Source organism: Pseudomonas sp. OTU750018, assembly GCF_011636575.1.
GTDB classification, from domain to species: Bacteria; Pseudomonadota; Gammaproteobacteria; order Pseudomonadales; family Pseudomonadaceae; genus Aquipseudomonas; species Aquipseudomonas peli.
The window spans coordinates 280,330-392,340 of the sequence record NZ_JAAPAU010000001.1 but is presented as its reverse complement, the minus strand read 5'-3'; the positions used below and the strand labels follow the sequence as shown (position 1 = coordinate 392,340).

General features: G+C 57.4%; 125 protein-coding genes (2 of these 125 cut by a window edge). 78 read left to right on the top strand and 47 right to left on the bottom strand.

Going from position 1 to position 112,011, the window contains the following annotated elements; genetic code table 11:
• From HCI85_RS02005 to rluB, 4 genes are all read left to right on the top strand, one after another.
• A protein-coding gene (locus HCI85_RS02005; protein WP_167144217.1) for a segregation and condensation protein A crosses the window boundary here: on the top strand, positions 1-315 show its 3' portion. Its footprint begins 384 nt before the window's first position; only the last 315 of its 699 coding nucleotides appear in the window; its start codon lies off the left edge, out of view; its stop codon occupies positions 313-315.
• A 2-nt stretch (positions 316-317) separates the two neighbouring features.
• The gene (gene scpB, locus HCI85_RS02000) at positions 318-1,109 is read left to right on the top strand and encodes an SMC-Scp complex subunit ScpB (RefSeq protein ID WP_167141480.1); all 792 of its coding nucleotides are present in this window, start codon (positions 318-320) and stop codon (positions 1,107-1,109) included.
• A 33-nt stretch (positions 1,110-1,142) separates the two neighbouring features.
• Positions 1,143-1,322 (top strand): DUF1289 domain-containing protein, encoded by a 180-nt coding sequence (locus HCI85_RS01995; protein ID WP_167141478.1) that lies wholly within the window; start codon positions 1,143-1,145, stop codon positions 1,320-1,322.
• 121 nt (positions 1,323-1,443) lie between these two features.
• On the top strand, positions 1,444-2,643 hold the full coding sequence (gene rluB / locus HCI85_RS01990) for a 23S rRNA pseudouridine(2605) synthase RluB (RefSeq protein ID WP_167141476.1): 1,200 nt from the start codon (positions 1,444-1,446) through the stop codon (positions 2,641-2,643).
• Positions 2,644-2,775: 132 nt separating this feature from the next.
• Here the strand turns inward: rluB and HCI85_RS01985 are convergent, their stop codons facing one another.
• From HCI85_RS01985 to HCI85_RS01965, 5 genes are all read right to left on the bottom strand, one after another.
• Positions 2,776-3,702 carry a GGDEF domain-containing protein gene (locus HCI85_RS01985; RefSeq protein ID WP_090248184.1) on the bottom strand — a complete coding sequence of 309 codons (927 nt, stop codon included), beginning with the start codon at positions 3,700-3,702 and terminating at the stop codon, positions 2,776-2,778.
• 216 nt (positions 3,703-3,918) lie between these two features.
• Positions 3,919-4,659: a YciK family oxidoreductase gene (locus HCI85_RS01980; protein ID WP_090248183.1), complete on the bottom strand. Its 741-nt coding sequence runs from the start codon at positions 4,657-4,659 to the stop codon at positions 3,919-3,921.
• A gap of 60 nt (positions 4,660-4,719) precedes the next feature.
• On the bottom strand, positions 4,720-5,391 hold the full coding sequence (gene mupP, locus HCI85_RS01975; protein WP_167141474.1) for an N-acetylmuramic acid 6-phosphate phosphatase MupP: 672 nt from the start codon (positions 5,389-5,391) through the stop codon (positions 4,720-4,722).
• Positions 5,391-6,089 carry a bifunctional 2-polyprenyl-6-hydroxyphenol methylase/3-demethylubiquinol 3-O-methyltransferase UbiG gene (gene ubiG / locus HCI85_RS01970; RefSeq protein ID WP_090248179.1) on the bottom strand — a complete coding sequence of 233 codons (699 nt, stop codon included), beginning with the start codon at positions 6,087-6,089 and terminating at the stop codon, positions 5,391-5,393. Before ubiG ends, mupP begins: the two co-directional genes overlap by 1 nt.
• Positions 6,090-6,214: 125 nt before the next feature.
• Positions 6,215-7,534 (bottom strand): TRZ/ATZ family hydrolase, encoded by a 1,320-nt coding sequence (locus tag HCI85_RS01965; protein WP_167141472.1) that lies wholly within the window; start codon positions 7,532-7,534, stop codon positions 6,215-6,217.
• Positions 7,535-7,671: 137 nt separating this feature from the next.
• On the opposite strand from HCI85_RS01965, the gene mtnA reads away from it, so the two are divergent.
• The 30 genes from mtnA (at position 7,672) to HCI85_RS01815 (ending at position 43,445) form a co-directional block, all read left to right on the top strand.
• The gene (gene mtnA / locus HCI85_RS01960; RefSeq protein WP_167141470.1) at positions 7,672-8,748 is read left to right on the top strand and encodes an S-methyl-5-thioribose-1-phosphate isomerase; all 1,077 of its coding nucleotides are present in this window, start codon (positions 7,672-7,674) and stop codon (positions 8,746-8,748) included.
• A gap of 244 nt (positions 8,749-8,992) precedes the next feature.
• Positions 8,993-11,761 carry a DNA gyrase subunit A gene (gene gyrA / locus HCI85_RS01955; protein ID WP_167141468.1) on the top strand — a complete coding sequence of 923 codons (2,769 nt, stop codon included), beginning with the start codon at positions 8,993-8,995 and terminating at the stop codon, positions 11,759-11,761.
• Positions 11,762-11,854: 93 nt separating this feature from the next.
• Positions 11,855-12,940, top strand: coding sequence for a 3-phosphoserine/phosphohydroxythreonine transaminase (gene serC, locus HCI85_RS01950; RefSeq protein WP_167141466.1), 1,086 nt, complete (start codon positions 11,855-11,857; stop codon positions 12,938-12,940).
• Positions 12,940-14,046, top strand: coding sequence for a prephenate dehydratase (gene pheA / locus HCI85_RS01945; RefSeq protein ID WP_167141464.1), 1,107 nt, complete (start codon positions 12,940-12,942; stop codon positions 14,044-14,046). Before serC ends, pheA begins: the two co-directional genes overlap by 1 nt.
• A 91-nt stretch (positions 14,047-14,137) precedes the next feature.
• The gene (gene hisC, locus HCI85_RS01940; RefSeq protein ID WP_167141461.1) at positions 14,138-15,244 is read left to right on the top strand and encodes a histidinol-phosphate transaminase; all 1,107 of its coding nucleotides are present in this window, start codon (positions 14,138-14,140) and stop codon (positions 15,242-15,244) included.
• Entirely contained in the window at positions 15,241-17,496 is a 2,256-nt protein-coding gene (locus HCI85_RS01935; protein ID WP_167141459.1) for a bifunctional prephenate dehydrogenase/3-phosphoshikimate 1-carboxyvinyltransferase, read from the top strand. The genes hisC and HCI85_RS01935 overlap by 4 nt, the downstream gene beginning before the upstream one ends.
• Positions 17,493-18,179 carry a (d)CMP kinase gene (cmk, locus tag HCI85_RS01930; RefSeq protein ID WP_167141457.1) on the top strand — a complete coding sequence of 229 codons (687 nt, stop codon included), beginning with the start codon at positions 17,493-17,495 and terminating at the stop codon, positions 18,177-18,179. The genes HCI85_RS01935 and cmk overlap by 4 nt, the downstream gene beginning before the upstream one ends.
• Positions 18,180-18,331: 152 nt before the next feature.
• Entirely contained in the window at positions 18,332-20,023 is a 1,692-nt protein-coding gene (gene rpsA / locus HCI85_RS01925) for a 30S ribosomal protein S1 (RefSeq protein WP_160085003.1), read from the top strand.
• 152 nt (positions 20,024-20,175) lie between these two features.
• On the top strand, positions 20,176-20,460 hold the full coding sequence (ihfB, locus tag HCI85_RS01920; protein ID WP_160085002.1) for an integration host factor subunit beta: 285 nt from the start codon (positions 20,176-20,178) through the stop codon (positions 20,458-20,460).
• A gap of 768 nt (positions 20,461-21,228) precedes the next feature.
• Entirely contained in the window at positions 21,229-22,299 is a 1,071-nt protein-coding gene (locus HCI85_RS01915; RefSeq protein WP_167141455.1) for an LPS O-antigen chain length determinant protein WzzB, read from the top strand.
• An 836-nt stretch (positions 22,300-23,135) separates the two neighbouring features.
• A complete protein-coding gene (gene wecB / locus HCI85_RS01910; protein ID WP_167141453.1) occupies positions 23,136-24,266 on the top strand; it encodes a non-hydrolyzing UDP-N-acetylglucosamine 2-epimerase in 1,131 nt (376 codons plus the stop codon).
• A gap of 94 nt (positions 24,267-24,360) precedes the next feature.
• Positions 24,361-25,626, top strand: coding sequence for a UDP-N-acetyl-D-mannosamine dehydrogenase (gene wecC / locus HCI85_RS01905; RefSeq protein WP_167141451.1), 1,266 nt, complete (start codon positions 24,361-24,363; stop codon positions 25,624-25,626).
• A 139-nt stretch (positions 25,627-25,765) separates the two neighbouring features.
• Entirely contained in the window at positions 25,766-27,007 is a 1,242-nt protein-coding gene (locus HCI85_RS01900) for a hypothetical protein (RefSeq protein WP_241693712.1), read from the top strand.
• A complete protein-coding gene (locus HCI85_RS01895) occupies positions 27,007-27,270 on the top strand; it encodes a hypothetical protein (RefSeq protein ID WP_167141447.1) in 264 nt (87 codons plus the stop codon). Before HCI85_RS01900 ends, HCI85_RS01895 begins: the two co-directional genes overlap by 1 nt.
• A complete protein-coding gene (locus tag HCI85_RS01890) occupies positions 27,230-27,565 on the top strand; it encodes a DegT/DnrJ/EryC1/StrS family aminotransferase (RefSeq protein ID WP_167144215.1) in 336 nt (111 codons plus the stop codon). Before HCI85_RS01895 ends, HCI85_RS01890 begins: the two co-directional genes overlap by 41 nt.
• 106 nt (positions 27,566-27,671) lie before the next feature.
• Complete coding sequence (locus tag HCI85_RS01885) at positions 27,672-28,133, top strand: serine O-acetyltransferase (RefSeq protein WP_167141445.1); 462 nt, start codon at positions 27,672-27,674, stop codon at positions 28,131-28,133.
• A complete protein-coding gene (locus HCI85_RS01880; protein WP_167141443.1) occupies positions 28,130-29,323 on the top strand; it encodes a hypothetical protein in 1,194 nt (397 codons plus the stop codon). Before HCI85_RS01885 ends, HCI85_RS01880 begins: the two co-directional genes overlap by 4 nt.
• 57 nt (positions 29,324-29,380) lie before the next feature.
• Entirely contained in the window at positions 29,381-31,249 is a 1,869-nt protein-coding gene (asnB, locus tag HCI85_RS01875) for an asparagine synthase (glutamine-hydrolyzing) (protein ID WP_167141441.1), read from the top strand.
• 7 nt (positions 31,250-31,256) lie between these two features.
• Positions 31,257-33,161 carry a heparinase II/III domain-containing protein gene (locus tag HCI85_RS01870; RefSeq protein WP_167141439.1) on the top strand — a complete coding sequence of 635 codons (1,905 nt, stop codon included), beginning with the start codon at positions 31,257-31,259 and terminating at the stop codon, positions 33,159-33,161.
• A complete protein-coding gene (locus tag HCI85_RS01865) occupies positions 33,158-34,375 on the top strand; it encodes a glycosyltransferase family 4 protein (RefSeq protein WP_167141437.1) in 1,218 nt (405 codons plus the stop codon). Before HCI85_RS01870 ends, HCI85_RS01865 begins: the two co-directional genes overlap by 4 nt.
• Positions 34,372-34,971 (top strand): sugar transferase, encoded by a 600-nt coding sequence (locus tag HCI85_RS01860; protein ID WP_167141435.1) that lies wholly within the window; start codon positions 34,372-34,374, stop codon positions 34,969-34,971. The genes HCI85_RS01865 and HCI85_RS01860 overlap by 4 nt, the downstream gene beginning before the upstream one ends.
• Positions 34,968-35,615 (top strand): acetyltransferase, encoded by a 648-nt coding sequence (locus HCI85_RS01855; protein WP_167141433.1) that lies wholly within the window; start codon positions 34,968-34,970, stop codon positions 35,613-35,615. The genes HCI85_RS01860 and HCI85_RS01855 overlap by 4 nt, the downstream gene beginning before the upstream one ends.
• A gap of 14 nt (positions 35,616-35,629) precedes the next feature.
• Complete coding sequence (locus HCI85_RS01850; RefSeq protein ID WP_167141431.1) at positions 35,630-36,496, top strand: 3-hydroxyacyl-CoA dehydrogenase family protein; 867 nt, start codon at positions 35,630-35,632, stop codon at positions 36,494-36,496.
• Between the two features lie 15 nt (positions 36,497-36,511).
• Positions 36,512-37,684 (top strand): DegT/DnrJ/EryC1/StrS family aminotransferase, encoded by a 1,173-nt coding sequence (locus HCI85_RS01845; RefSeq protein WP_167141429.1) that lies wholly within the window; start codon positions 36,512-36,514, stop codon positions 37,682-37,684.
• A 113-nt stretch (positions 37,685-37,797) separates the two neighbouring features.
• On the top strand, positions 37,798-39,726 hold the full coding sequence (locus HCI85_RS01840) for a polysaccharide biosynthesis protein (protein WP_446730768.1): 1,929 nt from the start codon (positions 37,798-37,800) through the stop codon (positions 39,724-39,726).
• Between the two features lie 150 nt (positions 39,727-39,876).
• Positions 39,877-40,200, top strand: a complete 324-nt coding sequence (locus HCI85_RS01835; protein ID WP_167141425.1) for a ComEA family DNA-binding protein — start codon at positions 39,877-39,879, stop codon at positions 40,198-40,200.
• Positions 40,201-40,327: 127 nt separating this feature from the next.
• Positions 40,328-40,699 carry a DUF2784 domain-containing protein gene (locus tag HCI85_RS01830; protein ID WP_167141423.1) on the top strand — a complete coding sequence of 124 codons (372 nt, stop codon included), beginning with the start codon at positions 40,328-40,330 and terminating at the stop codon, positions 40,697-40,699.
• 105 nt (positions 40,700-40,804) lie between these two features.
• Positions 40,805-41,611, top strand: coding sequence for an SDR family oxidoreductase (locus tag HCI85_RS01825; RefSeq protein WP_090248132.1), 807 nt, complete (start codon positions 40,805-40,807; stop codon positions 41,609-41,611).
• Between the two features lie 128 nt (positions 41,612-41,739).
• The gene (locus HCI85_RS01820; protein WP_167141421.1) at positions 41,740-42,906 is read left to right on the top strand and encodes an MFS transporter; all 1,167 of its coding nucleotides are present in this window, start codon (positions 41,740-41,742) and stop codon (positions 42,904-42,906) included.
• A gap of 110 nt (positions 42,907-43,016) precedes the next feature.
• Entirely contained in the window at positions 43,017-43,445 is a 429-nt protein-coding gene (locus HCI85_RS01815; RefSeq protein ID WP_167141419.1) for a hypothetical protein, read from the top strand.
• A gap of 15 nt (positions 43,446-43,460) precedes the next feature.
• On the opposite strand, the gene HCI85_RS01810 is transcribed toward HCI85_RS01815, so the two are convergent.
• The 5 genes from HCI85_RS01810 to HCI85_RS01790 all read right to left on the bottom strand — a co-directional run bounded on the left by HCI85_RS01810 (position 43,461) and on the right by HCI85_RS01790 (position 51,546).
• Complete coding sequence (locus HCI85_RS01810) at positions 43,461-43,709, bottom strand: YheU family protein (protein ID WP_090248127.1); 249 nt, start codon at positions 43,707-43,709, stop codon at positions 43,461-43,463.
• Positions 43,710-43,877: 168 nt separating this feature from the next.
• A complete protein-coding gene (locus HCI85_RS01805; RefSeq protein ID WP_167141417.1) occupies positions 43,878-46,631 on the bottom strand; it encodes a hybrid sensor histidine kinase/response regulator in 2,754 nt (917 codons plus the stop codon).
• A gap of 80 nt (positions 46,632-46,711) precedes the next feature.
• The gene (locus HCI85_RS01800) at positions 46,712-47,902 is read right to left on the bottom strand and encodes an osmoprotectant NAGGN system M42 family peptidase (protein ID WP_090248124.1); all 1,191 of its coding nucleotides are present in this window, start codon (positions 47,900-47,902) and stop codon (positions 46,712-46,714) included.
• Positions 47,903-47,963: 61 nt separating this feature from the next.
• Positions 47,964-49,703: an N-acetylglutaminylglutamine synthetase gene (gene ngg, locus HCI85_RS01795; protein WP_167141414.1), complete on the bottom strand. Its 1,740-nt coding sequence runs from the start codon at positions 49,701-49,703 to the stop codon at positions 47,964-47,966.
• Positions 49,704-49,776: 73 nt separating this feature from the next.
• Positions 49,777-51,546 (bottom strand): N-acetylglutaminylglutamine amidotransferase, encoded by a 1,770-nt coding sequence (locus HCI85_RS01790; RefSeq protein ID WP_167141412.1) that lies wholly within the window; start codon positions 51,544-51,546, stop codon positions 49,777-49,779.
• Positions 51,547-51,657: 111 nt separating this feature from the next.
• Here HCI85_RS01790 and HCI85_RS01785 point away from each other — a divergent pair, with 111 nt between their 5' ends.
• The gene (locus tag HCI85_RS01785) at positions 51,658-52,131 is read left to right on the top strand and encodes a MarR family winged helix-turn-helix transcriptional regulator (protein WP_167141410.1); all 474 of its coding nucleotides are present in this window, start codon (positions 51,658-51,660) and stop codon (positions 52,129-52,131) included.
• Between the two features lie 36 nt (positions 52,132-52,167).
• Here HCI85_RS01785 and dacB read toward each other — a convergent pair whose 3' ends face one another.
• Positions 52,168-53,616 carry a D-alanyl-D-alanine carboxypeptidase/D-alanyl-D-alanine endopeptidase gene (gene dacB / locus HCI85_RS01780; protein WP_090248117.1) on the bottom strand — a complete coding sequence of 483 codons (1,449 nt, stop codon included), beginning with the start codon at positions 53,614-53,616 and terminating at the stop codon, positions 52,168-52,170.
• Positions 53,617-53,850: 234 nt separating this feature from the next.
• Here dacB and HCI85_RS01775 point away from each other — a divergent pair, with 234 nt between their 5' ends.
• Complete coding sequence (locus tag HCI85_RS01775) at positions 53,851-54,192, top strand: YggL family protein (RefSeq protein ID WP_090248116.1); 342 nt, start codon at positions 53,851-53,853, stop codon at positions 54,190-54,192.
• Between the two features lie 60 nt (positions 54,193-54,252).
• Here HCI85_RS01775 and HCI85_RS01770 read toward each other — a convergent pair whose 3' ends face one another.
• From HCI85_RS01770 to HCI85_RS01740, 7 genes are all read right to left on the bottom strand, one after another.
• Entirely contained in the window at positions 54,253-57,210 is a 2,958-nt protein-coding gene (locus HCI85_RS01770) for an HD domain-containing phosphohydrolase (protein WP_167141408.1), read from the bottom strand.
• Between the two features lie 99 nt (positions 57,211-57,309).
• Positions 57,310-58,380: an FUSC family protein gene (locus tag HCI85_RS01765; protein WP_167141406.1), complete on the bottom strand. Its 1,071-nt coding sequence runs from the start codon at positions 58,378-58,380 to the stop codon at positions 57,310-57,312.
• Positions 58,381-58,383: 3 nt separating this feature from the next.
• Entirely contained in the window at positions 58,384-59,715 is a 1,332-nt protein-coding gene (locus HCI85_RS01760; RefSeq protein ID WP_090248112.1) for a deoxyguanosinetriphosphate triphosphohydrolase, read from the bottom strand.
• Positions 59,716-59,796: 81 nt separating this feature from the next.
• Entirely contained in the window at positions 59,797-60,960 is a 1,164-nt protein-coding gene (locus HCI85_RS01755; RefSeq protein ID WP_167141404.1) for an EAL domain-containing protein, read from the bottom strand.
• Positions 60,961-61,033: 73 nt separating this feature from the next.
• On the bottom strand, positions 61,034-61,390 hold the full coding sequence (locus HCI85_RS01750; protein WP_160084965.1) for a hypothetical protein: 357 nt from the start codon (positions 61,388-61,390) through the stop codon (positions 61,034-61,036).
• The gene (locus HCI85_RS01745; RefSeq protein WP_167141402.1) at positions 61,387-61,770 is read right to left on the bottom strand and encodes a phage holin family protein; all 384 of its coding nucleotides are present in this window, start codon (positions 61,768-61,770) and stop codon (positions 61,387-61,389) included. The genes HCI85_RS01750 and HCI85_RS01745 overlap by 4 nt, the downstream gene beginning before the upstream one ends.
• Before the next feature lie 12 nt (positions 61,771-61,782).
• Positions 61,783-62,100, bottom strand: a complete 318-nt coding sequence (locus tag HCI85_RS01740) for a DUF883 family protein (RefSeq protein WP_090248105.1) — start codon at positions 62,098-62,100, stop codon at positions 61,783-61,785.
• A 376-nt stretch (positions 62,101-62,476) separates the two neighbouring features.
• On the opposite strand from HCI85_RS01740, the gene HCI85_RS01735 reads away from it, so the two are divergent.
• A complete protein-coding gene (locus tag HCI85_RS01735) occupies positions 62,477-63,685 on the top strand; it encodes an ammonium transporter (RefSeq protein ID WP_167141399.1) in 1,209 nt (402 codons plus the stop codon).
• 71 nt (positions 63,686-63,756) lie between these two features.
• On the opposite strand, the gene HCI85_RS01730 is transcribed toward HCI85_RS01735, so the two are convergent.
• The gene (locus tag HCI85_RS01730) at positions 63,757-65,010 is read right to left on the bottom strand and encodes an OprD family porin (RefSeq protein ID WP_167141397.1); all 1,254 of its coding nucleotides are present in this window, start codon (positions 65,008-65,010) and stop codon (positions 63,757-63,759) included.
• A 259-nt stretch (positions 65,011-65,269) separates the two neighbouring features.
• On the opposite strand from HCI85_RS01730, the gene HCI85_RS01725 reads away from it, so the two are divergent.
• The 3 genes from HCI85_RS01725 to HCI85_RS01715 are packed head-to-tail and all read left to right on the top strand — an operon-like array spanning position 65,270 to position 67,647.
• Positions 65,270-66,424: a DUF5610 domain-containing protein gene (locus HCI85_RS01725; protein WP_167141395.1), complete on the top strand. Its 1,155-nt coding sequence runs from the start codon at positions 65,270-65,272 to the stop codon at positions 66,422-66,424.
• Positions 66,425-66,474: 50 nt separating this feature from the next.
• Positions 66,475-66,723: a glutaredoxin family protein gene (locus tag HCI85_RS01720; protein WP_167141393.1), complete on the top strand. Its 249-nt coding sequence runs from the start codon at positions 66,475-66,477 to the stop codon at positions 66,721-66,723.
• Positions 66,724-66,762: 39 nt separating this feature from the next.
• Positions 66,763-67,647, top strand: a complete 885-nt coding sequence (locus HCI85_RS01715; protein ID WP_167141391.1) for a chemotaxis protein CheV — start codon at positions 66,763-66,765, stop codon at positions 67,645-67,647.
• A 179-nt stretch (positions 67,648-67,826) separates the two neighbouring features.
• On the opposite strand, the gene HCI85_RS01710 is transcribed toward HCI85_RS01715, so the two are convergent.
• The 23 genes from HCI85_RS01710 to HCI85_RS01600 all read right to left on the bottom strand — a co-directional run bounded on the left by HCI85_RS01710 (position 67,827) and on the right by HCI85_RS01600 (position 82,156).
• Positions 67,827-68,042, bottom strand: a complete 216-nt coding sequence (locus tag HCI85_RS01710; protein WP_167141389.1) for a hypothetical protein — start codon at positions 68,040-68,042, stop codon at positions 67,827-67,829.
• A gap of 182 nt (positions 68,043-68,224) precedes the next feature.
• Positions 68,225-68,848: a DUF4406 domain-containing protein gene (locus HCI85_RS01705; RefSeq protein ID WP_241693711.1), complete on the bottom strand. Its 624-nt coding sequence runs from the start codon at positions 68,846-68,848 to the stop codon at positions 68,225-68,227.
• Complete coding sequence (locus tag HCI85_RS01700) at positions 68,845-69,450, bottom strand: hypothetical protein (RefSeq protein ID WP_167141387.1); 606 nt, start codon at positions 69,448-69,450, stop codon at positions 68,845-68,847. The genes HCI85_RS01705 and HCI85_RS01700 overlap by 4 nt, the downstream gene beginning before the upstream one ends.
• Positions 69,451-69,550: 100 nt before the next feature.
• Positions 69,551-70,093, bottom strand: coding sequence for a hypothetical protein (locus tag HCI85_RS01695; protein ID WP_167141385.1), 543 nt, complete (start codon positions 70,091-70,093; stop codon positions 69,551-69,553).
• Entirely contained in the window at positions 70,090-70,455 is a 366-nt protein-coding gene (locus HCI85_RS01690; RefSeq protein ID WP_167141383.1) for a VVA0879 family protein, read from the bottom strand. The genes HCI85_RS01695 and HCI85_RS01690 overlap by 4 nt, the downstream gene beginning before the upstream one ends.
• Complete coding sequence (locus HCI85_RS01685; protein ID WP_167141381.1) at positions 70,452-71,231, bottom strand: hypothetical protein; 780 nt, start codon at positions 71,229-71,231, stop codon at positions 70,452-70,454. The genes HCI85_RS01690 and HCI85_RS01685 overlap by 4 nt, the downstream gene beginning before the upstream one ends.
• Positions 71,228-71,674 carry a hypothetical protein gene (locus tag HCI85_RS01680; protein ID WP_167141379.1) on the bottom strand — a complete coding sequence of 149 codons (447 nt, stop codon included), beginning with the start codon at positions 71,672-71,674 and terminating at the stop codon, positions 71,228-71,230. Before HCI85_RS01680 ends, HCI85_RS01685 begins: the two co-directional genes overlap by 4 nt.
• Positions 71,671-72,126, bottom strand: a complete 456-nt coding sequence (locus HCI85_RS01675) for a hypothetical protein (protein WP_167141377.1) — start codon at positions 72,124-72,126, stop codon at positions 71,671-71,673. The genes HCI85_RS01680 and HCI85_RS01675 overlap by 4 nt, the downstream gene beginning before the upstream one ends.
• The gene (locus HCI85_RS01670) at positions 72,123-73,916 is read right to left on the bottom strand and encodes a DNA cytosine methyltransferase (RefSeq protein WP_167141375.1); all 1,794 of its coding nucleotides are present in this window, start codon (positions 73,914-73,916) and stop codon (positions 72,123-72,125) included. The genes HCI85_RS01675 and HCI85_RS01670 overlap by 4 nt, the downstream gene beginning before the upstream one ends.
• Positions 73,913-74,752, bottom strand: coding sequence for a phosphoadenosine phosphosulfate reductase (locus tag HCI85_RS01665; RefSeq protein WP_241693710.1), 840 nt, complete (start codon positions 74,750-74,752; stop codon positions 73,913-73,915). The genes HCI85_RS01670 and HCI85_RS01665 overlap by 4 nt, the downstream gene beginning before the upstream one ends.
• Complete coding sequence (locus HCI85_RS01660) at positions 74,749-75,018, bottom strand: hypothetical protein (RefSeq protein ID WP_167141373.1); 270 nt, start codon at positions 75,016-75,018, stop codon at positions 74,749-74,751. The genes HCI85_RS01665 and HCI85_RS01660 overlap by 4 nt, the downstream gene beginning before the upstream one ends.
• Positions 75,015-75,266 (bottom strand): hypothetical protein, encoded by a 252-nt coding sequence (locus HCI85_RS01655; protein WP_167141371.1) that lies wholly within the window; start codon positions 75,264-75,266, stop codon positions 75,015-75,017. The genes HCI85_RS01660 and HCI85_RS01655 overlap by 4 nt, the downstream gene beginning before the upstream one ends.
• Positions 75,263-76,276, bottom strand: coding sequence for a nucleoid-associated protein YejK (gene yejK / locus HCI85_RS01650; RefSeq protein WP_167141369.1), 1,014 nt, complete (start codon positions 76,274-76,276; stop codon positions 75,263-75,265). Before yejK ends, HCI85_RS01655 begins: the two co-directional genes overlap by 4 nt.
• Before the next feature lie 27 nt (positions 76,277-76,303).
• Positions 76,304-77,272 carry a recombination-associated protein RdgC gene (gene rdgC, locus HCI85_RS01645; RefSeq protein WP_167141367.1) on the bottom strand — a complete coding sequence of 323 codons (969 nt, stop codon included), beginning with the start codon at positions 77,270-77,272 and terminating at the stop codon, positions 76,304-76,306.
• Positions 77,273-77,282: 10 nt separating this feature from the next.
• A complete protein-coding gene (locus tag HCI85_RS01640) occupies positions 77,283-77,672 on the bottom strand; it encodes a hypothetical protein (RefSeq protein WP_167141365.1) in 390 nt (129 codons plus the stop codon).
• A 25-nt stretch (positions 77,673-77,697) separates the two neighbouring features.
• On the bottom strand, positions 77,698-78,276 hold the full coding sequence (locus HCI85_RS01635) for a 3'-5' exonuclease (RefSeq protein ID WP_167141363.1): 579 nt from the start codon (positions 78,274-78,276) through the stop codon (positions 77,698-77,700).
• Between the two features lie 71 nt (positions 78,277-78,347).
• On the bottom strand, positions 78,348-79,412 hold the full coding sequence (locus tag HCI85_RS01630; RefSeq protein ID WP_167141361.1) for a DUF1351 domain-containing protein: 1,065 nt from the start codon (positions 79,410-79,412) through the stop codon (positions 78,348-78,350).
• A 4-nt stretch (positions 79,413-79,416) separates the two neighbouring features.
• On the bottom strand, positions 79,417-80,172 hold the full coding sequence (locus tag HCI85_RS01625) for a hypothetical protein (RefSeq protein WP_176600613.1): 756 nt from the start codon (positions 80,170-80,172) through the stop codon (positions 79,417-79,419).
• A 12-nt stretch (positions 80,173-80,184) separates the two neighbouring features.
• Positions 80,185-80,415: a helix-turn-helix transcriptional regulator gene (locus HCI85_RS01620; protein ID WP_167141359.1), complete on the bottom strand. Its 231-nt coding sequence runs from the start codon at positions 80,413-80,415 to the stop codon at positions 80,185-80,187.
• A 120-nt stretch (positions 80,416-80,535) separates the two neighbouring features.
• Entirely contained in the window at positions 80,536-80,676 is a 141-nt protein-coding gene (locus tag HCI85_RS01615) for a hypothetical protein (RefSeq protein WP_167141357.1), read from the bottom strand.
• Complete coding sequence (locus tag HCI85_RS01610; RefSeq protein WP_167141355.1) at positions 80,669-81,019, bottom strand: hypothetical protein; 351 nt, start codon at positions 81,017-81,019, stop codon at positions 80,669-80,671. Before HCI85_RS01610 ends, HCI85_RS01615 begins: the two co-directional genes overlap by 8 nt.
• Positions 81,012-81,383: a hypothetical protein gene (locus tag HCI85_RS01605; RefSeq protein WP_167141354.1), complete on the bottom strand. Its 372-nt coding sequence runs from the start codon at positions 81,381-81,383 to the stop codon at positions 81,012-81,014. Before HCI85_RS01605 ends, HCI85_RS01610 begins: the two co-directional genes overlap by 8 nt.
• A 137-nt stretch (positions 81,384-81,520) precedes the next feature.
• The gene (locus tag HCI85_RS01600) at positions 81,521-82,156 is read right to left on the bottom strand and encodes a LexA family protein (RefSeq protein ID WP_167141352.1); all 636 of its coding nucleotides are present in this window, start codon (positions 82,154-82,156) and stop codon (positions 81,521-81,523) included.
• 116 nt (positions 82,157-82,272) lie between these two features.
• On the opposite strand from HCI85_RS01600, the gene HCI85_RS01595 reads away from it, so the two are divergent.
• The 17 genes from HCI85_RS01595 (at position 82,273) to HCI85_RS01515 (ending at position 90,058) form a co-directional block, all read left to right on the top strand.
• On the top strand, positions 82,273-82,518 hold the full coding sequence (locus tag HCI85_RS01595) for a helix-turn-helix domain-containing protein (RefSeq protein WP_167141351.1): 246 nt from the start codon (positions 82,273-82,275) through the stop codon (positions 82,516-82,518).
• A gap of 9 nt (positions 82,519-82,527) precedes the next feature.
• On the top strand, positions 82,528-82,713 hold the full coding sequence (locus tag HCI85_RS01590) for a hypothetical protein (RefSeq protein WP_167141349.1): 186 nt from the start codon (positions 82,528-82,530) through the stop codon (positions 82,711-82,713).
• A gap of 19 nt (positions 82,714-82,732) precedes the next feature.
• On the top strand, positions 82,733-82,906 hold the full coding sequence (locus HCI85_RS01585; protein ID WP_167141347.1) for a hypothetical protein: 174 nt from the start codon (positions 82,733-82,735) through the stop codon (positions 82,904-82,906).
• On the top strand, positions 82,906-83,724 hold the full coding sequence (locus HCI85_RS01580; RefSeq protein WP_167141345.1) for a hypothetical protein: 819 nt from the start codon (positions 82,906-82,908) through the stop codon (positions 83,722-83,724). The genes HCI85_RS01585 and HCI85_RS01580 overlap by 1 nt, the downstream gene beginning before the upstream one ends.
• Entirely contained in the window at positions 83,721-84,470 is a 750-nt protein-coding gene (locus tag HCI85_RS01575) for a replication protein P (protein ID WP_167141343.1), read from the top strand. Before HCI85_RS01580 ends, HCI85_RS01575 begins: the two co-directional genes overlap by 4 nt.
• On the top strand, positions 84,460-84,633 hold the full coding sequence (locus HCI85_RS01570) for a hypothetical protein (RefSeq protein WP_167141341.1): 174 nt from the start codon (positions 84,460-84,462) through the stop codon (positions 84,631-84,633). Before HCI85_RS01575 ends, HCI85_RS01570 begins: the two co-directional genes overlap by 11 nt.
• On the top strand, positions 84,630-84,848 hold the full coding sequence (locus tag HCI85_RS01565) for a hypothetical protein (protein ID WP_167141339.1): 219 nt from the start codon (positions 84,630-84,632) through the stop codon (positions 84,846-84,848). Before HCI85_RS01570 ends, HCI85_RS01565 begins: the two co-directional genes overlap by 4 nt.
• Entirely contained in the window at positions 84,845-85,180 is a 336-nt protein-coding gene (locus HCI85_RS01560) for a hypothetical protein (protein WP_167141337.1), read from the top strand. The genes HCI85_RS01565 and HCI85_RS01560 overlap by 4 nt, the downstream gene beginning before the upstream one ends.
• The gene (locus HCI85_RS01555; RefSeq protein ID WP_241693709.1) at positions 85,173-85,742 is read left to right on the top strand and encodes a hypothetical protein; all 570 of its coding nucleotides are present in this window, start codon (positions 85,173-85,175) and stop codon (positions 85,740-85,742) included. The genes HCI85_RS01560 and HCI85_RS01555 overlap by 8 nt, the downstream gene beginning before the upstream one ends.
• A complete protein-coding gene (locus tag HCI85_RS01550; RefSeq protein WP_167141336.1) occupies positions 85,739-86,050 on the top strand; it encodes a hypothetical protein in 312 nt (103 codons plus the stop codon). Before HCI85_RS01555 ends, HCI85_RS01550 begins: the two co-directional genes overlap by 4 nt.
• Positions 86,047-86,697 (top strand): recombination protein NinG, encoded by a 651-nt coding sequence (locus HCI85_RS01545; protein WP_167141322.1) that lies wholly within the window; start codon positions 86,047-86,049, stop codon positions 86,695-86,697. Before HCI85_RS01550 ends, HCI85_RS01545 begins: the two co-directional genes overlap by 4 nt.
• On the top strand, positions 86,690-87,049 hold the full coding sequence (locus HCI85_RS01540) for a hypothetical protein (protein WP_167141319.1): 360 nt from the start codon (positions 86,690-86,692) through the stop codon (positions 87,047-87,049). Before HCI85_RS01545 ends, HCI85_RS01540 begins: the two co-directional genes overlap by 8 nt.
• 213 nt (positions 87,050-87,262) lie before the next feature.
• Positions 87,263-87,556, top strand: coding sequence for a hypothetical protein (locus HCI85_RS01535; protein ID WP_167141317.1), 294 nt, complete (start codon positions 87,263-87,265; stop codon positions 87,554-87,556).
• A gap of 85 nt (positions 87,557-87,641) precedes the next feature.
• The gene (locus tag HCI85_RS01530; RefSeq protein ID WP_167141315.1) at positions 87,642-88,091 is read left to right on the top strand and encodes a hypothetical protein; all 450 of its coding nucleotides are present in this window, start codon (positions 87,642-87,644) and stop codon (positions 88,089-88,091) included.
• Between the two features lie 79 nt (positions 88,092-88,170).
• Positions 88,171-88,761, top strand: a complete 591-nt coding sequence (locus HCI85_RS01525; protein WP_167141313.1) for a DUF6338 family protein — start codon at positions 88,171-88,173, stop codon at positions 88,759-88,761.
• A 699-nt stretch (positions 88,762-89,460) separates the two neighbouring features.
• The gene (locus HCI85_RS01520; RefSeq protein ID WP_167141311.1) at positions 89,461-89,751 is read left to right on the top strand and encodes a hypothetical protein; all 291 of its coding nucleotides are present in this window, start codon (positions 89,461-89,463) and stop codon (positions 89,749-89,751) included.
• Positions 89,752-89,857: 106 nt separating this feature from the next.
• On the top strand, positions 89,858-90,058 hold the full coding sequence (locus HCI85_RS01515; protein WP_167141309.1) for a hypothetical protein: 201 nt from the start codon (positions 89,858-89,860) through the stop codon (positions 90,056-90,058).
• Positions 90,059-90,095: 37 nt separating this feature from the next.
• Here the strand turns inward: HCI85_RS01515 and HCI85_RS21190 are convergent, their stop codons facing one another.
• The gene (locus HCI85_RS21190) at positions 90,096-91,022 is read right to left on the bottom strand and encodes an HNH endonuclease (RefSeq protein ID WP_167141307.1); all 927 of its coding nucleotides are present in this window, start codon (positions 91,020-91,022) and stop codon (positions 90,096-90,098) included.
• Between the two features lie 87 nt (positions 91,023-91,109).
• Here HCI85_RS21190 and HCI85_RS01505 point away from each other — a divergent pair, with 87 nt between their 5' ends.
• The 15 genes from HCI85_RS01505 to HCI85_RS01435 all read left to right on the top strand — a co-directional run bounded on the left by HCI85_RS01505 (position 91,110) and on the right by HCI85_RS01435 (position 104,065).
• A complete protein-coding gene (locus tag HCI85_RS01505; RefSeq protein WP_206677976.1) occupies positions 91,110-91,685 on the top strand; it encodes a terminase small subunit-like protein in 576 nt (191 codons plus the stop codon).
• Positions 91,682-92,968, top strand: a complete 1,287-nt coding sequence (locus HCI85_RS01500) for a PBSX family phage terminase large subunit (RefSeq protein WP_206677975.1) — start codon at positions 91,682-91,684, stop codon at positions 92,966-92,968. The genes HCI85_RS01505 and HCI85_RS01500 overlap by 4 nt, the downstream gene beginning before the upstream one ends.
• A 9-nt stretch (positions 92,969-92,977) precedes the next feature.
• On the top strand, positions 92,978-95,236 hold the full coding sequence (locus tag HCI85_RS01495) for a portal protein (RefSeq protein WP_167141305.1): 2,259 nt from the start codon (positions 92,978-92,980) through the stop codon (positions 95,234-95,236).
• A gap of 176 nt (positions 95,237-95,412) precedes the next feature.
• Positions 95,413-96,435, top strand: a complete 1,023-nt coding sequence (locus HCI85_RS01490; protein ID WP_167141303.1) for a hypothetical protein — start codon at positions 95,413-95,415, stop codon at positions 96,433-96,435.
• Between the two features lie 29 nt (positions 96,436-96,464).
• Positions 96,465-97,757: a phage capsid family protein gene (locus tag HCI85_RS01485; RefSeq protein WP_167141301.1), complete on the top strand. Its 1,293-nt coding sequence runs from the start codon at positions 96,465-96,467 to the stop codon at positions 97,755-97,757.
• Positions 97,758-97,813: 56 nt separating this feature from the next.
• Positions 97,814-98,296 carry a hypothetical protein gene (locus HCI85_RS01480; RefSeq protein WP_167141299.1) on the top strand — a complete coding sequence of 161 codons (483 nt, stop codon included), beginning with the start codon at positions 97,814-97,816 and terminating at the stop codon, positions 98,294-98,296.
• A gap of 63 nt (positions 98,297-98,359) precedes the next feature.
• Positions 98,360-99,196 (top strand): RyR domain-containing protein, encoded by an 837-nt coding sequence (locus tag HCI85_RS01475; protein ID WP_167141297.1) that lies wholly within the window; start codon positions 98,360-98,362, stop codon positions 99,194-99,196.
• Entirely contained in the window at positions 99,196-99,867 is a 672-nt protein-coding gene (locus HCI85_RS01470; RefSeq protein WP_167141295.1) for a phage adaptor protein, read from the top strand. The genes HCI85_RS01475 and HCI85_RS01470 overlap by 1 nt, the downstream gene beginning before the upstream one ends.
• Before the next feature lie 78 nt (positions 99,868-99,945).
• Positions 99,946-100,212: a holin gene (locus tag HCI85_RS01465; protein WP_167141293.1), complete on the top strand. Its 267-nt coding sequence runs from the start codon at positions 99,946-99,948 to the stop codon at positions 100,210-100,212.
• Positions 100,209-100,769 carry a lysozyme gene (locus HCI85_RS01460; protein ID WP_167141291.1) on the top strand — a complete coding sequence of 187 codons (561 nt, stop codon included), beginning with the start codon at positions 100,209-100,211 and terminating at the stop codon, positions 100,767-100,769. The genes HCI85_RS01465 and HCI85_RS01460 overlap by 4 nt, the downstream gene beginning before the upstream one ends.
• A complete protein-coding gene (locus HCI85_RS01455; RefSeq protein ID WP_167141289.1) occupies positions 100,766-101,245 on the top strand; it encodes a lysis system i-spanin subunit Rz in 480 nt (159 codons plus the stop codon). Before HCI85_RS01460 ends, HCI85_RS01455 begins: the two co-directional genes overlap by 4 nt.
• Complete coding sequence (locus tag HCI85_RS01450) at positions 101,242-101,442, top strand: hypothetical protein (protein ID WP_167141287.1); 201 nt, start codon at positions 101,242-101,244, stop codon at positions 101,440-101,442. Before HCI85_RS01455 ends, HCI85_RS01450 begins: the two co-directional genes overlap by 4 nt.
• 25 nt (positions 101,443-101,467) lie before the next feature.
• The gene (locus tag HCI85_RS01445) at positions 101,468-101,974 is read left to right on the top strand and encodes a hypothetical protein (RefSeq protein ID WP_167141285.1); all 507 of its coding nucleotides are present in this window, start codon (positions 101,468-101,470) and stop codon (positions 101,972-101,974) included.
• Positions 101,975-101,984: 10 nt separating this feature from the next.
• Positions 101,985-102,617, top strand: coding sequence for a hypothetical protein (locus HCI85_RS01440; protein ID WP_167141283.1), 633 nt, complete (start codon positions 101,985-101,987; stop codon positions 102,615-102,617).
• Positions 102,614-104,065 (top strand): hypothetical protein, encoded by a 1,452-nt coding sequence (locus HCI85_RS01435; RefSeq protein ID WP_167140873.1) that lies wholly within the window; start codon positions 102,614-102,616, stop codon positions 104,063-104,065. Before HCI85_RS01440 ends, HCI85_RS01435 begins: the two co-directional genes overlap by 4 nt.
• 343 nt (positions 104,066-104,408) lie before the next feature.
• Here the strand turns inward: HCI85_RS01435 and HCI85_RS01430 are convergent, their stop codons facing one another.
• From HCI85_RS01430 to HCI85_RS01415, 4 genes are all read right to left on the bottom strand, one after another.
• Positions 104,409-105,020: a hypothetical protein gene (locus HCI85_RS01430; RefSeq protein ID WP_167141281.1), complete on the bottom strand. Its 612-nt coding sequence runs from the start codon at positions 105,018-105,020 to the stop codon at positions 104,409-104,411.
• Between the two features lie 72 nt (positions 105,021-105,092).
• Positions 105,093-105,293: a carbon storage regulator gene (locus HCI85_RS01425; protein ID WP_167141279.1), complete on the bottom strand. Its 201-nt coding sequence runs from the start codon at positions 105,291-105,293 to the stop codon at positions 105,093-105,095.
• 99 nt (positions 105,294-105,392) lie between these two features.
• Positions 105,393-105,599, bottom strand: a complete 207-nt coding sequence (locus HCI85_RS01420) for a hypothetical protein (protein ID WP_167141277.1) — start codon at positions 105,597-105,599, stop codon at positions 105,393-105,395.
• Between the two features lie 11 nt (positions 105,600-105,610).
• Positions 105,611-106,057, bottom strand: coding sequence for a hypothetical protein (locus tag HCI85_RS01415; RefSeq protein ID WP_167141275.1), 447 nt, complete (start codon positions 106,055-106,057; stop codon positions 105,611-105,613).
• A 234-nt stretch (positions 106,058-106,291) separates the two neighbouring features.
• Here HCI85_RS01415 and HCI85_RS01410 point away from each other — a divergent pair, with 234 nt between their 5' ends.
• The 6 genes from HCI85_RS01410 to HCI85_RS01385 all read left to right on the top strand — a co-directional run.
• Complete coding sequence (locus tag HCI85_RS01410; RefSeq protein ID WP_167141273.1) at positions 106,292-107,449, top strand: hypothetical protein; 1,158 nt, start codon at positions 106,292-106,294, stop codon at positions 107,447-107,449.
• On the top strand, positions 107,449-107,973 hold the full coding sequence (locus HCI85_RS01405) for a hypothetical protein (protein WP_167141271.1): 525 nt from the start codon (positions 107,449-107,451) through the stop codon (positions 107,971-107,973). The genes HCI85_RS01410 and HCI85_RS01405 overlap by 1 nt, the downstream gene beginning before the upstream one ends.
• Positions 107,974-107,980: 7 nt before the next feature.
• Positions 107,981-108,364 carry a phage tail fiber protein gene (locus tag HCI85_RS01400; RefSeq protein WP_167141269.1) on the top strand — a complete coding sequence of 128 codons (384 nt, stop codon included), beginning with the start codon at positions 107,981-107,983 and terminating at the stop codon, positions 108,362-108,364.
• Between the two features lies 1 nt (position 108,365).
• A complete protein-coding gene (locus tag HCI85_RS01395) occupies positions 108,366-108,809 on the top strand; it encodes a hypothetical protein (protein ID WP_206677974.1) in 444 nt (147 codons plus the stop codon).
• Between the two features lie 11 nt (positions 108,810-108,820).
• Entirely contained in the window at positions 108,821-110,815 is a 1,995-nt protein-coding gene (locus tag HCI85_RS01390; RefSeq protein WP_167141267.1) for a hypothetical protein, read from the top strand.
• 251 nt (positions 110,816-111,066) lie between these two features.
• A protein-coding gene (locus HCI85_RS01385) for a hypothetical protein (protein WP_167141265.1) crosses the window boundary here: on the top strand, positions 111,067-112,011 show its 5' portion. It continues 822 nt past the right edge of the window; only the first 945 of its 1,767 coding nucleotides appear in the window; the start codon lies at positions 111,067-111,069; its stop codon lies beyond the right edge, outside the window.

Below are 112,011 nucleotides of genomic sequence, written 5' to 3'. Positions count from 1 at the left end.
CGCAAGCTGCTACCGGACGTCAGTCTGGAAGAAGTGCTGCTGTCGATGGCTGAGGTGCTGCGCCGCGCCGATATGTTCGAAAGCCACCAGGTCACCCGTGAGGCGCTATCAACCCGCGAGCGCATGAGCGAAGTGCTCGAGCGCCTCAAGGGCGGCGCCTTTGTGCCCTTTGTCAGCCTGTTCAGCGCGGAAGAGGGCAAGCTCGGGGTGGTGGTGACCTTTATGGCGGTGCTCGAGTTGATCAAGGAATCCCTGGTTGAACTGGTGCAAAATGAGGCTTTCGGGCCAATCCATGTGCGTGCGCGAGCTGAATAAGCATGAACCTTAACGAACCTCGTGAGCTGGCCAGCCTGCTCGAAGCCTTTCTGCTGGCATCCGGCAAGCCGCAATCGTTGGAGCGTCTGTATGAACTCTTCGAGGAGGCCGAGCGGCCGGAACCGGCGGTATTCAAGAAGGCCCTGACGCATCTGGGCAAGTCCTGCGAAGGGCGCGCCTTCGAGCTTATCGAGGTGGCGTCCGGTTACCGCCTGCAAGTACGCGAGAAGTTTGCGCCTTGGGTGGGTCGCCTATGGGAAGAGCGCCCGCAGCGCTATTCGCGCGCCATGCTGGAAACCCTGGCGCTGATTGCCTACCGCCAGCCGATCACCCGTGGCGAGATCGAAGATGTGCGCGGTGTGGCGGTGAACAGCCATATCGTCAAAACCCTGCTGGAGCGCGAGTGGATTCGTGTGGTGGGTTACCGCGATGTGCCGGGCAAACCGGCGATGTTCGCCACTACCAAGGCCTTTCTCGATCACTTCAACCTGAAAAGCCTCGACGAATTACCGCCGCTGGCCGCCCTGCGCGAGCTGGAACCGGAGCCGGTGCTTGCCTTCGAGGATGATCTGGAGGCGCCACAAAGCCTGCAGGCGCGTGCCGACCTGGCCCTGGCCGATGAGCCCGCGGTGGAAGCGAGCGAAGAAACCAGCTTCAGCAGCCTGCTGGCTGAACTCGACTCGATGGAGCAGGGTCTGAAGACCGACTTCGATGATTTACCCGAGCAGGACGATGAGCGCGACGATGCTGAAGAGCCTCACGAAACCCTGGATAAAGAGCAGCTGCCTGACTGAAGTGCTGGTGGCACCAATGAAGGCGTTTGCGCGGTGAAAGACCCCTGCATCAAGCTGTGCAAGTTCGAGCGCGATATCTGCCTGGGTTGCGGGCGCAGCAAGGCCGAGATCAAAGGCTGGAAGAAGCTCGACAAGCATGCCCGACGTGCCGTTCTGGCCGAAGCGGATATGCGCTTGCTGAGTTTGGCGACCATCGGTCGACGCAAAGGCTGACGGCCACCGATCAGGCGACTAGCCTCAACCCGTGCGTAAGCGTCACGTTTCGCGTATGCTCCGCGACCCTTCGACGACTCGAGTCGTCCAATCACTAAAGAAAACACCGGGAGGTGCCCAGATGAGTGAAGAAATCGAAGAATACAGTCCCGCAGGCGAAAAACTGCAGAAAGTCATGGCGCGTATGGGCCTGGCTTCACGCCGTGAAATCGAAGCCTGGATTACCGCTGGCCGCGTCAAGGTCAACGGCGCAGTCGCCAGCCTAGGTGTGCGCGTTGACCTGCACGATGCGATTGCTGTCGATGGCAAGGTGATCCGCCGCGAAGAAGCTGCCGAAAACGTGCGTCGCGTCATCATCTACAACAAGCCTGAAGGCGAGATCTGCACCCGTGACGACCCAGAAGGCCGTCCGACTGTATTTGATCGTCTGCCACGGCCGAAAGATGGCCGCTGGATCAACATCGGTCGCCTCGACATCAACACCACCGGTCTGCTGATGTTCACCACCGACGGTGAGCTTGCCAACCGCCTGATGCACCCTTCTTTCCAGATGGACCGCGAGTACGCCGTGCGCGTGCGTGGCGAAGTCGATGAAGAGATGATCGAGCGCCTGAAAGCCGGCGTGATGCTGGAAGATGGCCCAGCCAAGTTCACCGATATCAAGGTCGCTCCGGGCGGTGTGGGCTTCAACCACTGGTATCACTGCGTGGTAATGGAAGGCCGTAACCGCGAAGTGCGTCGTTTGTGGGAATCCCAGGGTCTGGTGGTCAGCCGTCTGAAGCGTGTGCGTTTCGGCCCGGTGTTCATCACCTCGGACCTGACCATGGGTCGCTGGCGCGAAATGAGTCAGCGCGAAGTGGATATCCTCAGCGAGGAAGTCGGCCTCAAGCCGGTCGCCTTGCCGGATATGAAGGAAAAAGCCCGCGATAAGATCGACCGTCTGCAGCGCAAATCGGCCAAGCCGGTGGGGCGTGCGGCACGTCCAGAGCGGACTTTGCGTCCGGCTCATGGCGGCGGCCCGGCAGCGGCCGGTGATCAGGGGCGCTCGCGTCCTGCTCGTGGTGAAGGTGATGAGCGTAGCGAGCGTCCAGTACGCACCCCGCGTGCACCGCGTGCGGATCAGAGCAAGGGGACGCCGGTTGCTGAGCGTCCGAGTGATGTCAACAAGAAACGTCCGGCCAAGCCGGGTGCGCAACGCCCAGGTGTTGAGTTGACTGATCGCCCTTCGCGTAAGCCAGCGGGTGCGCCAGTCAAGCGCCGCAGCCAGCCAACCCGCGACGGTCAGCGTCCAGGTTTTGGTCGCGGTCCTAAGCCGGAGTAATCCATTACGGTGGATGTAAAAAGGCGACCCTCGGGTCGCCTTTTTTATGTCCAGCCATTCATGGCTGACAATCTGTGGGTCGTGGCTGCGCGACATTAAAAATGTCTCGCAGCCATTGTGTGGTCGGCGGTTTTATCCGGCCATCGACAGGCGGTTGCGGCCATCGCGCTTGGACACGTACAGCGCGTTATCCGCACGGCGCAGCAGACTTTCCATGGATTCGCCCGGCAGCAAAGTGGCGCAGCCGAGGCTGACCGACAACTCGATGGCACGGTTCTCCACCAGGTACTGGATGCCGAGAACGGCCATGCGCAGGCGCTCGCCAACCATGGACGCGGCTTCACGGTTGGTGTTGGAGAGCAGCACCATGAATTCTTCGCCGCCGAAGCGGAACACCATGTCGACATTGCGCAGGCTTTCTTTCAGTGCGCTGGCGACGGCTTTGAGCGCCTGGTCGCCGATCAGGTGACCGTGGGTGTCGTTGATGCGTTTGAAGTGGTCGATGTCGACCATCAGCACGGACAGTGGCTGCAGGGTGCGTCGGGCGATGTCGACTTCGCGCTTGAGTGTTTGCTGCATGGCGATACGGTTACCGGTTTCGGTCAACGGATCACGCAATGCACTTTGCACGGCTGCGCGGTAGAGCAGGGCGTTGCGCAGCGGGAACAGCAGGCTGGCGAGCAGCGATTCGAGTTGGCCCAACTCATCTTCACTGAAGCGCACGTTGCGGCGGAAGGTCAGTTCACCGAGGAATTCGCCGTCGTGATTCAACCGATAACCAGCCGAATGGTTCGCGCGCTCGCCCAGCTCCAGGCGCAGGTCGCAGGAGGCCAGCTGGTAGCTCAGGGAGCTGAGCGGCACCAGGCGCTGCACTTCGCTGTAGAACAGCTCAAGAATGCGTTCGGCTTCGAGTGAGGTCTGCAGGCGTAGGCTCAGCTGTTGGCGCAACTGTGCCAGGCTGACTGGTTTCAGGCTTTTCTGCAGGCGGCCGGCATAGCCGAGGCGCTGTAGTTTGGCAGCGTCGAAATCAATGGTGTTGGACTGGTTGTGCGGGGCCATGAAGCTCTACCTCTAGCGCAGTACGCGGCGATAGTTGGGCTAGAGCGAATTCCGTGCCAATTTCAAAATCACTTTAAAAGTGCTTTTAATTCATTGGTTTAGCGATTCATTGGGCGGGCGTGCGGCAAGGATTTGCCGGTTAACTGGCGGGACTGCTGGCAATCTGATGCCAGTGGATCGGGCTGCCGCCGGAAAACCGGCGGTAGCCGTCATGGTTTATTGCGCGTCAAATGCTTGGCCATTAACGCCTGTGCTGTCCGGTCCCATCAAGTACAGGTAAACCGGCATGATGGCTTCAGGCAGTGGATTGTTCTGTGGGTTCTCTCCGGGGTAGGCCTGGGCGCGCATATCAGTGCGTGTTGCACCTGGGTTGACGCTGTTGGCGCGCACGTTGGCAATGCCGTCGACTTCATCGGCCAGCACCTGCATCAGGCCTTCGGTGGCGAACTTGGATACTGCGTAGGCCCCCCAGTAAGCGCGACCTTTGCGCCCGACACTGCTCGAGGTGAATACCACTGAGGCGTCTGCCGACAACTTGAGCAGCGGCAGCAGGGTGCTGGTGAGCATAAACATGGCGTTGACGTTGACCTGCATCACGCGCATGAAGTTGTCGCCGGACAGCTGTTCCAGCGGCGTGCGCGGGCCAATGATAGAGGCGTTGTGCAGCACGCCGTCGAGTTTGCCGAATTCGGCTTCGATCATCGCTGCCAGTTCGTCGTACTGATGCGGCAGGGCGGTTTCCAGGTTGAACGGGATCACTGCTGCTTGCGGGTGGCCTGCGGCTTCGATGGCGTCATAGACGCGGCTGAGATTGTCTTCGGTCTTGCCCAGCAGCAGCACCGTTGCGCCATGGGCGGCGAAGGTCTTGGCGGCGGTTGCACCAATGCCACGGCCAGCGCCGGTCACCAGAATCACGCGTCCCTTTAGCAGGTCGGGGCGGGCGGAATAGTCATGCATGGGTAAAGCCTCATTAATTCAAAAGCGGGTGGCACGTGATGCGCGTCCGGTAAACCGTCTTCAACAGCTACACAGGGCTTGTTCGAGCACGGTGCGAAGTTCCAGTGGGTGGTCCACCACCGCGTCGGCGCCCCAGTTGCGTGGGTTGTCCTGCGGGTGGATATAGCCGTAGGTGACAGCGGCGGTCTTGCAGCCTGCCGCGCGACCGGCTTCGATGTCGCGCTCGTCATCACCCACAAACAGGGTGGCGGCAGGTTCTACGCCCATCTTTGCGCAGGCCAGCAGGATCATCTCGGGGTCGGGCTTGCTGCGGCTGACGTGATCCGGGCAGACCAGTACCGCCGAGCGCTGCGCCAGGCCGAGTTGCTGCATGATCGGTTCGGCGTAGCGCACCGGCTTGTTGGTTGCCACGCCCCAGATCAGCTTGGACTGTTCGATGCCATTGAGCAGCTCATCCATGCCGTCAAACGGCCGCGTCAGTACAGCGCAATGCGCCTGATAGCGGTCGAGAAACTCCAGGCGCAGGACTTCGAAGCCTTCTGCCTCGGGGTCCATGGCGAAGTTGGCAGCGACCATGGCGCGCGCGCCACCGGACACCTGGTCACGGATCAGCTTGTCCGCAATCGGTGGCAGGCCGCGTTCGGCACGCATGGCCTGGCTGATGGCGATAAAGTCCGGCGCACTGTCGAGGAGGGTGCCGTCCATATCGAATAAAACCGCGCGCAAGCGCATCACGCCTCCTTGAGAGTCTGGATCATGTAGTTGACGTCGACATCGGCTTCCAGCTTGTAGCGTTTGCTCAGCGGGTTGTAGGTCAGGCCGATGATGTCCTTGACCTCAAGGCCCGCCTCGCGGCTCCAAGCGCCGAGCTCGGACGGACGGATAAATTTCTTGAAATCATGGGTGCCGCGCGGCAGCAAGCGCATTACGTACTCAGCACCGATGATGGCGAACAGGTAGGCCTTGGGGTTGCGGTTGATGGTGGAGAAGAACACCTGGCCGCCAGGCTTGACCATGCGGTAGCAGGCGCGGATCACCGACGCCGGGTCGGGTACGTGCTCAAGCATTTCCAGGCAGGTGACCACGTCGAACTGTTCCGGCATTTCTTCAGCCAGGGCTTCAGCAGTGATCTGCCGGTATTCGACGCTGACGCCAGACTCCAGCTGGTGCAGCTGGGCTACTGCCAGCGGCGCTTCGCCCATGTCGATGCCGGTCACGCTGGCGCCGCGCTGGGCCATGGATTCGCTGAGAATGCCACCACCGCAGCCAACGTCGAGCACCTTCTTGCCGGCCAGGCCGACGCGTTCGTCGATCCAGTTGACGCGCAGCGGGTTGATGTCATGCAGCGGTTTGAATTCGCTTTCACGGTCCCACCAGCGGTGGGCAAGGGCTTCAAATTTGGCGATTTCGGCGCGGTCGACGTTGCTCATATAAATCCCTGAATCAGGCGGCGGCGGGAGACTCATGTTGCCAGTTTCGCCGGGTGGATTGGACGCCTGTTATGCGTCCAATGTATGTCAGTTTGTCGCAGTGCCCGAATTCTCTGGGCTGGCTGTCACTTGCCGGTGATCTTCGCGCCCCAGGCGCGCGCATTGGCGATGATCCGTTGTTCGTCTAGGCGCGTCAGTTGGCCGCCGTCGAGCAATTGTTTGCCGCCGACCCACAGGTGTTCGACGCAGGCGCGGCCACCTGCATAGATCAGCTGCGAAACCGGGTCATAAACTGGTTGCTGGGCCAGGCCGGAGAGGTTGAATACGGCGATATCGGCCGCCTTGCCCAGTTCCAGCGAGCCGATTTGCTCATCCAGACCCAAAGCGCGGGCGCCGTTGAGGGTGGTCATGCGCAGCGCGCGGTGGGCATCCAGGGCCGTGGCCGAGCCGGCAACGGCCTTGGCCAGCAGGGCGGCGGTGCGGGTTTCGCCGAGCAGATCGAGATCATTGTTGCTCGCTGCGCCATCGGTACCGATGGCGACGTTGACACCGGCTTGCCAGAGTTTTTCCACCGGGCAAAAGCCGCTGGCCAGCTTGAGGTTGGACTCCGGGCAATGGATCACGCTGCTGTTACTTTCCACCAGCAGGGCCAGGTCTTCATCATTAATCTGGGTCATGTGCACGGCCTGGAAGCGCGGGCCGAGCAGGTCAAGGCGCGCCAGGCGCGCCAGTGGCCGCTCGCCGCGCTGCTCCAGGCTCTGCTGCACTTCGAAGGCGGTTTCGTGCACGTGCATATGAATGCCGGCGTCCAGCTCCTCGGCGAGCACGCGGATGTTTTCCAGCTTGTCGTCACTCACCGTGTAGGGCGCATGCGGGCCGAAGGCGACGCTCAGGCGCGGGTGGTGCTTAAGGTCGTCGAACAGATTCAGGCCTTTGCGCAGCGCTTCGTCAGCGTCGCGGGCGCCGGGAATCGGAAAATCCAGTACCGGAATGGTGATCTGCCCGCGGATGCCGCTGCTGTGCACCAGCTGGCTGGCGGTTTCCGGGAAGAAATACATGTCGGAGAAGCAGGTAATACCGCCCTTGAGCTGTTCGGCGATGGCCAGCTCGGTGCCATCCTGCACAAACTGCTCGTTGACCCATTTGGCCTCGGCCGGCCAGATGTGCTTCTCCAGCCAGGTCATCAGCGGCAGATCATCGGCCAGGCCGCGGAATAGGGTCATTGCCGCATGGCCGTGGGCGTTGACCAGGCCTGGTGTGAGCAGTCGTCCGGGCAACTCAAGCACCTGCAGGGCTGCGTGCTTAAGCGCTTCAGCGCGCGGTGCGATCAGTGCGATGCGCCCGTCGCGGATGCCCAGGCCGTGCTCCAGCAACACCACGCCAGCTGGCTCGACCGGGACCAGCCAGGTGGGCAGCAGCAGCAAATCGAGCGGAGCTTGGGGCATGGGAAGGCTTCCGGCAGTCAGTAGAGTGGCGAGTTTATAGGGGAACGCCCTAGGCTTGAAGCTGCATGCAGCTGATCTGGCGCGATGTGCGCAGTGCTGTGCGTATAATGGTCGGCTTTTTCCGGCGGAGGTGTGTCATGCGCGAGCAACTGCTAGCGGCAGAGAAGGTCAGGGCCATCGAGTGGCGTGACGGCGCTCTGCTCTTGCTGGATCAGCGCGCGCTGCCTTTCGAGGAAACCTGGCTGAGCTATCACTCAGCGGCAGATGTCGCCGAGGCTATCCGTAGCATGGTGGTGCGCGGCGCGCCGGCCATCGGCATCAGCGCGGCCTATGCGATTGTCCTGGCTGTAAGGGCTCGTCTGCAGGAAGGCGGCGACTGGCGAGCGGCATTGCAGGTGGATTTCGACCTGCTGGCTGCATCGCGCCCGACAGCGGTCAATCTGTTCTGGGCGCTTGAGCGCATGCGTGAGCGGCTGGGTCGGCTGAAAAGCCATGACGACCCGCTGGCGCTGTTGGAGGCCGAAGCCATCGGCATTCATCAAAGTGATCGTGAAGCCAATCTGACCATGGCCCAGTTGGGCGTCGATCTGATCCGCAAGCACCAGGGCAATCAGCAGAACCTGCTGACCCATTGTAATGCCGGCGCCCTGGCCACAGGCGGCTTCGGTACGGCGCTGGGGGTGATTCGCGCCGCTTTTCATGATGGTTTGCTTGAGCGGGTATATGCCGACGAAACTCGGCCCTGGTTGCAGGGCTCGCGCCTGACGGCCTGGGAGCTGGCGACTGACGGCATTCCGGTGACGGTTAATGTCGATTCGGCTGCCGCCCATCTGATGAAAACCCGTGGCATCACCTGGGTCATCGTCGGTGCGGACCGCATTGCTGCCAATGGCGATGTGGCCAACAAGGTCGGCACCTATCAGTTGGCGGTGAACGCCATGCACCATGGCGTGCGCTTTATGGTGGTCGCCCCCAGCTCGACCATCGATATGGCCATGGAGCACGGTGACGATATCGTGCTGGAAGAGCGCGATGCCAACGAGCTGCTGGAACTGGGCGGCAAGCGCATCGCTGGCGGTATCGAAGCGCTCAATCCGGTATTTGATGTGACCCCGGCGGACCTGATCGATTTTATCGTCACCGAGAAGGGTGTGGTTGATCGTCCGGATGCGGAAAAAATGGCGCAATTGATGTGCCGCAAGCGCCTGCACTGAGTTTTTCTGCGGGTGCGCACACCTAGTCGGCAGGGCGGCGCTGGGGATAGGTGCGACGCACTGATTGTGGTAAGCTCCGGCGGTTTTCGGGGGTACCTGTTATGGGCCTCTTACCTGCGCAGATACATGGCATAACTTATTGATTTGTCGTGAGTCGCTATGAGCCTCAAGGCACGGCGACAGGCTCCACACCACTCAGGACGAGCGGCGCGGAGTTTCACCAGAAAAAGGAACAAGGCTACTCATGGGCGAACTGGCCAAAGAAATCCTCCCGGTCAATATTGAAGACGAACTCAAGCAGTCCTACCTCGATTACGCGATGAGTGTAATTGTTGGGCGCGCGCTGCCGGATGCACGTGATGGCTTGAAGCCCGTGCACCGCCGTGTGCTGTTTGCCATGAGTGAGTTGGGCAACGACTGGAACAAGGCTTACAAGAAGTCCGCCCGTGTGGTCGGTGACGTCATCGGTAAGTACCACCCACACGGTGATACCGCGGTGTACGACACCATCGTCCGCATGGCGCAGCCATTCTCGCTGCGTTACCTGCTGGTCGACGGCCAGGGCAACTTCGGTTCGGTGGACGGCGATAACGCAGCTGCCATGCGATACACCGAAGTACGCATGACCAAGCTGGCCCATGAACTGCTGGCTGACCTGCATAAAGAAACCGTGGATTGGGTGCCGAACTACGACGGCACTGAGATGATCCCGGCGGTTATGCCGACCAAGATCCCCAACCTGTTGGTCAACGGCTCCAGCGGTATCGCCGTGGGCATGGCCACCAATATTCCGCCACACAACCTCACGGAAGTGATCAATGGTTGTTTGGCGCTGATCGACAACGGCGAGCTGACTGTCGATGAGCTGATGCAATACATCCCCGGTCCGGACTTCCCGACAGCGGCGATCATCAACGGTCGCGCCGGTATCATCGAGGCCTACCGCACTGGCCGTGGTCGCATCTACATGCGTGCCCGCGCCATCATTGAAGACATCGACAAGGTCGGTGGCCGTCAGCAGATCATCGTCAGCGAGCTGCCGTATCAGCTGAACAAGGCGCGCCTGATCGAGAAAATCGCCGAGCTGGTTAAAGAGAAGAAGCTCGAAGGCATCACCGAGCTGCGCGATGAGTCCGACAAGGACGGCATGCGCATCGTCATCGAGCTGCGTCGCGGCGAAGTACCGGAAGTGGTGCTCAACAACCTCTACGCCCAGACCCAGATGCAGTGTGTGTTCGGCATCAACGTGGTGGCGCTGATCGACGGCCAGCCGAAGGTCCTTAACCTCAAGGACATGCTCGAAGCCTTTATTCTGCACCGCCGTGAAGTGGTCACACGTCGCACCGTATTCGAGCTGCGCAAGGCCCGTGAACGTGGCCATATCCTTGAAGGCCAGGCGGTTGCCCTGTCTAACATCGACCCGGTTATCGCTCTGATCAAGGCCTCGCCGACCCCGGCCGAAGCCAAGCTGGCGCTGATTGCCACACCCTGGGAATCCAGTGCTGTGGAAACCATGGTCGAGCGCGCTGGTGCTGACGCCTGTCGCCCGGACGATCTCGATCCGCAGTACGGTCTGCGTGACGGCAAGTATTTCCTCTCCCCGGAACAGGCCCAGGCCATCCTCGAGCTGCGTCTGCACCGTTTGACCGGTCTTGAGCATGAAAAACTGCTGGCTGAATATCAGGAAATCCTCACCCAGATCGGCGAGCTGATCCGCATCCTCACCAGCGCCACGCGTCTGATGGAAGTGATCCGCGAAGAACTGGAAGCGGTCAAAGCCGAGTTTGGCGATGCGCGCCGTACCGAGATTCTCGACAACCGTCTGGACCTGAGCCTGGCTGACCTGATCACCGAAGAAGAGCGTGTGGTCACCATCTCCCACAGTGGCTATGCCAAGAGCCAGCCGCTGCATGCCTACCAGGCGCAGCGTCGTGGCGGTAAGGGCAAGTCGGCCACCGGCGTGAAGGATGAGGACTACATCGAGCACCTGTTGGTCGCCAACAGCCACGCCACGCTGTTGCTGTTCTCCAGCAAGGGTAAGGTCTACTGGCTGAAGACCTACGAAATTCCGGAGGCCTCGCGCGCTGCCCGTGGTCGTCCGCTGGTCAACTTGTTGCCGCTGGACGACGGCGAGCGCATTACCGCCATGCTTCAGGTCGACCTGGAAGCGCTGCGTCAGCAAGCGCCGGAAGGCGACGAGCCGGACGATATCGAAGGCGTAGTGGTCGAGGCTGAAGAAGTCGAAGACTTGGCCGAAGGCGATGACGCCGACGACGAGACCCCGGATGAACCGACCGGTGCCTACATCTTTATGGCTACGGCCAAAGGCACTGTAAAGAAGACGCCGCTGGTGCAGTTCAGCCGTCCGCGCAGCTCGGGCCTGATCGCCCTCAAGCTGGACGAAGATGACACCCTGATCTCCGCTGCCGTAACTGACGGCGCCCGCGAAGTGATGATGTTCTCCGACGGCGGCAAGGTGATTCGCTTCAAGGAAAGCAAGGTCCGCACCATGGGCCGTACGGCTCGCGGTGTGCGTGGTATGCGTCTGCCGGAAGGTCAGGAAATCATCTCCATGCTGATTCCTGAAGCCGACGCGCAGATTCTCACCGCTTCCGAGCGTGGCTACGGCAAGCGTACCGCGATGGCTGAGTTCCCGCGTCGCGGTCGTGGCGGCCAGGGCGTAATCGCCATGGTCAGCAACGAGCGTAACGGCAAGCTGGTTGGCGCCGTGCAGGTGCTTGAAGGCGAGGAAATCATGCTGATTTCCGACCAGGGTACCCTGGTGCGTACCCGTGTCAGCGAAGTCTCCAGCCTTGGCCGTAACACCCAGGGCGTGACCCTGATCAAGCTGGCCAAGGATGAAACCCTTGTTGGTCTTGAACGTGTGCAGGAGCCTTCGGCGGAAGACGACGAAGAGCTGCTCGAAGGCGAAGAGGGTGTTGACGGCGCAGTAGCGGATGCAGGTGATGCACCCGAAGCCGCAGCTGACGAAAGCCCGATCAGCGAAGAGTAATCTGTCGGGGCGAGTGCGCTCGCCCCTGACGGCGTAGGATTTGGCGGCTGCTGGCACGCACCAGCCCGCCCACTATTTTGAGCGAGAGTGGATGTGAGCAAGCGAGCCTTTAACTTCTGCGCCGGCCCGGCCGCGCTTCCTGAAGCTGTTCTGCAACGCGCCCAGGCGGAGCTCCTCGATTGGCAGGGTAAAGGCCTGTCGGTGATGGAGATGAGCCATCGCAGCGATGAGTACACCGCCATCGCGGAAAAGGCCGAGCAGGACCTGCGCGACCTGATGGAGATCCCGTCCGACTACAAGGTGCTGTTCCTGCAGGGCGGTGCCAGCCAGCAGTTCGCCGAGATTCCGCTCAACCTGCTGCCGGAAGATGGCGTCGCCGACTATATCGACACCGGTATCTGGTCGAAGAAAAGCATCGAAGAAGCCAGCCGCTACGGCAACATCAATGTCGCCGCCAGCGCCAAGGCTTATGACTACTTCGCCATTCCTGGGCAGAACGAGTGGCAGCTGTCAAAAGACGCCGCCTACCTGCATTACGCCAGCAATGAAACCATCGGCGGCCTGCAGTTCGACTGGGTCCCCGAGGTCGGTGACGTGCCGCTGGTGGCGGATATGTCTTCCGACATCCTTTCGCGCCCGATCGATGTGTCGAAGTTCGGCCTGATCTACGCCGGCGCGCAGAAGAACATCGGCCCTAGCGGCCTGGTGGTGACCATCGTCCGTGAAGACCTGCTTGGTCGTGCCCGCAGCGTCTGCCCGACCATGCTCAATTACAAGATCGCTGCCGATAACGGCTCGATGTACAACACCCCGGCGACCTTCTCCTGGTACCTGTCCGGCCTGGTGTTCGAGTGGCTGAAAGAGCAGGGCGGGGTGGCCGCCATGGAGCGGATCAACCGCGCCAAGAAAGACCTGCTGTACAAGGCCATCGATACCAGTGATTTCTACAGCAACCCGATTGCCCATAACGCCCGCTCCTGGATGAACGTGCCGTTCCGCCTGGCCGACGAGAAACTGGACAAACCGTTTCTCGCTGGCGCCGATGCGCGCGGCCTGCTCAATCTGAAAGGCCACCGTTCGGTCGGCGGCATGCGTGCCTCCATCTATAACGCCGTGGGCCTGGATGCCGTTGAAGCGCTTGTGGCTTATATGGCCGAGTTCGAGAAGGAGCACGGTTGATGACCGATCCAATTTCCGAGCAGGAACTGCAGGCCCTACGCCTGCGCATCGACAACCTCGATGAGAAGATTCTCGCGCTGATCAGTGATCGCGCCAGCTGCGCCGAAGAGGTCGCGCGGGTGAAGATGAAGGCCCTACCGGAAGGCGAGAAGCCGGTATTCTACCGCCCGGAGCGCGAAGCCCAGGTGCTTAAGCGCATCATGGAGCGCAACCAGGGGCCGTTGGGTAACGAGGAAATGGCGCGGCTGTTCCGCGAAATCATGTCCTCCTGCCTGGCCCTGGAAAATCCGCTCAAGGTCGCCTACCTCGGCCCGGAAGGTACGTTCTCCCAGGCGGCAGCGATGAAACACTTCGGTCATGCGGTGATCAGCGTGCCGATGGCGGCTATCGATGAAGTGTTCCGCGAAGTGGCTGCCGGTGCGGTGAACTTCGGCGTGGTGCCGGTGGAGAACTCCACAGAAGGGGCGATCAACCACACCCTCGATAGCTTCCTCGAACATGACATGGTCATCTGCGGTGAAGTCGAGCTGCGCATTCACCACCACTTGCTGGTCGGTGAAACTACCAAGACCGACAAGATCACCCGCATCTATTCCCACGCCCAGTCCCTGGCGCAGTGCCGCAAGTGGTTGGACGCGCATTACCCCAATGTTGAGCGCGTGGCGGTGTCGAGCAACGCCGATGCAGCCAAACGGGTGAAAAGCGAGTGGAACAGTGCGGCGATTGCCGGCGATATGGCAGCCAGCCTGTATGGCCTGACCAAGCTTGCGGAAAAGATCGAAGACCGTCCGGACAACTCCACGCGCTTCTTGATCATAGGCAGCCAGGAAGTGCCGCCGACCGGCGACGACAAAACCTCGGTCATCGTCTCCATGCGCAACAAGCCGGGTGCACTGCATGAGCTGCTGGTGCCGTTCCACAACAACGGCATCGACCTGACCCGCATCGAAACCCGTCCGTCGCGCAGCGGCAAGTGGACCTATGTGTTCTTTATCGACTTCGTTGGTCACCACCGCGACCCGCTGATCAAGGACGTGCTGGAAAAGATCAATCAGGAAGCCGTGGCGCTCAAGGTGCTGGGCTCCTACCCGAAAGCGGTACTTTAAAACTGCTGCGGCACGCCTCAGGTCTCAAGCTACACGCGCATCGACGCCGGGCTGTACTTGGGGCTTGCGGCTTTAAGCGTGAGGCTTTGCTATGACCGATTTCCTCGCCCTGGCCCAGCCAGGCGTACAGCAGCTGTCGCCCTATGTGCCGGGCAAGCCGGTGGATGAGCTGGCTCGTGAGCTGGATCTGGACCCGGCCAGCATCGTCAAGCTGGCCAGCAACGAGAATCCGCTAGGTCCAAGCCCTAAGGCGCTGGAAGCGATTCGCGGCGAGTTGGCCGAGCTGACCCGTTATCCCGATGGCAATGGTTTCGAGCTGAAAAGCCGTCTGGCTGCGCGCTGCGGTGTGCAGATCAATCAGGTCACGCTGGGCAATGGCTCTAACGATATTCTCGATCTGGTTGCCCGTGCCTATCTGGCGCCGGGTTTGAATGCGGTGTTCAGTCAATACGCCTTTGCCGTTTACCCCATCTCGACCCAGGCCGTGGGTGCTCAGGGCAAGGTGGTGCCGGCCAAGGACTACGGTCACGACCTGGAAGCCATGCTGGCGGCCATCGATGAAAACACTCGCGTGGTGTTTATCGCCAACCCGAACAATCCGACTGGCACCTGGTTCGGCCCTGACGCGCTGGAGCGCTTTCTCGCGCGTGTACCCGGTAATGTGCTGGTGGTACTGGATGAGGCTTATATCGAGTTCGCCGAAGGTGATGAGCTGCCGGACGGCCTCAAGTACCTGACGCGTTATGACAATCTGCTGGTCTCGCGCACTTTCTCCAAGGCCTATGGCCTGGCGGCGCTGCGCGTTGGTTATGCGCTCAGCTCGGCGCAGATCGCCGATGTGCTGAACCGTGTACGCCAGCCGTTCAACGTTAACAGCCTGGCCCTGGCGGCGGCGTGCGCGGCGCTGGATGATGCCGATTATCTGGCGCAAAGCTGTCAGCTCAATGATGCCGGCATGGCGCAGCTGGAAGCTGGCCTGCGCGAGTTGGGTCTGAGCTGGATTCCGTCGAAAGGTAACTTTATTGCCGTGGATTTTGGCCGTGATACCGCTGCGATCAACCAGGCGCTGCTGCGCGCTGGGGTGATCGTGCGGCCGGTAGCCGGTTACGGCATGCCGAACTTCCTGCGGGTGTCGATTGGTCTGCCTGCTGAAAATGCGCGCTTCCTCGACGCCCTGGCCAAGGTGCTGAGCGCGTGAGTGAAGCCAAATCTGCTGTCACTCAGGTGCAACCTGCCGCCCCTAAGCTCGGCCGCCTGGTGGTTATCGGCCTGGGCCTAATTGGTGGTTCTTTTGCCAAGGGTTTGCGTGAGCGCGGCCTGTGCCGCGAAGTGATAGGTGTCGATCTCGATCCAGAGTCGCGGCGGTTGGCGGTTGAGCTGGGGGTTGTCGATCGCTGTGAGGTTGATCTGGCTGCCGCCTGTCAGGGAGCCGATATTATCCAGCTGGCGGTGCCTATCCTGGCCATGGAAAAGCTGCTCGCAGAGCTGGCCAAGCTTGACCTGGGTACGACGGTGCTCACCGATGTGGGCAGCGCCAAAGGCAATGTGGTTCGCGCTGCGCGCCTGGCCTTTACCGGTAAATCGGTGCGATTTGTGCCGGGCCACCCGATTGCCGGCTCCGAGCAGAGCGGGGTGGAAGCGTCCAATGCGCAGCTGTTCCGCCGCCATAAGGTCATCCTCACGCCCTGCGAGCAGAGTGATGACGCGGCTCTGGTTTTGGTCGACGCCCTTTGGCGCGAACTGGGCGCTGATGTTGAACATATGGAGGTCGAGCATCACGATCAGGTGCTGGCTGCGACCAGTCACCTGCCGCATTTGCTGGCCTTTACCCTGGTTGACTCGCTGGCCAAGCGCAGTGAGAACCTGGAGATCTTTCGTTACGCCGCCGGCGGTTTCCGCGACTTCACGCGGATCGCCGGCAGTGATCCGGTCATGTGGCACGACATCTTCCTCGCCAATCGCGAGGCGGTGCTGCGCACGCTGGACGTATTTCGCGACGACCTCGACGCCTTGCGCGACGCGGTTGACGCAGGGGATGGGCATCAATTGCTGGGCGTATTCACCCGCGCCCGCGTGGCCCGTGAGCATTTCGGCAAAATTTTGGCCCGTAGGGCCTATGTGGACGCTATGCACTCGAACGATCTGGTTTTTCTGGCTAACCCTGGCGGCAAACTCTCCGGGCGTATTCGCGTTCCGGGCGACAAGTCCATCTCTCACCGTTCGATCATGCTCGGCTCGCTGGCTGAAGGCACCACGCATGTCGAGGGTTTTCTGGAAGGTGAAGACGCGCTGGCGACGTTGCAGGCGTTCCGCGACATGGGGGTGGTCATCGAAGGCCCGCATCATGGCCGCGTGACCATTCACGGCGTGGGTCTGAATGGTCTGAAGGCGCCGGCCGGTCCGCTGTACATGGGCAACTCCGGTACTTCGATGCGCCTGCTCTCGGGTTTGTTGGCAGCGCAACCGTTCGACACCACGCTGACCGGTGATGCCTCGCTGTCCAAACGGCCGATGAACCGTGTCGCCAAGCCGCTGCGCGAAATGGGCGCAGTGATCGAAACCGGTCCGGAAGGTCGCCCGCCACTGATGATCAAAGGCGGCCAGCGCCTGACTGGTATGGATTACGAAATGCCCATGGCCAGTGCCCAGGTTAAATCCTGCCTGCTTCTTGCTGGGCTTTACGCCGCCGGAACCACCTCAGTGACCGAGCCTGCGCCTACCCGCGACCACACTGAGCGCATGCTGCGCGGCTTTGGCTACCCGGTAACCGTGGATGGCAGTACTGCCAGCGTTGAATCAGGCCATAAGCTGACCGCTACCCATATCGAAGTGCCTGCGGATATCTCCTCGGCAGCATTCTTCCTGGTGGCCGGCAGCATTGCCGAAGACTCCGAGCTGGTGCTTGAGCACGTAGGCATCAACCCAACCCGTACCGGGGTCATCGATATCCTCAAGCTGATGGGCGGCGACATCACCCTAGAAAACCAGCGTGAAGTCGGCGGCGAGACCGTGGCTGATATTCGCGTGCGCAGCGCCAAGCTGAAGGGTATCGATATTCCGGAAGACCTGGTGCCCCTAGCTATTGATGAGTTCCCGGTGCTGTTTGTTGCTGCGTCGGTGGCCGAAGGTCGCACCGTGTTGCGTGGCGCCGAAGAGCTGCGGGTCAAGGAATCTGACCGTATTCAGGTGATGGCTGATGGTTTGATTGCTCTGGGCGTCAAGGCCGAGCCAACGCCGGACGGCATCATTATCGAAGGCGGCAGCATCGGTGGTGGCGAAGTTTGGGCGCACGGCGATCACCGTATCGCCATGTCGTTCAGCGTGGCATCGCTGCGCGCCACTGCGCCGATCCGCATCCATGATTGCGCCAACGTCGCCACTTCGTTCCCCAACTTCCTCGCGCTGTCGGCTCAGGTTGGCATTCGTGTGGCCGAGGAGGGCAAGGCATGATCGTCGCACCGGTTATCACCATCGACGGGCCGAGCGGCTCGGGCAAGGGCACCATCGCCGGCCTGCTGGCCAAACAGCTGGGCTGGAATCTGCTGGACTCGGGCGCGCTATATCGTCTGCTGGCCTTTGCCGCCGGTAATCATGGCGTCGATCTGACCAACGAAGAAGCGATGAAGCTACTTGCCGCTCATCTGGATGTGCAATTTATTGCTGCGGGCGATGGCCATGGTCAGCGCATCATTCTTGAGGGCGAAGAGGTCACTGATCTCATCCGCAATGAGCAGGTTGGGGCCGGTGCTTCGCAGGTGGCCTCGCTCTTTGCCGTGCGTGAAGCCCTGCTACAGCGTCAGCAGGCCTTCCAAGAAATGCCAGGACTGGTTGCCGATGGCCGCGATATGGGCACTGTGGTGTTTCCGGATGCGCCGCTGAAGATTTTCCTCACCGCCAGCGCCGAGGAGCGTGCCCGTCGCCGTTACTTACAGTTGAAGGCCAAGGGCGATGATGTTAATCTCGCGAGTCTTCTTGATGAGATTCAGGCGCGCGATGAGCGCGATACCCAGCGTGCAGTGGCTCCGCTCAAGCCGGCAGTCGATGCGATCCAGCTGGATTCCACCGAACTCTCCATCGAACAAGTGCTTGAACGAATTCTGAGTGAAGTCGCCAATCGCGATCTCGCCGGATGATAAGAGCCACAGCTGCTTTAAGCTGACCGGCTCGCAAGGAGGCGTACGGGAACCCAGTCCTAGTCCTGTTTGCCTCTTTTTAAATGAACGTACCCACATTGTCTGGAATGTGGTTTGGGCGGATTCCCTGCCCTGAATCAACAGGAATTAAAATGAGCGAAAGCTTTGCTGAACTGTTTGAAGAAAGCCTAAAAACCCTGAATCTTCAGGCTGGCTCGATCATCACCGCTATCATCGTCGACATCGATTACCAAGCTGGTTGGGTAACCGTTCACGCTGGTTTGAAGTCTGAAGGCCTCATTCCGCTGGAACAGTTCCACAACGACGCTGGCGAGCTGACCATCAAGGTCGGTGACGAAGTTCACGTTGCCCTGGACGCGGTTGAAGATGGCTTTGGTGAAACCAAGCTGTCCCGCGAAAAAGCCAAGCGTGCCGAGTGCTGGATCGTTCTGGAAGCAGCTTTCGCCGCTGAGGAAGTGGTTACGGGCGTTATTAACGGTAAGGTTAAGGGCGGCTTCACTGTCGACGTTAACGGCATCCGTGCGTTCCTCCCAGGTTCCTTGGTCGATGTCCGTCCGGTGCGTGATACCACTCATCTGGAAGGCAAAGAGCTCGAATTCAAAGTCATCAAGCTGGACCAGAAGCGCAACAACGTTGTCGTTTCCCGCCGCAGCGTGCTGGAAGCCGAGAACAGCGCCGAGCGCGAAGCTCTGCTGGAATCCCTGCAGGAAGGTCAGCAAGTCAAAGGTATCGTCAAGAACCTCACCGACTACGGCGCGTTCGTGGATCTGGGTGGCGTCGACGGCCTGCTGCACATCACCGACATGGCTTGGAAGCGCATCAAGCATCCGTCGGAAATCGTCAACGTTGGCGATGAAATCGACGTCAAGATCCTCAAGTACGATCGTGAGCGTAACCGTGTTTCCCTCGGCCTCAAGCAGCTGGGCGAAGATCCATGGGTTGCCATCAAGGCGCGTTACCCACAGGACACCCGTGTTACTGCGCGCGTAACCAACCTGACCGACTACGGCTGCTTCGCAGAGCTGGAAGAAGGCGTGGAAGGCCTGGTGCACGTATCCGAAATGGATTGGACCAACAAAAACATCCATCCTTCGAAAGTCGTTAACGTCGGCGACGAAGTGGAAGTTATGGTTCTGGATATCGACGAAGAGCGTCGTCGTATCTCCCTGGGTATCAAGCAGTGCAAAACTAACCCGTGGGAAGACTTCTCCGGTCAGTTCAACAAGGGCGACAAAATCTCCGGCACCATCAAGTCGATCACCGATTTCGGTATCTTCATTGGTCTGGATGGCGGCATCGACGGCCTCGTTCACCTGTCCGACATCTCCTGGAACGAAGTAGGCGAAGAAGCTGTACGCCGCTTCAAGAAAGGCGACGAGCTGGAAACCGTTATCCTCTCCGTTGATCCGGAGCGTGAGCGCATTTCCCTCGGCATCAAGCAGCTGGAAGAAGACCCGTTCTCCGACTACGTTGCTGTTAACGATAAAGGCACCATCGTGCGCGGTATCGTTAAAGAAGTTGACGCCAAAGGCGCCATCATCACCCTGGCCGACGGCATCGAAGCCACTCTGAAAGCTTCCGAAATCAGCCGTGACCGCGTTGAAGACGCGCGCAACGTCCTGAAAGAAGGCGAAGAAGTCGAAGCCAAAATCATCAGCGTTGACCGTAAGAGCCGCGTAATCAGCTTGTCGGTTAAGTCGAAAGACGTTGAAGACGAAAAAGAAGCAATCAAAGAAATGCGTACTAAGCAGGACGAAGTTGCATCTGCTGGTCCGACCACCATTGGTGATCTGATCCGTGCGCAAATGGAAAACCAGAACTAAGTTCAGGTAATCCAGAAAAAGGGCGACGTCGGTCGCCCTTTTTTGTACCTGAAAATCGCTAAGGTGTTGTTTTATAGGCTGTTCAAATCAGGCGAGGCGTGCTAAAACCTTTTTATCTAGTGATCTAGCCGCTTGAAAAAGAAGGGAAAACCATGACCAAGTCGGAGTTGATCGAGCGCATCGTTACCCATCAGGGGCAGCTCTCGTCGAAGGATGTTGAGTTGGCGATCAAGACCATGCTGGAGCAAATGTCGCAGGCGTTGTCGACTGGTGACCGGATTGAGATCCGTGGTTTTGGCAGCTTCTCGCTGCATTACCGTGCGCCGCGTGTAGGGCGTAACCCTAAGACGGGTGACTCGGTCACGCTGGATGGGAAATTTGTCCCGCACTTCAAACCGGGCAAGGAGTTACGGGATCGGGTGAATGAGGATGAATAGTTCATCCTGCATACAATTACCATAATCACACAAGTTTTTTGGAGCTGTTGGCTTTAGATAGAGTCAATTTTTGCTCGCCTTTTATCGCTGATGTGTTTATTCGAGTAATTAGAAAATTTATCGAACGATGCTTGTTATCCCTTTAAGTTAAATCAACTCTCGAATTTCTCCTTATTTGGTGACCGGGGTTCTCGCTATGCCAAAGCGACTATCGTCGATGCCGCGTTGATCAATGTGCCGAATTCGACCAAGAGCAATAACGGAAGCGTAACCCAGAAATGCACCAAGCCAAGTGGCGGACGTTGCCTAGGTATACAGGGTGTGCCCGTAATGCGGATAATAGCCTCTACGAGCTGCTTTCGGGGGCTAAAAGACACAGAAATTAGCGGATGATGTGATTGTTTTGATCGGTTTCCGTTTTCAAAATCAGTGGAGTCGGAAGTCAACCATAAATGTATGGCTAATTCAACGGTATGTCCACTGGAGCTGTGTAGGGTCAGTGTGACCTGTATCCTTAAAAGAAGTGCTTTCATGGGTGTGGGAATTCGCGCTTTTGCATGGCAAAATGAAACAAAGGATCCGTATTGATGAAAATTCTTCTCACTTGATAGTGGTTATAGTCGGCTATGTTTGGCTGGGTAAGTGTCCTAGTCATGATTGAGGTTGGTGATATTACTAATCACTCTAGTCAAGGTGTTAGGTTATTATTTATCCATGCGACTTCTATGGTCTTCGGATGTTCTTTTCTGATTAAAAGATGGATCTACAGTGACTGAATTAAAAACCTTACAGCAAGATGGTGTTGAATTTGATCTTCTGGAATTATTACGGGGGCTTTGGGCGCAAAAGTGGCTAATCATTCTTGTTGTTTTTGTGTTTACATCAGGCGCTGCTGCATATGCTTTTATAAGTAAGCCAGTGTATGAGGGGCATGTGGTTGTTATGCCTCCAAATCTTAGTGATATAGCAGGCTTTAATTTGGGTCGAACAGGTGAAAGTTCAAATGGGAATGGTTTGAAATTGTTCTCAGTTGACGATGTATATGGAGTTTTTGCTCGTAATTTACAATCCGAGATATCTCGTCGTCGATTCTTTCGAGATGTTTATTTACCGTCTCTAAGTGAAGCTAAACGCCTTGGCTCTAGGGATGAGCTTTATAAAATCTTTAATGAAACGTTAACTGTTAAGGTGTTAGATAAGAATCAGCCTGATCGGTACATGGTCGTTATCGAACACGTTGATCCAGAATCAGCATCAGCTTGGGTTAAGTATTATGTCGATCAAGTGGCTGAGCGTTCATTAAGTGAAATGTTAAAAAACTCAGAGCGAGAGCTTGCTGTTCAAGCCCGCAACATAGAACAGCAAATCAAGTCTGAGCGGATTAGTGCTAAGGCCCGTCGAGAAGACCGCACTAGACAACTGCAGGAGGCACTGACAGTTGCTGAAGCAATAGGTCTAAATAATCCGCCCGTGATAACTGGGCGTGTGTCGAATGATAGCGAGCTTTCTGCTTTTATGGATGGCAGTTTGATGTACATGCGTGGTGCCAAAGCTTTGCGTGCTGAGATGCAGGTGCTCTTGGCACGAACATCTGACGACCCGTTTATACCAGAGCTACGTAATTTAGAGGGTATGTATCAGGTTTTTTCGGGTGTGAATGTTGATCCAAAAAGCGTTGCAGTCTTCCGTCAAGATGGTGAGAACGAAGTTCCAGATCAGCCAATCAAACCTAAAAAATTCCTTGTCATTTTGATAGGTCTAGTGATGGGTGTAATGATCGGTGTGTTCGTTGCTTTAATCCGAATGATGCTAAGAAAACGTACTGTTATTTCTGGATGATTATTTCGGTAGCGAGTGTGCAAGTGTTTAGATATGCGTGCAATCTACGTATAGTAGTTGTTCACTTATAGTAAACGTATGGTTGGGTCGGTCCATATGGACAGGGCTTGCAATTTTCATGTTCTAAGTCTGATTGGTGCGATTGTGTTTTGCTGGTATCTTCAGCAGTTGGCTAGATTACATCATAAGACTTGGATAGCCCGGTATCGTTAATGGACTAACGTGGATCGATATATGAATTACCCAGAGTTGCCATCATTATTCGACGGTTGGCGTCACTGGCTTTTGTCATCAGCTTATGATGCAGTTAATAACTGTCTGTTAACCGACTATGGCTTGTTTCGCTGGGCGGAAACAAGCCCAGCGGTAAGGTCGTGTCTTTAGTATTGGTCAGAGCTACGTTACGAGCCTGAGGATATCTTCATCGCCATCAACAGATCGGCAGCAAAGGGTAGTGAGTTGGACTGGTCCAAGCCGCTGATCATTATTGATTCTCCTTTGGTCAACCGTACCGCTAACTAAAGCCGTTTTGGGGCAATGAAGATCTGCAGTGCGTCAAGCAAGGCCGTAAACCACTGAGCTTTGAACAGTTGCTTACCACAGACGGCAGTCGCGCTCACATGGTGATGGTCACCGCTTAGCTCAATTTGACCTGTGAGGGTGAGGTTTGTGCGCGGTGAGCCTGATGCAAAAAGCAGTTATCAGATATGCTAAGTGCGCTTACCGAAGTCGAGGACTGCTTGGGGAAATGATAGTTTCTAGTTCTTAAGGTGACTCAGAGCGGTGATAGTTAATCCGATCACTAAACTATTCGACGTGGATTTTTTGGTAATTAAATGTCTTTAAAAACTCTTTGTGTATTTGGCACCCGCCCCGAAGCGATCAAAATGGCACCATTAGCGTTGGAGTTAGCTGCCGACGAGCGTTTTGAGGCAAAAGTATGTGTAACGGGCCAGCACCGTGAAATGCTTGATCAAGTTTTAGACCTCTTCGCGATCAAGCCAGATTTCGATTTGAATATAATGAAGCCTGGCCAAGATCTAACAGATGTGACCACATCAATTCTTCAGGGCATGAAAGCTGTTTTCGCTGAGTTCAAGCCAGATGTGGTGCTGGTTCATGGTGATACAGCCACTACCTTTGCGACCAGCCTGGCGGCGTATTACCAGCAAATTCCAGTGGCTCATGTGGAGGCGGGCCTGCGCACCGGCAACATCTATTCGCCTTGGCCTGAGGAAGCCAACCGCAAGCTGACCGGCTCCTTGGCCAACCTACATTTCGCTCCAACTGCAACCTCTCAGAGCAACCTGCTACGCGAAGGAATTGACCCCTCGACGATCATTGTTACCGGCAATACGGTTATCGATGCGTTGTTGGATGTCGTCAAACGCCTCGACCATGACCCCGAGTTGAACGCCAAAGCCGCTGCACCCTCTGATTTTCTCGACTCTACGCGCAAGCTGATCCTGGTTACCGGTCATCGCAGGGAGAGTTTCGGTGACGGCTTCGAGCGTATATGTCAGGCATTGGGTGAGGTGGCCCAACAACATCCAGATGTCGATATCGTTTATCCGGTTCACCTCAATCCCAATGTTCGCGAGCCAGTTAACCGGCTGCTCAGTGGTATCAGCAACGTTTACCTGATCGAACCATTGGACTACCTGCCCTTTGTTTCTTTGATGAGTCGAGCGTATATCATTTTGACCGACTCTGGCGGCATTCAGGAAGAGGCACCTTCGTTAGGTAAGCCAGTACTTGTCATGCGCGATACCACTGAGCGTCCTGAAGCAGTAGATGCGGGCACTGTTAAATTAGTAGGTACGAATACTCGCAACATCGTCCGCGAACTGAATCACCTGCTGGTTGATCAAGACGCCTACCAGGTAATGAGCTATGCCCACAACCCTTACGGTGACGGAAAAGCCTGTGGGCGGATCATAGAGGCCCTGTGCAGAAAAATATTCTGAATTCTTATCAGTGCTTTTATGGGAGCGAGCTTGCTCGCCATCGCTGACTTAGATCGCCGAAAATATCTATTCAAAAAATATTAAAGGATGCGTTATGCCTTTCCAAACCATTTCAGTTATCGGCCTTGGCTATATCGGTCTGCCTACCGCTGCAGTTTTTGCTTCGCGTAAAAAAAAGGTGATCGGTGTTGATGTAAATCAGAAAGCAGTTGACACAATTAACCGTGGTGAAATCCATATCGTTGAGCCTGACTTGGATATGGTGGTGCATGCTGCTGTCACGGAGGGTTACTTGCGTGCAGCGACCAGCCCTGAGCCAGCTGACGCTTTTCTAATTGCCGTACCGACGCCGTTTAAAGGTGAGTATGAGCCAGATTTGAGTTATATCGAAGCTGCTAGCAAGGCTATAGCGCCCGTATTAAAACGAGGTGACCTCGTTATACTCGAGTCCACTTCCCCAGTGGGGGCCACTGAACAGATGTCCGCCTGGCTAGCTGCGGCGCGCCCTGACCTTAGCTTCCCACAGTCCCATGGTGAAGACTCCGATATTCGTATTGCACACTGCCCCGAACGTGTTCTTCCTGGCCACGTACTACGTGAGCTCGTACTAAACGATCGGGTGATTGGCGGCATGACAGATAAATGTTCAGAGGCGGCGGTACAGCTCTATAAGACTTTCGTGGAGGGCGAGTGTGTAGTTACTACTGCTCGCACTGCGGAGATGTGCAAGCTTACTGAGAATAGTTTTCGGGACGTGAATATTGCGTTCGCTAACGAACTATCGATTATTTGTGACAAACTGAACATCAATGTATGGGAATTGATCCGTCTGGCTAATCGCCACCCACGAGTTAACATCCTGCAGCCCGGCCCTGGTGTTGGTGGGCACTGTATAGCTGTTGATCCATGGTTCATTGTGAGCAAAACACCAGATGAGGCGCGTATGATACGTACGGCACGTGAGGTGAATGACAGTAAGCCTTTATGGGTGTTGGATCAAGTCGGCTATGCAATAGATAAATATCTACAGGAGAATCTATCTAAAACATCTAAGGATGTGACGATTGCTTGTTTGGGTTTAGCGTTTAAGCCAGACATTGATGACCTTCGTGAGAGTCCTGCTTTAGAGATTGCTTTGCAACTTGCTAAGTCCCATCAAGGCGCCGTACTAGTAGTTGAACCCAATATTGAGCGCCTCCCCACTAGTCTAGAAGGATTAGCAACCCTTTGTAGCATAGAAAAAGCCATGTCTGACGCAAACGTAATAGTTATGCTTGTAGACCATACGGTGTTTAAGGCAATTCCAAAAAACCGTTTTTCGACACAGGAACTCATTGATACTCGTGGTGTTTGGGCCTGATATTTAGACTCAATTGTGCGCGAGAGTTAGGTACTGCGTGGCGATCCTACATCTCGTGCTGCAATAGTGGTGTCGGGTTTTATTTTCGACGATAGTAGCCTCAAAATTTTGGTGATGGGGTAGTAGAGGTTCTACTGTGGTGAATTTGTTGATACAGGCGCTAATACTAATAAGTGGGCTTGTTGTTAATTTTGTTATTCCTGGTCTATATGGTCTTGACGTCTATGGCGAGTTCATCAAGGCCAATATACTAATATTTTTATTTCAGAAGCTCTTAGATATAGTAAACGAACAACTCATAGCTAGTGTTGAGGCTGAGTATATCCTTGTTACATCATTATTTATGGCTTTTTTGATTTTTTTAGCATTCTGCGGTTTTAGCTTAGTAATCGATATCGGAAACCCTTTATTGCTTAGTGTAATGCTGCTCAGTTCAGCGTGCACATTGTCGCTATTTGGGTTGCGCCTTCATCGTTGGATTGTTGGTTATCTCGTAATTTTCCTGTGCACTTTTAGCAGCGCCCTGCTTGCCAGTCATAATGAAATCCTAGCGCTAAGCATCGTAGATGTCCTTATTCTGACTAATCTAGTTCCTTGCTTTTTTGCTGTCGTCGCACTTCTTTTCCACGGTGCAAGGATTCCATTAGGTAAGAATTTGTTATCTGCTTTTCAGCAGGTATTAACCTCGCTGCCCAAGATGGTGTTAATCACGTTAGTCTTCAACTTATTCACTAACATTCTCCCTTATATTCTTTCAAAAAGTCTACCTGTTCGCGATCTTGGGCTTTTTCGTGTGATTATTTCAGTTATTCAATCAGCTACAAGTCTGTTTCCTATAAATGTTAGAGCAGTATTTGTCTCATTTGTATCAGGAGGCCAGCGCCAGGAGCAATATAGAGTAGTTATGTCAGTAGCGCTTTTCTATTTTTCCCTTCTTGGATTATTCGGCTACACAGTAGGATGGTTTTTCCCGCAATACGCAATCTATTTGGTAATGCTGCCTTGCATTCCGGTTCTATACTGGGCTGTAGTAACGGAGAGGTACTTGGTCGCTTCCGGGTTAAATCGCAAGGTTATAATAGTAAATGTTATTGTTGGAGTACTTGCTGTAACGGGAGTTGCGTTTTTCGTGCGGGATATTAAACAGGCAGAATTATTTTATGCTCTAGGGTTTTCTGCTTATTTGTTATTGTTGCATTTCCACTGTCGTACTGGAATTGATTTATCTGTTGTTTTTTTGGTTTCTATACTCTCACCGCTAGCTATTACAGGGGCAGATACTAGCTTGTTTTGGGGTGTGCTCTATATGTGCTTGCTTTTGGTGATGGCGATTTGGAAGCTTCGTCTGCGTCTGAAAGATATTCGTGGCTTGAGGTTTTGATGGTGATTAAGTTTAAGTCTTACCAAGTATTTGATAGCAAAATCACATTGACTAGAATAGTTGCTTTTCTAGTCGTGCTAGGATGTTTTTTGCCCGGCTGGCTGGCCTACTACCAAAGCAATTCTTTTGTTTTTGTCAATGCTTGGGATGAAGAGACATATCTTTCAATGCAGGGAGCATTAGGGGCGAGTTCTTTGGGCGCAGCTTCAGGAGGCCGAAGCAATCACGGCGCAATGTATTGCAATATGGGAATATTATCATGAGGCATTTGAGTCGCTAGAGGCCAAGGGTTTTCTCCGGCGGCCGATCGTGCCATCATATTGCCAACACAATGCGCACATGTACCATGTATTGCTGAGATCTGATATTGATCGGCAGGTGGTTTTGAGTGAGTTGAAGCGAAATGGTATCAGCGCGGTCTTCCATTATGTGCCGCTGCACTCGTCGCCTGCAGGTTTACGCTATGGTAGGGGCTCAGGTTCGATGCGGGTCACCAATCGCTCATCGACGTGCCTGATTCGTTTGCCGCTCTGGGTTGGGTTGACTAGAGCTCAATAGGACCGTGTTGTACATGTGTTGAATCTTGCTGTTGATGGGGCGGAATAGGTGCTTTTATTAAAAATCTCCATCAGTTATTTATTATGTAAAATTTAGAGTATTTACAATGAATGCTGTAGATCTTTATAGGGTTGGGAGCTGGTTTTATAAGCGCCGTGTACCATTTTTTCCAAGTTTTATTCGTAATCTTATTTTTCTTTTTTTCAATTCATATGTTCCAATGTCTGCTCGCATAGGAAAGGGTTCCGTGTTGGCCTATGGTGGAATTGGCGTAGTTATCCACGCCAATGCGATAATTGGAGAAAACTGCGTCATTGGACAGAATGTAACTATTGGCGCAATAGAGGGCTATGCTTCCTCTGAGGTTAACCGCTGTCCGGTTATAGGTAATAATTGCTACATCGCTACGGGGGCGAAAATTCTCGGTAATGTCACTATTGGTGATAATTGTCAAATCGGTGCTGGTGCTGTGGTGCTCAAGGATGCGCCCGCCAATTCTGTACTGGTGGGTATGCCTGCAAGAATTATTAAGCAGACTGCGCTTGATTACAAGGCAATCGTCAGATGACCGGAGAGCGGGCTACACGATTTTTGGCAGTTTTTGCGTTGATCTCAGGATGTGGTTTTTTGCTGTTAAATCCACTGCGCTTAGCATTCATTGCCAATACTTTGATCCCATTTCTTTATTTTAATCTTATTGTGATGTTATGTTGTGGTGCTCTATTTTTATTGAAAGTTCGAACACTTGAAGTAAGGCCGGTCGAGTTTTTGCTGTGTCTGCTTATTTTTGCTACTGCAGTCACTACGAATTATGATGGCCGGTACATTGTGGATGTGATGACTGATTTTCTTAGGCCAATACTATTCATTTTCATAGTGGTTGTATTCAGGAATTTTGTGAATGTTGAGAGTTTTAATGCTTCGCGCAGCTTGCGCGGCTGGATACGCCTGTCAATGTGGGTGACGGTAATTATTGTACCTGTTAGCTGGGTCATCACATTGTTCATCTTGCCCCTTTATCCTGCATATTCCAGTATGGACTCTATATTCGGTATGGGATGGTTGCTAGCAACTGGTAATTTTTTTCTTCAGGCGGCATATTTAATGGTTTTAGTTGCTTCCGGGAAAAGGGGTGTATATCTAGCTGCACTTGTCGTGATATTTCTTTATTATCGAAATTTAAAGTTTTCCCTTGCCTCGTGGTTGGGTGTGTTCATTATCGCATTTTTTGCCTTTGTGCTTTTAGTTTTATATGGTGAGGAGGTTCAAAAAGTTTTTCTAAAGGGCGCATCTTCTGATGCCAGTGAGAGTATTTCTGGATTTATAGATGTTCTAAGTGGGGGGCGCTTAGACGAGTTCCAGGGGGCAATTGCGGGTATGGCCTCTCCCTTGCAGTTTATATTTGGAGCTGGGTTAGGTTTTGCCTACGAGGCTAAGGGGTTCGCGGACGCTGCCGAAGGGCATCGTAACTTGCACTTTACGCCCGCCAGTCTCGCTATATATTACGGGATTCCCTTTACTATTGTGTTCTTTTATTATCTTGCAACCATCTTCAGTACAGCCTTGCGAATGACGCGTGACTACACGAATGTTGTAGTGTTTTGTTACGCTGTATATTGCATGGCTTCGATGTTTTTTCTTTTAACCGAGTTTAGTGTTTTTGCATATGTGAACTTTGCTATCAGCTGTGGGGTGGTCGCTGCTGCGGCGAAAGCTGAGCGCCGGTTTCAACACGCCAGGAACAAATCGATAGCGTAATAAATTGATGTGGCCACGATAGAATCGGTGCTGATAAACAAAATCTAGGAGGTTCACGTGTGTGGGCTGTTTGGCGCGGTAATTTACAATAAAGAGCAGGCGAAATCGCCCCTGTTGTCTCGCCTTGGGCTGGCTCAGGCTGCACAAGACCATCGCGGTCCAGACATGCATGGCCATGATCTTTATGATCTAGACGGCGTTACCGTATTGTTGGCCCATCAGCGTCTTTCCATTCTTGACTTGTCTGACAGCGGGCGGCAGCCGATGCTTTCCGCATCGCAGGAGAAGGTCATAGTTTTCAATGGTGAGGTGTATAACTACAAGGAGATTGCCCGCGACAACAATTTGACCGGTCTTAATTCTAGGACGGACACTGAAGTTGTTCTTGAGGCATTAAGCAAGGATCGATTCGAAGAGTCGCTGGCTGAGTTCAACGGTATGTGGGCTATCGCATTACTTGACCTTCAGAAGCACCAGTTGTTGTTAAGCCGAGATCGTGCGGGAGTCAAGCCACTCTACTATACGTGGGTTGGTGGAAATCTGTACTTTGCCTCTGAAGTAAAGACTCTTTTGATCCTGACTGGCGAAAGGTTTGAGCTTGACCTTGGCGTAGTAGGTAAATACTTAGAACAGTCATTGCAGGACGACACTTGCCGCACCTTTTTCAAAGGTATCCAGAGTCTTGAGGCCGGTGAATACGCCGTTATTAACCTCCAGGCTCGGCAGCATGAGGTCGTCAGTCGCCCGTACTGGACGCCTTTTGTAAGCGGCAAACAATATGATTACAGTGATCCTAAAGCTGAGTTTAGACGGCTTTTTGAGGACGCAGTAAATCTACGTCTTCGCGCGGATGTTCCTGTCGGTGTGACTTTGTCTGGTGGGTTAGATTCCAGTTTGATCTGTCATTCAGTACATAAGCAGCTAGGTCATGGTGACTTCTTTGTACTTTCAGCAGTATCCCCGGGTAGTCTCGGTGATGAGTCAATGTTTGTTGATATAGTCGCCGATCACTATGGTCTTGATGTCACAAAAGTTGATTTGCGTTGGTCTCCTGAAGAAACCCTTGCGTTGATGCATAAAACTACTTGGCATAACGATGCCCCGTTAGGTAGCTTTTCTAACGTTGCTTTTTATCTTCTGATGTCAAAGGCCCATGAGCTGGGCGTAAAAGTAATTCTTAGCGGTCAGGGCGCTGATGAAATACTCTGTGGGTATAAAAAATATTTGGCTTTCTATGTGAAGCATTTGATCAAGGATAAACGCTACTTCAAGGCACTGCGTGTTCTGTTCAATTTTGCTCGGACTGGTACGGTACTTAATCAATTTGGTCTTGCTGAAGCAAAGCGCTATATCGGTGGCGCATCTGTAAGCAAGGATAATATTTTGTCGCCCAAACTAGTTGATGCTTTCGAAAAAGCGCCAGTCGGGTCGATAGGTGCTTCAATAGGAGATCGGCAGTGGCTGGATTACAAAAAATACTCTGTCCCCTACCTCACACACTATGAAGACCGTATGTCCATGGCTTTCGGTCGAGAAATTCGATTACCTTTTCTCGATTATCGATTGGTTGAATATATGCTCAATGCGCCGATTGAATTGAAGCTTGCGAAAGGTTGGACTAAGTATCTGCTGCGGGTTGCCTATGAAGAGTGTTTACCTAAGGCCATCACCTGGCGTAAAGATAAGCAAGGCTTTACCAGCCCGCAGGAGGAGTGGTTAAAGAACGACTTGAAGTTGGTGGTGGAGTCGTATTTTGAAGAGTCAGCATTGCTTTTTAAGTTTGATTTGGTGGATCGTAGTAAGCTATTAAGAAAATACAGAGATTATTGTAGTGGGCGCGGAAATGTTTGGTATCGTGAAATATTTAATCCTCTAGGGCTTGAGGTTTGGCTTCGCGAATTCAAAGATTATATTCGAGAGAGCTGAGCTAATGATGGAAGCTCTCTTGGGTCTTTTAGGTAGAATAAAAAAAATCCGGTTCCTCCTTTGGGTGGTTTTGGTTTTTCGGCTGCGCCCAATTAATATTATTCGAGTATTGGTTTACCGTAGGCGACTAGAGAAAGGATATTTTATTCGTGCGTTACCTTGTGTGTCTAATTATTATGTAGGTGATTTTTGGATTGGGGCAGTTGATCGTCTTGTTATACCTAGTGTGAGCACTGATCTTCGACAGGTAATGTTGGCTCGCGGCGACGAGATAGTTGCTGGTCTGTTTCGCCGTTTTGAAGATGAAGTTGTATTTGAAGGAGAGCAGCCCCAGTGGCATAAGTCAGGTTACTTTCATTCTCGCGGTCATCATTTTTCAACCATAGCGTTGAATGTTATTCCTGGCGATGATGTTAAACTTTGCTGGGATCTCTCGCGTTTTAAGTGGCTGACCCAGTTGGTAATTGCTGCAGTGCATGCCCCGTCAGCTAACGATGCTGATAGGTACTTAGCTCGTGCCCATTCTTTACTTAAACAGTGGCTTGAAAATAACGCCTACTTTTCTGGTGTCAATTGGGCGTGCGGGCAGGAAGTTTCGATTCGTGGCTTGCATCTGATGAATAGTTTACTGCTACTGGAAAAGCATTTTCAGGCTCGTCCCGGAAAAACTTCTATTGATTTCCTTACGTCTTCGTATCGGAGAGTAGAGGAGACAATTTCTTATTCTTTATCTCAAGAAAATAATCATAGTCTTACCGAAAGTCTCTTTCTCTATTACGTTCCATTGTTTCTCGCGCGTTATGGTGTTTTGTTGTCTGCGAGGGATAGCGCTGAGACACGATATAAGAGATTCAGTGCCATTTTTTCGCGGCTCATACAGAAAGATGGCTCGTTTAGAATGTATTCTGTTAATTATCATCGTGCCGTATGCGATATATTGTCTTTGGCAAAAGTTTTAGATGATGAGTTGAACATAGGTTTCTGGACGGCAGAAAGGGTTGTGCGTATTGGTAATATGCATGAATTTCTTTCAGCTGTTATTGTTTCTGAGGCAGGTGGCGCTCCGGTTATTGGTCATAATGATGGCTCCTTGCATGCTATCCAGTATGCGTCTAGCCTACTTTATACACCGTCTCTGCTTTTTATGGGTGGTGTGTTTTCTTTGCCAGTTAGTATTGAGTTTAGTGACGCACAGCGCTACGTGTATTGTTTTGGTCGTGTTCTTCGTTTTATTGAGAAGGTCTCGGATTCATATGTGAGCTTTTTTGAAGATTTTGGTTTGGTCGTTGTCAGGCGCCCTGGTTATCAAGCTTTTTTTAAATATGCTCGGAATAAGGGGCGACCTCAGCAGCAGGACTTTTTGCATTTTGATCTTTGGGTTAACGGTAAGAATATTTTGCATGACTCTGGCACCTATAGTTACAATCCAAAAGATATAGCGTTGGTTGATTATTTTGATGACTCAACTGCCCATAATGGCCCTTTTTTAATAGGGCAGGCATTTGTAAAGCGTTTGAGTCGTTTTCTGTATCTTGAGTGGCCCAACGCGCAGGTTGTTGAGACGATTGATGAGTTCAAAGTAGAAATTACTGCATGTCTCAATAACAGTAGCGGTCTTACCTTCATCCGTAATATCCAATTTTTTAAAGGACGTATAGCGATAACAGACAGTGGGCCTCAAGGCGTCGACTGGGGGGTGAGTTTCAATGTTCCTTCCGTTCTGAAGGTTTTGGATTCAGCCGCTCCATTAGCTCTTGCGCCTGGTGTCTCGCTCACGTGTGACCAGCCGCTGGTGGTCGAGTCAGCCCATTATTCCCAGCGTTATTTAGAGCAACTCGCCGGTGCCCGTATTATTGCCTGTGGCACGGAGGTGGGGGTTACTACGCACATTCGGATACAGGATTTACCATGAGAGTACTATATTTCCACCAGCATTTTTCCACGCCTCAAGGTGCGGCGGGTATCCGTTCCTATGAAATGGCTAAATGTTTGATTGCTCGTGGGCATCAGGTCACTATGGTTTGTGGTAGTTATGCTGGGGGTGTAACCGGCTTGTCGGGTCCTTTTTTGTCGCACAAGCGAGTTGGCTTGGTTGATGGGATTGATGTTGTTGAATTTGATCTTTCGTATTCAAATAGTGATGGTTTAGTTAAAAGAGCTCTTACGTTTGCCAAATTCGCTCTGCGCAGTATCGGGCTGGCACTTACCGCTCGCTATGATCTGGTTTTTGCAACGACCACGCCATTGACCTCTGGAATTCCGGGTTTTTTCGCGCGCTGGTTACGAGGTAAACCATTTGTTTTTGAGGTGAGAGACCTTTGGCCAGAGTTGCCTAAAGCTATGGGGGTTATCCGTAATCCGTTGATATTGGCTGCTATGTCTATCCTTGAGTGGATAAATTACCGTTCGGCGCACAGGTTGATTGGTTTATCCCCCGGGATTGTCGAAGGAATTGCCAAACGGGGGGTTCCGCGCGAGCGGATTACCCTAATTCCTAATGGTTGTGATCTAGGTATCTTTGCCGAGAATGTTGAGCCTTGGCGGCCGGAGCAGATAAAGGCTGATGACTTACTGGCCGTTTTTGCCGGTACCCACGGAATGGCCAATGGTCTGGATGCAGTGCTTGATGCAGCAGCGGAACTGAAACAGCGTGGACGCGACGATATCAAGTTGCTTTTGATCGGTCAGGGCAAGCTCAAACCGGCTTTACAGGCACGGGCGCAGCGAGAGTCGTTGGACTGTGTGGTCTTTCATAAACCTGTCAACAAATCACGTCTTGCTGGTCTGATGGCTAGTACGGATGTTGGGTTGCAGGTGTTGGCAAATGTGCCTGCTTTCTACTTTGGCACTTCCCCTAACAAGTTCTTCGACTACATCGCAGCCGGTTTGCCGGTACTTAACAATTATCCCGGCTGGCTGGCGGGTATGATCCGCGACAATCAGTGCGGCTTTGCTGTTGCACCAGAAAGCCCACAAGCCTTTGCCGATGCGCTGGAGCAGGCCGCAAGTGATAGGTCGGCACTTAATGCGATGGGTAAACGAGGTCGTGAATTGGCAGAGCGGGAATTTGATCGCGAACTGTTAGCGAATCGCTTTGTCGATTGGTTGGAGGGGGTTAAGCGGTGATTAAACGCCTTTTTGATATCGTCGCCTCCTTCTGTGGCCTTTTATTGCTAGCACCGGTCATTGCCATCGTCGCCTGGCAGATCCATCGCAAACTAGGCTCGCCAGTGCTCTTTCGCCAAGTGCGTCCCGGTCTGGATGGCAAGCCATTCGAGATGATCAAGTTCCGCACTATGCGCGATGCTGTGGATGCGACGGGCAACCCGCTGCCAGACTCCGAACGCATGACACCGTTTGGCAGTTTCCTGCGCTCCAGCAGCCTGGACGAGTTGCCGGAGTTGTGGAACGTGCTCAAAGGCGATATGAGCTTGGTCGGTCCACGACCACTGCTGATGGGGTATCTGCCGCTTTACAATCCCGAGCAGTATCGGCGTCATAAGGTGCGCCCTGGCGTTACCGGTTGGGCTCAGATCAATGGCCGTAATGCCCTGAGTTGGGACGAGAAGTTCAAGCTGGATGTCTGGTATGTGGACAATCACTCGCTCTGGCTGGATCTGAAAATCATCTTCCTGACCGTCAAGAAGGTGCTCGTGCGCGATGGCATCAGTGCGGATGGGGAAGCAACAATGTCAAAATTTGAAGGGACAGAAGGTAAATGACAGCCTCTCATAAACATTTGATTATTGTTGGCTTTAGTGGTTTCGGGAAGGAGGTCCATTGGTTGGCTTCTCGCCTGGGTATTACTGTTCGCGGTTTTCTCGATGACAACCCTGCGGTTGTTGGACAGAAATTTTGCTCTACCTCGGTATTGGGGGGGGTTCAACAATGGCTGGAATATCCCGACTGTGAATTCGTCATAGCCATTGGTAACCCACGCATTCGGAAGAAGGTGCATGAAAAAATGTGCATTTTTGGAAGCCCTCGTTTTGCGACTTTGATCGATCCTGACGCGGTAGCGATGCCCGAGCATGTTTCTATTGGTGCTGGCAGCGTGATATGTGCTGGCACAATCTGTACCGTTGAGGTTGAGATAGGCGCTCATGTCATCCTCAACCTTAATTGCACGGTGGGCCACGAAACGTGTATCGAAGATTTCGCCACTATTGCTCCGATGGTCGCCATCTCCGGTAATGTGCGAATCGGTCAGCGCGCAGAAATTGGTACCGGCGCATCCATCCGACAGGGCTTGACCGTCAATGATGGAGCAATGATCGGGATGGGCAGTGTACTGACTAAGAATGTTGCGGAAAATACTGTAGTGTTTGGTAGTCCGGCAAAACCGATCAAACTGATCGCAGAATAACGCGAGTTGAGTTCATGGAAGTCGAAAAGCAGGTGTTAAGTATCGCGGTTATTGGTACCGGAACTATGGGTAAGGGGATTGTGCAAATCCTTGCCCAAGCTGATCACGTAGCCTCGGTTATTTGGAAGGGAACGTCACTGTCCAGCGTGCAGAAGGCTTTTTCCGAACTCGAAATGCAATGGGGCCGGATGGTTGCTAAAAAACGACTTGACCCAGAAACGGCCTCTCGTTTCATTCGCAAGATTCACTTGGCCGAGGATTATGACGTCCTTGGTCATGTGCGTTGTATTATCGAAGCTGTCCCAGAAAACATAGGTACCAAACGCGAGCTGTTTGCACAGCTGGCAAGGGTCGCTGGCTTGGACACAATTCTGGCATCCAATACCTCTTCTTTGTCCATCACAGAGCTGGCGAGTCTGACGAGTAATCCTGCAAATGTTGTAGGCTTACATTTTTTCAACCCTGCCCCAGTCATGAAACTCACCGAAGTGATAGCTGGGTTGACAACCTCACAGGCTACCCTCGAGTGGGCACTAGCCTTTGCTCGCCAACTGGGCAAAGACCCGGTTGTTGTCAACGAAGCTCCTGGCTTTATTGTCAATCGCATGCTTATCCCGATGATCAATGAGGCCATTGGCATTCTGGCTGAGGGGGTCGCAAGCGCTGAAGAGATCGATAAGGCTATGCGGTTGGGTGCCAATCACCCTATTGGGCCACTGGCACTGGCGGATCTGATCGGCAACGACGTGAACCTGTCAATCATGGAAACCTTGCATAACGAAACGGGCGATCCTAAATACCGTGCGCACCCCTTGCTGCGTAAGATGGTCCGTGCGAACAGCCTCGGCCGCAAGACCGGATTCGGTTTTTTCAAATACTAATTATGGCTACTGCACATGCTCAATACCCCGTTTTCCCCTTGGCCCTCGTTCTCTGAGGAAGAGGCCAATGCCGTTCGTGATGTAATTCTCTCCAACAAGGTCAACTACTGGACAGGGCAGGAGTGCCGTGAGTTCGAGAAGGAGTTTACCGCGTGGGCCGGTAGCGAGTATGCCATCGCCTTGGCCAACGGCACTGTTGCGCTGGACGTTGCCCTGCAGGCCTTGGGCATAGGCCCAGGTGACGAGGTGGTTGTTACGCCGCGAACGTTCCTCGCTTCGGTGTCGAGCATTGTTAATGCAGGCGCTATCCCGGTTTTTGCAGACGTGGACAACGAGTCGCAGAACATTACCGCTGAAACCATCCGCGCCGTGCTTACTCCGCGTACTCGGGCGATCATTTGCGTGCATCTGGCCGGCTGGCCCTGCGATATGGATCCGATCATGGCACTGGCCATCGAGCATGATCTAAAAGTGATCGAGGATTGCGCCCAGGCCCATGGCGCATACTATAAAGGTCGTTCGGTTGGCTCGATTGGCCATGTAGGTGCATGGTCTTTTTGCCAAGATAAGATTATGACCACTGGCGGTGAGGGTGGCATGGTTACCACTAATGATCGTGCCCTCTGGTCGCGCATGTGGTCGATCAAGGATCACGGTAAATCGTGGGAAGCGGTTTACGAGCATCAGCATGCGCCGGGCTTTCGTTGGCTGCATGAGAGCTTCGGCACCAACTGGCGGATGATGGAGGTTCAAGCAGTTATTGGCCGGATCCAGTTGCAGCGTATGCAGGATTGGCACACGAAGCGGTTGGCCAATGCCGAGCGGATCTGGTCATCTGCGCAAGCGCTGGCGGGGTTGCGTGTACCGGCCGTGCCGGCTGAAGTCACGCATGCGGCCTACAAGTGTTATGTGTTTGTTGAGCCGGCTGCTTTGAACGCGGGTTGGAATCGTGACCGTATCCTTAATGAAATCACCGCTAGAGGCGTGCCTTGTTTTTCGGGTTCTTGTTCAGAAGTGTATTTGGAGAAGGCTTTCGATGACACGGGCTGGCGCCCTACAGAACGCTTGCCCGTTGCAAGAGAGCTTGGGGAAACCAGCTTGATGTTCCTAGTTCATCCGACGCTTACAGAAGCAGAAATCAGTAAGACCTGTGATGTTCTGGCTCAGGTGTTGAGTGAGGCTTGTTAGTTTCGGCTGTGTTTTAAAAGGTTTGAGGAGTCATCGTGTTAAGACTTGCTGAAACGTTGCGCTGTCGCTTGGTAAGTTTGCCTAGGCGTCGTAAGCGACTGATTCAGGTAACCATGGATGTGGTACTTGTCTGGAGTGCGCTGTGGTTGGCGTTTGTTGTGCGCTTGGGTGATAGTAAGTCTATCGAACCCCTCGATGGGCATGCTTGGTTATTCGCGCTGGCGCCGGTTATTGCCATTCCGCTGTTTATTCGTTTTGGTATGTACCGTGCCGTCATGCGTTATTTCGGTAACGATGCGCTACTGGCTATCGGTAAGGCTGTAACACTCTCAGCGTTATTTCTGGCACTTGCCGTTTATTGGCACCAGGAGGCGCCAAAGCTTATCCCCCGTTCTATGGTGTTCAATTACTGGTGGCTGAGCTTGGTATTGATCGGTGGGCTGCGATTGATGATGCGCCAGTATTTTATGGGGGATTGGTTCTCTGCAGACCAGCCGACCAAAATACAAGGCCGTGAAAGTGGTTTGCCGAAAGTGGCGATTTATGGTGCGGGCGCAGCGGGTAACCAGCTGATTGCTGCTTTACGTCTTGGGCGTGCCATGCGCCCAGTGGCCTTTATAGATGACGATTCAGGTATCGCCAATCGCAGCATTGCCGGATTGCGTGTGTACACCTCTAAGCACATTCAGCAGATGATCAATGAAACGGGTGCCGATGAGATTCTCTTGGCTATGCCTTCAGCCTCGCGTGGGCGGCGGCGGCAGATTCTTGAAGAGCTAGAGCGTTTTCCACTTCACGTGCGTAGCATTCCCGGCTTTATGGACTTGGCTAGCGGACGGGTCAAGGTTGAGGATGTTCAAGAAGTGGATATAGCCGACTTGCTAGGGCGCGATACCGTACCTCCGCAGCAGGTTTTGTTTGAGCGCTGCATCCGTAATCAGGCGGTGATGGTAACCGGCGCTGGTGGCTCCATTGGTGCTGAGCTTTGTCGGCAGATTTTGTTGAATGAGCCCGCAACCCTTCTGCTGTTTGAGCACAGTGAGTTCAATCTGTACAACATCCACAGCGAGCTTGCGGAGAGGGTCAAGCGTGAGTCTTTTCCGCTGCGCTTGGTGCCTATTCTTGGTTCTATACGCAATCCTGATAGGCTGCTAGATGTCATGAATGCCTGGAAAGTGGATACGATCTACCATGCTGCAGCCTATAAGCATGTACCTATGGTGGAGCACAATATTGCCGAAGGTGTTCTGAATAATTTGGTGGGCACACTCAATACTGCGCAAGCGGCGATTAGGGCTGGAGTGAGTAATTTTGTGCTTATCTCCACGGATAAGGCCGTACGACCTACCAATGTCATGGGCAGTACCAAACGTCTGGCAGAGATGGTGCTCCAGGCCCTTAGTCGCGAGTCGGCGCCAGTCTTGTTCGAGAATGACAAGGCGCTGCGACAGTTGAACAAGACGCGTTTTACGATGGTACGCTTTGGCAATGTACTAGGCTCTTCCGGCTCCGTCATACCGCTGTTCCATGAGCAGATTCGCAAAGGTGGCCCGGTTACGGTGACTCATCCGAATATCACCCGTTACTTTATGACCATTCCCGAAGCCTCGCAGTTGGTAATTCAGGCGGGTGCTATGGGGCAGGGTGGCGATGTGTTTGTGTTGGATATGGGGCAGCCGGTGAAGATTGCCGAGCTAGCCGAGAAAATGATTCATCTGAGTGGCTTGAGCGTTCGTTCTGAGAAGACCCCTCATGGTGATATAGCCATTGAATTTACTGGTCTGCGCCCCGGCGAGAAACTTTACGAGGAGTTGCTGATTGGCGATAACGTCAGCCCGACCGAACATCCGATGATCATGCGGGCTAACGAAGAGCACCTGTCGTGGGAAGCCTTTAAGGTGGTGCTAGGCGATCTGTTAGCGGCGGTTGCACGTGATGACTATGACCGCGTGCGCCAGTTGTTGCGTGAGACGGTTAGCGGTTACAAGCCCGAAGGTGAGATAGTCGACTGGATACATATGAAGCGTAGGCAGGAACCGTAAGCTCTGATTGAACCAGGCATGGGGTGCAGGTTTGCACTGATTGATCCCGTTATGCATCAGTTATTTGACAAGTGCATGGCAGCAGCTAGTTTTCAGTGCGTGGAGAGGGAAGTCCCACGTTCTGAAATAACTAACGAAAGGATGCACTACATGCTAAATGTCAAACTGTCGTCTCTGTTGTTCGCTGTTCTTGCCTCCATGTCTTTGGCGGTTTACGCCGTTGAAACGCAAACCCAGCCAGCACCCGTAGTTGAAACAGCCGAAGTGGCTCCAGTAGGTAAAGTCAATCTCAATACTGCTGATGCGGCCACTTTGCAACGTGAGTTGCTGGGGATTGGTGAGGTCAAAGCGCAGGCGATTGTGGCCTACCGTGATGAGCACGGTGACTTTGCTTCGGTGGATGAGTTGTTGGAGGTCAAGGGTATCGGCGAGGCAACGCTGGAAAAGAATCGCGACAAGTTGAGTATTAACTGACGCGTTTAGTCGTTTGAATTAAGGCCGGTTATTAACCGGCCTTTTTGCTTTCTGGCGATCAGGTTTTTAATAGTCGTTGCCTGTTATTTGACAACAATAAGTCTGAGGATTAACAGCGAGGCGCTTTATGTTTTGGTTGGCAGTGGCGGCAGATGCGGTGGTGGTCTTTCATCTGCTTTTTATTCTATTTGCGGTGTTGGGCGGCTTGCTGGTGTGGCGTTGGCACTGGTTGGTTTGGTTGCATGTGCCAGCATCCTTATGGGGTGTGTTGGTGGAGTTGATGCATTGGCCCTGTCCGCTGACGCCGCTGGAACACAGCCTGCGTCTGGCTGCAGGGCAGGCGGGGTACAGCGGTGGTTTTGTTGAGCACTATTTGCTGCCGATCATCTACCCGGCTGGGCTGACGCCGCAGATTCAGATTGGTTTGGGGATGTTTGTTCTGCTGCTCAATGCGGTGATTTATGGCGTGTTGCTGTGGCAGCGCTGGCAGCGGCCGTGAGTTGAGCTTAGGCCGCCTTATTCAGATGGATGATGGTATGCGGGCAAGATAATTTACCCGGCTACACTGGCTCCATCAATCACAGCAGCACAAGGCAGCTTTCCTATGCAAAATCGCATGATGATCACCGGCGCAGGTTCGGGTTTGGGGCGTGAGATGGCCCTGCGTTGGGCGCGTGAGGGCTGGCAGTTGGCACTGTCGGATGTCAACGAGCCGGGCCTGGCGGAAACCCTGCAGATGGTTCGTGAGGCGGGTGGCGATGGCTTTACCCAGCGTTGTGATGTACGTGATTACAGCCAGCTGACTGCGTTTGCCCAGGCCTGTGAGGAGAAGCTCGGCGGCATCGATGTGATCGTCAACAACGCCGGTGTGGCCTCTGGCGGGTTCTTTAGCGAGTTGTCGCTTGAAGATTGGGACTGGCAGATTGCGATCAACCTGATGGGTGTGGTCAAGGGGTGTAAGGCCTTCCTGCCGTTACTGGAAAAGAGCAAAGGCAAAATCGTCAATATTGCCTCCATGGCAGCCTTGATGCAGGGCCCTGCCATGAGTAACTACAACGTGGCCAAGGCCGGAGTTGTGGCACTGTCGGAAAGCTTGTTGATCGAGCTGAAGCTGCATGAAGTCAGCGTGCATGTGGTGTGCCCTTCGTTCTTCCAGACCAACCTGCTGGATTCCTTCCGCGGTCCTACGCCAGCGATGAAAGCGCAGGTGGGCAAGCTGCTGGAAAGCTCACCGATCAGTGCGGCCGATATTGCCGATTACATCTACCAGGAAATCGGCAAAGGCGAGTTCATGATTCTGCCTCACGAACAGGGCCGTATGGCTTGGGCGTTGAAGCAGAAGAACCCTCAGTTGCTCTATAACGAAATGACAGCCATGGCCGACAAGATGCGTGCACCGCGCACCAAGTAATTGGACTTGTAGCGCTTTAATTGCTGATTTATTGGTCAACTTTATCCCGCTTAGGGCTTGTCTGGTGTGAACTTGCGCTCTAAGGTTTGCGGCCATGTCGGCATGGCCGCGAAACTGATGGATTTACTGTGAAACCTTTCCCGCGGGCCCTGCTGTTGCTGGGCCTGATCCTGGCTGCAATCAACTTGCGGCCCGGTATCACTTCTCTGGCACCGCTGATTGAGCGGATTGCTGAAGAACTGGCCTTGAGCCGTAGCCTGATCAGCCTCACCACTGCGCTTCCCGTGTTATGCATGGGTTTGCTCGCGCCTTTTGCGCCGCGTCTGGCGATGCGCCTGGGGCTCGAACGTACCATTGCCCTGTGTCTGGCGGTTATTGCTGTGGCGCTATTGCTGCGTGCGTTAGGGCATGCAAGCGCAATTCTGATTGGCAGTGCGGTGCTGCTGGGCGCGGCCATCGCGGTTGCTGGGCCTTTGCTATCGGGTTTCATCAAGCGCCACTTCGCTGGGCGGATGGGCAGCGTGGTGGGCTGGTATTCGCTGAGCATGGCGATTGGCGGTGCGGGCGGTGCAGTACTGACGATCCCTGCTACCCAGTTGTTGGCGAATGACTGGACCTATGGCCTGGCCATCTGGGCGCTACCGGCGGTCGTCGGTTTGCTGCTGTGGCTGTGCCTGCCTAACCGCGTCGAAGCGGAAAGCGAAGAGGGTGGCACTGGCTTGCCTTGGCGGCAGCCACGGGCCTGGTTGATCAGTGCGTTCTTTGCCATCCAAGCCGGCTTGTTTTATGCCCTCGCCACCTGGGCCGTAGCGCGTTACAACGAAGCCGGGTTGAGCCTGATGCACAGCAATAGTCTGTTCAGTGTGTCGATGCTGATGGGACTGCCCAGCTCATTTCTGCTGCCCTGGTTGGCGCAGCGTTTCAAGAACCGTTACCTGCTGCTGGTCGGCTGCGGGCTGCTGTCGTCGATCAGCTTGGCGATGATTACCTTCCAACCGACCGTGCTGCCTGAACTTTGGGCGGTGACCATCGGCTTTGGTTTGGGCGGCTCGTTTGCTTTGTCGCTGGTGCTGCCGTTGTACGAGGCTGGATCGCCACTGGCGGTAAGCCGCTGGACGGCGATGATGCTGTGCATGGGATACAGCATTGCTTGTTTGACACCGGTGTTGACCGGGTTGGCGCGCGATCTGGCGGGTAACTACCAGTTGCCGTTTATGGTGCTTACCGGGCTTGCGGTGCTGATGACGGTGCTGGCCTGGATGATGCGGCGCGGGCCGAAGCGTGCCTGTAGCTGACGCCGCCTAGGCGTCGCTATGCCACTGCAATGACGCTTATTTGGTAGTAGTTCCTTCCTTGCTCTGGACGGCTGTGATAGAAGGCAGCCTTGATTTGCTGGAGTGCCTGCGTGGAGTCCGAATCCATCGTTTATGGTTGCATCCGAGACTGGCCATCGGACAGTCCGGCGGAGAGTCGACTGCGCCGTGAAATCAATCGGCAAGTGCTCGAAGAGCTACCGACCGGCGATGTCTGGAGCTTTCTCGGGCGTGAGATGTTCGCCTGTTGTGAACAACCGGGCGATGGTTTGTACCAGACCCAGGTGATCCACTTCGGCGCCAGCTACCGTACGGTGGAGTATGAGTGGAGCCTGTGGATCAAGCAGTTCGAGGCGCTGCTCAAGCGTCTTTACTGGGCCAGTGCGGTGGTGCACCTGGAAACCGAGCTGAACGGTACGCACACCTTTCGCTGGGAGTCCGACAGTGGCTTTCACAGCCCGCAGGAAGGTGAGTTGCGCGTGCGTTGTGCCTGGGAGCGCGAGGGCGGCCTGCGAGGGTAGCCGGCCACATGCCCCTTAGTCTTCAAGACCCTCAAGCGCATCCAGCCACTCTTTCGGTACATCGCGCTTCAGCGCCAGCTGGCATTGCTGGCTTTCCGCATCAAACACAATCACTGCCTGGCCCTTGCTCAGCGCGTGGCGTACCCGTTCGATACGTGTATCCAGTGGAGTCTCGTCGCCATTGTCGGTGCCGTCGCGGGTAACGAAGTCTTCGATCAGGCGGGTCAGGGTGTCAGCTTCGAGCAGGTGATAAGGGATCAGCACGGTAAGGCCTCCAGAGCGCAGCGCGGATGCTAGCAGGCCGTTGGGAAATTACCTACGTTGGGAGTTCTGCGTTAAAAACTGCCTTGAAAAGCCGCTTGTGACTAACACCCTTGAGCACGACCTCAGGGGCGATTCACAGGGCTCTGCGTGTGCATGTCTGCCGCGCCGCTACTGAACGGACGGCTCTGCAGGCTGCAGATACGTTTCCAGGGTGCTGTACAGCTTGGCACTGTCCAGGGGCTTGCCGAGGAAGTCATTCATGCCTGCATCAGCGCCATGCTGGCGGTGCTCATCCAGGATATGGGCGGTCAGGGCGATGATCGGTACGGCTGGCAGGTTGTACTGACGCTCCAGGCGACGGATTTGCCGCGTGGCTTCGAAACCGTCCATCTCTGGCATTTCGCAGTCCATGAGAATCAGTTGCGTGGCATTGGGGTCGCGTTGGTACTCATTCAGCGCAGCCAGACCATTGGTCACCAGGCGCACGTTATAGCCACGTTTTTTCAGAAAGCCCTGCACCACCAGCTGGTTCACGGGGTTATCTTCGGCCACCAGGATGCAAGGCGCGGTGCCTGTATCTGTGTGGGTTTTGGGTTGCGGTTGGATTTCCAAGATACGCGGCTCTTCGTACAGTTCGAGTAGGGCACTGCGCAGGGCGTTGATGGCCAGCGGCTGAGGTAGGCCGAGCAGGCGCAGGCCGGCGGAGCTGGGCAGTTGCTGACAGTGTTCGGGTGCGCAGAGCAGCAGCACGCGTTGCCCAGGTTGCAGCAGTGGACGCAGCGAATCCAGCCAGTGCTGAATGCTGCCCGGCCACGGTGCCATCAGCACCAGCAGTGGCGGGGCGGAGAAGTCTTCCAGGTAGCCTTGCAGGGTTTCCGGGTTCTGGCAGCGCTCGGTGCGCATGCCCCAGCGTCCCAGCAAACGGCTCAAGGCATCGAGGCCGAGACCGTCGAGTGACGTCAGCAGAGCGGTGCGGCCCTTGAGCAGCTCGTGCAGTGGATCGGTCGGGAGTTCGTCAGCGCTTTGCGGAACATCGAAGGCAAAGCGCGTGCCCTGGCCGAGGGTGCTCTGCACCTCGATACGGCCGCCCATCATTTCCACCAGCTCCTTGCTGATCGCCAGACCCAGGCCGCTGCCACCATAACGGCGGGTGGTGCTGGAGTCGCCCTGGGCGAAGGATTCAAACAATTGGGTCAGGGCTGTATCACTGATGCCAATGCCGCTGTCGCTTATGGCGAACACCAGATGCGGTTTGCCCTGGGAATCATTGCGCCGGCAGACATTCAGTGCCACGTGGCCTTCGGCGGTGAACTTCAGGGCATTGCTGAGCAGGTTCATCAGCACCTGTTTAAGCCGTGTCGGGTCTCCCTGGGCACGGCGTGGCACGCCACTTTCCAAGCTGACATAGAGGCGCAGACGCTTATCCAGCGCCTGCCCGGTGAACAGGCTGAGGGTGTCGGAAATCAGCTCTTCCAAGTCGAATTCGATGTGTTCCAGGCTGAGCTTGCCGGATTCGATGCGCGCGTAATCGAGGATGTCGTTGATCACCGCCATCAGCGAGCTGCCGGAGCTGGAAATGGTGTCGACATAGAAGCGCTGGCTGCGGTCCAGTGGGGTCTCTTTGAGCAGCTGCAACATGCCCAATACGCCGTTGAGTGGGGTGCGGATTTCATGGCTCATCTTGGCCAGAAAGCGGCTCTTGGCCAGGTTCTCGATTTCCGCTTGCTCAGCGGCGCGGCGCGACTGGAAGCCTTCTTCCTTGAGCAGGTTGATGCGGTCGGCCAGGCCGATGGACAGGGTGATCAGCTCGATGGTTACGCCGATTTTCACCACCGTTGCGCCGAATACACCCAGCACTTCCAGGCCCAGCGAGCCCGTGGTGGCTTGAATAAAGGCGAACAGCAGGATGGCCCAGGCCAGGGTGTAATAAGAGCCGTAACGTACACCGCGCCGCCAGACATAGACCCCGGTGAGCAGCAAAATCAGCGACACCAGCGAGACCGTGACGCTGGCCAGAATATTCCAGGCGTTGAAGCCGATCAGCGGCACCGACAACAGGCAGCCGGCGCAAGCCAGCATCAATAAGCGCAGGCCAGTGTCCAGGCGTGGAAAGTACTGCGGCGCATGCAGGAAATGCCGGCTGAATTGAATGGCGGTGAGGCAATGCAGGTACATCAGGATGTAGATGCTCACCGATTGGAACACCACATGCTCGGGCAGTAGCTTGAACAGCATGCCGTCGAAGCAGGCGGCCAACAGGCCGACGTTGAGGTTGTAGGCCAGGTACCAGAGGTAGGCCGACTCGCGCAGTGAGATAAACAGGAACAGGTTGTAGCAGAACATCGCAAACAGCACGCCATAGAACGCGCCATTGAACCCCATGAGGTTTTCCTGGGCGGCCGCGCTGGCTTGATAGGTGCTGAAGAACAGCGGCATAAAGATCGTGCTGGTGGTCTCGACCCTGACCAGCAAGGTGCTGTCACCGGGTGTCAGCTCCAGTGGAAACCAGAAGTTGCGCACCTGCACAGGGCGCTGAGAGAAGGCAAAGCGGTCGCCGCTTTCCTGCATCTGCCACTGACCATCAGCGTGGCGCAGGTACACCTGCAGGTGGTCCAGTAAGGGGTAATTGACTTCCAGGTAGCCGGCCAGGTCCTGCGCCAGGCGGTTGTTCAGATGTACCTTGAACCACCAGACCGAATCATTTTTGCCGAGGTTGGCGTGTTCGCCGTTGACAGGGGTAAAGCGCTCATCGCTGAGCGCGCCGACTTGTTCGGCGCTCAGCATGCCTTTTGAATCTTCCAGGTAAGCCATGGACGGGCCGAGTGACAGGCGCAAATCGGCGCTGTCCAGTGTGGCAGGCAGCAACGCCCACGCCGGCCCACACAGCCAGAACAGCACCAACGCCAGCCATATCCGAGGCATTCAGCGACCTCAATATTATTATCTGAGGCCAGATCCGGCCTCGCGTCATGCTGTCACTTTGCCCGGATGCGTGCGGCCCTTCAAGCGTCCTGATCGCGGGGGCGCAATAAGCTGTCAACCGTCGGTACACGGGTATCACTTTCCATCTGGGCATCGTGCTCCAGTTGGTGGCTGAAGCGATCTAGCGAGCCCTGCGCCGGCTGGGCATCGCTGGAGAATACCGGTGGGCTGAGCACGTAAGCGGCAAGCAAACGGCTGAGGGATTTGAGGCTGTCGATATGCGTACGTTCATAGCCGTGGGTGGCGTCGCAGCCGAAGGCCAGCAGGGCGGTGCGGATATCGTGGCCGGCGGTGACTGCTGACTGTGCGTCGCTGTGGTAGTAGCGAAACAAGTCGCGACGTACCGGGATTTCATTCTCGCTGGCCAGGCGCAGCAGTTGGCGTGACAGGTGATAGTCGTAAGGCCCGCCTGAGTCCTGCATGGCCACGCTGACGGTGTGTTCGCTGGACTGCTGGCCCGGCGCAACCGGAGCGATGTCGATGCCGACAAATTCGCTGACATCCCAGGGCAGGGCTGCTGCCGCACCAGAACCGACTTCCTCGGTGATGGTAAACAGCGGGTGGCAGTCGATCTCTGGCTCCAGGCCGCTTTCTTTGATGGCCTTGAGTGCGGTAAGCAGCGCCGCGACGCCGGCTTTGTCATCCAGGTGACGCGCGCTGATATGCCCACTCTCGGTGAATTCCGGCAGCGGGTCGAAGGCGACAAAATCACCCACCGAGATGCCCAGTGATTCGCAGTCAGCGCGGGTGCTGCAGTAAGCGTCCAGGCGCAGTTCGACATGGTCCCAGCTGATTGGTAGCTGGTCCACGGCGGTGTTGAAGGCATGCCCGGAGGCCATCAGCGGCAGTACGCTGCCGCGAATCACGCCCTGGTCGGTAAACACGCTGACACGGCTGCCTTCGGCGAAGCGGCTCGACCAGCAACCGACTGCGGCCAAGCCAAGGCGACCATTGTCCTGCAGTTCGCGGACGATCGCGCCAATGGTGTCCAGGTGCGCCGAAACCGCACGGTCCGGGCTGCTCTGTTTGCCTTTGAGGGTGCCGCGAATGGTGCCGCGGCGGGTCATCTCGAAGGGGATGCCGATCTCCTCCAGACGTTCGGCGACGTAGCGCACGATGGTGTCGGTAAAACCGGTGGGGCTGGGAATGGCGAGCATTTCCAACAGCACTTTCTGCAGATAGGCGAGGTCGGGTTCGGGGAGTTGCTGCATGGAGTCTCCTCTACGGCGATTGCGCCCCTCAGTCGTTGCCGGAGAGGGGCTGGGGAAGGGGTTAGCTAGGCGTTTGGCTCAATGGAAACAGCAGGTCGATAAAACGCTCTGCCGTGGGTTGCGGCTGGTGGTTGGCCAGGCCGGCGCGTTCGTTGGCTTCGATAAACACGTACTCGGGTTGGTCGGCCGCGGGCACCAGCAGGTCAAGGCCGACCACCGGGATATCCAGGGCGCGGGCGGCTTTTACTGCAGCATCGGCCAGCACCGGGTGGAGGATGTCGGTGACGTCTTCCAGGCTGCCGCCGGTGTGCAAATTGGCGGTTTTACGCACGGCCAGGCGTTGGCCAGCCGGCAGCACGCTGTCGTAGTCCACCCCGGCGGCATGCAGGGTGCGCAGGGTTTCAGCGTCCTTGGGAATGCGGCTTTCGCCTTCGGTGGCGGCTTGCCGACGACGGCTTTGTGCGTCGATCAGCTCGCCGATGCTGTGCTGGCCATCACCGATCACTTCGGCCGGGCGGCGAATGGCGGCGGCCACCACGGCAAAGCCGATCACCAGAATGCGTAGATCAAAACCTGGGTGAAAGCTTTCCAGCAAGACGCGGCTGTCAAAGGTGCTAGCGCGTTCAATGGCGTCCTGCACATCCAGTGGCGTGCGCAGGTCCACCGCTACGCCCTGGCCCTGTTCGCCATCCACCGGCTTGACCACCAGGCTGCCATGCTCGGCGAGAAACGCGGCGTTATCCTCGGCGCTGCCGGCCAGGCGCTGGGCCGGCAGGTGCAAGCCTGCGCGGGCCAGAGCGCGATGGGTCAGGCGCTTGTCCTGACACAGGGTCATGCTTACCGCGCTGGTCAGGTCGCTCAGGGATTCTCGGCAGCGGATGCGCCGGCCGCCATGGCTCAAGGTGAACAGCCCGGCGTCGGCGTCGTCGACCTGCACTTCGATGCCGCGGCGCAGCGCTTCATCGACGATGATTCTCGCGTAGGGGTTCATCGGTGTATGCGGGCCAGGGCCGAGGAACAGGGCTTCGTTGATGCCGTTTTTGCGCTTGATGCTGAAGGTCTGCAGCTCGCGAAAGCCCAGCTTGGCGTACAGACCCTTGGCCTGTTCGTTGTCATGCAGCACGGACAGGTCCAGGTAGCTCAGGCCGCGGCTCATAAAGTGTTCGATCAGATGACGTACCAGCACCTCGCCGACGCCAGGTCGGCTGCAGCGTGGGTCGACCGCCAGGCACCACAGGCTGCTGCCGTGGTCCGGGTCCTGATAGGCCTTGTAGTGATTGAGGCCCATCACGCTGCCGATAACCGCGCCGCTGTCCTCATCCTCGGCCAGCCAATACACCGGCCCACCAAGGTGGCGCGGGGTGAGTTTGCCGGGGTCGATCGGCAGCATGCCGCGCAGTTGATATAGCTCATTGATCGCCTGCCAGTCCTCGGCATTCTGCGCACGGCGCACTCGGTAACCGCGAAAGCCCCGGCGCGCTGGGCGGTAGTCGGTAAACCAAAGGCGCAGCGTGTCGGAAGGATCGAGAAACAGCTGCTGCGGCGCTTGCGCGAGCACCTGGTGCGGTGCAGCAACATACAGGGCGATATCACGCTCGCCGGGTTGCTCGGTCAGCAGATCACTGGCCAGGGCGGCAGCATCCGGGTAGGTGTGGCCGAGCAGCAGGCGGCCCCAGCCGCAGTGCACGGCTTGCGGTTGGCTGGGTGGCGCGTTGTGGTCCTCGGCCAGGCGCGCCTGCAGGCGCTCGTAGGAGGGCGCTTGGCCGCGTAGCAGGCGTTGATTAAAGGCAGTGGCACGCATTTGAGGGGTTCCTTTGCCGTGAGCAGGTGGCGGATGCTGCGGTGGCGGGTGTGTACCCAGCCACTGCAGCGCTCTACAGGCCGTGTTCGTTCAACCAGAGATTCAGCGCTGCCAATTGCCACAACTTGGAGCCGCGCAAAGGCGTCAGTTGACCATGCGGGTCACTCAGCAAACGATCCAGCATGGCCGGGTTGAATAGGCCGCGATCCTGGCTGGGGTCGAGCAGCAAATCACGCACCCAGCCGAGGGTGGCGCCTTCCAGGTGCTTGAGGCCTGGCACCGGGAAATACCCTTTGGGCCGGTCGATGACGGCGCTGGGGATCACCTTACGTGCCGCTTCCTTGAGCACATGCTTGCCGCCATCCGGCAGCTTGAAACGCCCAGGGATACGTGCCGAAAGCTCGGCCAGGCGATAGTCGAGGAACGGTGTGCGCGCCTCCAGACCCCAGGCCATGGTCATGTTGTCGACCCGTTTGACCGGGTCATCGACCAGCATCACCGTGCTGTCCAGGCGCAGCGCCTTATCCACAGCGGCCACGGCGCCAGGCTGGGCGAAATGCTCACGAACAAAGTCGCCAGCCATGTCGCCGGTTAGCCAGGCGGGCTGCACGCAGGCGGCATATTCGTCGTAATCACGGTCGAAGAACGCCGCGCGGTAAGCGCCGAAGGCATCCTCGGCAGCGTCCACCTGCGGGTACCAGTGATAGCCGGCGAACAGCTCATCGGCGCCCTGGCCGCTCTGCACCACCTTGCAGTGCTTGGCCACCTCGCGTGACAGCAGGTAGAAAGCGATGCAATCGTGGCTGACCATCGGCTCGCTCATGGCGCGAAAGGCGGCGGGCAGCTGTTCGAGAATCTCGTGCTCGCCAATGCGCAGTTGATGGTGGCGGGTAGCGAAGTGCTCGGCGATCAGGTCGGAATACTGGAACTCGTCACCGCGTTCGCCACCGGCATCCTGAAAGCCGATGGAGAAGGTCGACAGGTTGTCCACCCCGGCTTCACGCAGCAGGCCGACCAGCATGCTCGAGTCGACTCCGCCGGAGAGCAGCACGCCGACATCCACGGCGGCGCGTTGGCGGATCGACACGGCTTCGCGCATGCCATCCAATACGCGCTCACGCCATTCATCCAGGCCGAAGGCGATTTCCTCGCGCTGCGGGCCGAAGTTCAGGTTCCACCAGGTCTGCTGCTCACAGTTGCCTTGGGCGTCGATGCGCATCCAGCTGGCCGGTGCCAGCTTCTCCACCCCGGCCAGCAGGGTGCGCGGTGCAGGCACCACGGCGTGGAAGTTCAGGTAGTGGTTAAGGGCGACGGGGTCGAGGGTTTTGCCGATATCACCGCCGGCCATCAGTGCGGGCAAGCTGGAGGCAAAGCGCAAACGTTCGCCCGTGCGTGACATGTACAGTGGCTTGACCCCGAGGCGGTCGCGGGCGATGAACAACTGCTGGCTGTCACGTTCCCAGATGGCGAAGGCGAACATGCCGTTGAGCTTGGGCAGCAGGTCAGTGCCCCAGGCGTGGTAGCCCTTGAGCAGCACTTCGGTGTCGCCGCCGGAGAAGAAGCGATAGCCGAGGGCTTTCAGTTCTTCGCGCAGTTCCGGGTAGTTGTAGATGGCGCCGTTGAACACCATCGTCAGGCCCAGCTCGTTGTCGATCATCGGCTGGCCGGAGGCTTCAGCCAGGTCCATGATCTTCAGGCGGCGGTGGCCGAGGGCGAGTGGGCCCTGGCTGTGAAAGCCGTGGGCATCGGGGCCGCGGGCGGCCATGTGGTGGGTGATTCGCTCGACTGCAGCCAGGTCGGCCGGTCGTTGATCAAAACGTAATTCTCCAGCGATTGCGCACATAATTCCTTACCGGTATTGCCGTTGGGGAGTGGTTCGGGGCTGCCGAACCTTTTACACCAAAACAAAATAATGCTTTCATGTCAAAGTTTTATATCGGATTAAAAGGCGTATATGGTCGAAAAAAAGGTTTCTACTGAAATAGATTTGTCATCTATTTCGGCCTTCGAACTGCCGCTGTTTAAGGCCTTGCGGCGTTTGCAGCAGGCCGGGGAAGTGCATGCCAAACGGCTCGGTCGCTTTGGTGGGCTGACGCCGATGCAGTTGATGATTCTGCAGGTGTTGGCGGGAGAGACGCGCCTGACGGCCAGCGACCTCAGTGGTCGTGTCAGCCTGACGGCTGCGACCCTGTCCGGCATGCTCGACAGACTGGAGGAAAAGGGCCTGTTGCAACGCCAGCGTGATGATCAGGATCGCCGCCGGCAGTGGCTGCTGCTCAGCGAACAGGGCCGCACCCTGCTGCAACAGGCGCCGAGCCTGCTGCCGCCGGAGTTTGTCGCGCGCTTTGCCGGGTTGGATGAGTGGGAGCGCCACAGCCTGACCGCCGCGTTGTTACGCGCGGCGCAGCTGTGTGGGGAAATGGAGTAAAACGTCGCGCCTGGGACGGCGCGGGGTTAGCGAGGACTAGCGCTGGGCGCTGAGCTTGGGCTGCTTGTACAGATCGATCAGCACCTGATCGAGAATCGACGAGGCGCCCCAGGGGCGTGGGTCGTTGAGGATGGCCACCACGGCCCAGCTGTTGCCGTTGCTGTCGCGGCTGAAACCGGCGATGGCACGCACGTTGTTCAGCGTACCGGTCTTGATCCGCGCCTCGCCCACCAGCGGGGTGCGGTGTAGGCGTTTGCGCATGGTGCCGTCCATTGCTACCAGCGGCAGTGAAGCCATGAACTCGGCGGCGTAAGGACTCTTCCAGGCCGCCTGCAGCAGGGTCGCCATTTCACGCGCACTGACCCGCTCGGCACGTGACAACCCGGAGCCGTTCTCCATCACCAAGTGTGGCGCGGTGATGCCTTTACGCGCGAGCCAGCTGCGAATCACTCGCTGCGCCGCCTTGCTGTCGTCCTGGTCGGCGGAGTTGCGAAACTGCGCGCCGAGGCTCAAGAACAGCTGCCGGGCCATGGTGTTGTTACTGTATTTGTTGATGTCGCGGATGATCTCCGTCAGGTCCGGCGAATAGGCGCGCGCCAGCAGGCGGGCTTTTTCCGGCACAGGGGCGAGACGGTCCTTGCCCATGATGCTGCCGCCCAGTTCCTGCCATATGGCGCGGATGGCGCCGGCGGCGTAGCCCGGGTGATCCAGCAGCGACAGGTAGGTCTGCGAGCTGCAGCCCTCGGCCAGTTTTCCGGTCACGATGACCGTGGTGCCGTCAAATTCGGTGACCGGGTTGTAGCGCACATCCGGCCAGCCTGGGCATTTGGCTGCCGGCAGGGCTTTGACGCGGTTGTCGATGCGAATAGAGGCAATCGGTGGCTCGGCGGCGATATGCACCTTGCCACCCTCGGTGCGGGCGATAAAACGCAGCGCCTTGAGGTTGACCAGCAGTGAGTCGGGGGCCACCAGGAACGGCTTGTTGGCGTCGCCGCCGTCGTCATTGAAGCTGGGCAGCTGTGGCTGCACGAAGTGGCTGCGGTCGAGCACCAGATCGCCCGTCACCTGCAGCACGCCGTTGGCGCGCAGGTCACGCATCATCAGCCAGAGCTTTTCCATGTTCAGCTTGGGGTCGCCGCCGCCCTTGAGGTACAGGTTGCCGTTGAGCACGCCGTTCTTCAGTTGGCCGTCGGTGAAGAATTCGGTTTTCCACTGGTGGGTCGGGCCGAGCAGCTCAAGCGCCGCGTAGGTGGTGACCAGCTTCATGGTCGAGGCCGGGTTAACGGAGATGTCGGCATTGAAATAAGTGCTATTACCCGGGCCGTTGAGCGGCACGGTGACCACAGACAGTGACTGGCTGCTGATCTTGTTGGCTTTCAATGACTGTTGAACTTTGTTTGATAAGCCCGGGGTGGCGGCCGCCAGCGGCAGGCAAACGGGTAAAAGCAGGCCGGCGATGGCCAGGTGACGTAGGCTTTTGATCATGGGCGACTCCCCTCTAACTGAGGGACAAAGGTGACGCGAGGCATCTAACGAGGTTCCGTCGCGGGTTGGGATAATGTTGGCAATTATGCCCCAAGACAGTTCCGGCTGAGTGGCAGTAAATGCGATTGGCCGGGCTTTTCTGCGGGCTATCGGTTGACCTGTCGTCTTCCAGACGGGCGCGTAGGCCGCGAAACTGCTAGAGTGCCGCGCGTTATCACTTTTGAGGATTGTTCCATGGCTACTAACCGTTCCCGCCGTCTGCGCAAAAAACTCTGCGTGGATGAATTCCAGGAGCTGGGCTTTGAGCTGAACCTGAACTTCAAACAAGACCTGAGCGATGCAGCCATCGACAGCTTCTTGGAAGATTTTCTGCGTGACGCGATGGTCGCTAACGGCCTGGGCTATGTCGGCGGCGATGACTTCGGTCTGGTATGCCTGTCCAAGCGTGGCTCGGTCAATGAAGAGCAGCGTGCTGCTGTTGAAGCCTGGCTGAAAGGCCGTGACGAGCTGGTGGACTTCACTGCCAGCCCGCTGATCGACGTCTGGTACCCAGACAACTCGATCAATCAGGCCTAAGACCTGTTAACAGGGCATGCATCGCGCATGCCCTGTTGCTTCGCCCTCCTGCAATTCCCGTCAGTCGCTCAGTCCAGCCTTGGCCAGCAGCGCAGCGCTATCAACCTGGTCAATCTGCTCGCGGCGCAAAAAGCGTTCGGCGTATTGCAAGTAGATTTTCTCCCGCACGAACAGTCCGAACAGCTCGGGGTCGATGTGCGCGCCCTTGCACATACCCGCCATGATGTTGAGTGATTCAGACAGCAGTTTGCCTTTCTTGTAAGGCCGATCCACCGCCGTCAGCGCTTCGAAGATGTCTGCAATCGCCATCATCCGTGCTGGCAGGCTCATGTCTTCACGCTTAAGGCGTTTGGGGTAGCCCGTGCCGTCCATTTTTTCGTGGTGACCACCGGCAATTTCAGCGACGTTGGCCAGGTGCGCAGGGAAGGGCAGGTGGCTGAGCATGCGGATGGTCTGCACCATATGGCCGTTGATGATGAAGCGCTCCTCATTGGTCAAGGTGCCGCGTCCAATACCGAGGTTATACAGCTCGCCGCGATTGTGTTTGTAGTGCGGTATGTCCAGCTTGAAACCCCAGGGGTTGTCCTCGGCGATCAGTTCACTCTCAGGGCGCTCGATCAGGTGTTCGGGTTTGTCGCTTAGAAGCGTTTCCTGCACCGGTAAGGGCTGCGCCGGTGTACGTGATTGGCGCAGGTTTTCTTCCCAGGACACTCCCAGGCGATCATCCAAAGTGCGCGCCCAGGTGCGCGCGCCGATGCGGCGCAGGCGTTCAAGATCGGCTTCGGCCATGGCTTCACCGCCCAGGTTGCAGCGGGCGATAAAGGCAAATTCGTCATCCAGAGTGGTGAGCAGCTCATCGCGCGCCTGGCCGAGGTTCGCAGCATCGCCACCCTGGCTGAGGTTCTCCCAGTAGCTGATCCAGGCATCGCGCTTGAGCACTTCGAAGCGCATGCGCACCTCGTGGATACGATCACAGATGGTTTCCAGCTTGGTGGCTTTATCCACCACGTATTCGGGCACAGTGACCTTGCCACAGTCATGCAGCCAGGCGGCGATATGCAGGGCTTCCCATTCTTCTTCGCTGGGTTGGTAATCGCGGAATGCAGCTTCCTCGCTGGCTTCAGCCGCGCGGGCGAGCATCAGGGTAAGTTCTGGTACACGCTGACAGTGACCGCCGGTGTAGGGGCTTTTGGCGTCGATGGCGCCAGCGATCAATTGGATAAAGGCGTCGAGCAGTTTCTTTTGTTGATCGAGCAGGCGCTGGCTCTCAATGCACAGCGCCGCGACGCCAGAAACAGCCTCGACAAAGGCAATGCGCTCGGGGCGTAGCATGGCCAGGTCGGTTTCGTCACCGCTGTCGCGGTGCAGCAGTACCAGCACACCCAATGTCTGACCCTGGCGGTTGTGCAGGCCGGTGCAGACCAGGTGCGCACGCGGGCTGTCGAGGGTATGCAGCAGGCTCTGGAAACCCTGCGCATGCTCGAACCCCAGCGCCACGGTGACGCTGGTGCCGCCGGTGGCCGTTTGCGCTAACCAGCTGGGCAGGGCGGGGTCATCGGGGTCGAAACTCGGGATACGGTGTTCTTCCAGGTTGTGTTGCTGCTCGTTGATAAATAGGCCGTACGGCTCCAAGCGGCCGCTGCTGCTGTCGCGCAAATACAGCAGGCCACCGCTGGCTTCGCTGAGGTCGACGGTTTCACGCAGCACCCGGCGTAGCAAGGCATCGAAACGGGTTTCCGCTGAAAGCGTGGCGGTGATGTCGAGGAAACTGGAGATGGTGTCCTTCATCTTTCCCATCGACACGGCCAACTGGTCGACTTCCTTGACGAAGGAGCGGCCGCTGGCCGGGTAATCGAAATTGAAACTGCGAATGGCTTCGGCCTCGCCCACCAGCAAGCGCAACGGTTTGACCAGAATATTGGAAAGCAGCCAGCCCAGCGGTATGCATAAAAGCAGAATGCACAAGGTCAGTACCGCGCCCTGCCAGCGGATGCGGTAGGCATCCGCCAGCAGCTCGCTTTCCGGGGCCAGCAGGGCCAGGCGCAATCCCTGCGGGCCACCTTCGCTGAACTGGCTGTAAGAAATCTGCCAGCGCTGTTTATTCAGGTGCACGGCGCCTTGGCGATCCGCGTCGAGCCCGAGGCTGAGAAAGTCGGCCAGCACTGGGCTGAGGTCTTTGACTTGCGCCAGTTGCAGTGTTTCTCCTGGGATTACCAGACGCGCGCTGTCCGGGTATGCAACCGCGCTGCCATCGGGGCTGTACAGCACCACTTCGGTAGAGGGGGTCAGGCGGTGTTCGGCCAGGGTGGCGGACAGGTCATCAAGGGTGAGGTCGGCCCCCACCACTGTGGTTTCAGTGCTTTTGCGAGCCAGGGTGGTGCCAATTTCTCCCGTGGAGAAGAAGGCATAGGGCGCGGTGGTGAAGTGCTCAGGGCTCTGCAGAGCACCGTTGTACCAGGGGCGGGTGCGCGGGTCATAGGTTTCTTTAAGGTTCTGCCGCCGGCTAATTGGTTGCAGTTGTTTGTCGAAGAACAGGTATTCGGAGTCCAGGCGTTGTTCACTGATGCGGTCGATGCTCCACACTTGATAGGCCGCATTGTCGGGTGCGAAGAAGATCTGCCGCAGCTTCTCGCTGCGCAGTGGGCGCACCATAAAGAAACTGCCATCTCCATAGCCGACATAGATTGAAGCCAGCTTTGGGTTGTCGCGCAGCGCCTGGCTGAAAATCGGCAGCATGACCATCCGTTCGTGGCGGTCGCGACCACTGAGCTGCTCGTTGCGCGCGAGCAGGTTGATCATGTTACGAATCGGTTGGTAGGTATTGCGCAGACTCGCCTGCACTTCTTTGCGCATCTGGGTGAACAGCTGGTCGCTGCTACTGAGGATAATCTTGCTGGTCTGCTGGTAGTTGAAGTACCCCAGCACCACCCCGGAGCCCAGCAACAGCAGGGTAAACAGCACGCTGATATGGATATGGAGCGGAAAACGTCGTTCCTTGGACCTGACTGTCTGCTGCATCCGCGCATATCCTTTTATGCCTTGGCCAAGCGCAAAGCATAGTGGAGCGTTGTGCGTTTTGCCGTGGCGCGGATGCCGGTTTCTTACGCTGCTACAGCTCTAGATTGGACCTGTGCTGTGCTTGATTTTTTGCAGATTGTTTCGATGATCTAGCCAGCGCTCCAGGCCATACACCAGCAGCGCTACCAGCAAAGCCAGGGCCACGCCAAGCAGGCTGTTGAACAAACGCACCTGAGGTAGCTGCCAGTCATGCGCCAGGCTTTCGGCCAGCAACACGAAGCACACCGTCGTTTGCAGCACAAACAGGGCGTAATGGTTGGCCTGCAGGGCACGGCTAAGAGCGATCAGCGGTAGCAGTGTGGCGACCATCAGTGCCGGGTTTTGCATGCTGTGACCGAGCAGTATCAGCAGTGCTGCGGCGCCCAGACTGGCGAGGATCGATTGCACGGCCCTTACCAGACTGCCCTGGAAGTCCAGCTGCAGGGTGGTCACTACAGTCAGTGTCAGCCAGTAGCCACGGTGCAACTCAGCCAGGTTGACGATCAGCCCGGAGAGGGCAAACGCCAAGGTGCAACCCAGTGCATGCAGGCGCCACTTTTGCTGTGGCAGGCGCTTGGCGTGGCGTTTGAGTACCTTGAAGATGCTGATAAAACGCGGCATATACGGCCACATGCGCAAGCCATGCATACCGCGCAGGCCGAAGGCCAGCAGCATCACCCAGAGTCCACCGAGGATGAACAGCATGGCAATGGCATACGGGTTGTTTAGCGAGCCCAGGCCCTGCTGACCGTGGCCGAGGCACAGACAGATGGCCAGGCCGATGCCCAGCTTGCCGGCTTCGCTGCCAAAGCGCTGCAGCCAGGCGAGCAAGAAACCAAACACCGCGAACACCAGCAAGCTGGCATACGGATGGCTGGCTGACCAGAAGCCCAACCCGGCGCTACAGGCGCCCAGGCCGCAGAGCATCAACATGCGCAGCATGCCCAGGCGGTGCAGCGGGTTGGCCTGGGCAGCCTGGAAGGCACCTGCCGATGCCCAGAGAAAGCCTGGGTGAGCGCTGAACAGCCCGAGCAGCAACGGCAGTGCACAGCCGAAGCCGGCAACCATCGCGGGGCCCCAGGCGGGCGGCCCGGCATGCCAGCTGAAGGTTTGTCGCAGTAGGCTTGTCATGGCTTATACCGGGCTTGAGCGGCCCGTCATCTCGCGGGCCATTTCAGTAGCGTAGCTGTCAGTCATGCCGGCGATAAAGTCGATCATCCGCAGGAATGAGCGGTACAGCGGCCAGCTTGGGTCGGGCGCGTTTTTACCGAGCAGGTCAAGGATGCGTCGGTTCTTGAACGACGGTGTGCGTCCGCCATGCTGCTCCAACGCTGCGCCGCAGAATGCATTCAGCAGGATTTCCAGGGTGGTGTAGGCGCCGATCTCATGCAGGGTTTTGCGCTTGTCCTGAAAGATTTTCCGTCGGGCCATGTCCTTGGCGCTTTGCACACAGCGCTTGGCGGTGCCGTGCATGTGCTCGACCAGATCACCCTGCAAGGTGCCGGCGAGCAGGGCATCCTGCTGTTCGACAAACGCTTCGGCGGCGGCATTGGTCAGGTGTTCGATGGCTTTGCCGCGCAGAATCGCCAGCTTACGCCGCCGAGAATCGTCGGGGCCGAGTTGACGGTAGGTTTCCGGCAGGTCATCGCCGACCAGGTCGAGCAGCAGCGCCTCGACTTCGCTGTAATCGAGCAGCTCCATTTCCAGACCGTCTTCCAGGTCAATCAGGCCGTAGCAGATGTCATCTGCTGCCTCCATCAGATAGACCAGTGGATGACGCGCCCAGCGCTGTTCTTCCAGTTGTGGCAGGCCGAGTTTACTGGCGATCTGCTCAAGCAACGGCAACTCGCTCTGGTAGCAGCCGAACTTGTGTTTCTTGTAGCCCAGCGCTTCGGCGTGACGTGCGGTCCAGGGGTATTTCAGGTAGGTGCCGAGCGTCGCGTAAGTCAGCCGGGTGCCACCGTCGAACTGGTGGTATTCCAGCTGGGTGAGTACGCGAAAGCCCTGGGCATTGCCCTCGAAACTGAGAAAGTCTCCACGTTCGGCCGCGCTCATCGAGTCCAACCAGCCGCGTCCGGCGGCCTGCTGGAACCAGTGGCGGATGGCGTCTTCGCCAGAGTGGCCGAAAGGTGGATTGCCGATGTCGTGGGCCAGGCAGGCGGACTGCACGACCATGCCCAGGTCGCTTGGCTCGCACCAGTCCGGCAGGGCATCGCGGATCATCTCGCCAACGCGCATGCCCAGCGAGCGGCCCACGCAGCTGACTTCCAGCGAGTGGGTCAGGCGGGTGTGGATATGGTCGTTACTGGAAACCGGGTGCACCTGAGTCTTGCGGCCCAGGCGGCGGAAGGCGCCGGAGAAGATGATGCGGTCATGGTCTTTGTGAAACGGGGTGCGGCCCAGTTCGGCGACGCTGTGCGTCGGCTTGCCGAGTCGTTCACGGTTGAGCAGGGTTTGCCAATCCAAGGGTTGTCCTCGCCGTTACCTGGCTGTGGCAGTTAGCTTCGGGGTTCTAAGCCGATGATGCAAGGCGTGCGGCCCATACAGTCAAAACCCCGCAGCGTCGATATCGATCAGCAGCAGCCGTTTGCCGTTGTCGATGAATTGCCCAGCGGTCAGGCAGTACTGGTTGGTGGTGGCATCACGGTAGGTGCTGGAGAGAATCAGCCGGCGTTCTTCCCAGCCTTCGGCCAGCAGTTGATAGAAGTAGGGGCGCCATGACCAGTTATGCCCGACGTAACGCGCATCGCTGTGCCAGCTGTGCTCGCGCCACTCCAGGTTGGCGGTCAGCTGGGTGCCGTGGCGGTCGCATTGGTAGATGCGCAGCAGCCATGGGTAGGCGTGCGGTTGCGGTAGCTGATCGGGCTTTGAGCCGCTTTCGATCCAGGTCTTGAAGCTGTTCATCAGCTCACCGAGCTGCTGGCGCAGGGTCATCAGTCGCGCGCGTTCGGCGAGTTTTTGCTGCACATAGTGGTCGCGCAGCTGGGCAAAGCGTTTGACGAATGCGCTGCTGCTGAAAAAGGCCTCTTCGGGTTTGGCAAACAGATAGCCCTGCACATAACGCGCGCCGCACTCCAGGGCGAAATCCAGCTCTGCCTCGGTCTCCACGCCTTCGGCAATGATCCAGCAGCCGGTCTTTTCTGCCATCTGCGCCAGCGCCTTGACGATCTCGCTGCTTGGCCCGCCACGGGCGGCTTGCTGAAACAGGCGCATGTCCAGCTTGAGGATGTCCGGCTGCAGGGCCAGTACGCGGTCGAGCTGCGAGTAGCCGGCACCGAAATCGTCGATGGCGATGCGTGCGCCGGCTTCTCGGTAGCGTTCCACCACGCCCGGAAGGCGTGAGCTGGCGCCGCCCAGTTCGGTGATTTCAAAGACGATACGTGCAGGGTCGATGCCAATACGTTGCAGCTGTTTGAGGCTGGGCAAGGCTTGTTCAGGGCGCAGCCGGCTGATCCAGCGTGGCGAGATATTCAGGCTAAGAAACCAGTCTTGCGGGGCTTCATGAAAGCGCTTCAGAGCTTGTTCGCGGACTTCGCGATCAAGGCGGCGCAGGGCGGTAGGTGGGGTTTTCGGGTCACTGAACAATGGGCCTGCCGAGTGCAGCTGGCCATCAGCGCTGCGCAGGCGCGCCAGTGCTTCGACACCGGCAATACGTCCGGTGGCGGTATCGATAAAAGGTTGAAAAACAGCAAACGGTTGACCGTTGAACACTGCGCAGTTCCTTAGCCAGGCAGACGCCCCGTTGGGCGGCGAAGCCAGGTGACTAAGCAAGATCGTGGCCAGTTTAATCCCCTGCGCGGGTATCTTTAGTCGTGTCGGCAGATGTGTCTGGGCGTCGCGGCGGATTGCGCCGCAGCAGCGGGAAGGCGATCAGGGCGATACGCAGCCAGCGGCGCCAGTGGCCACGGCGAATGCCGACGGTGGCCAGCAGCAGTGCGCCGCCAGCGACCCAAAGCGGTGCGTTGCTATTGCCCAGTTCTTCACGCCAGTGGTTGCGCCAGTACTGTGCCTGCCGCAGTGGTTGCAGCATCACCAGGGTTTCATGGCGCAGTTCCTGGCGGTGCATTTGCAGACGCATGCGCAGCAGGGTTTTGCGCAGCTCGCGGCGCGAGGCCTTGGCGGGTAGCTCGGGCATAGTCATGGCAGCAGTTGCTCACGGTCACGGGCCAGCTCTTCAAGGCTGGCGCTGAAGGGGGCGGGAGCATTGCGTACACGCTGCAACAGCGTGAACAGGGTGCCCAGCAGGCCCAGTGCATAGAAGCCACACAGGGCGCTGATAACCAGCAGGCGGTGCGTCTCCCAGAAGGCAACCAGCAACGCAGCCGACAGGCCGATGATCAGCAGCAGACCGAACAGCAAACTCAGGCTGGTCAGCACCAGCAGGCTGAGGGTGTGGCTTTGCTGCTCTTTAAGCTCTTCGCCAAACAGCTCGATATGGCCCTGCAATAACCCCAGCAAGGCGCTGGCAAACCGCCGTGGCGAACTGCCGCGATTTGGCGGGGTGGGCGGTGTTGCATCCATTAAGGTTTCTCTTTAGCGCCGGGTAATCAGCATGCCCAATAGCAGGCCAATGGCGGCAGCAATACCGAGGGTCTGCCATGGATGAGTCTGCACATAGCCTTCGGTGGCTTCAATAGCCGCCTTGCCGCGGGCATGCAGTGCGTCTTCGGCGTTGTGCAGGGTGCTGCGCGCACGGCCCAGGCTGCTGCGGATCTGCTCGCGCAGCTCTTCGGCCTGCTCGCCGGCGAGGCTGGCGGAATGCTGCAACAAGCTTTCGGTGTCGCGCACCAGCGCCTGGAATTCGTCGAGTAACTGATCCGAGCTGGACGATACGGGGGTCTTACGAGCCATGGTGTCTCTCCTTATGAGGGGCAGTGTAGGGGGTTCGAGTCCTCTGTGGGGCAGTGGTTCCTTTTTTCTTCGGTGCAGGACGGATGCTGCCGACTGATCGGCTGGTACAGCGCTTGCATTGCGCTGGTGCGCGCCCTTGCAGATGCGCTCCTTTATGGGGCTGCGAGGGTTCTGGCCAGGACGCCGTGGTGCATCAATAACTTATTAATAACTATGGAATAAGTACTTCGAGGCAAGGTTCAGTCGGCACCGGCTTGGTGCTGTACAGCCTGGATCTCGGCAAGCTGGATCATGATAAGTGCCGCTATATGGTGCGTATTTATTGGTTTGTGATCCGCTTTGGTGCTTTTTCCCCGCGACGGAGTTTTCTTCGCAGATGGAAAACATCAACAGTGCTGTGGAAACCCTGATTCACGGCTCCAATACCCTGTTTATTCTGCTCGGCGCCGTGATGGTGCTGGCGATGCACGCCGGCTTTGCCTTTCTTGAAGTGGGTACAGTCAGGCAGAAGAACCAAGTCAACGCCTTGTCGAAGATCATCTCCGACTTTGCCGTGTCGGCCCTGGCCTATTTCTTTGTTGGCTACTGGATTGCCTACGGCGTGACCTTCCTAGAGCCTGCCAGCGTGCTGACGGAAGGCAACGGCTATGCGCTGGTGAAGTTCTTCTTTCTGCTGACTTTTGCGGCGGCCATCCCGGCGATTATTTCCGGTGGTATCGCTGAGCGCGCCAAGTTCGGTCCGCAGTTGTGCGCCACTGTGCTGATCGTGGCCTTTATCTACCCCTTCTTCGAGGGGATGATCTGGAACGGCAACTACGGCGTCCAGGCCTGGCTGGAGGCGCAGTTCGGCGCCACCTTCCATGACTTTGCCGGCTCGGTGGTGGTACACGCGATGGGTGGCTGGCTGGCCTTTGGCGCGGTGATCCTCCTGGGGCGCCGTAACGGGCGTTACCGTGATGGCCGCTTGGTTGCTTTTGCCCCGTCAAATATTCCGTTCCTGGCGCTGGGTTCGTGGATTCTGATCATCGGCTGGTTCGGCTTCAACGTGATGAGCGCACAGACCCTGGGCAGCGTCAGTGGTCTGGTGGCGGTCAACACCCTGATGGCGATGGTCGGCGGTACGGTGGCGGCTTTGCTTGTTGGCCGTAATGACCCAGGCTTCCTGCACAACGGTCCGCTGGCTGGCCTTGTGGCGGTGTGTGCCGGTTCTGACCTGATGCACCCGGTTGGCGCTCTGGTTACTGGCGCGATTGCCGGTGCTTTGTTCGTCTGGGCGTTTACCGCGACCCAGGTGAAATGGAAGATCGACGACGTGCTCGGCGTTTGGCCGCTGCACGGTCTGTGCGGCGTGTGGGGCGGTATTGCCTGCGGCATCTTCGGCCAAGAGATGTTGGGCGGCCTGGGCGGCGTCAGCCTGGCCAGCCAGTTTGTCGGCACCGCGCTGGGCGTGGTGGTGGCCTTGATTGGCGGCCTACTGGTTTATGGTGTGCTGAAGGCCACCGTGGGTATTCGCCTGAGCCAGGAGGAGGAGTACTACGGTGCTGACCTCTCGGTGCATAAGATTGGCGCTGTCAGCCAGGATTGATCGATAAGCATCAAGCAAAAGGCCCGGAGCGTATCCGGGCCTTTTTATGGCAACCGCTTAAGTGTTGAGGCTTAGAACAGTGGCAGGGTGTAGCTGACGATCAGACGGTTTTCGTCGAGGTCGCCGCCAGTTGCAGCGGCGTTACTGCGCACCATCGCGTTACGCCAGCGGAATGCCAGATTTTTGAAGGTCCCTTCCTGAATGGTGTAGCTGACATCGAAGTCGCGTTCCCACTCCTTGCCATCACGGCCACCAGCGCCGTCGAAGCCATCGCCGGTGACGTAACGCACAAAGGCATTCAGACCGGGTACACCGTAGGTGGCAAAGTTGATGTCATAGCGTGCCTGCCAGGATTTCTCGTCTTTGCGGGTGAAATCGAGAATTTGCAGGTAGTTGACGATGTAAGGATCGGTTTCGGTAAGGAACGGGAAGGCGTTGTCGCCGCTGACCTTCTGGTAACCCAGGCGGAATGTGTGTGCACCTGTGCCAGCCCAGAGGTTGAACGACGTCAGGTCATTGTCCAGCTTTCCGCCACGTTTGCTGCCGTTGTCCTGGGAGTCGAAGTAGGCCAGGTTGGCACCCAGCTTCCAGTCACCGATGGGTTGTACGTGGATTAGGTTATACAGCTTCTGGTCGTAAATATTTTCCAGTTCGCCGTACCACAAGCCTACGGTGGTGTTTCCGGCGTTGAATTTGTAATCGCCGCCGGCGAAGTTGTAGCGGTCACTCACACCGCCGACGTTGGTGGCAGTGATGTCCTGGCTGTCGGTCGAGTTACGGAAGTTCACCTCGCGCAACTGGCCGCCGTTCAGGGTCAGGCCGTCGATCTCCTGGGAGGTGATCATCGCGCCGTTAAAAACCTGTGGCAGCAGGCGCGAATCACCAGACGCCACGATAGGCAACTTAGGCATCAGTCCGCCGACTTTGCCGACTGTCTTGGACAGGCGTACCTTGGCTGCTGCGGTGGCTTCGGAATACTGGCCCGGGCCTTCGTCGCCAAAACCGTTTGGTAGTAGGTTGGTTCCGGCGCGTTCATCAGACGAATCGAGTTTCAGACCCAGCCCTGCGTAAGCATCCAGACCAAAACCCACGGTGCCTTCGGTAAAGCCCGACTCGGCTTTTAGGAGAAAGCCCTGGGCCCATTCTTCGCGTTTGGATTGCTGCACCGCAGTGCTGTTACGCAGGTCGCGGTTCATATAGAAATTGCGTAGCTCAAGGGTCGCTTTGCTGTCCTTGATAAACTCTGCCTGGGCCAGCGATGGCAGGGTGAGGCAGGTGCCCAGTGTGGCGAATGCCACAGCGCGAGCGAGGGGAGATTGAGTCATTATTGTTAGCTCCTCGTGTGTGCGGGTCGGCTTGTGGCCGATCTGATACAGCGAGGCGCAATAAAGCATGGGGGCTTAGGCTTGGCTTTTAGACTTTGGTCTGCTCGGGCGCGCTCTGTGTGGGTGCAGCGTCCAACTGTCTCCGCTGCAATCGCTCTAGCCTGCTGGATGCGCCGTTGATCGGTTTATCCGCAATCAGGCTAAAGTTTCATCCCGCACGGCCGCCAACCAGTCAGATACACCGCCCAGGTACTTTGCCATGAACCCTCTGGCCGCAAATTTATCCTCTGCTTCACGTCCTACCTCCGCCACTGCTCAGCCGGTTGTGCGCAATGCTGCTGACGCGCAGGCGACACTGGCCAACCGTTTGGCTGAACGCCTTGGGCTTGAGCCGGGTGCATTGGCCGGCAAGGCCAATGATTACACCCCGGAGAAAGTCGCCGGTCGTATTCTCGGTTTCATCGAGCAGCGCCTGCAAAGCGAGCAAGCTGCCGGCGCCGACCCAAGCAAACTCAAGGGATTGCTTGAGCAGGCCCGCAGTGGCGTAGAGAAAGGCTTTGCTGAAGCGCGCAAGATTCTCGACGGCATGGGGGTGCTGCAAGGCAAGGTGGCGAGCGATATCGACGACACTTACCAGAAAATCCAGGATGGTTTCAGCGACCTGGATAAACGCTTTAATCCTGATGCGGCTTTGGTTGGGGGCTCAACCAATATCGCCGCTTACAGCGAGCGGTTTGCTGCGCAAGCGGAAACCTTCGATATGGAAGTGACCACCCGTGATGGTGACCGCCTGCGGATTTCCATCGCGCAGGCTTCGGCCAACTGGTCGCAGAGTGGCGTTGTTGCCAGCAGCAATGGTAACGGCAGCTCGGTTGTGGCCAGCAGCCAATCCGGCAGCCTACAGATCGGTGTCTGGCAAGTCAGCGTCGAAGGCGAGCTGGATGACGAAGAACGCGCCGCACTGGAAAAACTCTTCGGCCAGGTCCAGGACCTCTCCAACAAGTTCTATGCCGGCGATCTGTCGGGTGCCTTCGACCGCGCCATGGCGCTGGACATGGATGGCGAACAGTTAGCGTCGATGTCCCTGCGCCTCACTCAAACCACCGTTCGCCAAGCAACCGATGCCTATAGCGCCGTTGCACAGGACGGCGGCCAAGCAGCCAGCGCAGTAAACAGCTCGCTGATTGACTACGCCCAGGGCCTGCTCGACGCATTGCGCAGCGCCAGTCAGGTGGCTGAAGAAGGCACCGCAAAAACCAGCTTGCTGGATATGCTCAAAGGCGGCTTCTCGCTGGATGAGCGTTTTGACAGCGGTCGCCTGGACAAGGCCGAGCAGCTCAACAGCCGCTTGCTCGATGGCCTGCAGAACCTGCTCAACCCCGCCCTAGACGGCAGCAAGTCCTCGGACGCCTGAGTCAGGCGCAGTGCTAAACTGCACCTCCAGTAGTCAGTGGAGGTGCGCAGATGCTCCCGGAATGCCAATTATTCGGTACGCTCGGCTGCCACCTGTGTGAGGTGGCCGAGGCGTTGCTGATGCCTTTTGTCGAGCATGGCCTGTTGGTCGAGCTGGTCGATATCGCTGAGCAGGAGCATTGGGTTGAGGACTATGGTCTGCGCATTCCAGTGCTGCGCCGTATTGATACCGGTGCTGAGTTGAACTGGCCGTTCGAGGCCGAACAGATCGTTGAATTCTTGCGTAATAGTCATGGTTAGTGCGTTGGCACGGATGGCATTTTTACAGGACACATACGCATGAGCATCGTGCTAGGTGACGCACTGTCACTGTTGTTATTCCGTCTGCACAGCGGCCGTCTATTGGGCATTAATCTCCTGAAAGTGCAGGAAATCATTCCCTGCCCGGCGCTGACCAAACTGCCCAGTCGTCATCCTCATGTCCGTGGCGTTGCCACCTTGCGTGGCTCGGCGCTAACGGTGATTGATCTGGGTAAGGCGATCGGCGAGCAAGGCGTGCCGGGCAATGATGATGGCTGTCTGATCGTGACGGAGCTCAGTCGCTCTCGGCAGGGCCTGCATGTGCAGAGCGTCGAGCGCATCGTGCAGTGCTACACCCGTGACGTTCGTCCGCCGCCGGCCGCGTCCGGCAGCAAAGCCTTTATTACCGGCGTGACGCAGATCGACGGCAAGATTGTGCAGATCCTCGATATTGAAAAAGTCCTGCACGAGCTCGCGCCGATAAGTATTGAGGAGTTGGATGATCAGCTGTTATCCGAGCGTGAGCGCGCGCTGCTTAAGGGGCGTCGTGTACTGGTGGTGGATGACTCCCACGTCGCCTTACAGCAGACAATGATTACCCTGCGCAAGCTGGAGCTGGATTGCCAAATGGTGCGCAGCGCCGCCGAAGCGCTGGAGTTACTGCAGCGTCAATTCGATGCCGGCGAGCCTATCGAGGTGTTGGTGTCGGATATCGAAATGCCGGAAATGGATGGCTATGACTTGGTGCGCACGCTGCGTAAAAAGCCGGATATCGGCCAGCTCTATGTGCTGCTGCACACCTCGCTCGACAGCACCATGAACACTGAAAAAGCCGAGGCGGTGGGCGCCAATGCGGTGTTGACCAAGTTCTCCACCGTGGACCTGAGCAAGGCCCTGGTGCATGCGTTCGAAAGCTTGCAATAGCCTTTCTCCAGGCATAAAAAAGCCCGCGATTAAGCGGGCTTTTTTATGTGATCTGGTCGAGAGACAGGAGTAGAACAGTCTTTCCAACCTATTGTTATTGATTGGTTTTATAAGGTTGGTTGAAAGCTGGCATACCTCTTGGCATACCATTCCCATTTCCGTGTCGATCGCTCAAGTAATCATGCCTCCGCTGTCATCTGGCGTTCAGCAAGGCTGCGCTCGAATTGTACAGCTGCGCGGGTTTCGTTGGTGATGCGCAGGATCTGACTGCAGACCAGGTTCAAATCGGCGCCGGCCAGCAGGTCGGCAATTAGCAAGTCGATCTGAGCCATTCCCGTTGTTGCATGGCTGGCCGTGTCGATGATGCTGATCAATAGTCCTTCACGCGATTCCATAACTGCTTCCTAAAGGCTGAGCTCTCTCTATTGGTATAACGCGCTGGAATCTGTTTTTTCCGGTTTGCAGAAAAAATGCTCAATTCCCACGTTCGGATACCAGCCTATAGCCAATCTTAAATATGCAACCCCTATCTAGAATGGGCCTTCCAGCCATTCATGTCTTCGGACTATTGTCTGAATTAACCGCACTGCGGTGTTGGGCTATGAACTCTTTCACCTCCCTGCTCAGATCCATTGCCCTGACGCTGCTGGACTGACCGAGGTACCGATGAGCCTGGTCCAGCAGGTCGATCGCTTTGCTCAGGGCTGCGTTGGCATTGGTCATTTTTTCCACGGTAGGCACTCCGGGCGCGTATGCGCGCCGCTGCAGTGATGGTCATTCCCTCATGACTTGCAACCTGGCGCTCGCGCAGTGCGCCGCGTGATTCCGACCACCCCGGCAGAAGGGCAATGGTGTCGCAGGTCAGCAGCTGGGGAATGCACACGTCCATGTAGGCCTCCCAGCTTTCCTGGGACGGGTTCTCTGCTGGGTTTTCGACGTGGTACCCGAGCGCGCGGAGGCGGGCGGCCTCGGCGTTGAAGGCCGGGTAGTTGAAGTCGGGCAGCCCCGTCATCGGCCCGCTGATGTAGATGCGGCGCATGGTGGTGTTCGCCGGCAAAACCTCCTGCGTCACCCGCTGGTTTGCAGCCTGGCGCAGCTTCGAGCACTTAGCGTGATTGCCGGTGCTGCGTGGCTTCAAGCACTGGTCGCAGGTATTGGCCCATTCGTACAGGCCGCCGCTGTTGTGTTTGCGCTGGGTCATGGCATCACCTGCTCTGGGATTTCAGGGGCTGCCGGCTTCAACTGCCAAGCAATCACTCGATCGCCATCGGCCAGGGTGCGATGCCAGGTTTCTTCGTCATCACTCAGGTAGTACCAGCCTGTGATTTCATCGCTGGCGTTGTCATCGTCCTGAACGGTTTGATCCATGCGGATGATGGGGTAGCGGTTTAGATAGTCGGTGGTGAAGACATACACCTTCCCGTTGTGAGCGCGCTGAACGGCGACAATCACTTCGAGCGAGTCGAATAGCGGCGCTGCTGGCAGGCCCTCGCTGATGAAGGTCCAGCGCTGTCCAGACGGCGTACCTGATAGAGCTGCATCTAGCCGGTCAATCATTCTGGCGCGGATGTGCAGGGCGTTAATGCTTTTGGGCTTCCAGTGCACCGCCATGGCCTGGCGGGTATCTGCCAGTAACTGAGCAACACCATCTGCCGCGGCAACCAGTTTGCTCAGCCGCTCAATTTCCTGATCCTTCTCGGCGATGGTGACGGCCATCAGCGTGGCGCAGCTGTGCCCGCCGTGCTGGCCGTGGAGCCAGGTGTGCCCGCAGGTGGAGCAGGTGTGGTGAGTTGGGTTGTTCATTTGTCACCTCGCCGCATGGCGTTTATCTATGGTGTGGGATACTGCTGGCGCTTCACCGGCCCGGCCGAGCATCAGGCAGGGAGTGGTCGGGCTGGTGGCGCTAACGGTTCTGTCGCAAGTCGGCGAGCTTTCGGGTCAGATCCATGGATGCGCGCCGCAGGTGGCCGGACTGGCACGGGTGGCGTTTCTTCGGTTCCTTTTTCAGCACCTTTCGCAGCTCGCGGGCTGCACGTAGGCACTTGGCTAGTTCCAAAATCGTCAGGTCTAGGGTGTGAGCGCGCACGGTGATACCTCCCGTTGGCGTGATGGGTGGTTGTGGGGTAGTGTCGGATTGCCGGCATGGGGCCGGGTCTAGGAGATTGATATGTCGCTGGATGAAATGACGAATGACGAGTTCAGGCCGACTTGCCCGAAGTGCGGTCACGATAATTTTGTAGCTGTTTCGAATGCCTATGTGGAGCGTACTAGTCAGTCGATCCCCATGATTATTTGTGCTGATCTGAAGTGCCAAGCAGTAGTGGGTGTTCTCCCGTTCAAAGACGTCTTCCCAGAGAGCATGTAGCTTCTCTCCAAGCCATTTTTGCCAGGAACCAAGCCGGTCTGGTTGGTTGAGTAAGGCCGGGATGGCTGCTGCCGTGCTCATGCCTTTGCCACCTGGTGGGCCTGCGCTTCTTCTGGAGTGACAGGCTCAAACTGAGGATGGTTTTTGCCGTCCTCGGTGATGACCTCCAGTTCATGCATTTGAAACAGGCCGCCTAGCGTCCAGTTGCAGCCGATGCCTTTGCCTTTGGTGGCGGACGGGCTGCCAGCACCTGTGAAGCGACCAACGCAGGAAAAGCCCAGGTATTTATCGACCTCTTCGAAGTCTTTGCCGGCGCCAGCCGTGATCAGGTCATTGGCTGATTGGACCGTCTGGCACATAGGGCAGCGAAACGCTAAGTGATCGCGGGGCACGCCCTGGGCTTTCAGTGAGGCGTGGAAATCCGCCAGGCTCATGTTTTTCATTGCTGCTGCTCCTTTGGTGGGGCTGGTGGAACGGGCACACATTTCCGGCAAGCGCACACGCCGATGCGCCGGCCGGTTGCTTTGCAGTAGGTCGGGGTATTCATGAGCAATGCCGGCCCAGTGGTGTGGGCGAGGGTTATCGGGTAGGTTCTCTGGCTGGCAGTTCGCCATTGGCCGAGGTTTTGTTTATGAAGTGCTACATCTGCAACGAGCAGGCTGAAACGATTGAATCGGGCCGGGATGCGGACCTGGTGGACTGCAAGGCTTGTGGGTCTTACAGCATCAGCGGTTCGGCGCTTGCTGAAATGAGAGCCAACGTATTTGTGTTCAACATCCGGCGTGCCAGAGACTGGCTGCAGGCTGAGCGAGCAGCCGGCCAGCAGCGGCCGATGATTCACACCCAGCTTGGCCTTTGGGACTGAGCCGGATTTAGCTGCAAATCGCCCCATGCCGTTACCACTGGGCGAGGGTTGACGGTTGGCTGGTCGTGACGGGATTTCAGAATCGGAAACCATGAAGAAATTGTGGTTTTTGGCGCTGAAACAATGGTCTGGAAAAAGCCCAAGAGGACGCTGCTCAAGTCGTGACAGCAGAATCTGGGCGTGACCAACCCTGAGGGCCGAGCCAACATGAAAGACTTTTTGCGCCAACTTCTTATCGCTGTTCTGGGTCGAGTGATCGGCAACCTGATTGCCGACCTGATACGTCGCACGCTCAACGACCTGAAGAGCTGGCTGGACTGGTTGTGAGCCGAATAAGGCTGCTATTCGGCTCATGGTTTCGCTGCCTGCTCAATTTGCTTGATAAGGTCGCGCGTCCAGTTCAGGCAGGCGCCGAGGATGAGTGCGATGGTGCGTTGGCTTTTGTTCTCGGCCAGCAGCTCGCGAACAACCTCGATCGGCGGCTTGCCCCATTCCTCTTCGATTACCTGAGCGCGTGACACCTTGCGCGAGCGTGATTCGTCGACCGGTGTGGATAGCGCTTCTTCGAGCGTCATCCCGTTACCGAGCCTGGTCTGCAGGGTGTGCTGGTTGATGCGGTGCTTGATGGCCACGTCGAGGGTGGCGCGCGGTGCTTGGCGGCAGCGTGCCATGCTGATGGCCTGATCAACCGTCATGCCCGACCGCACGCGAGCTCGCACGGTATTCGGTGATATACCTGCGGCCCGGGCGCGGGCTGCCATGTTGTTTTCTGGGTCGAATTGGTTGCGCCGGCTCATGCAACCTCCCGCGCAGCCCAAGCTCCTACGCGCTCATAGATGCGGTGGGCGTGTTCTTCGTCGAGCGACACGCTGTCGGGAATAGCTATCCATGCATGGCCGATGACGTGCTTCGGGTTGCACGATGCGATCAGGTCTTTGATCGGCTGTTCGAACAGGTCTGGCATGCGAGTGATTACGTGTATCCCGCTCAGCTCGTACTCAATCGACTTCGCCCAGCGCTTCTCGCCGTCCTGGCAGATTGCTGGGAGGTAGATCGTCCAGTGGTGTGCTATGTCGCAAAGGGCATTGGCCACCTGACGGCTAATGATCTGGCCCAGATTGCCGTAGTTCAGCATCACCTGAACCTCTGAAACGCTGGCGTCGACGATGCATGCTTTGTGCTGGCGCAGCAGGCCGCGCATGGTTCGCTCAAGCCGTGCGCGGGTGTTGTTGGGTTTGCGCTTACTCATACGCTGTCCTGGTGCGAAACGCTCAAGCCAACGGCCACCGGGCGAACCCAGACCGGCATGTTGCTGAGCATGAATGTCTCGCCGGCACCGGCCAGCAGAAGAGTGGTGCCCATTACGTGGGCGATCGCTTCGGCTGCAGATGGCGGTACCGCGTTGCCGATGCGCTCGCGCCATGCTTGGTCGCTCAGGCCGTCCAGTTCCAGTTGTTCCTCCGGATCAACCAGGCTTTGCAGCGCGGCCAGTTCCAGGGTGGTGAAAGGGCGGTGCCAGGTGCCGTCGAGGGAACGGATAACGCAGGTCAGGCGCTCATTGGCCGCGGGCATGCGTGGATCTGCGACCGACCACCGGCCGTTGTCCTGGCGTGCACTGGCCGACACTGCACCGGCCTGGCCATTCCACGGCACAACGCCGTAATGCCCGCCGGTCAGGTATGGGTCGCCTTTGACCTTGGCCATGCCCGGGCGTGGGTCAGCGATGGACTGACCGCCTGAGCTTGGGCCGTGGCCTGATGTGATAGTGCCGGCAGCCTGGTCGTAATCGACTACGCGGAAAACATTCTTGTGTGTGGATGCACCGCCAGTGCGTGGGTCTTGAACTGCAAATGCGCCCTGGCCGGTGGTGCTGCCAGAAATAACAGTGCGCGAAACGCCGTCCCACTGGGCGACGTTGTACTTGGCGTGCCCTATGCCCGGGTCGCGCGGATCGGCAACGCTGAACGTGCCTTGTCCGGGCGACTTGACGCCGATCACCGCGCCACTGGTTTCATCCCAACGGCGCACGCCGTACTGCTGATATTGCAGAGCACCCTCGCGGGCGCGAGGATCTGCGACCGAGAACGCACCATTGGTGGGGCTTGAGCGACCTGCAACGGTGCCCATGGAATCGCCCCAGTCATTCACGCCAAGGTAGCCGGCATAGGCCTCGGGCACGATGATGAAGTCGCGCAGATAGCCGTCCTCGATTGCCAGCTCATTCAGCGAGCGCCAGTCCTTGCCGGCTTTCACCAGGGCAAGGCGCACCCAGGTTTTCCACTGCAGGGCTGGAACCCGGTGCATCGGGCCAGCTGCTTCGATATCGCCGGCCAGCGGCATGCGGCCGAGGATGTCGCCAACGGCGCGCAGGGTCTTTTTCTCTGGCTCGTAGAGGAAGGGCGGAACCTTCTCGATATGACGGGCAACCAGCAGGAAGCGCTTGCGGGATTGGGCTAGGCCGCCGATGACGCCGCAGTCGTGGGTGGTTTCTGCAACGGCATAGCCGTAGAACTCCAGCAGCTTGCCGATCTGGTCAAGCAGGTGTCGGCCGCGAGTGGCCAGGCGCGGTACGTTCTCGAAGACGATCAGCGAAACGGGGTTGTGCTTCCAGGCTTCGCACATCAGCCAGACGCAGCGCAGGGTCAGTTCGTTGAGTGCCTGGTACTTCGGGGTGAGGCTCATGGTCTCCGACAGCAGGCCGCTGGCTCCCTTGCAGGGGCTGCTGATGAATACAGCATCAGGGTCCTGGTTGTTGGCCGCGCGGCGAACGTCCTCAGCGGTTGCCTCACGCCATCCGGCTGGCGGTTCAACGCCGTGAAAGGCGGTGTACTGCTCGCGGGTGAATAGGTCCATCAGGGTTCCGGGTATGCCGGAAAGGCGCTGGAAGTCGCGCAGCCCAGCAGGGTCTACATCGACGCCGCCGACACACTGCCACTCGGCCTGCATGTTGCCGACCACCGGCTTGGCGCGGTTGAAACCCTTGGCGCCGCCGCCCAGTCCGCAGCACATATGGAAGTGTTTGAGGGTTCGCTTGATCATGCGTTGTTTTCCTGTTCGTCGGCATCAGCCGGGCTGCCGTCGTAGCAGCCGCATGGCGGTGGAGTCGGAAAGTCCTGCTGGCGCAGGAAGAAAGCGGACGGGTCGTTGGCTTCGGCCTCGTCGGCCAGCTCTATGAACTCACCCCAGTGCAGGCGCCGGCCGAGGCCTTTAACGCTGTTGAGGTTTCCGGCGTCTTTTGCAGTGCTTTCGATGTTCAGCGCACGGATCAGCAGCGCTGGCTCTTCCTTGCGCAGCTGCAGGATTTCGGGCTTGGTCATAGATGGGCAGAAGAAGCAGGCCGATTTGCCCGGCTGCGGCAAACCGGCGCGAGCAATGGCCGCGACGCACTCAAGGCGCCCCCAGTTCCACTCAAGCAGCGGGTAGCGGTAGGTGTATTTGCGATCTTCTGGAATGGCGGCGCGATGCGGCTCGTCCATGTCGTAGCCGATCAGCTTCACCACCTTCAGGCCGGCATCCCAAGCCTCACGCGCCGGCTGCCAGTTGTTCACGAACTTATCTTGCGGCTCGATCTTGTACTTGTGGCTGCACCCTTTGTAGCCATAGGAAAGGCTGGGCAGCATGGCTTTGCGCAGGCAGTCCTGTTCCAGCGTTTCCTGGCGGCCTCCCTTTTTCACGATATTGATGGCTGGGTAACCACGCTCTACCAGCCACGCCGAAAACATGGCCACGTAGGCATAGGTGCTGGCGCGCTCGCCGCCCGTATCAGCGAACAGAATCGCGTCCAACGGTTCGCCCAGGCGCACCATTTCAACTAGGAATGCGGTGCTGTTGGTGCCGCCACCGTAGGCGACAACTATTGGCGCGCGGTCAGTCATACCGCACCTTCCTGCTGCTCGGCGTCGAGCGGGGCGAAGAGGTCTATTTGCTCTTCGTTTACCGTCGTCGACTTTTGCTCAGGCGCTGGCTTGGACTCATCGGGGAATGGCCCCATGCCAGCCATGTAAAGGCACTTGGCCTCGACACCGTGCTGGCGCTGGGTATCAGGGTGAACAATGGTGATGACGCCACCGAAGGCCTGAAGAATCAGGCCATGCTCGGCGGCGATCTTGGCCACAGTGTCGTAGGCTTCTTCGCGATTCACGCCGAGGCCTCCACCGGATGGCCAAGGCAACCACCATCTGGCCCGACGTGATCGCAGGACGGAATCATGGTGAATCCGCGCTCTGCGCACTCCCTGGCGATGCTAAGCACCTCTTCGCCGGGAATAGGGCGGCCGGTACCGCGCTCGTTCAACAAGTCATCCAAGGCACGCGGACGGCGCGCTCGGGCGGTCACGTAGCTGACGGCCAAGCTGACATGAAAAGTTTTAGGTTGGCGATCCAGGCTCATGACGACGCCCCTGCGCGCTTCAACTGTTCTACGAGTTGGGTTGGCAGGTCGCGAATCACCAGCGAACCGCCGGCCTGGTCGAACTCGACCTTTTTGCCCAGCAGGTGCGATTCGAAGCTGATCGACAGGCCTTCGGTGCGCGCGGTGAAGCGGCGGAACTGGTTGAGGGTGCGCTTATCCGCCGGGATTTCCGGCGACAGGCCGTAGTCCTTGTTACGGATAAAGTCGAAGAATGCAGTCGGGCGCTCTTCGTCGACTAGCGCTGCCAACTCTTCCAGGCTGATGGGGTCGCCATGCTTGGCCTGGGCGCTGGCATAGCCAACCAGGGTGGCGGTTTTCTCGTGGGCCTGATCTTCGGAAAGATCCTCGCTTTCCACGAAGTCGCTGAAGGCTTTGAGTAGGGTGCGGGTTTCGCTGGGTGCGTCGATACCTTCCTGACAGCCAATGAAGTCGCGGAAGTAGTCGTTGATACGGCGGCCGTTCTTGCCCTTGATGAAGGAAATGTACTGGCGAGACTTCGGGTTGTTGCGCCATTCGCTGATGTTGATGCGGGCGGCCAGGTGCAGCTGGCCAAGGTCCAAGTGCTTGACCGGGGACACATCCAGCGCCGCGCTAACTGTCACGCCTTCACTGTGATGCAGCAGTGCGATCACTAGGTAGTCGGTCATGCCCTGCTGGTAGTGGGCGATGAAGACGTGGCCACCCACTGAAAGATTCGTTTCTTCCATCAGCTTCTGCAGGTGTTCGGTTGCCTGCCAGGTGAAGCCGATGAAGTCTTGGGTGTTGTCGAGATAGGCGCGCAGCCAGCCGCTGAGAGGGTAGGCGCCGGATTCCTCATGGAAGAAGCCCCAAGCCTTGCCCTGCTTGGCGTTGTAGCTTTCGTTCAGATCTGTCAGCAGGTTGTCGCGCGCTTGCGATTCGAACAGTTCACGTTCGCTGGTATGCAGCACGGCCGGGCTGCCGTCTGGTTTTTTGTCGATCAGATGGATGATGCTGTGACGAATAGGCATGGTGATTTCCTGTTAGCTGATGGCTGGTCAGATGCTTTGCGGGATGTCTTCGCCGCCCAGCGCTTCGAGCAGCGCCGGCAGAAAGTCGGTGAAGGTGAGCATCATCAGAACGAAGCTGGCGTCTTGTTGGGCGAGGGCGTCATCGCCGCCGTCCTGTTCCGCCTGATCCTGCAGCAGGCCATCGAAGCGCAGGCCCGAAACGGCCAGGCCGTCATCGATCACAAACGACAACTTGTCCTGCCAGCCCACAGCCAGTTTGGTGACCTGCTTGCCGGCACTGAGGTGCACCTGAATCTCGTCGCCGGTTAGGTCCTGGTGCTTGGCAGTGATGCTGCCGCCGTCGTCGTGGGTGTCGCGCAGCAATGCCTGGTCGAGGACGTGGAAGTCTGGTGCGGCTTGTTGCTGCTTGAGCCAGTCGGTGAAGGTGGCGGTCGGTGCGATTTTCACGGTGACCGGGCGCACCGGCAGGCTGCCCAGGCATTCGCGCAGGGTGGAAAGCAGATCCTCGGCCTGTTTGGCGCTGGTGGTGTCGATCAGAATCAAACCTTCGCGGGGCATAATTGCGGCGTAGGTGACGCGCTTACGACTGAATGCCCGTGGCAGCAGCTCTTGAATCAGATCGTCCTTGAGTTGGTCACGCTCCTTTTTGTAGACCTTGCGCAGTTGCTCGGACTCGATCGCGTCGACCTTCTCTTTGAGGGCGTCACGAACAACACTGCCAGGCAGGATGCGTTCTTCCTTGCGGGCGGCGATCAGCAGGTACCCGCTGCTGCAGTGCACCAGTGGGGCGTCTTCACCTTTTCCGAATGGCGGGATAAAGCCGTAGGTGGCCATTTCCTGAGTGGCGCAGGCGCGGGCTGGCTTGGCTGCCAGGGCTTTGTCCAGCTCGAACTCAAGTGGGTCGGCTGCGTCGTCGGTGATGCTGAAGACAATGCGTTGCAGCAGTGCTTCTACTTGCTGGGTGAGGCGGTAGACCAGAAGGTTACGGAACCACATGGCGATGCTCCTATTCGGCTTTCTTGAAGGTGATGTTGTGGGTGCGGCTCATGCGGTCGAGGCGGTCGCAGCCGATCTTCAGTGCGCGTGAAGCGGCGAAGCGGGACAGGCCGAGGGTTGCCATGGAACGGGCGCGCTCCACCAAGGCGGTGTCGTCGGCAGTGGTGCCGTGTGGGCGGCCAGAGCGACGGGCCTGCTTTTGCGATTGCTCTTCGCGGCGTGCCTGGGTGATGACGGTCATGTCGCCCGCAGTCCACTGGCCGTTGGCCAGCGGACGCGGTTCGATAGGTGACTCAATAACCTGCACGACCCCTGCGTCGGCCATCATGGTTGCCAGCCAGCGGCGATCAGCGTCCTTGGATGACAGGGTCGGCAGGTTGAGTGTTGTGAGGTGGTGCATGGCAGCTCTCCCGACTGGCTAACGGTTAGGCTGCGACCGGCATGGTCAAGCCATGCAGGGCGAAGTAAATGCGGGCACAGGCCTCGGTGTCGGGCATAGCGCGGTGCGCTTCCACCAGATCCTGGCCGGTGAAGTGCTTGTAGGCTTCAGCCAGGGTTGGCAACTTGCCCAGGCCAACTGGAACGCGCGAGCTGTAGCAGGTGCAGTACTTCTCGGTGGTTTCCTTGAAGCTGTCGGCCAGCTCTTTGGAGTGGTAGCGCGACATGGCGATGCGGATGATCCGGTCGTCGAAAGTGGCGTTGTGGGCGGCGCGGATGCTGGCGCGGGCATGCAGGGCCAGGAAGCCGTCGAGGGCTTCGATTTCTGGGATGCCTTCGTCCATGGCCTGTTCGTGGGTGATGCCGTGAATGGCAGTCATTTCCGGGGAGATTTCCCAACCGGACGGGCGGACGATCGCCTGGTAGCGGTCGATCACATTGCCGGCGGCGTCACACAGCAGGCTGGCAATCTCGACGATGTGAGGCTGGTGGCCGGCTTCGCTGGGGTTTTTCCAGTCCGGCATGCCAGAAGTTTCGGTGTCGAACACGTTGATCAGAGGTTGCATTTCACGTTCCTCGGGCAAAAGGAGCCCCAACCCACGCCGAATGGCCGGCGTGGTGGGTAACTCAGGGTGGGTTAAGCTGCTTGGGAAGCCGGTACCGGCTCAGCGACTACGCCGGCCAATTGCAGGGCCTGGCGCTTGTCGTTGGCCAGGCTGTCCAGCGCGGCCTGGTCGATGATCAGCAGATCCTCGGTACCGAAGCCGGCGGCGATGGCGGCGATCAGCGCGCTCTTGTCGGTGACGACTGCACGCCACTGGCGGTTGTCTGGTTTCGCCTTTCTTGCAGGCGCTGCTGGCTGCTCGGCCGGCGCAGTCGCGATAGGTGCAGCCACCGCAACAGGTGCTGCTGGTTCGTCAATGACGACCGGGTCAGCTGCTGGTGCTGGCTGATTGAGGGCGGCCTGGGCGCGCTCAAGGGCCTCGCGCTGCTGCCGCATTTCTTCCTGCTGGCGCTGGATTTCCTGTTGTTGGCGCTCCAGCTCTTCTTGCTGGCGGCGCAACTCGGCCTGCTGGGCTTCTTGCTGGCGGCGCAGCTCGGCGTTCTGCGCCTCGATGCGCTTGTTCTCAGCTTCTGCTGCTTCGAGAGCAAGGCAGTCGGTCAGCATCTGAGTTAGTTCATTCATCGCCGCATCGCGAGCCGCTACGGCCTCTTTGGTGAGGTCGTAGTAGTCGTGCATAGCGTCGATTTCACCAACACGGTCGAGCATGTCGGCTATTTCAGTAGAGGACTTGCCTCGCACTTGGCCTGGCATGGCCTTAATGGCGTCGACCTTCACCTGCAGGCGGGCGATGCGCTCCTGGCGCTCGCGCTCGACACGGTCGTCCACTTCCTTTTTGGCGGCTTTCATCGGCTCTTCCAGCTTCTCCAACTCACTGGTTATGCGCTTGGCTTCGGAGTCGATGATCTTGCCTGCCTGCAGGTAGGGGTCTTTCACACGTTTGCGGGCCGCTTCCAGGGTGGTGCGGAGGGTGGTCAGTTCTTTGATGCCAGCCTTGACCAGCTCATAGCCCTCATTGGTGTTTACGTCCGGCAAAACTGCGTACTTCTCGCGCAGCATTTCCAGAGCAGCATTGGTTTTGGTGTACTCGGCTACCTCGACGGTGCCTTTTTTAAGGTCAACTTTTTCAATGGTGGTCATGGCGTTATGCTCCGTTTGATTCTTTGGCTAATTCGGCTTTGCGTTCTTCGTAGGCCTCGTTGATGCGGGCCTCAACGTCATCTGGGTTGAACTTGACGACAACGGCTTTGGCACGCGCCTGCTGCATGATTTTTTGGTACATGAGGTGCAGGGCGCGTGGGTTTGGGCAGCGCGGCAGGGCGCTGATCTGGCGTGAGAGCCATTCCTTGAACTCGGTTTTTGCTTCATCCAGTACCGAGTCGGCATCGCCGGCTTCTTCGAGGCGCTTTTTGAGCTCAAGACCTTCGACGTAGATCGGGTCATCGAACATTCCGAGGTATACGTCTGCGCAGAAGCCAGCCAGGCTGAGGCACTTCTTGATGGCGTCAGTCAGGCTCTTTTTGCACGCATCGAAGTCGGTGTAGGGGCCGTATTGGCCTTTGCGGACAAATGGGGTGTGACCGTACTGGGTGCTGTAGCAGCGTTTGCCTGCGTGCACGTACCAGAGTTTGAGCAGAAGGGTATGCATCAGCTCCCACGCCATCACTTCGCCGTTTTTGTCGAGGAGTGGCGCCCCTTTGTCGAAGCGATCTTCGATGATGTCAAAGCCCCAGCCCTTACCGATTGGGCCAAACAGCTCGGTGGCACGCATGACGACATACATGCCGTCGATCTGAGTGATATCGCGGCCGTCAAAGTGAACGGTTTCGGTGTACTGGACAGGGGTGGTACTGACCTGATTCCAGACCGCCATTTTCGGATTTGCTTTGTCCTGAGCCATGTTTGCTCTCCTTTACGCCACTTTTTCAGCGGTGCGGGCGTTCTTACGTTCTTCAATCCAGTCCTTCACTTCAGCGAGGGACCAGGCAATAGGTGCGCTGCGCGCTTCCGACTCGCTGAGCGGGCAAGACTTCGGGAAGGTCTTGTCTTTCACTCGGCGGTAGATCGAGGTGCGAGACAGGCCGGTCAGCGCCATTACTTCTGGCAGGCGGATCAGCGTGTCTGTGGGTGTTGTTGTGTCCATGGGCTCACCCGTTGGTAATGCGGTCGGCCAGGCCGAGCGCGAAGATGTAGCCGGTGAAAACCACCAGAGCGATAACCAGGCCGCGCCAGAAGACGTAGCGCCTTGCACGTTGGTAGCGGGTCATGCCGACACCTCGCAGAGCAGTACCCAGAAGCCGTGACGGCGGCAGGTGCTGCGAATTTGCTGAGGCTCGGTAACGCCTGCTGCAATGGCTTTGCGCAGTGCGTCGTTGATGCGAGTACCGGTGAATCGCTTAAGCACTTGCCACCTCCTGCGGCTTAGCAGCGAGCTGCATTGCTGCCTTGGCTGGCGCGCACATGCAGAAGCGGCTCTTTGCACCGTCAAATTCGGGGTCGCAAGCTGGGTTGCATGCCTGCCAAGCGCTGGTGTCAACCACTGGCAGGCGATCGACCTGGTTCACGTCGTTTACCTGGCGGTTAAAATCGTCGTACTGGGTGTCGTTGAGCAGGCTTTCGGCATAGGCCAGTTCGATCATTCCTTTGGCATATGCGGTGTTTACGGCGCGCTCGAAGACAGTGCCGCTGGTACTGCGCTGCAGGTCGGCGATAGCGCGACGGATGAGGTGCAAGCCAGTGCTAGACATGGGCGCGCTCCAGCATGGCTTCGTTGGCAACCTGGGCAGCGGCGATGCGGCGGTCTACCTCTTGCTCGCAGAACGCTTTGCGGCAGCCTTTAACGTGCTCACCAAGGTCAGAAAGAGCCTGGGAGAGAAGGCCGCCATCGCCGTGGATCTTCGCCAGGCACAGGGCCATGGTGAGTTCACTAGTCAGGCGCTCGGCGCAGAAGTCAGCGAAGGCGCTGCAGGTCTGCGGGTCGGCATAACCGATATCGGTCAGCACCAGGCTGCGCATTTCGCTCATGGAGCGTGCGCGGTGTTCGTCCTGGGCGATTGCCTGGTAGTGGCCTGACTCTTTCGAGCCTGAGTTGCTGATTTGATGTGCTTGCATATTGGTCGCCTCGTTTCTGCGATATTTGCAGATTCATGGATTGCATTATTCGCAGAATTCAATATGCGTCAAGTGCAGATTTGAAAAAGAGGCAAAAAAAAGCCCGCACAACGGCGGGCTTCTGTTCGGGCGGGGGCTTAGATCAGGGGGACGTGCTTGGCAATTGCCACACCAGCGAACTCGGCATTGCCGTTCACTCTGATAAACGGTTCAGGCCAGGAAGGGTTGAGCGCCTTCAGGTATTTTTCAGTGCCTTCGATGATCAGCTGCTTGAAGGTGGCTTCTTGGGTGTCGGTGAGCTTGGCCACCACAAACGACCGGTGCATTGCGTCGCGATCGGGGTCAACGAAGACGATATCGCCATCTTGGAATGACACGCGCTCATGCGGGTTATTCATCGACTCGCCGCGGATGCGGACAGCATAGGTCCGTGGGCCGTGAGTTACAGGGCAGGGCAGCCACTGCTCGGCATCGCCAACGGCGTAGATATCCGACACCTCACACCAGCTGCCGGCCTGCACCCAGGAAATTAGCGGAACCATGCCGCGTATGGATGGGCCGTCCACGATATTGCTGGACACACCTGGTGCGCTCACTGAAACGGAGACGTTGAGAAGCCCCATCAGCTTTTGCATCAGGTGTTCATTAACTTGCTGTAGGCCGCGTTCAAGCCGGGAAAGGTTACCGGTGTCAGTGCCTGCCTCCTGGGCAAGCTTCTCCAGAGTCCAACCCTTGTTCTTGCGCGCTGCGCGTATGGCTTCACCGATATTCATAGATTCCATTTTCTGAACCTTCTGCATTTCACGCAAAGCGGAATTTGCAGAATTTCTTGCTATGCTTCTGCGAAATTTGCAGAATGTTATTGGGAGAACACACCAGAGGCCCTGAAATGACTCCGTTGAAGCAAGCCAGAAAAGCCAAAGGCTGGCGTCTTGCCGATCTAGTTGATCGCCTCCGGGCGGTCGATTGCGACATAGACACCGGCAACCTTTCGCGAATCGAGAACGAAAAACAGCAGGCGTCGACAGCCCTGGCAGAAAAGCTCTGCAAGGTTTTCGACGGGGAGCTTACCGAGCTCCACATCCTGTACCCGGATCGCTTCAAAGCTGAGGTCTCCGGGGATGAAGCGGCATAGGGATTCACCATGAGCAGCGATCTACCGGTTTTTGTGAAAGAGAACGAAATCAAGGCGCGATTCGACGATGAAACCTTGGATCGGATCTTGGCCCAGTGCCGTCAGCGCAAGTTGCGCCGTGCAGTGCTGGTGCGCCTGGCCGTCGAGGCCTGGCTGGATGCAGAAGAGCGTAAGGCAATTAGCAATGCGGCCTGAAGGCCCTGGGGAGGCCCTGTTGAAAACGATGCGAACACCTGAAGACGGCGAGACGCTGGTGCAGCAGTCGCTGAGCGAAATGTCGGTACCGGAGCGCGCCAGGCTGGAGCGGTACGCCGCCAGCCTGGGCATCACACCGGAAGCGGCCGTGGTGCAGATCGTTGAGCGGGCCATGAAAGCCGAGGCGATCTGATGGATTGGTTCCGTTGGTGGCACGGCTCAGTGACCGACCCGAAGCTGCAGCGCGTGGCCCGTATGGCCGGCGCGACGGTGGGTGAGGTGATTGCTGTGTGGGCTTGTGTGCTTGAGCGGGCCAGTTCTGTGACGGCTGGTGACGCAGGTGTGACGCAGGGTGACAGGCCGGTGACTCGCGGTGATGTGGTTGGGTTCGACTGTGACGACCACGACGTGCTGTTGGGCTTTGCCGACGGGAAAACCTCGCAGATTTTTGCGGCGTTGGTTGACCGTGGGTTGATCGAGGATCAGCGGATTGCGCGCTGGGATGAACGCCAGCCAAAACGCGAAGACTCAAGTACGGCGCGGACTCGGGAGTGGCGAGAGAGGAAAAAGCAGCCCGCAGGCGTGACGACTGGTGACGCAGGTGTGACGCACGGTGACGCCTCAGATAAGAGTAGAGGAGATAAGAGTAATAACCCCCCTATCCCCCCTGCTGCGAAACCGGCCAAGCCTACGAAACCGGTAAAGCCTGCTGCGCCTGCTGAGAAACCGACACGGGCAAAGCCTAAGCACGCTCTGCAACTGCCATTTCTGATGACGAGCGAAATGCTGGCATGGGCCGGTGAAAAGGCGCCGGCCGTGAACCTTGACCGTGAGACCGAGCGGTTTAGCGATCACTTCAAGGGCACTGGTGAGCCCAAGGCCGATTGGCCAGCCACCTGGCGCAACTGGATGCGGCGTGCACAGGACGATCTGGAAAGGCGTGGCATGGCCAAGCCGGTGAAGAAAGACCCGAACGATACGACCTGGATTGAAGAGGACGACGGTGTATGAAACCCGCGACCGAAGTGCTGAATACTTTGCCCAACCTGCCAACTGAGCAGGTGCAGGACATTCGCGCGCGCAAGCCGACTGCGGAGACTGCCCAGATCGTCAACAAGCTGTTTGACGAGCTGAAGAGCATCTTCCCTGCGTGGCGCCAGGCCTGGCCGAACGATGCCGCAGAGAATCGCGCCAAGCGTTCCTGGGTGAAAGGGTTCATGCGCTCGGGGATCAACACCATCGACCAGCTGCGGTACGGCATCGAAGCCTGCCGCGCACTCGAAACCGACTTTGCGCCAAGCGTTGGCAAGTTCGTGAAGCTGTGTGTACCGACTGCCGAGGATCTTGGCCTGCCCGACGAGGAAGTGGCCTGGCGTGAGGTGGTGCGCAAATGCGCGAACCCTGGCCACCACGCATGGAGCCATGAGGCTGTGCGCCTCGCAGGATCTTCTGTGGGGTGGTTCAACCTGCGATGCAGCAGCATTCCTGAAGAAACCCTACGCAAGCGTTTCGGCCATGCGTACTACCAGCTGCGACGCCGGCTATCGATGGGGCTGCCACTGGAAGAACCCCGCCAGGGCATTGAAGACCAGAGCGAAGGCCGTGAATTGACCCCAGAGCAGGCCGATCGCCGTGGCGAGCGTGTGGTGCAGGAGTTGATGCGCCGCCAGGGCCTGGACGTTGTAACCGGTGAGCAGGCCCGCCAGCAGCTGCTGACCAAGATGCGCGTGAAGCGAGGTGCCCCCCATGAATCTTGAACGCCGCCTGCAGGACTCCCTGCGGAGCGATATCGACTGGCTGATCGGTCGCGGTTACGTGCTGTGCCGCGAGGGTGATCTGCTTTTGCTAAGCCGTGGCACTCGCCGAGTGCTGGTGGCCGACGGACGTTTGGCCGTGATCGGCCGGGGAGGTGCGCAGTGATTCCGATTCCAATTTCAGCAGCCGAGCGTATCGCTAAAGAGTTCGGCTATGACCAGGTGATCATCGTTGCCCGTAAGGTCGGTGACGCACCAGAACCGCATGGCGAGCATGTCACAACCTACGGCGTAACCAAGGCGCATTGCGATGTGGCTGCACGCGCTGGCGATTTCCTCAAGTACAAGGTGATGGGCTGGGCCAAGGATGGTGCTCAGTGAACCCGATTGCTGAACAAGCACTGGCCAGGGCAATGGCCAAAGGTGCGGTACCGGTACCGGCTACTGCAGTGCAGCCGGCCGCGCCGATTAATCCTGTGCCCGTGGCGGTACAGGCAGAAGTCGTCGGCCACTTCGACCGGCTCGGTTTCCTCGAAGGCCGCCGGCACGCCACGGAAATAGTGCGCAGTGCTGGCCACTCACTGAACCACCAGAAAGGCCGGCTGGATGTGCTGGACAAGCTGCGCCGCTGTGCGGTGGGCAAGCCGCCGAGCTTTGCCCGTGGTGTATCCGAGATTCTCGAGCTGATGGAGCGGGAGGTGGGCCATGGCTGACACAGCGACAGCAACAACACCGACAAAGCCCCAGGCAGAGAAAGCCAAGACAGCGGCCAAGAAGCGCGCAGGCCGTCCGATTTACATGGTTTGGCGCCCGGTGGTTGATCAGGAAACGGGCGAACTGATTAAAGCCCTGGTGGCTGACAGCAGCATCGATCGCTATCTATGCAAGGAACGCGAATACCGCGTCGGCGACCAGGTGCGCTGCGAAATCAAGAAAGCCCGCAACATCAAATTCCATCGCCTGGTGCACGCCCTCGGCCGCCTGGTGAGTGAGCAGATCGACAAGTTTCAGGGCCTGGACGCTCACACCACGATCAAAAAGCTGCAGCTTGATGCCGGAGTTTGCTGCACCTATGAGGCGTTCGACATTCCCGACCTGGGCCGGGTGATGCGCCTGATTCCTGAATCAATCAGCTTTGACTACATGCCAGAGGAACGCTTTCGCGAGTTCTGGCGTGGCATCTGCCAGCACCTTATCGAGCACTATTGGCCGACCCTTACCGAAGAGGCGATCGAGGCAATGACCGACCTCATGCCAGGGGAGCGTGCGCAGTGAGTCCGTTCAAGGTTGGTGACCTGGCTTTGGTCATTGAGTGCAAGTTGGTTCCGGAGAACGTCGGCTGCGTTGTTGAGCTGATTCAGCATCTTCGGAAAGACGAGGAGTATCTAGCGCCTGATCGCATTGAAAGGTACGCAGATGCTGAGTGCTGGCTTGTTCAAGGCAGGGTGCGTGGGCTATCTCGCAAACCCGACGGGACCATCATTTCCACTTATGGTCATGCCTGCTTTCAAGAGCGCCGGCTCATGCCCCTGCGCGGCGACTTCGCGCCAGAGTTCCAGAAATCTAGTGAGGTGCCGGCGTGAAGCGCACCGAGCTGAAGCGATCGACGCCGCTCAAGGCCAAGGCCAGCGGCATCACTGAGCGCAAACCGCGCCAGAAGACCTGCGAAAACGATGCCTGCAAAACCAAATTCACGCCAACCCAGCTCGGGCAGAAGGTCTGCTGCTGGAAGTGCGGCCTGGCCGTTGCTGATCAGCCTGGCAACCAGAAGAAGGCCCGTATGGCTATTGAGCAGCGCGATCGCCGGGAAATAAAGGTGCGCAAGGAAAAGCTGAAAGGCCGAGGCGATTACGCCAAAACGGCTCAGGACGCTTTCAACGCATACATCCGAGCGCGTGACGCTGGCCAGCCCTGCATCTCGTGCGGCACCACCGCCGATGTTCAGTACTGCGCCGGGCACTACCGCACCGTCGGCGCCTGCCCCGAGCTGCGTTTCGAGCCGCTGAACGTGCATCGCCAGTGCAACAAGAACTGCAATTTGGAGAAGTCAGGAAACATCGTCGAGTACCGCATTCGACTGGTGAAGAAGATCGGCGCCGAGGCGCTGGCCTGGCTGGAAGGTCCGCACGAACCCAAGAAATACAGCATCGAGGATCTGAAGCAGATAGCGGCCTTGTACCGGCTGAAGCTGCGCGAGCTGAAAAAACAACAGGAGGCCAGCCATGTCTGAATCGACGATAACCGGGGCCGATATCGAAGCCGACTACGCCGCCGCAATGCATAAGCACTATGCCGAACTTGAGCAGAACAGGCGCGAGGTTATGGCGCAGGTCGCGTTGCTGGTGAGCCCGCGAAAGCTGGCCAGCATCGAGAAGTTCATTGACTACTGCGCCGACAGCTTCGTGTGCGATTTCGAACTGACCGAAACGCATGGCGGCGGACGCCAGGACGAGTCTGGTACCGCGTTCCGTTACATCTACATCGACCAGCGTAGCGGCGGATGCCCAGCCGGCGACGACTATTACGGCTGGATCTGGATACCGCTGCCGCAGGGCAAGTATCTGAAATTTCAATATGCGTGATGGAGTGAGACAGCACCACTACCGGCGCCAGAGCGCCACCGGCTTCGGCGCCTGGATGCAGTGCGACCACTGCGGCGCCACCCAGCACAGCGGTTGCTTCTGGCTGGCCGGCTTCAAGAGTAAATCAGAGCCACCGTGTTTCGAGGGCGACATGCAGGTCTTCGGCAGTGAGTGGGCAAAAAGCGCAGAGCGCGACGGCGTGGAGAATTGGAAGTGACTGACACCATCGAGCACGACGAAATGCGGGATCAATACCTTGCGGCCATTGCCAAGCAGGAAAAGCGGCAGGCCACCCAGCCAAACCGCATCCCTGCCGGCCTATACGCCGAACTTGAAGCCCTGCGCACTCTCCGCGATGCCATTCGCGTCTACCGCGACAGCTATATGCGCGACGAGATAGAGGACGAGGACAGCTGTGTGTCAGTCGACCAGCACGATGCAGCCTGCAGCGTCCAGGCTGCGCTGGAGAGTGCTCAGGCGCTTGAGTGGAAGGGTGGCGAGCAGTGAAAGATCCAGTGTTCCAGGCCTGGCTGGCCGAGCAGTACCGAATATTGCGTGAGCAGGGGTTGATACGTTGAGTGGGGGAAAGGGCATGACAACGAAACGATCATCGACGCAGATCATTCTTGAGGCTGTGCAGGACTTGCACGCCCAGGAGCAGGTCGTTACCCGGGAAACACTGAATGCGCTGACCGGACTCAAACTCTCCATCATCGACGATCGTCTTGGCGCACTTGTCGACGATGGGCTGGTGGTACGTGTGCAGCGCGGGGTATACGTGCCGGCTGAGACTCATCCACCAGCAAGGGTTATCAGCAAGATGCTGCTGCCAGACGGGACAGTGAAGATCGATATCGGCGACCAGGTGCTGACTCTCACGCCGAAAGAGGATCGGATGTTGGCACAGCTAATGGCGGGGGTTGTTATGCAGACTGCTGCGATTGAAGTAGGGCATCAATCTGGCCTGCAGGGCGGAGAACTGAGCAGAAGGCTGAATCGTTTGGAGCGGATTTTTACAAGGTTGACTGATTTAGATGGCTAGCAGAGTGGCGCAGCAGGTTTGTGAATCAACTTAATGCGGCTATATTGCTGGCTATACGACAGCATGTGGTGAAGTGGTTATGGAAGACCTTGCAACGAAGATTATTCCGTTAGTCCAGATGCTCATTCCTGGATTTATAACGACGATGATCTTCTACTGGTTAGCAGATGTAAAAAAACCAAGCCAGTTCGAGCGTACAGTGCAGGCCCTGATAGGCACAGCGTTAATCACCATGGTTGTCGCAGGCATAGAGATAGTACTTAAGTACATCGGTAGCCATTGGTTTCTTTGGGGTAACTGGACGCAACAGGTTGAGAGTGCATGGGGTATCACGCTGGCAGTTTTGCTTGGGCTGTGGCTCGCTTTCGCTTCAAACCACGATTATCTATACGGCATCGCCAGAAAGTGGACCCTGACGTCGCGCTCATCTTACCCTGAATGGATATATGCATTCCGCAAGCGTGAGGGGAAATGCGTGGTGCTTACTCTGCTGGATGGTCGGAGGTTATTCGGCTACCCAGCAGTCTGGCCAACCGACCCGAAGGATGGTCATTTTTTGGTTACACAGCCTTGCTGGATGGATGAAGATAATAAATGGGTAGATATGCCCGGGATTGAAAGCTATCTCATCTCTAACGCAGATGTTTATTTGGTCGAGTTCATAGAGTAGGAGAGTCAGCATGACGAAGGAAAGTAACGAAACTGAACGGCTGATTAGTCAGCGTCATCAAGTCAATGAGGGTATGAATGTGAGCCCGCCAGCGCCATCAAACATGCGCCCGCCAGTTCCTCCGCCCGCACCACCGAAGGCCCCTAGTAAGTAGAGGTGTCCGATGTATGAGGAAAGAGGAATTTCTCCGCCACCGCGCGGGCCAAGTGGTGGCGGAAATAGCAAGCCTTCTAACCCGCGACCTGCGAGTCCTCCTAGTGCACCACCACCTCCACCGAGTCGTTAGTTCCGAGGCATATCTATGACTAGTGAAAAGCGAGGAATCAAAGATCCAAGTAGAGCTATTGCTCAAGATGGAATTAGCCCTGCACCGAAGGCTGTGATTGCTCGGCCAGCAGCGCCACCAGCAGCGCCACCAGCAGCCAAAAAGAAGTGAGGTCTAAATGACAGATAAGACTGTTAAGAAGCCTGGTAAATCAGTAACAGGTGGTGTGAGCAAAGAGACGACAAGTCAACGGCCGGCCACTCCGCCAAAAGCACCACCTCCAGCGCCAAAAAAGGGAAAGTAGGATCAAGCCGGCGGTGTTACCGCTTCTTGTGGTTAATCATCGCTGCTGACCCCCTGTAAGGTTTGAGCTGCGCCACCTCTCCCGTGAACACTCGGTATGCCAATCACTCACCCTGTATGAGGCATACCTGATGAAGAAGTACTTTCTCTCAATTGCTGCATCCCTGCTGTTTGCGTGTAGTGCGTTTGCTGCGCCTGAGTCGATCGCTGTAGCGCTGGATCGTTATGACAATTGCCAGGCTTTGGCTCAGCACTGTGACGCTGCGGTGTCGGCCCAGGTGGCCGGCCCACAGCTGCAGCTGCCAAGCCTGGACGCCTACCGAAGCCCGTTGCTGCGCAGTGATATGCGTGTAGCCAGTGCAGGGTTTGTGTTCAACGGTACCGTCGACGTGATTGCGTCTGAGAGTACGGCCCCTTCCTGAGCGATCCTGCGACGAAAGAAAGCCCGCCGAGTGCGGGCTTTCTGCACATTGTGTTTATTTTTCCCAAGCATGTAGGCTTTAGGTCCAACCACTAGGAGTTGCCTGTATGACGCTTGTACTGACGGATGAAGAGAAAACCGTGTGGGATCAGTTCGCATCTGCTGCATTGCCATCTGTGCTGGTGTCACGGCCAATTAACGGAAATGACGCGGCTAGCATCTCAGCCAAGATTGCTGATGCATTGATTCTTGAGCGTCGTGAAAGAGTTGCCGGGAAGAAGTCTGTGCCTCTTCGGGATACGTTGTAACGGTGTCAACAAGCCCGCCAGTGCGGGCTTTGTTGTACTAGCTAGTTGGTGGGCCGTGTTGCTCCATTTTTTCAAAATGGACTTGAACGCGGTGTGGAAAGGTTGTGAGCGTGTCTGGTGATAAGTCCCTTTCCTCATGCGTTTGAGGTCCAAATTCCTCAATTAACTCAGGCGAGCGTTGGTCTGGGACAAATGGGATTTCTGATGTCAGCTTTACCCCAGGATTACGGTCGAGCTGAGTTGGAACGAATGTCAGTAGGCTGTAGCTTCCGAAGGCGATCCAAAAAAGACAGTGTGGGAATGTGTTGGTGTTCCGTAGGTAGAGTCGGTAAGCGCAGCCCCTGTATTGGGTGCCAGGTGTTGTTGTCTCTACCACTAGTGTCGGAACAACGCGTAGGCCTGCCTCTGATCTAGGATTGAGCCAGTTTATTGTGGGCTCGAATAACGGTAGGTGGTGTTCGCTCGCAATTGATACGGCTATTTTGCAGAGTGCTTTGTGGGCGAGCGAAGGTATGAACGGTTCGCGGCTCATGGACCATGAAACAGACTTGCCATCCTCGTCCATTTTAACGGAGTCATCATTCCTCAGCTTAATCGTTAAATTGCGGGTATGACGATCCATGTGCAGCAGTTCAATCTGCTCATCTCGGTGCTTGGGTGTTTTTCGCGCCTTGTTAGTTATGCCGTTGAGAGCTCGAAAGGGGCGCGTGTACTTCTCAAGGTGAGGCTCGATGGTGCTTCCGAAGTGCGAATTGCAATCGTCGCATTCTGAGTTGAGGATCAGCGCGTGGTTGCCTAGGAATTCTGGTATCGCGTGCGCTTTGTGCTTGAACGTCGCAGTCGAACGATCACGCCCACAGAATCTGCAGATATATCTAGGCCCTATGTAGTGCTTGTGCCCGCTACCAGTAAGGCCAGCTTCGACTAGATGATAATCATCAAGGCGAAATTCGTTCTCAACCATCGTGGCCCCTCTGGTTTATTTGAATTGATAGTACCAGCCCCCCTGTAGGGTTCGACACCCGTTCTGTCTCCCGTGAACACTCGCGGCATGAAGACAGAGCAAGCGGCCCAGAAGCCCGCCACCCCGAAAGCGAAGAAGAAGCCAGTAGCCCAGAAGGCCGCTGGCTCGACTGTGCGTGCGCGTAATACGGCGAAGACAGTAGGGCGGCCAACAGTCTACTCAGACCTGGTAGCGGCCAAGCTGTGTGCGTACATCGCTGACGGTATGAGTCTGCGCAATGTGTGCAAACAGCCAGGCATGCCGAGTACTGCAACAGTGATGCGCTGGCTGGCTGATGATTCGAAGGTGGCGTTTCGAGACCAGTACGCGCACGCGCGCGAGGCTCAGGCTGATTTGCTAGCCGAGCAGATACTGGAAATTGCCGACTACGGGCTGAATGACACCTACGTGGACGATGAAGGCCAGGTGAAGGTCGATCATGATGTCATTGCACGTTCCAAGCTGCGTGTGGACGCACGCAAGTGGCTGGCCAGCAAGATGGCTCCCAAGAAATATGGCGACAAGCTGCAGACTGAGCTGACCGGTGCGAACGGTGGTGCGATAGCGGTGAATAGCACCGTGACCTTCGTTCGGCCACCAGAGCGCGGGGAGGACGATCAGTGACTGCCTTCGTCGCGCCGATCAACCTCAACCTGACGCTGCCGTTCAAGCTGTCGCCGCTGTATGAGGCTTGCCGCTATAAGGTGATGCACGGCGGCCGCGGTGGCGGTAAGTCGCATGGCGTCGCCCAGGTGCTGCTCGACCTCGGCGCTCGAACACCGCTGCGCATCCTGTGCGCCCGTGAAATCCAGAAGTCGATGCGTGATTCGGTTCACCGGCTGCTGAAGGACTACATCGTCAAGTTGGGCCTGACAGCGTTCTACGACGTTCTCGACACCGAGATTCGCGGCAAGAACGGCACGCTGATCCTGTTTTCTGGCCTGCAGGCGCATACGGTCGACTCGATCAAGTCGTTTGAGGGTGTCGATATCGTCTGGGTCGAAGAGGCCCATGGCGTCAGCAAGAAGAGCTGGGACGTGTTGATACCAACGATCCGGAAAGAGGGCAGCGAGATTTGGCTGACCCTCAACCCGGATATGGAAACTGACGACACCTACAGCCGATTCATCGCCACGCCGAGCCCTGACACCTGGGTTTGCCAGATCAACTGGCGCGATAACCCTTGGTTTCCGGAAGTGCTCAATGAAGAGCGTAAGAAGGCCAAGCGCTCGATGAGCGAAGAGGACTACGAGCACATCTGGGAAGGCAAGGCCCGGCGTGTTGCTGCTGGCGCGATCTATAAGCATGAAATTGAAGCGGTATATGAAGACGGCCGCGTATGCCCTGTGCCGTATGACCCGACGCTGCCTGTTCACACCGTGTGGGATTTGGGCTGGAACGACTCGATGACGATCGGCCTGGTGCAGAAAGGGCCAATGGATGTGCGGATCATCGGCTACATCGAGGACAGCCACCGTACCCTGGACTGGTACGTCGCCAAGCTGGAGAAGCTGCCATACCGCTGGGGTACTGACTTTTTGCCACACGACGGTCGCACCAGAAACTTCCTGACAGGCAAAAGCACCGAAGAGCATCTGCGCGCTATGGGCCGCAATCCTTATCCCAACTGCCTGCCGCAGGCCAGCGTTGAGGAAGGTATCAAGGCTGTCCGCATGCTGTTTCCGCGCTGCTACTTCGATTTAAACAAGGCCACGCGCCTGCTTGAGTGCTTGAAGCGCTACAAGCGCGATATCCACACCAAGACCGGCGAGCCCATGGGGCCGCTGCATGACGAATATAGCCACGGCGCAGATATGTTCCGTTACGTCGGTCAGGCAATTGACCTGATGGTGAACGAAGCGCCGCGCGACTACGAAGAAGCCCCACCGCCAGACTGGCGCACTTGAGGACACACCATGGACGCCGCAGCGATCAAATACCCTGAAGATGAGCCGGTGGATGAACTGGCATTAACGCGCGATGAATACGCCGAGCTGATGCGCGAGATTGAAGAGCAGCCGCACTGGCGCAGTACGGCTGACAAGGAAATGGACTATGCCGACGGCAACCAGCTGGATAGCGAGCTGCTGCAGCGACAGCGAGAATTGGGCATTCCGCCTGCTGTCGAGGATCTGGTAGGCCCAGCTTTGCTGTCTATCCAGGGTTATGAGGCGACCATTCGAACTGACTGGCGTGTGACCCCGAACGGCGGTACCGGTGGCCAGGATGTGGCTGATGCGCTGAATTACCAGCTCAACCAGGCTGAGCGTGAGTCGCATGCAGATGCTGCGTGCTCTGATGCTTTCCGCCCGCAGATCGCCATTGGCCTTGGTTGGGTGGAAGTGAAGCGCGAGTCTGACCCGTTCAAGTTCCCTTATCGCTGCGTTGAGGTGAATCGCCGCGAAATTCACTGGGACTTCGCCGCGGTTGAGAAGGATCTGAGCGATGCGCGCTGGCTGCGCCGGCAGCGGTGGTTGACGCCTGATCGAATCGCGCTGGTTTTCCCGCAGCACAAGGATCTGGTAAAGGCGATCGGCAAGAATGGTCCTTCCTGGTGGGCAGAGCAGGCCATTGAGCTGAGTGATGGCGGATCGTCAACTGGGCTCAACAATGCTTGGGCCGAGGCTCGCGGCTGGACCGTGCAGGAAGAGCGCTGGTACAACCCGACCAGCAAGGAAGTCTGCCTGGCTGAGGTCTGGTACCGCCGCTGGGTAAGCGTGCCAGTGATCAAAACGCCGGATGGTCGCGTGGTTGAGTACGACGAGAACAACGACAAGCACAACCTGGCGATTGCCAGTGGTGCCGCGCAGTACTCTGTGGCAGTTGTCGCTCGGATGCGCCGTAGTTACTGGCTGGGTCCGCACTGCTTGCATGATGGCCCGAGCCCTTACAGCCACACCCACTTCCCGTACGTGCCGTTCTGGGGCTTCCGTGAGGATGCAACCAAGGTGCCCTATGGCTATGTGCGCGGCATGATCTACCCGCAGGACGCGCTCAACAGTGGCATCAGTAAGCTGCGTTGGGGCATGGCTGTTGTTCGCACTGAGCGCACCAAGGGTGCTGTGGCCATGACTGACGCGCAGTTCCGCCGGCAGGTTGGGCGTGTCGATGCCGATATCGTCCTTGATGCCGATCACATGTCAAAGCCAGGCGCACGCTTTGCTGTTAGTCGTGATTTTCAGCTGAATGCCCAGCACTTTCAGTTGATCAACGACAGCCGCAGCTCGATTCAGCGTGTAAGCGCTGTGACTAGCGGTTTTATGGGCAAGGAAGGTACAGCGCGCAGCGGCCTGCAGGAGCAGACCCAGGTTGAGCAGAGCAACCAGAGCCTAGCCCGCATCATGGATAATTTCCGCGCCGGCCGGTCGATGGTGGGTGAGCTGTTGCTGTCGATGATCGTCGAGGATCTGGGTGATCAGGAGAAGACCATCATCATCGAGGGTGACGCAGTGCGCGAGGATCGCGCAGTGGTGATCAACAAGCCCGAGCAGGACGCCGCCGGCTTCACATACCTGTCCAACGACCTGCAGCGTACTCGTCTGAAGGTAGCCCTTGAGGATGTGCCGAGTACTGCCAGCTACCGCGGCCAGCAACTCAACGCCATGTCGGAAGCGGTCAAGAGCCTGCCGCAGCAGTACCAGGCGGCCATGCTGCCGTTTATGGTCAGCCTCATGGATGTGCCGTTCAAACGCGATGTGGTCGAAGCCATTCGCGCCGCTGGCGAGCAGGAAACTCCGGAGGCGATCGAGAAGCGCATCCAGCAGGCGGTGCAGGACGCCCTGGCCAAGTCGGGTGCTGAGTTGAAGCTGCGTGAGCTGGCAATGAAAGAGGGCAAAACCGAGGCTGAAATCGAGAAGATCCGGCGCGAGGCGGTGCAGATCGGCGTGCAAGCCGCGTACAGCGCGATGCAGGCTGGTGCACAGGTGGCGCAGATGCCGATGATTGCGCCGATCGCCGATGAAATCATGAAAGGTGCAGGCTACAAGCATCAGCCTGGTGATGATCCGAACTTCCCGGTAGCTGACCAAACGGCAGCGATGAACATCAAGTCACCCTACATTCAGGGTGCTGATGTGGAGCAGAACACCAGCCCGGCATTCCCGCCAGTACCGCAGGAAGGCGCATCACCCATGGAAGGCATTGAGACGCCCGCGCCGACTGACAACTTGGGCTGATTGCTCTTGTCCACCAGAACCCTGCAGGGCTGACCCCCTGTAGGGTTTTTTGTTTTTAGGCCTCCCGTTGACACTTCCCAGCAAGTTGAGCGCACAGCGCACAGCGACGCGCAGGAAGGCAACGACCTGCATTGCTGAGCCCCTATGCGGCCACGGCGATATGTGGCGGGACAGGCATGAGTACCCAACAAGACGACTTTATCCAGCAGCACGCACCGAACGGTGAAATGACCGCAGAGCAGGCTGCCCAGCTTTTGGAGTTGGGCGAGGGCGATACCGGAGCTGCAAACGCAGCCTTGGAAAATGGTGGTGAGCCCGACACTACCGCTGCAACTGAGGACAAGCCAACCGGCGAGCAGGTAGCAAACGACGTATCGAAAACCAGCGACGCAGAGCTCAACGACGATAACGCGGTGATTCTGGCTAAGGACGGCAAGCACACCATCCCTTACAAAAGGCTGATGGAAGCTCGCGAAGCTGAGAAGACATGGCGCGACACGGCTACAGCGGCACAACAGGAACTGGCTGACCTTAAAGCTCAGGCTCAACAGCGGGCAGATGCAGGGATTGCACCTACCCAGACCGACAACCAGGTCGCAGCGGCTCAGGCCGCAATCGATGCTGGGATCAACCCTGAGATATTCGGCGATTTCTCCGAAGAAGCCATTGCCAAGGGAGTGCAGACCCTGATCGCACAGAGCTTACCGGCTCTGGTTGAAGCGCAGGTGAAGCAGGCATTGCAGCCGCATGAGCAGAAGCAGGAATCCGACCTGCGTTCTTCGCACTTTGACTCGATCTATGAAAAGCACCCTGACATCGACTCGATTCTGGATAGCAAAGAGTTGGAGGAATGGTTGGCGAGCCAGCCTGGCTACGTTCGTGTGGGCTTTGAAAGCACCATGAAATCGGGCTCGGCGCCGGAAGTCATAGAGTTTTTCGACACGTTTAAGGCAGCCACTGGGAAAGGTCCGGCAGCTGACACGCCAGCTCCGAAAGTGGACGTGAAAGCCGCTGCACAGGCGGCCATCGCCAAAGCGCAACCAGCAGTACCCGCCAGTCTCTCGGATATTCCGGGTGGCCGCGTTGGGCCTGCCAATGCGTTCGAAGCGATCGCCAACTTACCGCCACATGAGCAGATCGATGCCGTTGCACAGCTCCCGCTTGAACAGCGTGAGCGCTGGCTGAACAGCCAGCTGTAACGGCACCTTAAAGATCAAGGAGGCCTATCGTGCCAAGCAAAACCAATATGCAGTACGGCGATCCCGCCACTCAGGTGCAGCAGGCGGTAGGCCTGTTCGCATACCACACCCAACGTAACACCACCATGAGCCGCCTGACCGGCAAGATGCCGAAGGGCGAGGCCGGTGCTGAGGCTACCCTGCGCAAGCAGACTACCCAGCACATGCCAATCGTGAAGTGTCAGGACCTGGGCAAGATGAAGGGCGACGAAGTCACCTTCCACCTGCTCAACCCTGCAGGCGGTTACCCGATCATGGGTAGCGAGCATGCCGAAGGCCGCGGCGTTGGCATGAACCTGTCGGAAGATAAGCTGCGCGTGAACCAGGCGCGTTTCCCGATCGACGCCGGCAACACCATGACCAGCATCCGTAGCCCTGCGGACTTCCGCAAGCTGGCACGTCCTATGGCTCAGTCTCAGGCTGATGCCTATGTGGATCAGTCGCTGCTGGTGCATATGGCTGGTGCCCGTGGTTACCACGACAACATCGAATGGCGTGTGCCAGTGGCAGGCCATCCGAAGTTTGCGAGCATCATGGTCAACCCGGTTAAGGCGCCGACCAAGAACCGCCACTTCATCGCTGACGGCTCGAATGGCGTTAAGCCTTTCACCGTGAATGCCGGCGAAGTGGACCTGGCTACCACCGACCTGCTGAAGATGGACACTGTTGACGGCATCCGCTCCTACATGGAGCAGATCGCATTGCCGCCACCTCCGGTCATTTTCGAAGGCGATGAAGCCGCCACCGACAGCCCCATCCGCGTGCTGCTGGTATCCCCAGCGCAGTACACCGACTTCGCCAAGGACCCGAGTTTCCGTCAGTTCCAGGCGAGCGCGATGGCCCGTGCTAACCAGGCTAACCGTCACCCGCTGTTCCTGGGTGACGCTGGCCTGTGGAACGGCATTTTGATCATCAAGATGCCGAAACCGATCCGCTTCTATGCCGGCGACACCATCCGCTACTGCGCCAGCTACACCTCGGAAACCGAGACTACCTGCACTGTGCCGTCCGGTTTCGGCACTACTCACGCTGTCGACCGCGCCATCCTGCTGGGTGGCCAGGCCGTGGCCGAGGCGTGGGCCGCAAGCGAGAAGTCGAAGATTCCGTTCTTCTGGAGCGAGAAGGAACTCGACCACGGCGACAAGGTTGAGCTGCTGCTCGGCATGATTCGCGGTGTGTCGAAGATCCGCTTCGACATCGAGCATGGCGATGGTCGCCAGTTCACCGATTACGGCGTGACGGTGTTCGACACCGCTGTGCCGATCATCGGCGAGCGTAAGTGATGGGAGGGCCGGGAGACCGGCCCGCCTTTCGTGAACCCTTTCAGGAGTAGCCCATCATGGCGAAAGTAACCCTCAAGTCCTACGGTCGCCGCCAGTTCGGCGGTGCTGCAGGCGCATACGGCAATACCACCACTCTGCGTTACCAGTTGGTGACTGCGGCAAACGGCGGCGCCATTGGCGCTGACTCTGCTGCGGCCATTGGCATTGGTGACGTGGTCGACCTTGGCCCGCTGCCGACCGGCATGTCTTTGGATGACGCGTCGATTCTGATCAGCACCGGCATGACCGCCACCATCACCGGTTCTCTGGGCTTTGCCTACGAAGACGGTGTGGATGACACCGCAGTGCCGCAAGACGCGGCGTATTTCGGTACCGGCCTGAACCTGGCAACCGCTGCGCGCCTGCGTGCTGCTGCAGCCAAGGCTCCGGTTGTATTGCCGAAGCCTGCGCGCCTGATCCTGACCACCGCGGTTGCTGCTAACGCGAAGGCCAGCCAGATCGACGTGCTGGTGATGGGCGAGCTGCTCGGCTCGCTCTGATTGCTCGCCACCCGTTAGGGAGGGCCTTCGGGCTCTCCCGCTTTTTCACAGGACACCCAGCATATGAATCGTGAATCTATTGCCAAAGTGGCGCACCAGATCAATCTGGCGTACTGCGCATCGCTTGGTGACACCTCGCAGCCTGCTTGGGCTGATGCCCCTGATTGGCAGAAGCAGAGCGCCATGGCGGGTGTAGACATGCACCTGGCGAACCCAGATGCCACCCCTGAGCAGTCGCATGAATCATGGCTTGCGCAAAAGGTCGCCGATGGCTGGGTGTACGGCGACGTTAAGGACGCCGACGCCAAGACTCACCCTTGCTGCCTGCCGTTTGCCGAACTGTCGCCCGAGCAGAAGGCCAAGAATTATCTGTTCCGTGCTGTTGTGCATGCTCTGCGTGATGAGCCGGATGCAGTTGCCAAGGAGCCAGAGCCGCAGGCTACTGCACGCGCTGCGCAACCTGTGGTCGTTGTTGGCGTGGGTGAAGTCGGCGTGAAGTACATCGGCCGGCGTGAGATTTTCGTGGATCGCTTGTTCGGTACCGGCCTGAGCTTTGAGCAGGGCCAGGTGCGTGTATTCCCTGGTGTATTGGCTCGCAAGTTCCTGCGCCATGCCGACCAGTTCGAAGAAGCTGCAGTAGGTGAGCCAGCGACCGTCGCTGATACCGAGACCACTGATGAAACTGCCCAGGCCTTGGCGAAAGCCAAAAAGCTGCAGGACGAACAGACCCTGGAGCAAAACCAACTGCAGGATGTGCGCGATCAGATCGCGAGCATGACCAAGAAGGGTCTGGAAGAGTTCGCCATGACCAAATACAACCAGAAGCTGGACGCGCGCAAATCAGTTGGCGATCTGCGTGTTGAGGTCACCGGCTTTATCGATCGGTTTGGGGTTGTGTAATGACCCGCGACGAGCTGATTGCAGACTTCCGCTCTGTTACCCAGGACCTGGTGGCGCCATTCCTCTTTGAAACTAAGTGGGTGGCGCAGTGGTTGGCGGAAGCGGAACAAGAGGCGGCCATTCGTGGCCGCCTGCTGCATGAGTCTCAGAAAGAGCAGGTTTGCCAGATCGATGTATCGGTGGGCGAGGCGGTGTACCCGCTGCATGAATCGCTCTACGAGATTACGCATATTGCCTTTCGGGCAACTGGTGCTTCGCGGCGTGAGCCGGTTCGGCTTATGTCCACTGAAGAGCTGGACCGCACGGTGTGCGATTGGCGCGACCTTACCGGGTGCGTGCGGTACGCCATCCAGACAGACACCTCAATTCGCCTGGTGCCGACCCCGGACGCAGCAGGAACGCTGCTGCTTGAGGGTTATCGGTTACCGCTGAAGTCGTTGGCTGATTCACCCAGTTCCAAGCCAGAGATACAGCAGGCCCATCACCGGCACCTGGTTAAGTGGGCGCTGCACCGTGCATTCGGTCTGCCTGATTCGGAAACCCTGGATCTGGGCAGAGCTGCCGATGCAGAGCGTGCCTTTACCGATTACTTCGGCTCGCGCCCTGACAGTGATCTGCGTCGTATTACCCGCGAGGACGAGACGCACACCAACAAGGTGTTCTTTCCCTGACCCCCTGTAGGGTTCGTGCCGAACGCGCCTGCTCCATAGCATACGACCAAAGCGAATTAGCCAGCACGGGAGCACGTTATGGCGCAGCAGGTACATGAAGGGGTTGTCGAGGCGATCGGCGCTTCTGTCGCCAACAAGGCCACGTTCGGTGGTGCTGCTGCCGGTTTCTTGGGCTGGCTGGCACAGGTCAACTGGATAGGCCTGGCGGGCGTGCTGATCGCGCTGGCAGGCCTGGCGCTGAATTACTACTTCCAGCACCGCCGCGATATGCGCGAGCAGGCCGAGAGCGCTGCCCGTATAGCGGCTTACCGTGAGCAATGCCGTATTGATGGTCGTCAGCCATGAGCATGCGCAACAGAGTGCTCGCTGTTGCGTTGAGCCTAAGTGTTGCGGGGTTTAGCGCCTGGCAGGCCAGCGAGGGCGAAAGCCCCGTGGTCAAGCAGGGTGGCGTTGAGTTGCTGGCGCCGCACATCCCGACCAAGGGCGACGTGCCGACCATTGGCCATGGCTCTACCCGCTACGAAGACGGCACACGGGTGACGCTCGCAGATCCTCCGATCACCAGGCAGCGTGCCGTGGAGCTAGCCAGGGCGCTGCACGAAGAAGAAGAGCAGCGTTTCCGCGCCTCGATCCCTGGTGTTGAGCTTTTCCAAGAGGAATACGACCTCTACGTCGACTTCACCGGCCAGTACGGCATTGGCAACTGGCGCAAGCCGAAGTCACCGCGCACCTGGTTGCTGAAGGGCGACTACATCGGTGCGTGCAAGGCGCTGCTCAACTGGCGATACGCCGCCAAATACGACTGTTCGACCACGATCAACGGCAAGCCGAACAAGCGTTGCTGGGGGGTGTGGGAGCGGCAGCTGCAGCGCCACGCGCAGTGCATGGATGCACAGCCATGACCCGCTATCTGATTGCCGGCCTGGGCTTGGCGCTGATCCTCGCTTTGTGGCGCATCGATACCGTCACCACTGCGCGTGACGTTGCGCGTGACGCTGTGACGGTGAGTGACGCTAAGGCTGCGTCACTGCGCGTCACCATGCGCATCAGTCGCGAGCTGATCACCGGCTACCAGGCCGCCGAAGCGGAATACCAGAAGGAGAAGACTGATGCCCAAGATGAGGCCGATCGCCAGCGCCGCTGTCTTGCTGATGGCACTTGCGGGGTGCGAGTCAATGCCACCTGCCCCAGCGTGCGAGTGGGACGATCCGCCACCGCTGCCACAGGATCTGATGCAGGAGCCCCAGAACTTACAGCCGCTGCTGGATGGGATTTTTCAGCCCTACAGCAAGGGATCAAAGACCAGCGAGCCCAGATAAAGCGACTGCAGAAGACCCTTTTTGAACTGCACAGCAAGTGCAAGATCGGGGGCGAGTGAGCCGCGTTGTACAGATGGATGAATACCGGCCACGCCTTGTGCTGGCCGCCGCTGACCGGTCTTTGCACATCGTACCGGTAGCGCTAGTTGAGGCGGTGATTGAGGGACGGAAGCCCTTCACTGCCATGGATGAAAGGGCTGTCCGGGCAATGTTGCTCGACTACCTGACCATGCTGCAGGAGCAGCACGAACCGTAACAGCAACCGTAAACCGGAGCGCCGAATGACCACCACCATCAAACCAACCGTTGGCCGTGTTCTGCATTTCTTCCCGTCCACGCAATACATGGCGAGCCGCAAGCTGGCGTTCGGCGATCCATCACAGCCTCTCGCTGCCGTGATTGCCTATGTCCATAGCGACAAAATGGTGAACCTCACTGTCTGGGATCAAAACGGCCTGCAGTTCGACGTGTGCAGTGTGCAGTTGATCCAAGGGGGCGATACGGTTCCGCTGGGTAGCTTCTATGCAGCATGGATGGATTATCAGAAGGGCCAAGCTGCGAAAACCGAGGCTCTGGAAAGCCAGCTTGCAGGAAAGCCCGCTGTAGGTGTCGACCTGGCGAACGAGCAGGATCAATGCGTGCGCGTTTTCCTTGAAAAGGGCGCTGTCGTGAAGATCGATGGCATTCCGGTCGAGTTGGATCACAGCACGGTGGTGCTTGCCAATCCAGCCAATGTCCCGCTGATTTTCCCGCCGCGTACCACTCGCGCTGCTGAGAGCCGCGAGTAAGGAGCCCGCAATGGCCGAGCAGATCGATATCACCATCACCCGCGGCAGGACCTTCGAGTTCGGCTTTCTGTATGCCGATGATGAGCCGCGCCAGGTGCTGATCACTGGTATGCCGAGCCAGGTTCCGCTGCATCTGACTGTGGTTGGCCATGGGCTGCCTGATGGTTGGCCGTTCTGGGTGTCGTGTGTGAAGTCGCCGGCCGAGCTGAATACCGGTGTTGATTCTGATGATGCCAATGAGGTGATGAGCGCCAACCCATACTTCCTAAAGGTGATCGATGCGGACACGATCGAGGTGCCAGGAGTAGTGGCGTCGTGCTGGAAGGCCTTTTCTGGGCCTGGCGTGCTGATCACTCGGCCGCCGGTTGATCTTACTGGCTGGTCCTGCCGCGCCCAGGTGCGTGACAAGGTGGGCGGCAACGTCCTGTTCAGCTGGCACAGCGACCCAGCAGAGAACCCTGATGGTGAAGCTGTTGTGGATGTGGCGCTCGGGGCGTTCTTCCTGAAGATGGATGCCGACACGGCCAAGGATCTGGATTGGAAGCGCGGCCTTTACGACGCCGAAGCGATCGCCCCGGGCGGCGAGGTGTATCCGCTCACAGCTATCAGCTCTGTGACAGTAGAAGATGAGGTGACCGCGTGAGCAGCGTAATCGTGGTCAAGCATGGGTTTCGTCGCGCGGTGATTGCCGCCGGCTTGCGTGGTGCGCCAGGTGCTGGTGGTGGCGGTAGCGCTGGGGTTAGCAGCTTCAACACCCGCACTGGGATCGTAACCCTGACCGGCGCCGATGTGACTGGTGCACTCTCGTACACGCCTGCCAACAATGCCAGCCTGGCCGGTGTGGCGTTTAGCGGTGCGTACGCGGATCTGTCGGGTCGGCCATCGCTGGCTGCTGTTGCGCTCAGTGGTGCCTATGCCGACCTGTCGGGCGCGCCATTCATTCCGGCAGCACCTGGTGATATAGGCGCTGCCACGTCAGCGCAGGGCGCGCTGGCAGACACTGCGGTACAGCCCGCTGCACTGACTGTGCAGCTCGACCTCAAGGTCGACAAGATCGCAGGGTACGGCCTGAGCCAGGAGAACTACACCGCCGCCGAGAAAGCAAAGCTCGCGGGGCTCGAAGGGTCTCACTACCGTGGCACCTATCTGAATCTGACCGCCCTGCAGACAGCCTTGCCGACTGCATCGGCTGGTGACTACGCAGACGTAGACGCCGGTACCGCCGACCCAGTGCAGCGATACATCTGGGATGACAGCGACGGCGAGTGGGTCGCGCAAGCTGGCAGCGCAGATCCGATTACGGCCGCCCAGGTCAAAACGCTGTACGAAAGCAACGCTGATACCAACGCCTACACCGACGCAGAGAAAACCAAGCTGGCTGGCATTGCTGCTGGCGCAACAGCGAACGCCGACACAGACAGCTTGAGCGAGGGGACAACCAACAAGTGGTTCACGGTTGCGCGTGTGCTCGACGCAGTGCTGGGCGGGCTAAGCCTGGTAACCGGTAGCGCTGTGGTGAACACCGATTCGATTCAGGTGGCCATCGGTAAGTTACAGAAGCAGATCACCGACCTGACTACAGTGGTAGCGGGCAAGCAGGCCACGCTGGTCAGCGGCACCAACATCAAGACCGTGAACGGCAGCAGCCTGCTGGGTAGCGGCGATCTGGTCGTAAGCGGCGGCGCCGGTTCTGACTGGGGCGACATCGGCGGCACGCTCGCCGATCAGACCGACCTGCAGGCTGCGCTGACAGCTCGCGCTTTGGTGGCGGGCCTACCATCGCGAACAATCACCGCCAGCGGCGCTGTTACCCCAGCTGATGCTGGTAAGTGGCTGATCTGTACCAGCGCAACGCCCATCACGTTGACCATCGGCGCCGAGGCAACAGCCGCCTGGACCACTTCCGGCATCCTGCCGATGTTCCATGTTCTGCAGGTTGGTGCGGGCGCTGTGACGGTCACTGGGGCCGGCTTCAGCGTGACGCTGCACGCCAGTGACACGAACGTGTTGGCAGGGGCCGGCGCAGCAGCAACAGCGCTTTGGCGCGCATCCAACACTTGGAGCCTGATCGGCCGATTGGTGGCAGCATGATTATTCCGGGTATTTTGGCGCAGCGTAGAGCTGCAGGTGGTGGCGGGCTTGATCTGGACATCGGAGTCGTCTGGACGATAAGAACCAGCCCCGCAGATGACAGCTGGGCGGGGGTATGCTGGGCGCCCGAGTTGTCGTTGCTCGTTTCAGTCGGATATAGCGCTACAAGTAACGGCGCGATGACCTCAACTGACGGGGTTACTTGGGATAACACGCCAACACCCAACGCAAACGTATGGCGGTCTGTTTGCTGGGCCGCTGGCATAGGAAAACTGATTGCAGTGGCTCTAAGTGGCGCCGGCAACCGCGTGATGACCTCGCCGGACGGAGTAACGTGGACAGCTCAAACCAGCGCGGCGAATAGCAGCTGGAACTCGGTATGCTGGTCACCTGCGCTTGGACTTGCGGTAGCAGTCGGGTACAGCACTTCAAACCAAATAATGCGGTCTAGCAATGGTGTGGATTGGTCAATCAGCGATGCACCAGTTACCAACCAGCTAAGAGGCGTGTGTTGGTCGCCTGAGCTTTCTTTGTTTGTAGCAGTCGGCGATACGGGCACTGGCAACCGCGTGATGACGTCTCCAAATGGAGTAACGTGGACAGCGAGAACCAGTGCCGCCAACAACGACTGGCAAGCAGTGTGTTGGTCGCCTGAGCTTTCTTTGTTTGTAGCAGTCGGCGCTACGGGCACTGGAAACCGCGTGATGACTTCACCTGATGGAATCAACTGGACGATAAGAACCAGTGCTGCCAACAACGACTGGCGCGCAGTTTGTTGGTCGCCAGAACGGTCCCTTTTTGTAGCAACCGCAATTTCGGGCACTGGCAACCGCGTGATGACTTCACCTGATGGAGTCAACTGGACAATAAGAACCAGTGCTGCCAACAATAACTGGGGCGGGGTATCATGGGCCCCATCACTGAATAAGTTTGTCGCCGTGGCCAACACTGGCACTGGCAACCGCGTGATGACCAGCCTGTAAGCGTGTCGTTTCCGTTCTTCTAGGCAGGTTGCGCCGACTGCTTGTCAGGGCTTGATCAGCTCGCTGCGAAGAATGGTGATTTCATACGGCGCGCTGATGTCGAGCCAGGCTTTTCCTCGATCGACATCATGCATGCGTATGGTGATGCCTTCCTTCAGTTGCTCGGCGAGCCTTTCAGGGTTGGCATCCTCAGAAGCAAATAGCACGAACTCTTCGTCAATACGGCGGGCGATGATCAGTCCCATCCATAGCATCCTTGCGTAAGTAAGTGAGTGCGCCTTGCGCGCAATCCACAGCCTAGACCATGCCCGCCCAGTGCGGGCTTTTTGTTGCCTGGTGGTTCCCTAAACCAGGGAATACAGCCGCTCGGCTTCCTGCTGTAGGCGTTCAGAGATTGCGCGGATCTCGGCATATACCGCCACTCGTTCTTCCGCTGTTAGCGGTTCATCAGCCAGGTCGGCCGGGGTTAGCTCGAACTCGGCGAGGGCCCCGGCTGCAAACCGGTTAGCCAGTGCTTTTGCCAGCACCTTGCTGGGGAATTTGCTGTGCATATCTACCTCAATCAAACATCAGAAGATGCTGCTACTGCATATATGCTTTCGCAAATGATTTGGTACTCAGCACGTACAGAATTGTCCATGACAATGGGGGTCATATTGCCTGTGCTGAAGAAATTTAGACCTTGGGTCATGAGGTAGGATTCAACCTCTAAAGCCTCCCCAGATACAGCATGGTTTGCTACTACACGAATAATCCCTAAAGCCTCGGGTGAGCTAGGGCTACGAACTGTTAGGCCCAATTTTACAACGTATTCTTTGCCGAAAATGGTGCCTTTGCCGTGTCTACTAGGCTCGTCGATTACCTCGAAATTCTGGCCCAGATCCTTTGCGATTTCTTGCCAGCGATTGAGGTGTCTCAGAAAACCTGACTGAATTTCGTACCACTGCTCATCCATGTTCCGAAATAGCGATTTCATTGAGCGTGTTTCAGCAAAGCGAAGTTCTTCCACGGGCGTGCATCCTTTTTTAGGTTCGGGTGAACACTATAAGTGTGGTTAAAACGGTCATCCACCCAATCTATGGGCGCGAACTAACATCGCGCTATCTGGCCTGACCCCCTGTAGGGTTCGCCTTTCCTTTTTCCGATATGGACACTTCAGCCCCATAAGCACGCGGGTATTCCGGGTGCTGGGAGTGAGGTTGCCATGCCCGAACCTATTCGAAGTGATACCTGGTCTGGTGGGATGAATAATCTCGATCAGGTCGATCGCTTGCCGGAAGGCCAGGTGCGGGATCTGCTGAATTTTGACCCTGTGGGCGGTGGCGGTTTGCATAAGCGTGCAGGGCGCAACCGTGTCGCTGAGATTTCAGGCGTACATGGTGCGGTGCCATATCTTGCCGGGCTGTTGATTGCGGCCGGCGGTGACTTGTTGCGTTATGACGCAGCGACCAACGAAGCGCGCCGGATTGGTAGCGCACCTGCAGCTGGCGGTATTTGTGGCGCTGAGGTGAACGGTGACGCCTTCCTGTGCACTCCTATCGGTTCGATACGTGTTCGCGGTGATCGGGTTGGCGAGTGGGGGCTTCCTGAAATTTACCCTCGCGCCACAGTTGGACCTGGAAGCCTGCCAGCCGGTATTTACCGTGTTGCTGTCACCGCAATGGATTCGTTTGGCGCTGAGTCTGGTGCGGCGCCGCTTATCATTACGCTGAGCGAGCCTGGCGCTATTGACCTGCTTTGGTCGGCCCCTGCAGGTGCTGTTGAGTGTCGTGTGTACGCCAGTGCAGCTGACGGTGAAACGCTTTATCAGCAGTACGCAGGAACTGATACCGGTTTTACTTTGGTATCCGTTGCCGACGATAGCGCCAGACTGCTGACTGCGCACCTGGTGCAGCCCCCAGTTGCTACCAAGGTACATGCCTACAAAGGCCGACTGCTTCTGGTCGCAGGCGCCGCGCTATGGGTAACCGAGCCGTATGCTCCGCACCTGGTAAATCCCGCCTATGGATTCATCCACTACGGTGCGCCCATCGATATGGTTGCCGTTACCGATGGTGGTGTGTTTGTCGCGGCTGGCCAGAAAACCTATTTCCTGACGAATCCCGGCGCAGAAGACAGCACCAGCCCTACCGTGCTTGAGCATGGCGCGGTCAGTGGCAGCGGCGTGACCCTGCCGAACGGCCAGGCGGCCTGGATGACTCGCTACGGGCAAGCCATTGGTTCTGCGGACGGTTCAGTAGAGCTGCCGCAACTCAAGAAATATGCCCCGTCACTTGCTCAGAATGCCTCGGTCGGACTTGTCGAGAGCAACGGCGTGCAGATGCTGGTGACCACTATGAAGGGGGCCACAGGCCCCAATTCCCTTGGCGTCGAAGACTCATTCGGCCTGGAGATTGACTGATGCAAAGCCCAAATCTGGAGAAAGCCGAAGGCGTTCCTCTTCAATTTGTTTATGAGTTTGAGCTTGAGCGCGATGGTGTGGTTGTCGACTCCTGGGAACAGGTGAACATCGTTCCTCAGGCTGGCGTGAACTACATGGCAGCGGCGCTATTCGGCGATATAGCGCCGATCGGCACTTTCTACGTTGGTCTGTTTGAGAACAACTACCTGCCTGTGCCGGGGGCGCTTTCGTCGGACCTGCCAGCAACTATTGGCGAGTTCACCGGGTACAGCGAAGGCACCAGGCCTATCTGGAACCGGGTCAATACCAACGGATTGATTACCAATATCGCAAGCCGTGCTGCGTTCACGGTGACTGCGTCGAAACGTCTTTATGGCGGTTTCCTGGTTTCGTCATCGGAGAAGGCTGGTGTCACCGGGCTACTGCTGTCTGTCGCTCGATTCGACACTCCACGCGATGTGGAGGCCGGCATGGTTCTTCGCGTGCGCGCTGAACTCAACCTGATTCCGACCAATATCGTCTGAGGCGGCCATGACCACTACATATTCCAGTGAGCAAATCATTGACCTGCTTTTTACCGGGGCTGGCAAGTACGTGTCGTTGCACGACGGTAGCCCGGGCGCGGCCGGTGCAAACGAAATCACTACCGGCGATGACGCGAACTATGCCCGTAAGGCTGTGACCCTTGTGAAGTCGTTGGATGGCGCAATTTATCGAGGTCGCAACAGTGCGGACATCGTTTTCAACGCTGCCGCCGTAGGCGCCACGTACACCGTCACTTACATCTGCATTTGGGATGCGCTGACTGCAGGAAACTGCCTGGCTGTTTTGCAGGTTAATGGCAGTGGATTGCCTGTGGTTGCAGGGACAGTCATCACCTTTGCCATCAACGACATTGTCGTCCGCGGAGAATGACATGAGCTTGAAACTGAGTACCGCTATTCGTGCTGCAATGCTGGCCACCGGCTCTTTAAGATCTGCGCTTGCAAGCGGCGAGATTCGTATTTACTCGGGGCCTGAGCCGGCCAGTGTTGATTCGGCCATCAGCCCGTCGAACCTGCTGCTGGTAACGATCAGGACCGATGTTGATGGCGGTTTGACATTCGAGGCTGCTGCGCCAGGTGGAACTCTGACGAAGAATCTTTCGGAGATTTGGCAGGGTACGGTTGTTGCTGCCGGTGCTGCCACGTTCTACCGCTTTGTATTGCCCTCCGATACCGGTGTTGCTTCGACCACAGCGCCGCGGATTCAGGGCAACGTGGGCATTGTTGGCGCGGATCTGAATTTGAGTAATACCGCCTTGGTCATTGGTGCCATCCAGAAACTGGAAGCCTACGCGATCACTCTGCCCGAGTTTTAAGGGAGCGGTAAATGGCCAACCGGCTTTCTAAAGCTCCGGCGTCGCGTAGCACCCCAGGTGTACCGGGCGTGCCGCCATCGCCGGCATTCTGTGTAGACGAGCCTGTCTTTGCTGACTATGGGACGGTATCGAATCTGCAGAGGATTGCAGATCTGACGAGGTCTACGAAAGGCAGAAGCATTGGCCAGGTCTATTACAGGTTTGTCGAAAACCAGTCGGCAGTGGCGATACAGACGATTGACCCCGAGCTGACCCAGATGTTTACGGGTGGAGCAATCGGATCCAGTGCTTTCGTCGCGTATTACCTCAGGAAATGTTATCCAAGCTCTCCTGGCAAGCCTGCAATACCGCCACAAATCACCTACAGCGCAAAGCCTGGCTGGGACAGTGGTGGGCTTTCGCAGGCCGGCTTTGCTGTTGATGGCTATGTCGAGTTCAAGATAGGACCCGCCTCGATCGGCGTGATCGTAGGTATCAATACTGGCTCCGATACGGTTAGTCCCGGGGATAGCTCGCATGCGTTCTACGGACGCACTGGCAGCCTGGACATATTCGAGTCAGGAGCGCTGGTCATGTCCGTGCCTGGCGGCTTGGCAGGGCTACCTGTCTTGCGGATTGCTCGCAGCAATGGGGTTGTTCGGTACCTGGTCAATGGTGAGGTTATTCACACCAGTCTCAAGCCAAGCGCCGGGTATGCGCGGCTTGATGCCTCGCTCTATATGGCAGGCGACTACGTCGACAGCCCGCTACTGGGGAGTTTCATTTCTGGGGCGGCGGTAGGTTATGCAGGTGTCACGGCCTTTATTGACCAGCGCGCCAGGGCGATAGGCCGTGCTGGCGTTTCAGGTCGTGCCCAGGGGCGTGCAGGCGATGCGTTGTATGCCGCGGCCAGCGGTGCTGCTGGCATAAAGGTAAGTGCTGCTGGCTTCAGCAATCACCACGCGATGGCGATGGCTGCGCTTGGGGTTGCAGGGAGTGCCACGCCGCCGGCCAATAGGGGCAGTGGTGTGCTTGGTGCGGCTGTTGGCCTGGCTGCAGATGCAGGCTATGCGATTGGCGCGGCCACTTACCGTGGTGGCTACATCGGTCAGGCATCTGGCGGATTTCCAGAGGTCGAGTTTTCGTATGGTGCTGCATATGCTCCCAAAGCTTTGTCTTTCGGGTATGGGCCTTCAGGTGGCGTCGGGGTTGCTTCCGGAACCATTGCGGCCGCTCAGGGGGCCGCAGGGGAGGATGGGTATGCGTTTGGGAATGCGACCTACAGAGGACGGTATTTCGGCGCAGCTTATGCGCCGTGGTTGGACACATCGTCTTTCCACCTTAATGAACTGATCATCGCCCAGGACAGTTTTCAGCTATCCGCTGAGATGTTCGCCACATTCATTTCTGCGATCGATATCGTCGATGGCCTACTGCTTGAACTCGAAGTTAGCGATGGGTTTGAGTGGTTCGATTCGATTCTCGCGAATAGCTCTTTCGCTGAGAACGGCGATCGGTATGCCGACTTTGCAGATCGGGTCGCGCTCACCACTCAGACAAACATTCCGCAGCTCGAGGGAATCCAGTACGCAACAAACATCCAGACCGGGGCAATCACGCGCTACAGCGGCTTCGACTTCTTAGCGATTGCCAGTACTCCATATGGGGCCATAGGTGTTCGTGAGGATGGCGTGTATCGAATTGGCCGCGGCGGTGACGATGGTGAAGGCATAGACCTGATGGTCGACTTTGGTGCTAATGAGTTCGGCACCAACCTCAGTAAGCGTGTCGAGTCGGTTTACTTCGGGTTGACCACGGATGGCCAGGTCTTGGCCGTGCTGAAGGCTGATGATGGCAAAGAGCAGTCTTACACGGTGGTGAAGCGTGAGCCAATGATGAGGGCCGTTACCGCCAAGGGTGTCACCGGGAAGGCGTGGAGGCTCTGTCTCAAAGTATATGAAGCCAGTCAGGCAGAACTGGACAGCGTTGAGTTATCCGTTGGCGTGACCACCCGGAGACTCCGGTAATGGGGACGGTGATCGGGCGTTCGCTCACGGCATCTGGTGCCTATCTGATCGAGCGCGCCAAGCGTATGGCGCAGAACCTACTGCGGTTCAAGACTCGCTCGAAAACGATGGCCATAGATGGGTACCTGATTAGGGCTACGCGCAACGGTAACACTGCAATTGGGGTCGTTATGGACCCGCCAGGACAGTTGATATTGTTCGGTTCCTTGTTGGACTCAAGAGGGCGAGCCTATCCCGTCGGGAGCCGGGATATGTTCGATAGCCGCACAGGCATGATGAATGGGCCGTTTGGTTACGAGGACATTACGCCGGTCAATGACCAGACAGAGTTTGTCGGGTTGGGGTTTGATCCGAATGAGACCAACCCGTCCAGTGCCTGGAATCGTGCATTCCTTTGGCGTGACCTGATCCCGACCAACAAGGACTTATTGCGAACCCACTCGTTGAGAGTGGCTGGACCTGAGGGTGTGGGTTATCCCTATGACACCTATGACCAGGTCCCAAACGGGTCGCAAGTGTTCTCCGGAGTGGTTACTCGGCCAAAAGTGCGCGCATCGGTTGGGTACTGGTGGGCTGAGGCCGCGATCGAGGATCACGCCCCTGGCTATCAGCTGATGTGCCGAACGGATCTTGGCTACATGACTTTTCAGTACCAGGGGATGCAGCCATGCAGCGCTTATGCTGGCGATGGCTGGACACTGATGGCGATCCCTGTGGTGAAGAACCTAGATCCAGGTGAGGCGGTGCATTGGGGGCATAGCGGCATACTGTTTGCGCTGTTGAACTATGAGAAGTCGGTCGAGGATGGGGTATCTACCGTGTTTTGGAGCCGACTGTGGCTTCCAGATGAGCACAGTGTTGATTTCTTCCACAACGGCCCTTGGGTTGCCGAGCCGAGTAGCCCTATTGGTTCCCCGTTCACAAACCCGCAAGAGTCGTGGTCGACTTTCTGGGAAAACTGGTCGTCCGGTAGCAAGCCGCTACCCGCAGGTGGATCAAGGCCCAATTGGACCGATGCAATGTCTATGTGTTGGTTCAACGGTCGGTTTGTCGTCAACGTCCGGTTGTGTGCGCTAAATGCCGCCTTGTCAGACTTTGGCCTGGGTTGGGATTACTCGTACATCGATGCAGGCGGCAGCGCTCACATGCGTTTCGAGATAGACCTTGATGGCGGGTTTGAGGCCCAAGAGGTTCAG

Bases quoted from the DNA above. Each gene is read 5' to 3' on its own strand.
- HCI85_RS01775 (WP_090248116.1), top strand. From the start codon at position 53,851: ATGGCTACTAACCGTTCCCGCCGTCTGCGCAAAAAACTCTGCGTGGAT.
- HCI85_RS01895 (WP_167141447.1), top strand. From the start codon at position 27,007: ATGGTGATTAAGTTTAAGTCTTACCAAGTATTTGATAGCAAAATCACA.
- HCI85_RS01840 (WP_446730768.1), top strand. From the start codon at position 37,798: ATGGATGTGGTACTTGTCTGGAGTGCGCTGTGGTTGGCGTTTGTTGTG.
- HCI85_RS01855 (WP_167141433.1), top strand. From the start codon at position 34,968: ATGACAGCCTCTCATAAACATTTGATTATTGTTGGCTTTAGTGGTTTC.
- HCI85_RS01805 (WP_167141417.1), bottom strand. From the start codon at position 46,631: ATGCCTCGGATATGGCTGGCGTTGGTGCTGTTCTGGCTGTGTGGGCCG.
- pheA (WP_167141464.1), top strand. From the start codon at position 12,940: ATGACCGATCCAATTTCCGAGCAGGAACTGCAGGCCCTACGCCTGCGC.
- HCI85_RS01630 (WP_167141361.1), bottom strand. From the start codon at position 79,412: ATGACCACCATTGAAAAAGTTGACCTTAAAAAAGGCACCGTCGAGGTA.
- HCI85_RS01750 (WP_160084965.1), bottom strand. From the start codon at position 61,390: ATGACTATGCCCGAGCTACCCGCCAAGGCCTCGCGCCGCGAGCTGCGC.
- HCI85_RS01700 (WP_167141387.1), bottom strand. From the start codon at position 69,450: ATGAACAACCCAACTCACCACACCTGCTCCACCTGCGGGCACACCTGG.
- HCI85_RS01530 (WP_167141315.1), top strand. From the start codon at position 87,642: ATGACAACGAAACGATCATCGACGCAGATCATTCTTGAGGCTGTGCAG.
- HCI85_RS01870 (WP_167141439.1), top strand. From the start codon at position 31,257: ATGGAAGCTCTCTTGGGTCTTTTAGGTAGAATAAAAAAAATCCGGTTC.
- HCI85_RS01460 (WP_167141291.1), top strand. From the start codon at position 100,209: ATGAGCATGCGCAACAGAGTGCTCGCTGTTGCGTTGAGCCTAAGTGTT.
- HCI85_RS01490 (WP_167141303.1), top strand. From the start codon at position 95,413: ATGAGTACCCAACAAGACGACTTTATCCAGCAGCACGCACCGAACGGT.
- HCI85_RS01475 (WP_167141297.1), top strand. From the start codon at position 98,360: ATGAATCGTGAATCTATTGCCAAAGTGGCGCACCAGATCAATCTGGCG.
- rluB (WP_167141476.1), top strand. From the start codon at position 1,444: ATGAGTGAAGAAATCGAAGAATACAGTCCCGCAGGCGAAAAACTGCAG.
- HCI85_RS01720 (WP_167141393.1), top strand. From the start codon at position 66,475: ATGCTCCCGGAATGCCAATTATTCGGTACGCTCGGCTGCCACCTGTGT.
- mupP (WP_167141474.1), bottom strand. From the start codon at position 5,391: ATGCGCTTGCGCGCGGTTTTATTCGATATGGACGGCACCCTCCTCGAC.
- yejK (WP_167141369.1), bottom strand. From the start codon at position 76,276: ATGCCTATTCGTCACAGCATCATCCATCTGATCGACAAAAAACCAGAC.
- HCI85_RS01590 (WP_167141349.1), top strand. From the start codon at position 82,528: ATGAGCAGCGATCTACCGGTTTTTGTGAAAGAGAACGAAATCAAGGCG.
- HCI85_RS01680 (WP_167141379.1), bottom strand. From the start codon at position 71,674: ATGAGCCGGCGCAACCAATTCGACCCAGAAAACAACATGGCAGCCCGC.
- wecC (WP_167141451.1), top strand. From the start codon at position 24,361: ATGCCTTTCCAAACCATTTCAGTTATCGGCCTTGGCTATATCGGTCTG.
- HCI85_RS01605 (WP_167141354.1), bottom strand. From the start codon at position 81,383: ATGCAAGCACATCAAATCAGCAACTCAGGCTCGAAAGAGTCAGGCCAC.
- HCI85_RS01825 (WP_090248132.1), top strand. From the start codon at position 40,805: ATGCAAAATCGCATGATGATCACCGGCGCAGGTTCGGGTTTGGGGCGT.
- HCI85_RS01515 (WP_167141309.1), top strand. From the start codon at position 89,858: ATGACGCTTGTACTGACGGATGAAGAGAAAACCGTGTGGGATCAGTTC.
- HCI85_RS01880 (WP_167141443.1), top strand. From the start codon at position 28,130: ATGACCGGAGAGCGGGCTACACGATTTTTGGCAGTTTTTGCGTTGATC.
- HCI85_RS01985 (WP_090248184.1), bottom strand. From the start codon at position 3,702: ATGGCCCCGCACAACCAGTCCAACACCATTGATTTCGACGCTGCCAAA.
- HCI85_RS01520 (WP_167141311.1), top strand. From the start codon at position 89,461: ATGAAGAAGTACTTTCTCTCAATTGCTGCATCCCTGCTGTTTGCGTGT.
- HCI85_RS01470 (WP_167141295.1), top strand. From the start codon at position 99,196: ATGACCCGCGACGAGCTGATTGCAGACTTCCGCTCTGTTACCCAGGAC.
- HCI85_RS01745 (WP_167141402.1), bottom strand. From the start codon at position 61,770: ATGGATGCAACACCGCCCACCCCGCCAAATCGCGGCAGTTCGCCACGG.
- HCI85_RS01980 (WP_090248183.1), bottom strand. From the start codon at position 4,659: ATGCATGACTATTCCGCCCGCCCCGACCTGCTAAAGGGACGCGTGATT.
- cmk (WP_167141457.1), top strand. From the start codon at position 17,493: ATGATCGTCGCACCGGTTATCACCATCGACGGGCCGAGCGGCTCGGGC.
- HCI85_RS01885 (WP_167141445.1), top strand. From the start codon at position 27,672: ATGAATGCTGTAGATCTTTATAGGGTTGGGAGCTGGTTTTATAAGCGC.
- ihfB (WP_160085002.1), top strand. From the start codon at position 20,176: ATGACCAAGTCGGAGTTGATCGAGCGCATCGTTACCCATCAGGGGCAG.
- HCI85_RS01610 (WP_167141355.1), bottom strand. From the start codon at position 81,019: ATGTCTAGCACTGGCTTGCACCTCATCCGTCGCGCTATCGCCGACCTG.
- rdgC (WP_167141367.1), bottom strand. From the start codon at position 77,272: ATGTGGTTCCGTAACCTTCTGGTCTACCGCCTCACCCAGCAAGTAGAA.
- rpsA (WP_160085003.1), top strand. From the start codon at position 18,332: ATGAGCGAAAGCTTTGCTGAACTGTTTGAAGAAAGCCTAAAAACCCTG.
- HCI85_RS01765 (WP_167141406.1), bottom strand. From the start codon at position 58,380: ATGACAAGCCTACTGCGACAAACCTTCAGCTGGCATGCCGGGCCGCCC.
- HCI85_RS01725 (WP_167141395.1), top strand. From the start codon at position 65,270: ATGAACCCTCTGGCCGCAAATTTATCCTCTGCTTCACGTCCTACCTCC.
- HCI85_RS01595 (WP_167141351.1), top strand. From the start codon at position 82,273: ATGACTCCGTTGAAGCAAGCCAGAAAAGCCAAAGGCTGGCGTCTTGCC.
- HCI85_RS01670 (WP_167141375.1), bottom strand. From the start codon at position 73,916: ATGATCAAGCGAACCCTCAAACACTTCCATATGTGCTGCGGACTGGGC.
- HCI85_RS01575 (WP_167141343.1), top strand. From the start codon at position 83,721: ATGAAACCCGCGACCGAAGTGCTGAATACTTTGCCCAACCTGCCAACT.
- ngg (WP_167141414.1), bottom strand. From the start codon at position 49,703: ATGCGTGCCACTGCCTTTAATCAACGCCTGCTACGCGGCCAAGCGCCC.
- HCI85_RS01690 (WP_167141383.1), bottom strand. From the start codon at position 70,455: ATGAAAAACATGAGCCTGGCGGATTTCCACGCCTCACTGAAAGCCCAG.
- HCI85_RS01705 (WP_241693711.1), bottom strand. From the start codon at position 68,848: ATGACCCAGCGCAAACACAACAGCGGCGGCCTGTACGAATGGGCCAAT.
- HCI85_RS01735 (WP_167141399.1), top strand. From the start codon at position 62,477: ATGGAAAACATCAACAGTGCTGTGGAAACCCTGATTCACGGCTCCAAT.
- HCI85_RS01770 (WP_167141408.1), bottom strand. From the start codon at position 57,210: ATGCAGCAGACAGTCAGGTCCAAGGAACGACGTTTTCCGCTCCATATC.
- HCI85_RS01635 (WP_167141363.1), bottom strand. From the start codon at position 78,276: ATGCAACCTCTGATCAACGTGTTCGACACCGAAACTTCTGGCATGCCG.
- HCI85_RS01665 (WP_241693710.1), bottom strand. From the start codon at position 74,752: ATGACTGACCGCGCGCCAATAGTTGTCGCCTACGGTGGCGGCACCAAC.
- wecB (WP_167141453.1), top strand. From the start codon at position 23,136: ATGTCTTTAAAAACTCTTTGTGTATTTGGCACCCGCCCCGAAGCGATC.
- HCI85_RS01390 (WP_167141267.1), top strand. From the start codon at position 108,821: ATGGCCAACCGGCTTTCTAAAGCTCCGGCGTCGCGTAGCACCCCAGGT.
- HCI85_RS01695 (WP_167141385.1), bottom strand. From the start codon at position 70,093: ATGAGCACGGCAGCAGCCATCCCGGCCTTACTCAACCAACCAGACCGG.
- HCI85_RS01400 (WP_167141269.1), top strand. From the start codon at position 107,981: ATGACCACTACATATTCCAGTGAGCAAATCATTGACCTGCTTTTTACC.
- HCI85_RS01580 (WP_167141345.1), top strand. From the start codon at position 82,906: ATGGATTGGTTCCGTTGGTGGCACGGCTCAGTGACCGACCCGAAGCTG.
- HCI85_RS01675 (WP_167141377.1), bottom strand. From the start codon at position 72,126: ATGAGTAAGCGCAAACCCAACAACACCCGCGCACGGCTTGAGCGAACC.
- HCI85_RS01740 (WP_090248105.1), bottom strand. From the start codon at position 62,100: ATGGCTCGTAAGACCCCCGTATCGTCCAGCTCGGATCAGTTACTCGAC.
- gyrA (WP_167141468.1), top strand. From the start codon at position 8,993: ATGGGCGAACTGGCCAAAGAAATCCTCCCGGTCAATATTGAAGACGAA.
- HCI85_RS01395 (WP_206677974.1), top strand. From the start codon at position 108,366: ATGAGCTTGAAACTGAGTACCGCTATTCGTGCTGCAATGCTGGCCACC.
- HCI85_RS01715 (WP_167141391.1), top strand. From the start codon at position 66,763: ATGAGCATCGTGCTAGGTGACGCACTGTCACTGTTGTTATTCCGTCTG.
- HCI85_RS21190 (WP_167141307.1), bottom strand. From the start codon at position 91,022: ATGGTTGAGAACGAATTTCGCCTTGATGATTATCATCTAGTCGAAGCT.
- HCI85_RS01710 (WP_167141389.1), bottom strand. From the start codon at position 68,042: ATGGAATCGCGTGAAGGACTATTGATCAGCATCATCGACACGGCCAGC.
- scpB (WP_167141480.1), top strand. From the start codon at position 318: ATGAACCTTAACGAACCTCGTGAGCTGGCCAGCCTGCTCGAAGCCTTT.
- mtnA (WP_167141470.1), top strand. From the start codon at position 7,672: ATGCGCGAGCAACTGCTAGCGGCAGAGAAGGTCAGGGCCATCGAGTGG.
- hisC (WP_167141461.1), top strand. From the start codon at position 14,138: ATGACCGATTTCCTCGCCCTGGCCCAGCCAGGCGTACAGCAGCTGTCG.
- HCI85_RS01800 (WP_090248124.1), bottom strand. From the start codon at position 47,902: ATGCAGCAACTCCCCGAACCCGACCTCGCCTATCTGCAGAAAGTGCTG.
- HCI85_RS01600 (WP_167141352.1), bottom strand. From the start codon at position 82,156: ATGAATATCGGTGAAGCCATACGCGCAGCGCGCAAGAACAAGGGTTGG.
- HCI85_RS01445 (WP_167141285.1), top strand. From the start codon at position 101,468: ATGACCACCACCATCAAACCAACCGTTGGCCGTGTTCTGCATTTCTTC.
- HCI85_RS01685 (WP_167141381.1), bottom strand. From the start codon at position 71,231: ATGAGCCGAATAGCAGCCTTATTCGGCTCACAACCAGTCCAGCCAGCT.
- dacB (WP_090248117.1), bottom strand. From the start codon at position 53,616: ATGATCAAAAGCCTACGTCACCTGGCCATCGCCGGCCTGCTTTTACCC.
- HCI85_RS01440 (WP_167141283.1), top strand. From the start codon at position 101,985: ATGGCCGAGCAGATCGATATCACCATCACCCGCGGCAGGACCTTCGAG.
- HCI85_RS01865 (WP_167141437.1), top strand. From the start codon at position 33,158: ATGAGAGTACTATATTTCCACCAGCATTTTTCCACGCCTCAAGGTGCG.
- HCI85_RS01455 (WP_167141289.1), top strand. From the start codon at position 100,766: ATGACCCGCTATCTGATTGCCGGCCTGGGCTTGGCGCTGATCCTCGCT.
- HCI85_RS01620 (WP_167141359.1), bottom strand. From the start codon at position 80,415: ATGGACACAACAACACCCACAGACACGCTGATCCGCCTGCCAGAAGTA.
- HCI85_RS01835 (WP_167141425.1), top strand. From the start codon at position 39,877: ATGCTAAATGTCAAACTGTCGTCTCTGTTGTTCGCTGTTCTTGCCTCC.
- HCI85_RS01655 (WP_167141371.1), bottom strand. From the start codon at position 75,266: ATGAGCCTGGATCGCCAACCTAAAACTTTTCATGTCAGCTTGGCCGTC.
- HCI85_RS01845 (WP_167141429.1), top strand. From the start codon at position 36,512: ATGCTCAATACCCCGTTTTCCCCTTGGCCCTCGTTCTCTGAGGAAGAG.
- HCI85_RS01785 (WP_167141410.1), top strand. From the start codon at position 51,658: ATGGTCGAAAAAAAGGTTTCTACTGAAATAGATTTGTCATCTATTTCG.
- HCI85_RS01555 (WP_241693709.1), top strand. From the start codon at position 85,173: ATGGCTGACACAGCGACAGCAACAACACCGACAAAGCCCCAGGCAGAG.
- HCI85_RS01965 (WP_167141472.1), bottom strand. From the start codon at position 7,534: ATGCCCCAAGCTCCGCTCGATTTGCTGCTGCTGCCCACCTGGCTGGTC.
- ubiG (WP_090248179.1), bottom strand. From the start codon at position 6,089: ATGAGCAACGTCGACCGCGCCGAAATCGCCAAATTTGAAGCCCTTGCC.
- HCI85_RS01540 (WP_167141319.1), top strand. From the start codon at position 86,690: ATGTCTGAATCGACGATAACCGGGGCCGATATCGAAGCCGACTACGCC.
- HCI85_RS01790 (WP_167141412.1), bottom strand. From the start codon at position 51,546: ATGTGCGCAATCGCTGGAGAATTACGTTTTGATCAACGACCGGCCGAC.
- HCI85_RS01730 (WP_167141397.1), bottom strand. From the start codon at position 65,010: ATGACTCAATCTCCCCTCGCTCGCGCTGTGGCATTCGCCACACTGGGC.
- HCI85_RS01480 (WP_167141299.1), top strand. From the start codon at position 97,814: ATGGCGAAAGTAACCCTCAAGTCCTACGGTCGCCGCCAGTTCGGCGGT.
- HCI85_RS01525 (WP_167141313.1), top strand. From the start codon at position 88,171: ATGGAAGACCTTGCAACGAAGATTATTCCGTTAGTCCAGATGCTCATT.
- HCI85_RS01495 (WP_167141305.1), top strand. From the start codon at position 92,978: ATGGACGCCGCAGCGATCAAATACCCTGAAGATGAGCCGGTGGATGAA.
- HCI85_RS01465 (WP_167141293.1), top strand. From the start codon at position 99,946: ATGGCGCAGCAGGTACATGAAGGGGTTGTCGAGGCGATCGGCGCTTCT.
- HCI85_RS01425 (WP_167141279.1), bottom strand. From the start codon at position 105,293: ATGGGACTGATCATCGCCCGCCGTATTGACGAAGAGTTCGTGCTATTT.
- HCI85_RS01405 (WP_167141271.1), top strand. From the start codon at position 107,449: ATGCAAAGCCCAAATCTGGAGAAAGCCGAAGGCGTTCCTCTTCAATTT.
- HCI85_RS01410 (WP_167141273.1), top strand. From the start codon at position 106,292: ATGAATAATCTCGATCAGGTCGATCGCTTGCCGGAAGGCCAGGTGCGG.
- HCI85_RS01570 (WP_167141341.1), top strand. From the start codon at position 84,460: ATGAATCTTGAACGCCGCCTGCAGGACTCCCTGCGGAGCGATATCGAC.
- HCI85_RS01505 (WP_206677976.1), top strand. From the start codon at position 91,110: ATGAAGACAGAGCAAGCGGCCCAGAAGCCCGCCACCCCGAAAGCGAAG.
- HCI85_RS01625 (WP_176600613.1), bottom strand. From the start codon at position 80,172: ATGGCTCAGGACAAAGCAAATCCGAAAATGGCGGTCTGGAATCAGGTC.
- HCI85_RS01640 (WP_167141365.1), bottom strand. From the start codon at position 77,672: ATGCACCACCTCACAACACTCAACCTGCCGACCCTGTCATCCAAGGAC.
- HCI85_RS01420 (WP_167141277.1), bottom strand. From the start codon at position 105,599: ATGCACAGCAAATTCCCCAGCAAGGTGCTGGCAAAAGCACTGGCTAAC.
- HCI85_RS01830 (WP_167141423.1), top strand. From the start codon at position 40,328: ATGTTTTGGTTGGCAGTGGCGGCAGATGCGGTGGTGGTCTTTCATCTG.
- HCI85_RS01850 (WP_167141431.1), top strand. From the start codon at position 35,630: ATGGAAGTCGAAAAGCAGGTGTTAAGTATCGCGGTTATTGGTACCGGA.